This is a genomic window from Streptomyces sp. NPDC006458, from assembly GCF_040612135.1.
Taxonomy (GTDB): domain Bacteria; phylum Actinomycetota; class Actinomycetes; order Streptomycetales; family Streptomycetaceae; genus Streptomyces.
The window spans coordinates 1-115,343 of record NZ_JBEXPR010000014.1 but is presented as its reverse complement, the minus strand read 5'-3'; the positions used below and the strand labels follow the sequence as shown (position 1 = coordinate 115,343).

The window sequence follows — 115,343 nt, the reverse complement described above, 5'->3', positions numbered from 1 at the left end:
GACGAGGAGAGCTCTCGTGGGCATAGCGGACCTTGGGCTGCCGGTGGACGTCCCCTCGACGGCGCTGTTCACCGACCAGTACGAGCTGACCATGCTGCAGGCCGCTCTGAAGGCCGGGACCGCGGACCGCGGGTCGGTCTTCGAGGTCTTCACCCGCCGGCTGCCGAACGGGCGGCGCTACGGCGTCGTCGCGGGCACCGGGCGGGTGCTGGACGCCGTCGAGAACTTCCGTTTCGACTCCGATGTGCTGGGCTTTCTGCGCGAGCGGGACATCGTCGGCGAGGAAACCCTCGATTGGCTGGCCGGTTACCGCTTCTCGGGTGACATCTGGGGCTATCCGGAGGGCGAGGTGTACTTCCCGGGCTCGCCGATCATGCGGGTGGAGGGCTCCTTCGCCGAGTGCGTGCTGCTGGAGACGGTGATCCTGTCGATCCTCAACCACGACTCGGCGATCGCCGCGGCCGCCTCCCGGATGTCCTCGGCCGCCGGGGACCGCCCGCTGATCGAGATGGGTGCCCGCCGCACCCACGAGCTGGCCGCGGTCGCCGCCTCGCGCGCCGCCTACCTCGGCGGCTTCGCCTCCACCTCCGACCTCGCCGCCGGTTTCCGCTACGGCATCCCGACCGTCGGCACCTCCGCGCACGCCTTCACCCTGCTGCACGACCGTGAGCGCGACGCCTTCCAGGCCCAGGTGAACTCGCTGGGCCGCGGGACGACCCTGCTGGTGGACACGTACGACGTCGCCGAGGCGGTGCGCACGGCCGTGGAGGTGGCCGGGCCCGAGCTGGGCGCGGTGCGCATCGACTCCGGTGACCTGCTGCTGGTCGCGCACCGGGTGCGGCAGCAGCTGGACGACCTGGGGGCGCGGGACACGCGGATCATCGTGACCTCGGACCTCGACGAGTACGCCATCGCCTCGCTGGCGGCCGCGCCCGTGGACGCGTACGGGGTGGGCACCCAGCTGGTGACCGGCTCCGGGCACCCGACCTGCTCGATGGTCTACAAGCTGGTCGCGCGGGCCGAGTCCGCGGCCCCGGCCGCGCCGCTGGTGCCGGTGGCGAAGAAGTCGACCGGGGGCAAGACCTCCGTCGGCGGGCGCAAGTGGGCCGCGCGGCGGCTGGACGCGGAGGGTGTCGCCGAGGCCGAGGTGATCGGCACGGGGGCCGTCCCGGCCGGGCTGGCCGACCGGCAGCTGCTGGTGGAGCTGGTCAGGAAGGGCGAGGTGGTGGCCCGTGAGCCGCTGGAAGTCGCCCGTGCCCGGCACGCCGCGGTCCGGGACGGCCTGCCGCTGTCAGCCGCGCAGCTGTCCCGGGGCGAGCCTGTCCTGGCCACCGAGTACCTGCTCTGAGGCCCTCTCCCGCACGGCCTCTTCCATCACTAGGCTCTAAGGGGCTGTGGTTCGGATCAGGCCGGCTGTGAAAGGCACAGCGTTTTTCGGCCGGCCACGCGAGGCCGGCCTGACCCGAGCGACAGCCCCCAGGTTCCAGCCCTCGTCGAAGGACACCGACATGCGCCGCGCCTTGATCGTCGTAGATGTGCAGAACGACTTCTGCGAGGGGGGCAGTCTCGCGGTGTCCGGAGGTGCCGATGTGGCCGCCGCCATCACCGAGCTGATCGGGCAGGCCCCGGCCGGGTACCGCCATGTCGTGGCCACCCGCGACCTGCACGTCGCGCCGGGCGGGCACTTCGCGGACAACCCGGACTTCGTGCACTCCTGGCCCGCGCACTGTGTGGCGGGCACGGAGGGGGTGGGCTTCCACCCGAACTTCGCCCCGGCGGTCGCCTCGGGCGCGATCGACGCCGTCTTCGACAAGGGGGCGTACGCCGCCGCCTACAGCGGCTTCGAGGGGGCCGACGAGAACGGCGTCCCGCTGGCCGACTGGCTGCGGGCCCGGCAGATCGACGAGGTGGACGTGGTCGGCATCGCCACCGACCACTGTGTGAAGGCCACCGCCCTGGACGCGGCCCGCGAGGGCTTTCGCACCCAGGTCCTGCTCGACCTGACCGCCGGCGTCGCCGAGGAGACCACCGACCGCGCCCTGGAGGAGCTGCGCGCGGCCGGCGTCGAGCTGACCGGGAAGCCGGTCGTCTAGTGCCCCGGCAGGCAGCGTTTGCCCGTCAAGGAGCGGCGTCCGACGCGTGCTCTCGGTGTGCCGGGTGCAGGCCCTCGTACTGGATGTACTTGGGTCTGTGCCCGGTGCGGCGAGAGGGCCTGCCGGGCGTCGCGACGGGGCGAACGTTGCCTGTCGGGGCACTAGTGCCGCCAGGGGCCGTCCGGTACCGCCGGGCGCCGTCAGTGGCGCCAGGCGCCGGCTAGGGGCTCGCCGGGGCCGTGGGGCGCCTGAGGAGGGCGCGGATGGGGTGCCAGAGCTCGGTGGCGGTGACCCCGGGGTCGGGAGCCGTGCGCCATATCAGGCCGTCGGGGTGGTGCAGGACCGCCGTGACCTCGTCCGGGGACGGCGGGGCCGCGTTGCCGCGCAGGTAGACCGCCCGCAGACCGAGATTGCGGAGCCTGGTCAGGGCCCGTGCCCGGTTCTGGGCGTGGACGAGGAACCGCAGCGCGGTGGTGCCGTCCGGGGTGGGGCTGGGCAGGTTCAGTGCCACCACCACGCTGCCGTTCGGCAGCTTGCAGAAACCTCCTGCGGCCATGCAGTCACACCCCCGTGTGCGCCGGTGTCAATAAGAATTCCACAGCACGCACCTAAACACGATCGGCGGCAACCCGCCAGGGGTTACCGCCGATACGCGTCTGACCTGCGAAGATGTCGCTTACTTCACGGCAGGGGTCACCACGAGGACCATCGAGGAGCCGTTCACGGCCTCCTTGACGATCTGGATCTTGGTGTTGGTGTCAGTGATCTTGACGCCCGCGAGCGGGGTGGCCGAGCTGTAGTAGGTGCTCGTGTGGTCGTTGAAGACCGACACACCCTTCTTCGACGGGAAGACCGTCGCCACGTCCGCCTTGTGCAGCGTCATGCCGTCCGTGCGGTAGAGGCTGAACGGCGAGTCGTACGACTGGATGCGGCTGCGCAGCGTGGTGCCGTCGGCCCACTTCAGCGGCGCCGAGTGCGAGTCGACGGGCAGCAGCAGGCCGGTGCCCGGGTGCTTGCTGGTGTTGTTGTCGACCTGCGAGGTGTCCCACTTCCAGATCAGCAGACCGTTCTGGTACGGGTAGTGCTCCACCCACGAGGGCTTCGACGCGAAGCCGAAGTTGTACGGGCCGACCTTGAGGGTCTTGTCGTACGAGACGTACTGCCGGTTCTCCGCGATGTAGAACTGGTCGTAGTCGTTGGTGATCGACGCGCCGATGCGGGAGAAGCCGTTCTTGGTCCAACCCGCGTCGTCGCCCTCGGCGTTGTCGCTGAACAGCGCGGCGCCGTCGGCCGTGACGACGATGCTGTCGGCGGCGAAGCCGTTCTCCGCGACACCGCCGTCGGTGACGTAGCGGAAGCGCAGGCCGATCTTCTTGCCCGCGTAGGCGTCCAGGGAGTACGACAGCTTCTTGTAGGTCTCCGAGAAGCCGGTCAGGGCGGGGGCGTTGCTGCCGTCGCGGCCGATCGGCTGGCCGTCGGCCGTGCCGTCGAGGGCCTTCCAGTTGGCGCCGCCGTCCGTGGAGACCTCGGCGTAGGCGTAGTCGTAGTCACGCTCGATGGCCCACCAGCCGTCCAGCGTCAGCGTCGCGGAGGCCTTGCCGGTCAGGTCGACCGAGCGGGTCAGGGTGTTGCGCAGGTCGTTGCCGCTGCCGCTCCACCACTGCTTGGTGCCCTGGGCCGGGGTGACGATCGGGGTGGTGACCTTCTTCTTCGGCAGCTTCACCACGAGAGCCTGGCTGTGGCGGTTGTTGTACTCCGCGACGCCGAGCTTGTGACGGGAGAACGTGCCGGCCTTGGCCACCTCGTAGTCCAGCCAGCCGAGCTGGAGCTTGTCCCAGGCGGTCATGTCGCCGGGCAGGTCACCGATGGTGTCCTTGCCGGTGCCCAGCCAGGAGCCGGACGACATCAGCGTCCAGAAGCCGGTGGAGTTGTCGCCGCCCGAGGTGTCGTAGTGGTCCGGCAGACCGAGGTCGTGGCCGTACTCGTGGGCGAAGACGCCGAGTCCGCCGTTCTCCGGCTGGATGGTGTAGTCGCCGACCCAGATACCGGAGTCGCCGATCTGGGTGCCGCCGAGCTTGTTGCCCTCGGGGCCGGTTGCGCCGGCGTCCGAGCCGAACGCGTACCAGCGGTGGGCCCAGATGGCGTCCTCGCCCTGCGCGCCGCCGCCCGCCGACTCGTCCTCGCCGGCGTGCACGATCTGGAAGTGGTCGATGTACCCGTCGGGCTCGTTGAAGTTGCCGTCGCCGTCGTGGTCGTAGCGGTCCCACTGGTCGTACTGGGCGAGCTTCGCCTTGATCTCGGCGTCGGTCTTGCCCGCCGCCTTCTGGCCCTCGGCCCAGGCGGTGACGCCGTCCTGCACCGCGAACCAGGCGCAGTTGTCCGGGTCACAGGCGTTGGAGCCGTAACGGGCCTCGTTGTACGGGACCTTGACCCAGTCCTGGACCTCGCCCTCGATGGAGTAGCGGCCCGAAGACTGCTTCTCGTAGTACTTCTTCATCGAGTCGGTGCCGGAACCGAAGTACAGGTCCTGGAAGTGCTCGCGGCTGTAGTCCGCCTGCCAGGCCGTGCTGTTGTCGTCGGCACGGTCGGGCTGCGCGATCTTGTTGTGCAGCGGGCCGGGGGTGCCGCCGTAGCGCGGGTCGGTCTGGTCGCCGAACTCCACCAGGATCGTGAAGATCTTGTCGGTCTTCTCGTGGCCGAGCTCGACGTACTTGTCGCCGCGGCGGCTCTCCAGCTTGACGACCTTCGAGCCGTTGCGCTGCTGGATCTCCGACTCGCCGGATATGACCTGCTTCAGGGCCTCTTCGCGCTGGGCTTCCTGAGTCTTGCTGAAGGGGGTCTCGAAGTTGTGCTCGGTGTCGAGGGCCTTCGGGGCCGCCGGGTCCCGGCGGTCGGCGGCGGGCGCCTTGGTGCCCGTCGAGTCGGCCTGGGCCACGGTGTACGTGGAGAACGTCGCGGTGGCCGCGGCGAGCGCGACGGCGGTCGCCGTGGCTCTGAACGTCCAGGGTCTGCTGGTCACTTGAGTTCCTCCCCCGCGTTCGCGCGCACGGCTGAAGTCGCCTGGTCATGGAGGGGCGTCCGCGCGCGCGTGATCAACGCGTGTAGTCAAGTGACGACATTGGACTAGAGGTTGGGCAGAAAAGACAGTCCTTGACTTGAGCAGGTCAAGTGCACTATGCGGAGTTCCCGCTTCGCTCAGCGGACGTTCCGGTGTCCGTCCACCGCCATTCAACGGGCGCGTGCGAACGTCCACTTGGTGGACGCCATGAATCGGTGCGCCCCCTGTGCACCTGACACTGTTGGTCAGGTCACGCTTACCGTCGGTTCCACTCGGGCAAACACGCGATTAGAGTCGTGTGGCGGAACGCCCGGAAGCCGGCGGAAAGCCAGGCCGACACCCTAGTCTCACCCCCACTTCCGAGGACACGATTGCCATGCCTCGTCCGACTGCCGCACAGCTCGTCTACGGTTCATGCACCGTGATCCTGTCCACGCTGGCCATGTTGCTGCTGTCCGGGACCGGTTCGGCCGCGGGGATCTCCTTCATCGCCGTCACCGGATTCGCCCTCGGACTGCTGGTCGCCCTGACCGTACCGGTGCGCCGGCCCGCCCGGCGGGGGCGGTCGACCATCGCGGCGCAGCACTCCCCCGCATCTCAGGAGCCGATGGCAGCCACGTCGGCCGCCTCCTCCGACACCTGACGGCCCGGACGAGGGGCGGGCTCGCACGGGCCCGCCCTCATGCGTGTCCGGCGCCGTTCAGCGGGTGTTGGTGCTCACGACGACCGTCTTGGCCGCCTTGTCGTGCAGGCCCTGTTTGTACGGCTTGTCGAAGAAGCTCCAGCCGCCGCAGACCACGGTCCACAGACACGCGCAGCAGAACGCGAACGGGATCCACAGCACCGACGCGCGCAGCAACGAGGCCTGCGCCGAGGGCGTCGCGCCGTTGTCGAGGTTCCCGACCCGCATCCCGAGCCACTTCTTTCCGAGCGTCTGGCCCGTCTTGGCGATCAGGAAGGTGTCGTACGCGATGTAGAGGACCGCGGCGACGAAGGACTGCGCGAGGGACCTGCCGACGTTGACGTCGTCCGCGTCCACGTCGAAGTTGTCCACGCCGAAGCCCCAGGTGAGCAGCCACACCACGATGCCGACCATGATCATGTCGATGATGCGGGCGAGGGTGCGCCTGCCGCTGTCGGCGAGCGGGGGCATCCCGGCCAGCGGGTCGGCGGGGTAGTCGCCGCTGCCGTACGGGCCGCCGCTGTACGGGCCATCGCCCGGAGGAGGGCCGTAGGGGCCATCGCCCGGAGGGGGGCCGTAGGGGCCGCCGCCGGGGGGCGAAGTGCCACCGGGAGGCTGTGCGCCGCCGTCCGGGGGCGTGCCGTGGGGCGAGCCCGACCCTTCTCCGGGTGGCGGCTGCTTCCTGAACGGGTCGTCGTCCGGCGGCTGGTCGCCGGAACCGGGGGGCGGTTCGGTGCTCATGGCCCGAGTGGACCGCGACCGCCCCGGCCGCGCATCCGGCGCGCGGCCGTCCGGAGTAGCGGTACGTCAGCCTCCGGAGCCTTTGGTCACCCGTCCGCCCCGTGCCGCCGCGGCCGTAAGCGTCAGCCCGCCACGAACGTGTGCGCGGCCTTGTCGTGCCAGCACTGGCGCCACGGCCGGTCGAACACGCACCACAGGATGCCGATGACACCGAACAGGAGCAGCCCGGGGACGCTGTACACCAGCCAGCGGCGCAGCGCGGCGCCGAAGCCCGGGGGCTCGTGCCCCTCGATGTCCCGGACGTCCAGGCCGAGGGCCTTCTTGCCCAGGGTGCGGCCCCACTTGGCGGTGGGCAGCGCCTCGTAGAGGACCCCGACCAGCAGCAGAACGGCCAGCACGATGCCGAGGTACACCGAGGTGGTGCCGTCCAGCAGCCAGACCGTGACGGTCTCGCCGGACTGCTTGGCCTCGTCGATCTTGCCCTGGAGGTGGTCCAGCCCCTTCGCGCCGAGCGGTACGGCAGCCGCCGCGGTGATGGCCACGACGACGACGGAGTCGATCAGCCGCGCGGCCAGCCGCTTGCCGAGCCCGGCCGGGCGGGCCTCGGCCTGCCGCCGCGCCGCCGCCTGGAACACGTCGTCCACGGGCGGCTTCCAGGGCGCGACGGGCTGGTCGTCGCCGGTCCCGCCCGCGAGCCGGTGCACCTGCTGGGCCCAGGAGGACTGGCCGCCTCCGGGGCCGCTGGTGACCGGGGTGCCGAGCGCGGGGGCGGCGGCCTGTGCGGGGACGCCGGGAGCGGTCTGCCGAGGGGCGGGGGCCGCCGCGGAGGGCGCGGCTGCCGACGGAGCGGCGGCCGGGGGCGCGGCCGCGGGGGGCGTGGCGGAGGCGGCCTGGGCGCGCTCGGCGGCGGCCTTGCCAGCCCCGAAGCCGGGCCCGCCCGCGGCCCGCGGGGGGACGGTCCGGAAGGTCATGGTGCCCTCGTCGGCGGGAGCCGCCGCGGCGGCGGCGCCGGCGTCCGCGCCCTGGGGCGTGGCCCCGTCGGCGCCGCCCGCGAAGGCCGGGCCGCCGCCGCCCGAAGGGGTGACGCCCGCCGCGCCGCCACCGGGCGGGGGCGTCTCGGCGCCGGGGGCGGGGCGGCGGAAGACGAAGGTGTTCCCCGGCTCGGCGGCCGGCGGGTCGGCGGGGACCCTGGGGTCGGCCGCCGGGGCGCCCCAGGAGACGCGGCGGTCCTGGTCGCCGCCGAACCCGGACTGCCGGGAACGGTCGGCTCCCCACGCGGACGCGGGCTCGGGAGCGCTGCCGTACGGCTCGGCCGGCGCGGGCGTGGCGCCGTACGCCCCGCCCGGCTGCGGGTCCTCGTCGAAGAAGTGCGGGCCGGTCTCCTCCACCGACGGCGCCGGCGACGACGGGGCGGCGGGCCGGGGCGCCGGTGCCGTGCCCGGCGGCGGGTTGAGCGGCTCGCCGTCGGACGGCGCGGGGCGGCTGGTGCCGGGTACCCAGGCAGAACCGTTCCAGTACCGGACATATCCGGGGATGGACGGGTCCGGGTAATAGCCTTCGCGGGGCCGGTCGTCGCCGGGGGCCGGGGTTGGGGCGCTCATGTCCGTCGTCCCGTATCTGCTCGGGGGTCGTATAGGGGCCCCCACATCTATCAGACCGGCGCATCCGACAGGGCCCGTCCCGCGGTACCCACCCCTATCCGGGCAATGGCGTGCGTCCCTTCACCCGGTCGGAAAAATTTCCCGGAACCCGCGTAATGCTCCGGGCCCACCCCGCTCTCCACTCGTACGGGCCCGCCCCAGGGCCCGCGACAGAGCCGTACGACAGACCCGTACGAGAGAGGAACGGCCATGCATCACACCGTCGTTGAGCGCGAGCTGGAGCTCAGGCTCATCCTGTCGCCCGAGCGCGGCATCCCGGTCCCGGCCCGGCTGAGCTACCGCACCGACGACCCCTTCGCCGTGCACATCGCCTTCCACGTCAACTCCGAGCACCCGGTGAACTGGACGTTCGCCCGGGAGCTTCTGGTGGAGGGCGTGTTCCGGCCGTGCGGGCACGGGGACGTGCGGGTGTGGCCGACGAAGGTGGAGGGGCGCAGCGTGGTGCTCATGGCGCTCAGTTCACCCGACGGCGACGCGCTGCTGGAGGCGCCCGCCGCGCAGGTGTCGGCCTGGCTGGAGCGCACGCTGCGGGTGGTCCCTCCGGGCTCTGAGGCCGAGCAGCTCGGCATCGACGACGGCCTCGCCGAGCTGCTCGCGCCCCTTCCGGCCGACGACCTGTGGCTGCGCGATCCCTGGCCGTCGGACGAGTCCAAGGACGGGGAGTGAGCCGCCGCGGGCCGTCAGAACAGCTTGCCGGGGTTGAGGATGCCGAGCGGGTCGAAGACCTGCTTGATCTGCCGCTGCATCTCCACGCCCACGGGTCCGATCTCGCGCGCCAGCCACTCCTTCTTCAGGACGCCCACGCCGTGCTCGCCGGTGATCGTGCCGCCGAGTTCCAGGCCGAGGGCCATGATCTCGTCGAAGGACTCGCGGGCGCGCCGGGACTCGTCGGGGTCCTGCGCGTCGAAGCAGACGGTGGGGTGGGTGTTGCCGTCGCCCGCGTGGGCGCAGACCCCGATGGTCAGGGCGTACTTCTCGGCGATGCGCTCGACGCCCTGAAGCATGTCGCCGAGTTTCGAGCGCGGCACGCACACGTCGTCGATCATCGTCGTGCCCTTGACCGCCTCCAGCGCGGTCAGCGACAGCCGGCGCGCCTGGAGCAGCAGCTCGGACTCGGCGACGTCGTCGGCCGGGACGACCTGGGTGGCACCGGCCGCCTCGCACAGCTCGCCGACGGCTGCCAGATCGGCGACCGGGTCGGGCGTGTCGAAGGCGCACAGCAGCAGCGCCTCGGTGCTGTCGGGCAGGCCCATGTGGGCGAGGTCGTTGACGGCCTTGACGGTCGTACGGTCCATCAGTTCGAGGAGGGACGGGACGTGCCCGCCCGCCATGATCCGGCACACGGCGTCGCAGGCGGCCACGGCCGAGGCGAACTCGGCGGCCAGCACGAGCTGCCGCGGCGGCTGCGGCCGGAGCGCCAGGGTGGCCCGTACGACGATGCCGAGGGAGCCCTCGGAGCCGACGAACAGCCGGGTGAGGTCGTATCCGGCGACGCCCTTGGCGGTGCGGCGGCCGGTGTTCATCAGGCGTCCGTCGGCGAGGACGACGTCCAGGCCGAGGACGTACTCGGCGGTCACGCCGTACTTCACGCAGCACAGGCCGCCGGAGGCGGTGCCGATGTTGCCGCCGATGGTGCACTGCTCCCAGCTGGAGGGGTCCGGCGGATAGGCGAGGCCGTGTTCGGCGACCGCGCGGGACAGCGCGGCGTTGACGACGCCCGGTTCGACGACGGCGACGCGGTCGACCGGGTTGATCTCCAGGATGCGGTCCATCTTCGTCAGGGACAGCACGACGCAGCCGTCGGAGGCGTTGGCGCCTCCGGACAGGCCGGTGCGGGCGCCCTGCGGGACGACCGGGACGCGCAGTGCGGTGGCGGTGCGCATGACGTGCTGGACCTCTTCGACCGTGCGCGGCAGGACCACCACGGCGGGGGCACCCGCCGCGCAGAAGCTCGCCATGTCGTTGGCGTAGGAGGCGGTGACGTCGGGGTCGGTCAGGACAGCCTCGGCCGGGAGGCCCGCGAGCAGCCGGTCGGTGAGGTCGCCCTGCGCCTCGTCGGGCGCGGCTTCGATTCGGCTCATGATCACAGCGTGGCACCCGGGGCCATCGGTGTGAACCCCGCGGCCGGCGCCCTTGGGCCGCCCGGACGCGGTGGCCGTACTGACGCACAGTGAGCGCCATGGAGAGCGAGGAGCACCGCGAGGGCCGGCCGGACAGCGACGACAACCGTGCGGGCGGGGCGGACCCCGGGAGTCCGGAGGGCGCGCGGGACACGCGGCTGCTGCGGCGGCGGTTCATCAGGGGTGTCCTGGTCGGCGCAATCGTCGGGTGTCTCGCCGTCGGCGGCATGGTGCTGCTGGCACCGGACGGGCGGGACGGCTCCGGGGGCGCTCCGGGGCCCGAGGCGCTGGCGCGCACGGCGGTCGTCGCCGGGGTGCCCGCCTCGCTGCCGGACCTGGCGGCGCTGATCACCGACCGCGAGGAGCATGTACGCGACCACCCGAAGGACGCCGAGTCGTGGGCGGTGCTCGGGTCGGCCTACGTCGAGCAGGGACGGCGGCTCGCGGACGCCGGGGCCTACCCGCGCGCGGAGCGGGCGCTGCGGACCTCGCTGCGCACCCGCCGCAGCGCGCAGGCGCTGGAGGGCCTGGCGGTACTGGCGAACGCCCGGCGGGACTACCGGGCGGCGCGGGGCTGGGCCGAGGCCGCCCTGGAGAAGGAGAGCCGGCGCTGGACGGCGTACGGGCCGCTGATCGAGGCGTGTACGGGGCTGAACGACCACAAGGCGGCGCAGCGGGCCCTGGACCGGCTGCTGGAGCTGCGCTCGGGCCCGGCCGTGCAGGCCCGCGCGGCGGCGTTGTACCGGGACCAGGGCCGGCGGGAGGACGCGGCGGCGGCCCTGTCGGACGCGGCGGCGGCGGCGCGCACCCCGGCCGAGCGGGCGGCCTGGCTGGAGCGGGGCGGGCAGCTGGCGTGGGAGCGCGGAGACCGCGAGCCCGCGCTGCGGCACTTCGAGGAAGCGCTGCGCACCGACCCCGACCAGCGGGCCGCGCAGGCGGGGCAGGGCAGGGCACTGGCCGCGCTGGGCCGGGCCACGGAGGCGCTGAGCGCCTACCGGGCGGCGCTGGCGAAGCAGCCGGTTCCGGAGTACGCGCTGGAGCTGGGCGAGCTGTACGAGTCGCTGGGGCTCGGGCAGGCGGCGCGGGTGCAGTACGACCTGCTGCGCGAACGGGTCCGGACGGCGGCCGCGGGCGGGGTGGACGAGGAGCTCACGCTCGGCCTGTTCGAGGCCGATCACGGGGATCCGGCGGAGGCGGTGCGGCGGCTGCGGACGGAGTGGAAGCGGCAGCCGGGCATCGCGGTGGCGGACGCGCTGGGCTGGGCGCTGCACCGGGCCGGGAGCGATGAGGAGGCGCTGACGTTCGCCGTGCGGGCGACGGACAGGGAGCACGGCGGCGGGGTGCGCAGCGCCCTGTACGCCTTCCACCGCGGGATGATCGAGCGGGACCTGGGGCTGTCCGGTCCCGCTCGACGGCATCTTCAGGAGGCCCTGCGGATCAATCCGTACTTCTCGCCCCTCCAGGCGCCGGTGGCCCGCCGGGCGCTGGGGACGCTGGGCGAGCCGCCGGCGGAGCCCCTGCCCGAGATGTCCGGGGACACGGAGGGGGCGGAGGAGCCGGAGGGGTCGGAGGAGCCGGAGGAGTCGCTGGGGTCGGCGGAGTCGGCGGAGTCGCTGGGGTCGGCGGAGTCGGAGGAGTCGGAGGTCCCCGACGGGGCCGAGCGGCGCTAGGGGCGCGGGGAACTGCGCCACCGGCCACACACCACCCGCACCCCACCGACGCCAGTCACCGCCCCCGAACGAACCCGGACCTCAACCCAGCGCCGCGGGCAAGGACGCTGGGCGAGCCGAGGAGCCGCAGGAGTCGCAGGACCCCGACGGGGCCGAGCGGCGCTAGGGGCGCGGGGAACTGCGCGACCGGCCACACACCACCCGCACCCCACCGACGCCAGTCACCACCCCCGAACGGACCCGGACCTCAACCCAGCGCCGCGGGCAAGGACGCCGCGTGGGTCACGATCAGGCCGGACACCGCCCGGGTGAGGGCCACGTACAGCCGCCGCGACCCGCAGCCCTCAGAGGTTGCCGCGCTTGGCCTGTTCGCGCTCGATCGCCTCGAACAGGGCCTTGAAGTTGCCCTTGCCGAAGCCCATGGAGCCATGGCGCTCGATGAGCTCGAAGAACACGGTCGGACGGTCCTGGACCGGCTTGGTGAAGATCTGCAGCAGGTAGCCGTCCTCGTCGCGGTCGGCGAGGATCTTCAGCTCGCGCAGCGTCTCGATCGGCACGCGGGTGTCGCCGACCCACTCGCCGAGGGTGTCGTAGTAGGAGTCCGGGGTGTCCAGGAACTGGACGCCGGCCGCTCGCATGGTGCGCACGGTCGCGACGATGTCGTTGGTGTTCAGCGCGATGTGCTGGACGCCGGCGCCGCCGTAGAACTCCAGGTACTCGTCGATCTGGGACTTCTTCTTGGCGATGGCGGGCTCGTTGATCGGGAACTTGACCTTGAGCGTGCCGTCGGCGACCACCTTGGACATCAGCGCGCTGTACTCGGTGGCGATGTCGTCGCCCACGAACTCCTTCATGTTCGTGAAGCCCATGACCTTGTTGTAGAAGCCGACCCACTCGTTCATGCGGCCGAGTTCCACGTTGCCGACGCAGTGGTCGACGGCCTGGAAGGTGCGCTGGGCGGGCGGCTCGACGATCGGCCGGGCGGCGACGTAGCCGGGCAGGTACGGGCCGTCGTAGCCGGAGCGGTCCACGAGGGTGTGCCGGGTCTTGCCGTAGGTGGCGATGGCGGCGAGGACGACCGTGCCGTGCTCGTCCTTCACCTCGTACGGCTCGGCGACCGAGGTCGCGCCGTGCTCGATGGCGTAGGCGTGGGCGCGGCGCGCGTCCGGGACCTCGATGGCGAGGTCGACGACGCCGTCGCCGTGCTCGGCCACGTGCTCGGCCAGAAAGCGGCCCCAGTCGGTGCTCGCCCTGATGACCGAGGTGAACACGAAACGGGCGGAGCCGTTCTCCAGGACGTAGGCGGCCGTCTCCCGGTTGCCGTTCTCCGGTCCGGAGTACGCGACCAGCTTCATGCCGAAGGCGGTGGAGTAGTAGTGCGCCGCCTGCTTGGCGTTGCCCACGGCGAAGACGACCGCGTCCATTCCCTTGACCGGGAAGGGGTCGGCCTGCCGGGCGGTGTCGGGAGTGTGGTGAGTGGTCTGCGTCATAGCCGAAGCCTCGCGCCGCTCTGCAAGGTGCGCAATAGTTTGCTTTTTCACTGCACAATCTGTGCAGTGACACCAGGGAACTGGCAGGCTTTCTGTACAGGATGACCATCCGGGAGACAGACATGGCGATCGATCATCTGGACGGGCGCATCATCGTGCTGCTGGCGCGCGAGCCGCGCATAGGCGTGCTGGAGATGTCGCGGCGGCTGGGCGTGGCGCGCGGCACGGCACAGGCGCGGCTGGACCGGCTTACGTCGAACGGAGTCATCCGGGGGTTCGGCCCCGACGTCGATCCGGCGGCGCTCGGATACCCGGTCACCGCGTTCGCCACGCTGCAGATCCGGCAGGGCCAAGGAGCCGATGTCCGGGCGCACTTGGCGACGGTTCCGGAGGTGCTGGAGCTGCACACCACCACGGGCGGCGGGGACATGCTGTGCCGGCTCGTGGCGCGCTCCAACGCCGATCTCCAGCGTGTGATCGACCGGGTCGTCGGTTTCGATGGGATCGTCCGGGCCTCCACCGCGATCGTGATGGAGAACCCTGTGCCGCTGCGGGTGATCCCACTCGTCGAGCACGCCGCACAGGCCGCGCAGGCGGCGGAGGACCGGGAGGGACCGACGCGACCTTGAGGTGAGCGCGCTTGAACTTCTGGGAGTACCTCGGCGACCACCGCCGGCAACTGCTCTTCGACGCCTTTCAGCAGGCCAGCGTCGTCTTCCAGTGCATGGTGGCGGCGACCGCGATCGGCGTGCTGATCGGCGTGCTCACCTATGCCGGCGACTGGACCGGGAACCTGGCCACGACGACCACCTCGACCATTCTGACCGTCCCGTCGCTGGCCATGATCGGTCTGCTCATCCCGATCGTGGGCCTGGGCGTGCCGCCGACCGTGATCGCTCTGACGCTGTACGGGCTGCTGCCGATCGTGCGCAACTCCATCGTCGGCCTGCGCGGGGTGGACCCGGCGCTGGTGGACGCCGCCAACGGCATCGGGATGTCCCGGAAGATGCGGCTGGCCCGGGTGGAGCTGCCGCTGGCGTGGCCGCCGATCCTGACCGGCATCCGGGTCTCGACGCAGATGCTGATGGGCATCGCGGCCATCGCCGCCTACGCCTCCGGTCCGGGCCTGGGCAACGAGATCTTCCGCGGGCTGGCCTCCCTGGGCAGCAAGAACGCGCTCAACCAGGTGCTCGCGGGGACGCTCGGGATCATCGTGCTGGCTCTGCTGTTCGACGCGGCGTACGTGCTGCTCGGGCGGCTGACGATTCCCGGGGGGACTCGTGTCTGACGCATCGGCCACCGGAGCCACGATCGAGCTGGAGAGCCTCACCAAGCGCTATCCGGGCAATCCGCAGCCGTCCGTCGACAACGTCGACATGGAGATCGAGGCGGGCGAGACCGTCATCTTCGTCGGTCCGTCCGGGTGCGGTAAGTCAACAACGCTCAAGATGATCAACAGGTTGATCGAGCCGTCCAGTGGTCGCATCCGGATCAATGACGAGGACGTGACCGACATTGATCCGGTCAAGCTGCGCCGCAAGGTCGGCTACGCCATCCAGTCGGCCGGTCTCTTCCCGCACATGACGGTCGCCCAGAACATCGGCCTGGTGCCGAAGATGATCGGCTGGCCCAAGGCCCGCGTCAACGAGCGCGTGGAGGAGCTGCTGGACCTGGTGGGTCTGGACCCCGCCGAGTTCCACGGCCGCTATCCGCGCCGGCTCTCCGGCGGCCAGCAGCAGCGTGTCGGCGTGGCCCGCGCGCTGGCCGCCGACCCGCCCGTGCTGCTGATGGACGAGCCGTTCGGCGCGGTGGACCCGATCACCCGCGACCACCTTCAGGACGAGTTGATCCGCCTTCAGCGCGAACTGCACAAGACGATCGTGTTCGTCACCCACGACTTCGACGAGGCGATCAAGCTGGGCGACCGGATCGCGGTGCTGCGCGAGCGCTCGCACATCGCCCAGTTCGACACCCCGGAGGCGATCCTCACCAACCCGGCGGACGACTTCGTCTCCGGCTTCGTCGGCGCGGGCGCGGCCTTGAAGCGGCTCAACCTCACCCGCGTACGGGACGTGGAGATCACGGACTACCCGACGGTGACGGTCGACGGCCCGCTCCAGGACATCTTCGACCGGCCGCGTTCCCGGGAGTCCCTCCCAGGCCCATCCGGCAATGGGGGAGGCGCCGACGAGATCCTGCTGCTCGACAAGAGCGGCCGCCCCTACAGATGGCTGCGGCGCGGCGACCTGATGCGGGCCGGGGGCTCGCCGGCCCGCGCGGGCACGCTCGTGCGCGACACGGTGTCCCAGGACGCGACGCTGCGCGACGCCCTGGAGGCGGTGCTCACCGCCGGCACCGGGCGGGTGGCGGTGACCGGGCGGTGCGGGGAGTACACCGGCGTGGTCGACATGGAGACGCTGATGAACTCCGTGCGCGAACTGCTGAAGGCGGACCGGCTGGACGCCCTGGAGCACCGGCACGAACTGGAGGAGTTCCGGTCCGGGCGCACCCCCGCCGAGCGGGAGGGCGACGGAGGGGAGAAGAAGGCGTGAGCACGCCCGAGCTGGAGGAGCGGGAACCGGAGCAGGTCACCGCGCAGGAGCAGGCGGCCGCTCCCCCGCCGGCACGGCCGGCGCCGCGGGTCACCTGGCGGAAGCTGACCCTCCTGCCGGCCTTCCTGATCGTGGTGCTGCTCACGACCTGGCTGTGGTTCGAGCAGGCCGAGCTGGACACGATCTCGGAGAACGCGATCGCCGAGGACGAGGTGTCCAAGGCGCTGTGGCAGCACATCCAGCTCACCGCGATCTCCACGTTCTTCGTGCTGATCATCGCGATCCCGCTGGGTGTCGTGCTGACCCGCAGGAGGTTCCGCCGGGCCACTCCGGTGGTGATGACCCTGGCCAACGTCGGCCAGGCCACCCCCGCGATCGGTCTTCTGGCCCTGCTGGTGATCTGGCTCGGCATCGGGCGCCGGGCCGCGCTGATCGGCATGATCGCCTACGCCGTGCTGCCGGTGCTGTCGAACACCGTCGCGGGCCTGCGGGCCAACGACCCGACCCTGCTGGAGGCCGGGCGCGGCATCGGCATGTCCTCGCTGGGGGTGCTGACCCAGGTGGAGCTGCCGCTGGCGGTGCCGCTGATCCTGGCGGGTGTCCGCACGGCGCTGGTCCTCAACGTCGGCACGGCGACACTGGCCACCTTCGGCGGGGGCGGCGGCCTGGGTGTGCTGATCACCGCGGGGATCACCACCCAGCGGACGCCGGTGCTGGTGCTCGGCTCGGTCCTCACCGTCTCGCTCGCCCTGCTGGTCGACTGGCTCGCCTCGCTGGCCGAACTGCTGCTGCGGCCCCGCGGGCTGGAGGCCGTGCGATGAGGGGGCCGGGCGGCCGGAGGGGGCGCCGGGCCGCGTTCCTCGCCCCGGCGGTGCTGCTGCTGCTCGCGGCGCTGCTGCCGGGCTGCGGCCTGACCAGCGGCTCCCCCATGGTGGACGACGTGGAGCCCGGTTCGATCGGCCGGGGCCGTCCGCTGGAGGGCGCCGAGCTCACCGTGACGTCCAAGTCGTTCACCGAGAACCTGATCCTCGGCGCGATCATGGGCATCGCCTTCCAGGCGGCCGGCGCGGACGTCCTGGACCGCACCGGCATCCAGGGCTCGATCGGCGCGCGCGAGGCGGTCCGCAACGGCGACGCGGACGGCATGTACGAGTACACGGGCACGGCCTGGATCACGTATCTCGGCAACAGCGAGCCCATCGACAACGCGCAGAAGCAGTGGGAGGCCGTGCGCGACGCAGACCGGAAGAACGGGATCACCTGGCTGCCGCAGTCCCGGCTGGACAACACCTACGCCCTCGCGATGAACCGGGGCAGCTTCGAGAAGTACCGCACCAGGACCCTGTCGGACGTGGCCGCGCTGTCCCGCTCCGACCCGGGCGCGCTCACGCTGTGCGTGGAGAGCGAGTTCGCCAACCGGGTGGACGGGCTGCGCGGCATGCAGCAGTCGTACGGGATGGACGTACCGGCGTCCCGGATCACGCAGATGGACAGCGGGATCATCTACACCCAGGCGGCGAAGGGCAGTTGCGCGTACGGCGAGGTGTACACCACCGACGGGCGCATCAGGTCGATGCGCCTGGTGGTCATGGACGACGACAAGCACTTCTTCCCCGACTACAACGCCGCGCCCGAGATCAACTCCAAGGCCGTGGAGAAATGGCCGGCCATCGCGGAGGTCCTGAACCCGGTGACCGCGAAGCTCGACAACACGGTGGCGCGGAAGCTGAACGCGCGGGTGGACGTGGACGGGGAGGATCCGCACGCGGTGGCGCTGGACTGGATGAAGGAGGAGGGGTTCGTGACGGAGGGGTGAGGGCGAGGCTGCACGGCGCGAGGCTCACAAGGAGTTTTCTTACAAAGGGTTCTTTGCAAAGGATTCCTTGCAGAGAAACCATTGCAGAGACTTCTTTGCAACGCTACCTTTGCATGCATGGACGAGCCCAAGGAAGCGGCACCCGCCGACGAGCCCCGCGAACCCCAGGTGCGCACCCTCGACGCCCGCTCCCTGCGCGGGCTGGCGCATCCGCTGCGGATGCAGCTGCTCGACGCGCTGCGCTTCGGCGGACCCGCCACCGCCTCCCAGCTCGCCGGAAAACTGGGCGAGTCCAGCGGCTCGACCAGCTACCACCTGCGTCAGCTCGCGGCGTACGGATTCGTCGAGGACGCCCCGGAGCACGGCAAGGGCCGGGAGCGGTGGTGGCAGGCGGCCATCCGGGGGCTTGAGTTCGACGACACTCTGCTGGACGACCCGAACCCGGCCGTGCGCGGCGCCGCGGACCTCTATCTGCACGAGGTGGCGACCACGCACGCGCGGGAGCTGTCGACCTGGCTCGGCAACCGTGAGCGGTACGCCGAGGAGTGGAACCGCGCCACCGACATGAGCAGCATGACGCTCCGGCTGACCGCCGAGCAGACCCGCGAGCTGATCGAGCAGATGCACGCCCTGGTCGACCGGTTCCGCGGCAAGGACGATCCGGACGCGCAGACCGTCCGCGTCCACACGCACACCTTCCCGCTCATCAGCGAGTGAGCCACCGACCGATCAGCGACTGAGCCACCGACCGAGAAGGGCACCTGAGATGCGGAACCTCGACCTCACCCGCTACACCGGCCTGCGCGACGAGGCCGACACCCACCGACTCGCCCAGGACGGCCACCGCCCCGCCGAACTGCGCGAGCGCCTCGGCTGGGCCCTCGTGGAAGTGGGCCTGCGGATGGCCGTTCCGCAACGCAGGCCCGCCCTCGCGAGCTAGCTCGGAGCTAGCTCGGCAACCGCGCACGGGCCCCGCGAGCCGGCTCAGCAGCTCGGCACGGTCCCCTTGCCCGACTCCAGGGCCACCAGCGCGTCCACCGCGCCCTTCAGGGACGTCACGGGGATCAGCCGGAGCCCCTTCGGCAGTTCCGACTCCGCGTCCGAGCACTCCGCCTTCGGCACCAGGAACACCGTCGCTCCGTCGCGCCTCGCCGCCTGCGTCTTCAGGGCCACGCCGCCGACGGCGCCGACCTTTCCGTCCGGGTCGATGGTCCCCGTACCGGCGATGGTGCGGCCGCCGGTGAGATCGCCGCCGCGGCCGTCGCCGTTCAGCTTGTCGACGACACCCAGCGAGAACAGCAGGCCCGCGCTGGGGCCGCCGACGTCGGCGAGCTTCAGGCTGACCTTGACGTCGTCCGAGTCGAGCTTGAGGTAGTTCAGGGCGGCCTCGGCGGCGTCGTCCTGGGACTCCTTCATCTGCCGGGTGTTGTGCCGCTCGATCTCCTCGACCGAGTCCCCGGTCGGATACACCGAGTCGAGCGGCATGACCGCCCGGTCGGTGCGGAACCAGCTGTCGACCACGTCCGGGAGCGAGACCCTCGCGTCCGGGCTGGTCGCCTCGATGGTGGTCATCCGCAGCTGCCCACTGGTGTCCCGGGTCGGGGCCCCCGAGATCGTGATCACCGGGGTCCCCCTGTTCTCGCCGAGCACGTTCGCCGTCAAGCCCGGCTGCGCCAGCGCGAACGGCAGCGGCGCGAACAGCGCCGTGGCGACGAGGGCCACGACGGGCACGGCACAGACGGCGACGGCCCAGGGGCGCGTGAGACGAGAGAGCACGGGGTCAATCTAACGTGGCCGCCGGGGCGGGCCGGGCGCCGGTCAGCCCCCGTGCGTAACCGCCACTCGTGTGAAGCCGGCGCAGCGCCCCGGGCAGGGGCTCGATCGCGATCCCCGGCCCGTCCGGCACCAACAGGGTCACGGGTCTCCCGGCCGCTGGCGCTGGTTCCCGGCCTCTGAGAGGACGTACGCACGCCTCTGACACCGAGGCCGTGTCTCAGCGCAGCGCTTCCGCGACCTCCCGGGCCGCCTCGACGACGCGGGGCCCGACCCGCTCCGGTACGGCGTCGGCCAGCATGACGACACCGACGCTGCCCTCGACACCGATGACCCCGAGCAGGGGCGCGGCCGCGCCGCTGGCACCGGCTTCCAGCTCCCCGTGGGTCAGCGTGCATCCGGGATCCTCGTACGGGCTCAGCCGCGCGGAGAGGATCGCCTTACCCGCGGCTCCCCGGTCCAGGGGGTGGCGGAACCCTGCCCGGTAGGCCACGTGGTAGTCAGTCCAGGTCGGCTCCACCACGGCGACGGCGAGCGCCTCCGCCCCGTCGACCAGGGTCAGATGCGCGGTCGCGCCTATGTCCTCGGCGAGCGACCGCAGCGAGGGCAACGCGGCCTCCCGCACCAGCGGGTGCACCTGGCGGCCCAGTCCCAGCACACCGAGTCCGACACGGGCACGCCCGCCGAGATCACGCCGTACGAGCGCGTGCTGCTCCAGGGTGGCCAGCAAGCGGTACACGACGGTCCGGTTGACGCCGAGTTTGTGAGAGAGCTCGGTCACCGTCAGGCCATGGTCGGTGTCGGCCAGCAGCTTGAGGACCCTGAGTCCCCGGTCGAGCGTCTGAGAGGTCTCCGCGGTCACGACGCCCACTCCTTAATGGTGAGGTCGGCAGCCCCTCGCGGCGAATGCGTCGCGGAGTCCCGTCAGCGACGCGCGTCAGAGGCCGCCGATCGGCGGACGGCCCGGCTTGTCCGGGCCCAGTCGCTTCACGGCTGCGCTCCGCGGCGGCGCTGCCACGGGGCGTATGCGTAGCGGGACATTAGCGAAGCGGGTTCGCTGAGCGGAAGGCTCCGTCCAGAATCCGGTCAATGGCCGGGGAGGACTGCTTGCCTTTGTCCTGAAAGTTCAACGCACCGTGACGCACCGAGCACCCCGAAAAAGCCCCCGAGGAACCACGCGACCAACCCCGAAAAGAGGCACACGGAACAGGCCGACCGGTCCCGAAACGGGGCGCGGGGAACAGCGCGACCGGTCCCGAAACGGGGCGCGGGGAACAGCGCGACCGGCCACACAACACCCGCACCCGAAACACAACCGAAGGACCCGCCCAGGCACAGCCCCCAGGCACAGCGCCCAGCGTCACCGCATACGCGTGGCCCACTCCTGCACCTTGGCGATCCGCTGCCGCAGTTGCCCCGCCGTCGCCTCCGCGCTGGGCGGTCCACCGCACACCCGGCGCAGCTCGGTGTGGATCACTCCGTGCGGCTTGCCGCTCTGGTGGACGTAGGCCCCGACCATCGTGTTGAGCTGCTTGCGCAGCTCCATCATCTCCTTGTGCGTGACCACCGGGCGCCGCTCGGCGGGCAGTTCCAGCAGGTCGGCCTCGGCGTCCGGCTTCTTGCGGCTGTGCGCGATCTGCCGTGCCTGCCGCTTCTGCAGCAGCAGTTGGACCTGTTCGGGTTCGAGGAGCCCCGGGATGCCGAGGTAGTCCTGCTCCTCCTCGCTGCCGGGGTGGGCCTGCATGCCGAACTCGGCGCCGTTGTACATGACTCGGTCGAACACCGCGTCCGACTCCAGCGCCTCGAACGGCAGCATGTCCTGCTCGCCGGTGTCCTCGTCCTGCTGCTGCTCGGCCTCCTGGAGGAGCTTGTCCTCCTCGGCGTAGGGGTCCTCCTCGCCGTCCTTCTTCGGCCGGTCCAGGACGTGGTCCCGCTCGACCTCCATCTCGTGGGCGAAGGTGAGCAGGTCGGGCACGGTCGGCAGGAACACGGACGCCGTCTCGCCGCGCCTGCGCGAGCGCACGAAACGCCCGACCGCCTGCGCGAAGAACAGCGGCGTCGAGATCGTCGTCGCGTACACCCCGACCGCGAGCCGGGGCACGTCGACGCCCTCGGACACCATGCGGACGGCGACCATCCAGCGGTCGTTGCTGCCGCTGAACTGGTCGATCCGGTCCGATGCGCCCGCGTCGTCCGAGAGCACGAGTGTCGCTTTGGAGCCGGTGATCTCACGGATCAACTTGGCGTAGGCGCGCGCCGAGTCCTGGTCGGAGGCGATGACCAGGGCGCCCGCGTCCGGGATGGCCTTGCGGACCTCGGTCAGCCGCTGGTCGGCGGCGCGCAGCACGCTCGGCATCCACTCGCCGCGCGGGTCGAGCGCGGTGCGCCAGGCCTGGCTGATCGCGTCCTTGGTCATCGGCTCGCCGAGCCGGGCCTCGATCTCGTCGCCGGCCTTGGTGCGCCAGCGCATGTTGCCGCTGTAGGAGAGGAATATCACCGGGCGCACGACGTGGTCGGCCAGCGCCGAGCCGTAGCCGTAGGTGTAGTCGGCCGAGGACCGGCGGATGCCGTCCTGGCCCTCCTCGTACGCCACGAAGGGGATCGGGTTGGTGTCCGACCGGAAGGGCGTACCGGTGAGCGCGAGCCGCCGTGTCGCCGGTTCGAACGCCTCCAGGCAGGCCTCGCCCCAGGACTTGGAGTCACCGGCGTGGTGGATCTCGTCGAGGATGACGAGCGTCTTGCGCTGCTCGACCCGGTTGCGGTGCAGCATGGGCCGTACGCCGACACCGGCGTAGGTCACGGCCACGCCGTGGTAGTCCTTGCCGAGCGGGCCCGCGCTGTACTCCGGGTCCAGCTTGATCCCTATCCGGCCGGCCGCCTCCGCCCACTGCTTCTTCAGATGCTCGGTCGGCGCGACCACGGTCACCTGCTGCACGACGTGGTGGTGCAGCAGCCAGGACGCCAGCGTCAGCGCGAAGGTCGTCTTCCCGGCGCCTGGTGTGGCGACCGCGAGGAAGTCGCGCGGCTGCTCCTGGATGTACTTCTCCATCGCACCCTGCTGCCAGGCCCGCAGCTTGCTCGCGGTGCCCCAGGGGGCACGGCCGGGGAAGGCGGGTGACAGGTGGTGGGAGTGGGAGGCAGAAGCGGCGGTGGTAGTCACGGTCTCCGTACGGGGGTCGAGCTCGGCTACGTATGACAACCGGGCCACCCTACCGGCGCCCCGGCCGCGTCAACGCGCGAACACCGCCGGGTCACCACCGGGTGGGACTGACGTCACAACGCCTGCGGCAGCCCAGCGATCTCGTCCTCGCGGTGCGGGCAGCCCGCCCCACGGGGCGACCGGGCGCTGGGACGGCGAGCGGCCCCGGTCGGCGACGGGGCGCCGGCCGGGGCCGCTCGGCCTCAGGCGCGGGCGGAGACGATGAGGGTGCCGATGTGGCCCTCCTTCGGGGCCGCCACGACCCAGGCCTTCGCGGTGGAGAAGCCGGCCCGGAGCAGATGCCGCTCCCACACCGCAGGCTTGTAGCTGTACCGGTAGGTGAACATCGCCTTGCCGGCGAAGCCGCCCTTGTACATGCCCTGCGGCCCGTAGGCGCCAGGGATCGCCGGGGGCTGGGAGAACACGAACACCCCGCCCGGGCCAGTCGCTGGCGCACGAGGGGGAAGAGGCGCGACGGATCGGTGAACCAGGCCGCACCGAAGATGGAGTACACGGCGTCGTACCGGTCCTGGTCGGCGGCGAGCCAGTCGAGGACTTCCGCCTGTGCGAACCGGACGCCGAGCGGCGCCCAGCGCTCGCTGGCCAGCTGCACCATGCGGGGCGACAGGTCGACGCCGGTTGCCTTCACGCCCTGCTGGGTGAGGTGGGCGAGGGCGCGGCCCGTGCCGCAGCCGATCTCCTCTGTTGAGTTGCGCCTTGGGGTCTCCCCTTGGCTTGCAACTATGCTTCACGCCAAGCGAAACTGGCCAAGTTGACTGTGCCTAGTTTGGGTGGCATCATCGGGAGCATGACGACCGACCCGCTCGACACCGTCCGCGACACCACCGCCGCACGCGACCGCGCACTCCAGGCCGCCGAAGCCGCCCGCACCGCCCAGCACGCCGCCATCGCCGAAGCGGCGCGACAGGGAGCCAAGCAGCAGGACATCGTGAAGATCACCGGCCTCACCCGCGAACGCGTCCGGCAGATCACCCGGGCTGCGGGCATCCAGTCACAGAGATGACGAAACGCCCCCTCCCGCGCCGCAGCGCGAGAGGGGGCGTCGTGGTTCATCGGGCGAGCGCCTGGTAGAGCGCCACAGCAAGCGCAGCGAGCGCGGTGAGCGCAGCGAGAGACCGGCAGCGGCCACCGGCCCTTCCTCCGGCGTGGTGACGCGCGGCTCGATGTCGGTGCTCTTCGGCATGTTCTCCAGAGCCCGGAGGCGGGTCTCGTGGTCGGCAAGATCCGTCCGGATGTCCTTGGTCTCGTTGAGGATGCCGTCGATCTTCGTCTCGATCCGGCCGACCGCAGCCGCCAGCCCCCTCACCTCCTGGTACATCTGTGCCGGGCTGATGTACACGCCCGGGTCTGGCGTGGTCATCGAGACGCCCAGGTGAGGCTCGCCGGGTCCGCGCCAGCGGAGCGGCCCACCACACCGTGAGGTCAGCGGCCTCGACGGCGACCAGGCCGAGCGCGGCCTCCGCGCCGGTCCATCCCGCGCGCTCGGCGAGGTCGAGTATCAGCTTGCTGGTCAGATCCTTGGTCGTACGACCGCCATGGCCGCCGCACCCCGCCCGGACGCCTTTTATGAACGGCGTATGGCAGTGCTGTTGCAGCCCCGCCCGTTTACTTGAGTCCCCGATTCACCTCGCCGTACGGTCGTTTCACCGAGTCCGGCAGGGGCCGACACCCCGAACGGATTCGCCGCCGACCGTGTGCCCGAATGGCTCAGGGAGTCGCCTGCAAAGCGGCTTACGCGGGTTCGATTCCCGCCACGGTCTCCAAGTCCCGGCCGCACGTGGTGACTTCTCCACGCGCCGGCCGAAGCGGGGCCCGCCGCACATGCCGGGCCCCGCCCGGCGCCGGACAACAGGCCCTGCAGGCCGTCAGTCAGGCCCTACGCCGGACCGATTCCCGTCGAAGCCTCCAACAGCGCGCTCTCCCGGCGCACTTGCCACAGGTAGAAGGCGAGCGTGGAGACGTCGGTGGACAGGGGGTGCAGGGTGCCCTCCGGCTCACTCCAGTCGAGGACGGTGCCCGTGCGGCCGTCCAGGACGACTGCGCTGTCCGCCGTGAGCCGGCCGAGGCGGATCAGGTGGGCGACGTCACAGGCCGCTCCGGTCGGCGGGGTCAGGTCCGGGCGCTCCTCCGCGCAGTACTCCAGGACCGGGGCGAGCGGTATGTCCGTGTCCAGGCGGAAGAGGAAGCCCTCCTCCGGCAGTCCGGTCTCGCGCAGGAAACGGCGCGTCGCCTCGTGTGTGAGGGCCGCCGGGAAGTCGACGTCCTCGAAACGCACCACCCGGCCGCGGCCGAACTCCCGGTCCAGCAGGCGGTAGGGCAGATCGAGGGCCAGCCCGGACCGGCCCTGTGCGAACTTCGGCGGCAGCCGCAGTGACGGCTCGCAGCTCAGCAGACTCATGATTCCCCCGTGCGTGGTCGTACCCGGGCACGGCAGCCACCCCCAGGGGCCGCCTCGCCCACTGCCAGAAGACTACGCGCCCCCACTGACAACGCCCCGCCCGATGGAAAACCCGGGCCCCCGCCTCACTGCCCGGCGACCACCACGGCCGCCTGCGGCCGGATCGGCAGCCGGTTCACGGGCCGGCCCGTGGCCGCGCGCACCGCGGAGGCGACGGCGGCCGGGGAGGCGACCACCGGCACCGCGCTGACCGCCTTCGCGCCGAACGGGGCCACCACGTCCCGCTCCTCGACCAGCTTGACGACCTTGATGTCCGGCGCGTCCAGGGCCGTCGGCAGCGCGTAGCCGGTGAGGTCCGGATGCCGGATCGTGCCGCGGGGTGTGCGCAGGTTCTCGGTGAGCGCGATGCCCACGCCCTGGGTGACACCGGCCTCGATGCGCGCCGCCAGCTGGGCCGGGTTGAGCACCCGCCCCACGTCCTGCGCGACGGCCAGCTCCACCACCCGCACCGAGCCCAGTTCGACGTCGACGTCCACCACGGCCCGGATCGCGCAGAAGGCGAGCCCGACGAACGCGTCGCCCTGTCCCGCCTCGTCCAGCGGTTCGGTGGGATGCGGGCGGCACTGGGCCGTGGCCCACAGTTCCTTGCCCTCCATCGCCTCCGTCACGGTGGTCGACAGGACACCGTCGTAGGAGGTGATCTTGCCGTCGGCGATCTGGAGCAACTCGGTGGACATGCCGAACTTGTGCGCCAGCGGCTGCAGGAGCTGGGTGCGGACCATCTTGGCCGCGCGCTCCACCGCGCCGCCGGACACCCAGGTGTGCCGTCCGCGGCAGCCCGGACCGGCCGGCGGCTGGTCGGTGTCCACGGGCGCGACGTGCACCTCGTCGACGCCGAGCGTCTCCTGCACGATCTGCCGGGCCAGCGTGCTGAAGCCCTGGCCGGTCTCGACGGCCGCGCACAGCACCGTCGCGACGCCGTCGTGGACCTTCACGGTCGCCGTGGAGACCTCGTCCGCGCCCTCCGCGCCGAGCATGTGCACCATGCCCAGGCCGTAGCCCACGCCCCGGCGCACAGCGCCCGGCTCACCCGCGCCCTCGGGGCCGCCGGGCAGCAGCCACTCGTCCTCGGGGGTGTCCTTGGGCAGCGGGGGCAGCGGGAAGTCCCGTACGGCCTGGAGGAGTTCGGCGACCGGGGCCGGGCAGGTCACCGTCTGGCCGATGGGCAGCACGTCGCCGGTGGCCAGCACGTTGCGCAGGCGCAGCTCGGCCGGGTCGACGCCGAGCTTCTTGGCGAGCTTGTCCATCTGCGCCTCGTAGGCGGCGCACACCTGCATGGCGCCCTCGCCGCGCACATGGCCCGACGGGGGGTTGTTGGTGCGTACGGCCCAGCCCTCGATGAACGCGTTCGGGACGACGTACGGCCCGCAGGCGAAGGAGACGGCCGCGGCGAGCGCCTCGGAGGAGGTGTCGGCGTACGCGCCCGCGTCGAGCAGGATCTGCGCCTCGACCTTGACCAGCTTGCCCTCGGCGTCGGCGTGGTGGCGATAGCGCAGCAGCGTGGGGTGCCGGTGGGCGTGGCCGAGGAAGGACTCCTCGCGGGTCGCCGTCAGCTTCACCGGGCAGCCGGTCTTCAGCGCGAGCAGGCCGAGCGGCAGCTGGAAGCCCTGGTCCTCGCGGTCGGCGGTGGCGCCGGGCACACCGGTGACGACGATCTTCACGCGCTCGGGTGTCAGGCCGTAGCAGGCGGCGAGGGTGTCGCGGTCGGCGTGCGGGTCGGTGGAGGCGATGTAGAGCTCGACGCCGCCGTCCGGGCGCGGCACGGCGAGGCCGGCCTCGGCGCCGATCGGGGCGGGGTCCTGACGGCCGATGCGGTACAGGCCCTCGACGACGATCTCGCCGTCGGCCTCCGGGTCGCCGTGACGCAGCGGGATGTGCCGGATCAGGTTGCCGTCGGGGTGCAGCGCCTCGGCCTCGAAGGCCTGCTCGGGGTCGGTCACCGGGTCGAGCACCTCGTACTCGACGATGACGGCCGCGGCGGCCATCCGCGCGGTGTCCGGGTGGTCGGCGGCGACGGCCGCGATGGGCTCGCCGTGGTGCCGTACGACCTCGGAGGCGAAGACCGGGCGGTCGGCCGTGCCACGGCCGTGCACCGGGCTGCCGGGCACGTCCTCGTGGGTGATGACCGCGCGCACGCCGGGCATCTCGCGCGCGTGGGCGGTGTCGATGGACTTGATGCGCGCGTACGGGTGCGGGGAGCGCACCACGGCCGCCCACAGCAGGCCCTCGGCCCACAGGTCGGCCGCGTACGGGAAGGTGCCCTCGGTCTTGGCGCGCGCGTCCGCCGGAGGCAGGGAGGAGCCGAGGCCGTGCGGGATCGGATCCGGGGCGGGGGCCTCCGCGGCGGTGGTCGCGGTGGCGGCTTCGTTGCTCACGCCTGGCCTCCGTCCTGTCCATGTCCGTACGGCTGCTCGTGCGGGCCGGGTGCGCCGAGGCCGCCCTCGAACGCCGACGGGTTGACGCCGCCCGCGCCCGGTCCGGCCTGGTGGGGAATACGTGCCGTGTCGCCGTCGTGTTCGCCGTCGGCCCCGTCGAGCGCCTCACGCTCGGCGACGACCTCCTTGACGGCGTCCAGGACACCCCGGTAGCCCGAGCAGCGGCACAGGTTGCCGCACAGTGCCTGGCGGGTCTCCAGCTCGGTCGGCGCCGGGTTGCCCTCCAGCAGGTCGTGCACGGTCATCGCCATGCCCGGCACGCAGAAGCCGCACTGCACGGCCCCGCACCGGGCGAGGGCTCGCTGCACGTCGGAGGGCTGCCCGTCGGCGGCCAGGCCCTCGACGGTGCGCACCTCGCTGCCGGCCGCGGTGGCCGCGGGCACCAGGCAGGAGGCCACGAGCCGCCCGTCGACCTGCACGTTGCACGCCCCGCACTCGCCCTGCGAGCAGCCGTCCTTGGCGCCCGCGAGTCCGAGCCGCTCGCGCAGCACGTACAGCAGCGACTCGCCGATCCAGGCGTCCGTGACGGGCCGGTCGGCGCCGTTGACCCGAAGCACGTACGAGGCGAGGGGGTGCTCCTCGCCGGGGGGCGGGGGCAGTTCCTCGGCAGCGGGGTCCTCGGCGTCGGCCGGGGACGCGCCTTCGGCCGGGTCCTCGGTGTCGTCCGCGCGCGGGTGACCGTCCTCGGCGGGAGCCTCGGCGGGGGCCTCGGCGTCCGCGCCCGGCTCCTCGGGTGCCTCCACGGTCTCCGCGGCCGTGTGGGCGCCCGGGAGTGCCTCGGAGCCCTCGGGAGCGGCTCCTGCGGCCTCCGTGGCCCGCGGGGCCTCCGTGGCCGTCTCGTGGGCCGCCACGGCGGCCGGGGCGGCCGAGTCGGCGTGCGGGTGCGGGTGTTCCGGGGCGTAACCGTCGTGCGGGGCTTCGGCGTCCGGTCCGGCGGGCGCCTCGCCGGGGAAGGGTTCGGCGGCCGGGGCGTGCTGTCCGCCCCAGGTCCGGTCCTCGTCCTGCGGCGTGGCCCAGGGCGCGGGCGCGCCGCCGGGGAGCGTGGCCGGGGCCGTGCCGCTCCACTGCTCGACGAGCGTGGAGGTGGTGTACTCACCCGACTCGTCGGGCAGGTCGCCGTTCGCCACCGGGATGGACCACTGCCCGGTCACCTCGTGTCCGGGCGCGGGCTCCTGGACGGTGGTGTCCTCGAAGGTCCACTGCCCGGTCGCGCCGGGGTTGTACGTGAACCGGTCGTCGCCTGCGGTGCCCTGCTCGGGCGCGGGCCAGTGCGTGCCGTCGGCGGCCCCGGGCTGCGTCGCCCAGGTGCCGGTGGCCGAGGGGTCGGTGGCCGCGTCCGCGGCGGGGGCCACGGCGATCTGCGGCGGCACATAGCCGTGGCCGGGCGCGGCGAGCGGGCTGTCACCGGCCAGCAGGGCCTCGATGCCGCCCTCGGGGAGCTTCACGAAGGCGGTGGCGCCGTCGTCGTAGTCGCCCTGGGGCAGCGGGTCCCAGCGGCTCGGGCCCTGGGGCGCGCCCTCTCCGTGCTGGTCGTCGGTCACGACAGCGCCCTCCCCAGTGCTCGTCGGGCCAGCGCGGCGACGGTGCGCCGCAGGTGCAGTACGGCGGGCGGCAGCGGCTGCACCGAGCCGTCCTCGGCCGGGACCGGGTCGGGGATGCAGGCCGTGGCGACGTACTCGCCGAAGGCACCGAGCGCCTCGGGGACGATCGCGCGGTCGTTGTCCCAGTCGATGAGCTGGGCGATCCACTGCTCGGCGTCCAGCGGCCTGAGCGGCATCGGCGCTATGGCGCCCACCGCGCAGCGCACGCCCCGGCGGGCGGGGTCGAGGACCAGCGCGACGGACGCGGCGGCGCGGCCGGGTCCGGTGCGGCCGGTGGCCTTCAGGAAGACCTGCGGGGCGTGCAGCAGCGGCACGCGCACGTAGCCGATGAGTTCGCCGCCGCGCAGCATCTCCATGCCGGCCAGCAGGTGCGAGACGGGGATCTCGCGGCGGGCGCCGCCCGGCCCGGCGACGACGACGGTCGCCTCCAGGGCGGCGAGCACGGGAAGGGCGTCGCCGGTCGGGGCGGCGGTGGCGATGTTGCCGCCGAGGGTGCCGGCGTTGCGGATGTGCGGCGGTCCGGCCGCGCGGGCGGCGGCGGCGAGCGCGGGGATCAGGGCGGCGAAGTCGGGCCGCCCCATGCGCGCGTGGGTGAGTCCGGCGCCGAGCAGGGCGTGGCCGTCCTGGTACTGCCAGCCGCGGATCTCGCTGATCCGGCCGAGGCCGACCAGCGCGGTCGGCCTGAGCTGCCCGGAGTTCACGGAGGTCATCAGATCGGTGCCGCCCGCGACGGGCACGGCGGCGGGCATGGCGGTGAGCGCCGCCACGGCCTCGTCGAGTGTCGTGGGCAGCGTGACGGCCTGCGCCGCCTGCGGTGCGTGCGTGGTCAAACCGGCTGCCCCTTCCCGCTGCCCCACCTGGTCCCACCTGTGTTGCCGTACGGTACGTGCAGACAAGGCGGACGTGGCAACTCTGGCACATCATCGCAGGGGGCGAACGCGGGGGTCCGCTAGGAGGCATTCGCCCACCTCATCGAGGAGATGGTCCGTTTTCGCACGGCATCGCCGGTGCGCGCGAAATGGCACTCTTCGGTGACACTTAGCCGCTTTTACCATTATCGGTTCGGCGACGGTCCCTCCAGCGGGCGGCCGAGGACTCCGGGCCGCCTCTGCCACGGCAGGGGCCCGGCCGGTGGCCGGTAACCGACACCCAGGGCGTCGAGCCGCCGGTAGTGCGCGGCCATCCGCTCCTCGAAGCCGGCGAAGTCCCGCTCCGCCGGGTCGAGCAGCGCGCTCCAGGCCACCTCGGCGAAGGCCGCGAGGCGGGGGAAGACCTGGTAGTCCACGCGCGCCTGGTCCTCCATCACCTCGGTCCAGACATTCGCCTGGGTGCCCAGCACATGCCGGGCCTCGGCCTCGGTGAGCGCGGGCGGAACGGGTTCGAAGCGGTAGACGTCCTCCAGGGTGCGGACGTAGCCGATGGGGACCGGCTCGTCCTCGCCGCCGTCCTGACGGTGGTCCAGATACACCTGCTGCTCGGGGCACATGACGACGTCGTGCCCGGCCCGCGCGGCGGCGATCCCGCCCGCGTAGCCGCGCCAGGACGACACGGTCGCACCCGGCGCCAGTCCGCCCTCCAGGATCTCGTCCCAGCCGATGAGTCTGCGCCCGCGCGCGGACAGCCACTTGTCGAAGTGTCCGATGAACCACGACTGGAGTGCGTCCTCGCCGGCCAGTCCGAGTTCCTCGATACGGGCCTGCGCCGCGGGTGAGGCCCGCCACTGGTCCTTGGGGCACTCGTCGCCGCCGATGTGCACGAACTCGTCCGGGAAGAGGTCCAGGAGTTCCGTGAACACCCCTTCGTAGAAGCGCAGGGTGTTGTCAGTGGGGGCGAGTACGTTGGAAGAGATCCCCCAGTTGTCCCAGACGGTCAGGGAGGTGGTGTCGATGACGTCGGTGTTGCCGAGTTCCGGATACGCGGCGATGGCGGCCTGCGAGTGTCCCGGCACGTCGATTTCAGGGACCACGCGGATATGCCGCTCGGCGGCGTAGGCGACGATCTCCCGGATGTCGTCCTGGGTGTAGTGACCCCCGTGCGGCTTCTCCTCCCACAGCGGCGAGGCACGGTGGCCGAATTTCGTACGGGAGCGCCAGGAGCCCACCTCGGTGAGCCGCGGGTGGCGCTTGATCTCCACGCGCCAGCCCTGGTCGTCCGTCAGGTGCAGATGCAGCACGTTGAGTTTGTGCGCGGCCATCAGATCGAGGTGGCGCAGGACGCCGTCCTTGGGTGTGAAGTGCCGGGCGACGTCGAGCATGAGACCGCGCCAGCGAAAGCGCGGACGGTCCCGGACCTCGATCAGGGGCAGCCGCCACCGCCGGTCCGGCAGGGGCGCGCGGCGGAAGGCGTCCGGGCCGAGCAGCTGACGTAGCGTCTGCGTGCCCCAGAACAGACCGGCGGGCCCGCCGCCCACGAGGTCGACACCCCGCGGGGTGACGGTGAGGCGATATCCCTCTTCACCGAGGTCCTCGCCCACCGCGGCATCGACGGACAGGCGCACGAGGTCCTCCTCGTCGGCCCGTCCGGGCGCCAGCGGCAGGCCGGTTGCCGCGCCCAGCGTGGCGCGCAGCAGGCGTTCGGCCCGTTCCGCGCCCTCGCCCGCGGCCAGCCTCGTCGCCGGCCCCAGCTCGAAGGAGCCCGGCCCCTGGACCGTCACCCTGCCGGGCTCGGGAATCAGATCCGTCTGTGAAGTCACGTGAGTCCTTTACCGCCCCGCCCGGCCCGAAGAACCAGACGCCGTTGTACGCGTACGAAGAACACCGGCACCGGAATGGTCGGCACTGCGGAAGCCCGCCGGAGGAATCCCGCCCGGCCCGCCCCGTTTAGGTGCGCGGTCTCCTCCAGCCTCTCGGCAACGGCTTTCACGAACCCCCGCGGCATCCAGATCGCGAACGGCGGGGAGAAGGCGAGGTGGGGCAGGATCGGGTGCCCCAGAGTGGTCAGCCGACCGAAGTCCCGCATGAGGAAGGACATCGGGATCCTGAGGGCCTCCACAGGCACCATCCGGGGCCACGAGGAACAGCACCGGCAACGCCGTCCGGAAGCGGAAGCGGAACCGGAATCGCGTCCCGGCCACCGCGGCGAGAAAGGCGATCACCGCCGAGGCGATCACCGCACTCGCCGCGACGAGCACGCCGTTGAGGAAGCAACGGCCGAATTCGGCGACGCGGGAGCACGCCCGCCAGGGCGCCTTCCCCCTGCCCGCGCGGCAACACGCCCCTCACAGCTCCTCCCCCTCCCCGCGCGGCAGCCGCAGATACACCAGCTCCTCGAACACATCCGTGCGGCGGTAGAAGGCGCGCACGCCGACGAAGAGCGGAGCGCCGTAGACCCGGGCGCACGCCGACGAAGAGCGGAGCGCCGCGCAGGCGGCGAGAACGAGGGCGGCGAGGGCCGGAGCGGCCGAGCGGAGGGACGGTTTCAAGGAGTGGCCCTCCACGGCGTTGCGGCATACGCAATGACGGTTTCGCTCCGCACAACACCAACGAGGCTAGGTGCTGGCCGACCAGATCCACAAGAGGTCTGAACCAATTCGTGCCCGCCTGGCCGGTCGCACACCCAGCCGCCCCGGGCCTGAGGCGCGTGCCGCCCCGGGCCTGAGGCGCGTGCCGCCCCGGGCCTGGGGCGCCTCAGGAAGCCGGGGCACACAAAGGCCCCCGGGAGCGCGTCGCATCGCGCTCCCGGGGGCCTTCGGACGTATGGCCGGGCGGGCCGGGACTACTTCTTGTCGCCGCCCTTGCCCTTGTCGTCCCCGCCGGATCCCATGGAGTCGTAGATCTCCTTGCACATCGGGCACACGGGGTACTTCTTCGGGTCACGGCCAGGCACCCACACCTTGCCGCAGAGCGCCACGACGGGGGTCCCGTCGAGCGCGCTCGCCATGATCTTGTCCTTCTGGACGTAGTGGGCGTAGCGCTCGTGGTCGCCGTCGCCGTGGGAAGTCTGCGGCGTGGGCTCGACGAGGGTCCCCGTACCTGTCCCGCGCTCGGGCTCAAGAGTGCTCATACGGCCAAGGGTACTGAAGCTCACAGGCATCAGTTCAGCGAAGGGTCGTCCGGGTACGTCGCCACCATGGCCAGGTCGCCGCGCTGGCGGCGGAGCACTTCGCGCCAGAGTCTCTCGGGGGCCGGGGAGGAGACATCGCCCGGCTCGGACTCGACGACGTACCAGGCGCCGTCGACCAGTTCGTCCTCCAGCTGGCCGGGGCCCCAGCCCGCGTAACCGGCGAAGATGCGCAGTGAGCCGAGGGCCGAGGCGAGCAGTTCGGGCGGGGCCTCCAGGTCGACGAGGCCGATCGCGCCGTGCACCCGTCGCCAGCCGAGGGGGGCGCCCTCGACGGCGGAGCCGCCGGGGATCACCGCGACCCCGAGCGCGGAGTCGAGGGAGACCGGGCCGCCCTGGAAGACGACCCCGGGCTCACCGGCGAGGTCCGCCCAGGCCTCCAGGATGTCGGCCACCCCCACCGGCGTAGGACGGTTGAGGACGACACCGAGGGAACCCTCCTCGTCGTGGTCGAGAAGGAGCACCACCGCGCGGTCGAAGTTCGGGTCCGCCAGGGCGGGCGTGGCCACGAGCAGCCGCCCTGTGAGCGAGGACACCTCGGTCATGCCAGACATGATCCCGCATCTTGCCTCGGCGTGGAGGGCCAATCGCGCTTCGCGAGGGTGCGCAGCTCAGGGGAGAGGCGCGCGCCGCGGGCGCGCGGTGACCCCATGTGCCCACGGAGAAACGGTTCGTGTTGTGACAAAGCCATGACGCTCCTGGGGCCTCCTCGGGCTTACGGACCCGGGGGCGACGGCGATTACTCTGTCTCTCTGGCCCTGCCCGACTCCATGGAACGCGAGATTCATGACCGTCAACGACGATGTCCTGCTTGTCCACGGCGGCACCCCGCTCGAGGGCGAGATCCGTGTCCGCGGTGCGAAGAACCTCGTGCCGAAGGCCATGGTCGCCGCGCTGCTGGGCAGTGCGCCGAGCAGGCTGCGCAATGTTCCGGACATCCGCGACGTGCGTGTCGTACGCGGACTGCTGCAGTTGCACGGTGTGACGGTCCGCCCCGGTGACGAGCCGGGCGAGCTGGTGCTCGACCCGTCGCACGTCGAGAGCGCGAACGTCGCTGACATCGATGCCCACGCGGGCTCGTCGCGCATCCCGATCCTGTTCTGCGGCCCGCTGCTGCACCGTCTCGGCCACGCCTTCATCCCCGGCCTCGGCGGCTGCGACATCGGCGGCCGGCCGATCGACTTCCACTTCGAGGTGCTGCGGCAGTTCGGCGCGACGATCGAGAAGCGCGCCGACGGCCAGTACCTGGAGGCTCCGCAGCGGCTGCGCGGCACGAAGATCCGGCTGCCCTACCCGTCGGTCGGCGCGACCGAGCAGGTGCTGCTGACGGCCGTCCTCGCGGAGGGCGTCACCGAGCTGTCGAACGCGGCGGTCGAGCCGGAGATCGAGGACCTCATCTGCGTCCTGCAGAAGATGGGCGCGATCATCGCGATCGACACCGACCGCACGATCCGCGTCACCGGTGTGGACAGGCTCGGCGGCTACACCCACCACGCCCTGTCGGACCGGCTGGAGGCCGCCTCCTGGGCGTCCGCGGCGCTGGCGACCGAGGGCAACATCTACGTCCGCGGCGCCCAGCAGCGCTCGATGATGACGTTCCTGAACACCTACCGGAAGGTGGGCGGTGCCTTCGAGATCGACGACGAGGGCATCCGCTTCTGGCACCCGGGCGGGCAGCTGAAGTCCATCGCGCTGGAGACGGACGTGCACCCCGGCTTCCAGACCGACTGGCAGCAGCCGCTGGTGGTCGCCCTGACGCAGGCCACGGGCCTGTCCATCATCCACGAGACGGTCTACGAGTCCCGTCTCGGCTTCACCTCCGCGCTCAACCAGATGGGCGCCCACATCCAGCTGTACCGCGAGTGCCTCGGCGGCTCCGACTGCCGCTTCGGCCAGCGCAACTTCCTGCACTCCGCGGTGGTGTCGGGGCCGACCAAGCTCCAGGGCGCCGACCTGGTCATCCCCGACCTGCGCGGTGGTTTCTCGTATCTGATCGCCGCCCTCGCGGCCCAGGGCACGTCCCGGGTGCACGGCATCGACCTGATCAACCGCGGCTACGAGAACTTCATGGAGAAGCTCATGGAGCTCGGCGCGAAGGTCGAGCTGCCCGGCAAGGTGCTCGGCTGACGGTCCACAGACGCCGATGGGGCGGTCACCCGAGCTCGGGTGACCGCCCCATCGGCGTCTAGTACAGCGCCCTGAAAGGGGCGCGGGCAACTGCGTGACCGGCCACGGCGGGCCCGCAGTCGCCCGCGGCGCCAAGCCAGAACGGCGCTGGGACGGGCTTAGTTACCCTTGGCCGCTTCCTTGAGCTTGGAGCCCGCGGAGACCTTCACGCTGTAGCCGGCCGGGATCTGGATCGGCTCGCCGGTCTGCGGGTTGCGCGCGGTGCGAGCGGCACGGTGGGTGCGCTCGAAGGTGAGGAAGCCAGGGATGGTGACCTTCTCGTCGCCCTTGGCGACGACATCGCCGACGACCTCGGCGAACGCGGCCAGCACCGCGTCGGCGTCCTTGCGGGTCACCTCGGCGCGTTCGGCCAGCGCGGCCACCAGCTCACTGCGGTTCATGTTCTTACTCCCGTGTTCTTCTTGCCGTTGGGGCGTGCCACGCGGCGGAGCCGCAATCCGACACAGCGAAGCCGATGCTGCCAGGGCCCTCGGACAGTCCCCGGACCCGGGTCCGTCGTCGGACGCTCGCGCCCAGGCACGCATCCTGCCTCTACCTGCGGCGGTAAAGCCAATCCGGCACCCGCAGGAGTCGTGAGAACACCCTTGGGAGTCACACGAAAAGAGGGCCCGAGCCTGGCCGACACCCTAGAGGGAGTTCGGCCGGGCCCGGTTCCACGACGCGCCGTGGAGCGGGCGTGGTGAGGTTCACAGCGGGTCCGCGGTGCCGCAAGGCGTGCGCCACCGCCCCCACAGGGCCCTGTGGGGCCCGAACGCCGGCCGTCCGGCCTTCGGACCGCCCGGCGCCCCCGCGTGACGCCCGAGGCGGCCCGCACGGCTTCGGCCGTACGGTCCGGAGATCCCCCGGAAGGCTTGCGCCGTACGGCGTCGGGGACGGCCCCGAGCAGCCAGCGCGGCCCCGGCCGCGCCAGACCCTCGGCGGGCCCGTGGTCCGGCCGGGCGAACCACGGTCACACCGAGGGTCTGTGGTCCGGCCGGACGGGAGGCCCGGCCGCAGCCGGAGCCTCGCTCCGCGCGTGTGTCGTCGTGCCGCAGGCTCAGGCGTGCTGGGCCGCGCCCGCCGCCTTCGCCGCCTCGCGCACCGCGCCCGCGACGGCGCCCGCGACCTTGTCGTTGAAGACGGACGGGATGATGTAGTTCGGGTTCAGCTCGTCCTCGGTCACCACGTCGGCGAGCGCCTTCGCGGCGGCGAGCATCATCTCGGTGTTGACGGTGCGGGACTGGGCGTCCAGCAGGCCGCGGAAGACACCGGGGAAGACCAGCACGTTGTTGATCTGGTTCGGGAAGTCGGAGCGGCCGGTGGCCACGACGGCGGCGGTCTGGCGGGCGATCGCCGGGTCCACCTCGGGGTCCGGGTTCGCGAGCGCGAACACGATCGCGTCGTCCGCCATGGCGGCCACGTCGGTCCCGTCGAGGACGTTCGGGGCGGAGACGCCGATGAACACGTCGGCGCCGCGCACGGCCTCCCTCAGGGTGCCCGTCAGCCCCTCGTGGTTGGTGTTGTCGGCGATCCAGCGCAGCGGCGAGTCCGCGGGGGCGTCCAGAAGATCGGCCCGGCCCGCGTGCACGACGCCGTGGATGTCGGCGACGACGGCGTTCTTCACACCGGCCGCGAGCAGCAGCTTGAGGATGGCCGTACCGGCCGCGCCTGCGCCGGACATGACGACCCGGATGTTCTCGATGGCCTTGCCGGTCACCCGCAGGGCGTTGGTCAGCGCGGACAGGACGACGATCGCCGTGCCGTGCTGGTCGTCGTGGAAGACCGGGATGTCGAGGGCTTCGCGCAGCCGGGCCTCGATCTCGAAGCAGCGGGGCGCGGAGATGTCCTCCAGGTTGATGCCCGCGAAGCCGGGGGCGATCGCCTTGACGATCTCGACGATCGCGTCGGTGTCCTGGGTGTCCAGGCACAGCGGCCAGGCGTCGATGCCGGCGAACCGCTTGAACAGGGCCGCCTTGCCCTCCATGACGGGCAGCGCGGCCTTCGGGCCGATGTTGCCGAGGCCCAGCACGGCGGAGCCGTCCGTCACGACCGCAACGGAGTTGCGCTTGATGGTGAGGCGGCGGGCGTCCTCGGGGTTCTCGGCGATCGCCATGCAGACGCGGGCCACCCCGGGCGTGTAGATCATGGACAGATCGTCACGGTTGCGGATGGGGTGCTTGGACTGCATCTCGATCTTGCCGCCGAGGTGCATCAGGAACGTACGGTCGGAGACCTTGCCCAGCGTGACGCCCTCGATGCCGCGCAGCTCCTCGACGATCTCGTCGGCGTGCGCGGTGGAGGAGGCCGCGATGGTGACGTCGATACGGAGCTTCTCGTGGCCGGACGCGGTGACGTCGAGGCCGGTCACCGAGCCTCCGGAGGACTCCACGGCGGTGGTGAGCTGCGAGACGGCGGTTCCGCTCGCGGGCACCTCCAGCCGGATCGTCATCGAGTAGGAGACGCTGGGCGCCGTTGCCATGGCCGCTTCCTCTGCTTTCACCGTGTCGCGAAGTTGTGCCGTCCGATCGTCGCACCTACCAACCGGTACGCGGTAGCCGCCCTGGATTGCGGACGTTTTGTTCATGGAGTAACGAGAACTTCGGAAAATTTATTCCACGATACGAGAATCAACCTCCCGATGTCACCCAAAACGAAGAGGCCCACGTCACATCGGACGTGGGCCTCTCCTACGTTCATGACACCGACCCGCCATGCTCGCCTCGCGGCAAGTGGTCGCTCGCAGCGACTAAGGTTGGGCCCGGGGGCTTGGATCGGGCCGGTGTCACGCCAAGGCTAACAAACGGATCCCGCGGGGCCATTCCCGTGCGGGAAAAGATCCCTCGGTCAGTCCCGCAACAGGTCCGGCACCCCCGCCGCGTCAGGCTCGTCCCGCTCCGCCGACACGACCGTCAGCTGCTGGGTCGCCCGGGTGAGGGCGACGTACAGCACCCGCAGGCCCGCCGGGGACTCGTCGGCGATCTCCGCCGGCGAGACGACCACGGTCGCGTCGTACTCCAGACCCTTGGCCTCCAGGCTGCCCAGCGCGACGACCCGGTCGCCGAGCCCGGCCAGCCAGCGCCGCGCCTCCTCGCGCCGGTTCATCGCGACGACCACGCCGACCGTGCCGTCGACCGCGGCCAGCAGCCGCTCGGCCTCCGCCCGCACGCTCTCGCCCAGGGAGTCCCCGACCACGGCGAAGCGCGGGACGACGCCCGTGGACCGTACGGCGGACGGGGACGTGGCGCCCGGCATGGCCAGGGCCAGCACCTTCGCGGCCAGCTCGGCGATCTCCGCGGGGTTGCGGTAGTTCACCGTCAGCTCGAAGCGGCGGCGCGGGCGGGTGCCCAGGGCCTCGTCACGGGCCTCGGCCGCCTCGTCCGGGTCGGACCAGGAGGACTGGGCCGGGTCCCCGACGACCGTCCAGGTGGCGTGCCGGCCGCGGCGGCCGACCATGCGCCACTGCATCGGCGTGAGGTCCTGCGCCTCGTCGACGATGACATGGGCGTACTCGACGCGTTCCTGGGCCAGCCGCTCGGCCCGCTCGCGCTGCGACTCCTCGCGCACCGGCATCAGCTCCTCCAGGCCGGTGAGCTGGTCCAGCGGGTCGAGGTCGCGCTTCCTGCGCGGGCGGGCCGGGGCGCCGAGGATCGCCTGGAGCTCGTCCAGCATGGCGATGTCGTGCACCGTCAGGCCGTCGCGCCGGAGGGAGCGGGCGACCCGGCGGACCTCGCCGGGGTTGAGGACACGCCGGGCCCAGCGGCCCAGCCGCCGCTCGTCGGCCATGGCCGCGAGCACGCCCTTGGGGTCGAGTTCCGGCCACCAGGCGTCCAGGAAGGCGACGAAGGAGTCCTCCCCGGTGACGTCCTCGTCGAAGGAGGAGCGCAGCTCGGCGGCCAGCTCCGCGTCCGTGTGCCGGCCCGCCGCGCCGGACCGCTCCCACAGGGCGTCCAGCAGCAGCTTGCGGGCCCGCGGACGCAGCAGGTTGACGGGGGCCGTGCCGCTCAGCGCGGTGCGTCGGACGCGCTCCAGATCGGCGGCCTCCAGCTCCAGCCGGCGGCCGAACGCGACGACCCGCAGACGCTGCGGAGAATCGTTCAGCTCAAGTGCGCCGCGCGCGGCCTTCCGCAGCACCTTCAGCATCCGGTACGACCCTTTGGCGCGGGCCGTGGCCGGGGCGTCGTACAGCGTGGCCTCGGAGCCGTCGACGAGCGAGCCGATCGCCCGGATGGCGACCTGGCCCTCCTCGCCGAGGGAGGGCAGCACGCCCTCGGTGTACGCCACCAGCAGCGGGGTCGGGGAGACGATCAGGATGCCGCCCGCGTAGCGCCGCCGGTCCTGGTAGAGCAGGTAGGCGGCCCGGTGCAGGGCGACGGCGGTCTTGCCGGTGCCCGGTCCGCCCTCGACGTACGTCACGGAGGCCGCGGGCGCGCGGATCACCAGGTCCTGCTCGGCCTGGATGGAGGCGACGATGTCGCGCATGGTGTGGCTGCGGGCCTGGCCGAGGGCGGCCATCAGGGCGCCGTCGCCGATGACGGGCAGCTCGGCCCCGTCGAGGAACGCCTTCAGCTCGGGACGCATCAGGTCGTCCTCCACGCCGAGCACCTTGCGGCCCTTGGAGCGGATGACCCGGCGGCGTACGACCCGGCCCGGGTCGACCGGTGTGGAGCGGTAGAACGGGGCGGCGGCGGGCGCCCGCCAGTCGATGACCAGCGGCGCGTAGTCCTCGTCGAGCACCCCGATCCGCCCGATGTGCAGGGTCTCGGCGATGTCGGCGGTGCTGTCCGGCCGTACGGCGCCCTCGGCGGGCTCGACGGCGGTGTAGGCACCGTCCGGCCCCTTCTTGCCGTCCTTGCCGACCAGGAGGTCGATACGGCCGAAGAGGAAGTCCTCGAACTCGTTGTTCAGCCGGTTGAGATGGACACCCGCCCGGAAGACCTGTGCGTCCCGCTCGGCGAGCGCGCCGGGCGTGCCGACCTGGCCGCGCTGGGCCGCGTCGTTCATCAGGAACTCGGCCTCGTGGATCTTCTCCTCAAGACGCCGGTATACCCGGTCCAGATGTTCCTGTTCGACGCTGATCTCCCGGTCCCGGACCGAGTCCGGGACCTGGTCGAGCGCGGTCTCCTGTTGAGCCTGTGCGGCCACCGGGCCCCCTTCTGACGTGCTGGGCAGCCGTCAACCGTACGCGAAGGGGACCGCCGTCGGCTACGCGTCCACCTCCACGAGACGCTTCCCGTCGAAGGTCATCACCTCGAAGTGGTCGATCTCGTCGGGGTCGAAGGCGGCTCCGCCGTGGACGTAGAGCGGCTGACGGGCCTGCTCGGCGGCCGAGTCGGGGATGCCGTAGCCCCAGTTCGGGACGCCCCAGGAGGTCACCGTCTCACGCTCGCCGTTCTTGCCGACCGCGATCAGGGAGCACTTCTGGGGGCCCTTGACGTTCTTCAGCTCCAGCACGGCGTGCGTGCCCCAGGCCTTCTTCTCCAGCGCGACCGTGGCGCTGACCTGGGTCGTCGGGTCGGTGGCCCGCAGCTTGTCGTGCATGACGTCGAAGGCCTCCTTGGCGGGGCTGGACGCATGCGCCTCGACCTTGGTGCCGGTGTCGCCGCCGGAGGTCGCGACCGCCACCAGCGGGCCGCCGATGATCAGCGCGGCCGCGGCCGCCACGAGGTAGAAGCCGCGCCTGCGCTTCTGCGCGCGCCGCTCGGAGACCTCGTCGACCAGCCGCTCCACCAGCCGCGGGCTGGGCCTGGCCGACAGCGACTCACCGATCGCGGGTGTGCCGGTGCCCGGCAGATCCGCGAGCGCCGCGAGCATGGGCTCCATCCCGGCCAGCTCGTCGAGCTGCTGGCCGCACCACTCGCAGCCTGCCAGGTGGGCCTCGAAAGCGGTTGCTTCGGCGTCGTCGAGAAGCCCCAGCGCGTAGGCGCCGACGGTCTCGTGTTCGTTCGGGCCCTGTGATCCCTGCATGGGACCAGGATGTCCGCTTCCGCCCGGGCCGAATCCCCCGTAAGTACTCATCACGCCGTCACCCCCCGCTCCTCCAGTGCCAGCTTCATCGACCGCAGGGCATAGAACACCCGAGAGCGCACTGTGCCGCTGGGTATACCCAGCGTAGCCGCCGCCTCATTGACCGTACGCCCCTTGAAGTACGTCTCGACGAGCACCTCCCGGTGGGCCGGGGTCAGGTCGTCGAGAGCATCGGACAACGTCATCAACCACAGCGCCTTGTCGATCTCGTCCTCCGCGGGGATGACCTCCAGCGGCGACGGATCGACCTCCTGCGGCCGGGCCTGCCGGCTGCGGTGGCCGTCGATGACGATGCGGCGCGCGACCGTCACCAGCCAGGGGCGTACCGAACCGGTCGCACGGTTGAGCTGACCGGCGTTCTTCCAGGCACGGATGAGCGTCTCCTGCACGACGTCCTCGGCACGCTGCCGGTCGCCGGCGACCAGGCGCAGCACATACGCGAGCAGCGGTCCGGCGTGCTCCTGATACAGCGCGCGCATCAGCTCCTCGTCAGGTTCCGAGGGCTGGGACATGCGATGTCGGGCCCTCGTTCCACGTTCTCTGGCCACGGCCGCATCCTTGCGCACGCCCACCTCCGGTGTCCGGGGGTTCCCCCAGTCGGTCGCTCGACACCGGGTACGGACGTGGGGGCGGGTGTGTTCAAAGCGCGGCGGCAGTTTTCCGCGAGGTCAGGCGACGAGAGGGACATGCGGGCACATTCCCGCCACATTTTCTTCACATTTCCCGGAGTTGGGATCGAGGGGTGTGACGGAGGCCACGAGGCGGGGATCGAGGGGCTGGGGCCGGTGAGTGTGACGAGAGTCTCGGCCGGCGGAGGGTTTCGCCGGGCGGTCCGGGACCAGCGGCACCTGGTGAGTCGGGGGCAGGGGTGGGCGAGTCGGGTCTCATGCGCGGGCGAGGGCGGCGCGGCGGCGGTGCCGGGCGACCCGCTCCCGGTTCCCGCACACCTCACTGGAGCACCAGCGCCTCCTGCGCCCCCGGGACGTGTCGACGTACACGAGGGGGCAGTTGTCCCCCGCGCACCGCCGCAGCGCGGCCAACGCCGCCGGATCGGTGAGCAGTTCCACGGCGTCCCGCGCAACGGCCCCCACCAGAGCGGCGCATTCGGGCCTGCCGTCCAGCGCCCGTACGAGGCTGCCGTCGGCGGCGCGTTCGGCGTGCGGCGCGGGAGGCGAGGGAAGGGCGAGGAGGTTGAGGCGCGCGAGGGCGGGTTCGTGCGCGGGTCTCCCGCCCAGCTGCGCGTCGACCAACGGCACGACGACCGCCCGCAGTTCACGGAACTGCGCGGCCCATCGGGCGTCGGCGTGATCGAGCCGCGTCCCCCGCGGGACCAGGCCGCTGCCCACGATCCAGGCCCGCAGCACCTCCACCGAGCCGAGGCGCTCGTGCGGGTGGGCGGTCGCCAGCAGATCGAGACAGATCCGTCCGGCGTCGAAGCGGAGTTCATGGGGAACCGTGGGTGTACCCGGGACCACTGCCATGCGCCTGTCACCGCCTAGCGGTTGGAACAAGGAGGGGGAGGCGTTCCGTTCGCTCCCCTACACAGTGCCTGCCCGCGGGGGCGGTGGGTAGGCCTGGGGCGGACGCGGGTGCGGCCGGGCGAGGGGATGCCGGTGGGTGGACGCGGGTGCGGCCGGGGGAGGGGATGCCGGTGGGTGGACGCGGGTGCCGGTGGGCGGACTTGGGTGCGGCCGCGCGAGGGCATGCCGGTGGGTGGACGCGGGTGCCGGTGGGCGGACTTGGGTGCGGCCGGGCGAGGGGAGGCCGGTGGGTGGACGCGCGCGTATGGCCACGCGAGCCTGGACGATGTCGCCGTACGGCCGGGCCCCGTTGACTGGACGCATGACGACACGGAGCAGAACCGCGGGCCCGATACTCCTCGCGGCAACGATCCTGGTGGGCCTGATGGCCGGCACCTTCTTCATCTTCGCCTGCGCGGTGATGCCCGCCCTGTCGCGGAGCGAGGACCGGGTCTTCGTCCAGGTCATGCGGGACATCAACGACGTCATCCAGAACCCCCTGTTCCTCCTCGCCTTCATGGGCGCCCTGCTGCTGTCCGCCGCGGCGGCATGGCAGTCCCGCGCCGAGCCCCACCGCTGGTGGACGTGGAGCGGCTGCGCGGCCTACGCCCTCGTCTTCCTCGTCACCGTCGTGGTCAACGTCCCCCTCAACGACCAGTTGGCCTCCGCGACGGGCTCCGCGACGGCGGCCCGTGCGGATTTCGAGGACGCGTGGGTGGCGTGGAACGCGGTGCGGGCGGGGCTTTCGGTGGCGGGGCTGGGGCTGCTGGCGGCGGCGCTGACGGTGCGCGGCCGACGGTGAGTTCGGACACAGCCGCGACTCCGCTCTGCCCTGGGCACAGTTCGTCCTGGTGCGGTCCGTGGCGAGCCCGTTACGGTATCGCCTGATCCCCGAACCCCTCCCGCCCCACCAGGAGCCCTCTGTGATCCGCCCCCGCACCCGCCCCATGCTCGCCGCCGGAACAGTGGCCCTGTTCCTCCTCACAGCGTGCGGAGGCGAGGACGACTCCCCCAAGGCGAACGACAAGATCTCGGGCGCGGCCACCGGGGAGGAGACTTCGGCGTCGCCTACGGGGAGTTCGGCGGGGGGTGCGGAGAGGCCGGAGATCTCGTTGCCTTCGGATCTGACGTACTCCTTCGAGTGGTCGAAGACAGGCGACAAGGACAAGGACGCCGTCCTGAGCGACAGCCGGCAGTTCATCGAGGCGGTGGACATGGCGATCGCCGAACAGGACCCGCTGCACGCCGCGTACCGGTTCTACTCCGAGGGTGAGGCGGCCGCGTCGAGCCAGAAGTTCATCCAGGAGTTCGTGGACTACAGCGACCGGATCACCGGTACCAAGCGTTTCTACGACGCGAAGGTGCAGATCGACGACGACGGGACGGCCGGCTTCGTCTACTGCGAGGACCAGAACAAGGCCTACAACAAGAGCCTCAAGACCGGGAAGACATCGGTGACTCCGGAGTCGGACGACAACTACGTGCTCTACAACAGCAGACTTCGGGTGAACAAGCAGGGCGTCTGGGTCACCGAGAAGCTGACCTCTGAGCGGGGGAACGCCGCATGCCGTCCGTGACGTACCGAGGGGCGGCTGTGGTGGCGGCCGCCGCGGCCACCGTCCTGCTCTGTCCCGCCCAGGCGCTCGCGGGCTACGGCCACGGCGGCAGCACGAACGGCGGCTCCGACACATCCGCCTCGGGTGGCACCGACGGCAAGGGCGGACTCACCGCCACGGCGGGAGCCGTCGTCTTCGAACACTCCCGCAACGGGTCCGGACAGTCCGCCGGAACGGTGACGTCCACGACGACCTGGACCCCTCCGCCCTGCTACTACGCCCCCAAGTACACGCCCGACGAGCTGAAGGCGTACCTGGAACCGATCTGGCAGGCCGAGTCGACCGGCTACCAGTGGGACGCGGACCAGCGGGCGCGCTATGTGGAGGGACGTCCCTACAAGGACTTCAACAAGGAGAAGTCCGGCAAGGGCTACTGGTGGGACTCCTACGTCACAGAAGGCCGCGAGGGCGATCCCGGCGCACTGGCCTGCGACAAGCCGCCCTTCTGGGTGGACGAGGGCGCTCCCCCGCCGGCGGACGTCACCGAGGCCGTCACCCCCGAGATCCTCGCCCAACTCGCCTACGCCGAGATCCGCGTCCCCTCCACCGAGGTCGACCTCGCGCCCCAGGGCGTCACCAAGGTCAACCTGCCCACCTGGGCCTGGCTGGACGGCGCCGAGTTCAAGCCGGTCTCCGTCACCGCCTCGGTCCCCCTGCTCGGCATCCAGGCGACCACGACCGCCGAACCGGTCTCCCTCACCCTGGACCCCGGCACCAAGGACGCCGAGACCTACCCCGCGTCCGGCGTCTGCGACCTCACCGACGGCCATATCGGCGAGCCCTACGCCAAGGGCAAGGCCACCCGGACCCCGCCCTGCGGCGTCCGCTACCTCCGCTCCTCGGGCGACGCGACCTACCCCCTCAAGGCCACCCTCACCTGGAAGATCCACTGGACCGGCACAGGCGTAGCCGCCGCACAGAACCTCCCCGACGGCACGTTCGGCGCGGAACAGGCGGTGGTGGTGCAGGAGATCCAGGCGGTGAACCGGTGAGGTGCTGAACCGGCGGGGCGTCAGAACGACGCGGCCGTCCGGCTGGCCCCCTCACACATCCGCGTACTTCGCGTCCGAAGCCGGGTCCAGGGCCAGCCGGTACCCCCGCTTCACCACCGTCTGGATCAGCTTCGGTGCGCCGAGGGCCGTGCGGAGGCGGGCCATGGCGGTTTCGACGGCGTGTTCGTCGCGGCCCGCGCCGGGGAGGGCGCGCAGCAGGTCGGCGCGGGCGACGACCCAGCCGGGGCGGCGGGAGAGGGCGCGCAGGAGGGACATGCCGGCCGGGGGGACGGGGCGCAGGGCGCCGTCGACGAGGACGGCGTGGCCGCGGATCTCGACCTGGTGGCCGGCGACGGGCAGGGAGCGGGTGCGGGAGGGCAGTTCCTGGCAGAGGATCTGGACCAGCGGGCCGAGCCGGAAGCGTTCGGGCTGGACCGTGTCGACGCCGCGGGCCTGGAGCGGCAGGGCGGTGACCGGGCCGACGCAGGCCGGCAGGACGTCGTGGGTGAAGGCGGACAGCAGCTCCGGCAGCAGGCCCCGTTCGTCGGCCCGGGAGAGGAACGACTGCGCCGCCGGGGCGCTGGTGAAGGTGAGCGCGTCCAGGCCACGGGAGACGGCCGCGTCCAGGAGGCGGTCGACGGGGGCGATGTCCTCCGGCGGCATCCACCGGTAGACCGGGACGCCGACCACCTCCGCGCCCGCGGCCTTCAGCGCCTCCACGAACCCCGGCAGCGGCTCGCCGTGCAGCTGGATGACGATACGGCGGCCCTCGACACCCTCGTCCAGCAGCCGGTCGAGCACCTCAGCCATCGACTCGGAGGACGGGGACCAGTCCTCGGTCAGCCCGGCCGCCCGCACCGCGCCCTTCACCTTGGGCCCGCGGGCGAGCAGTTCGACCCCGCGCAGGCGGTCGACGAGCACCTCGCCCAGCCCCCAGCCGTCGGCGGCCTCGATCCAGCCGCGGAAGCCGATGGCGGTGGTGGCCACCACCACGTCCGGGACGCGGTCGATGAGGTCCTTGGTGGCGGCGAGCAGTTCTCCGTCGTCCGCCAACGGCACGATCCTCAGGACCGGCGCACGCAGAACCGACGCTCCACGGCGCTGGAGCAGCGCGCCGAGTTCGTCGGCGCGGCGCGCGGCCGTCACTCCGACGGTGAAGCCCGCGAGGGGGCCGTGCTCCGGTGCCAGCTGTTCCTCGTACATAACTCTCGTCCCGCACTTGAGTCATCGGGACCGACTGGCGGCCCCCTTTTGCACTACATGCGACCGAGCCTGTCAACGGTGCGTGACAGGCTCGGTGCTGCTTGATTGCGCTGGTGTTACGTCACACCTCGGCGTAGGTGAGCTGCGGCTTCGCTTCGGCGGTCGTCGCGGCCGCACCGCCGGCGGCAGGCCGGCGAAGGTATACGGCCCAGGTCACCAGGAAGCAGGCGCCGTAGAAGGCGAGGAAGGCGACGAACGCTCCGGTGCCGGTGCCGGCGGTCATGAACGACTGCCGGAAGGCGAGGTTGATGCCGAGCCCGCCGAGCGCGCCGACCGCTCCGATGAGGCCCATGGAGGCACCGGACAGGCGCCGGCCGTAGGCGGCGGCCTCCTCGCCCGTCAGCCCCAGGGCGAGAGCCTTGTTCTGGAAGATGCCGGGGATCATCTTGTACGTCGATCCGTTGCCGATCCCGCTGAGCACGAACAGCGCGATGAAGGCGCTGGTGAACAGCGGCAGGGACTCCTGCGTGCTCGCCACGATGATCACGGAGGTCGCCGCGGCCATGGCCACGTAGTTCCACAGGGTGATCTTCGCGCCGCCGTAGCGGTCAGCGAGCCAGCCGCCGACGGGGCGGATCAGGGAGCCGAGCAGCGGGCCGATGAAGGTGACGTAGGCGGCCTGGAGCGGCGTACGGCCGAACTGCGTCTGGAGCACCAGGCCGAAGGCGAAGCTGTAGCCGATGAACGAGCCGAAGGTGCCGATGTAGAGGAAGGCCATGATCCAGGTGTGGCCCTGCTTCACCACGTCCTTGGCGGCACCGGTGTCGTTCTTCATGGTCGCGAGGTTGTCCATGTACATCGCGGCCAGCACGGCGGCGATGACGATCAGCGGGATGTAGATCCCGAGCAGCACGCGCGGACCGCCGCTCGCGCCGATCACCGCGAGGGACACCAGCTGCATGACCGGCACACCGATGTTGCCGCCGCCGGCGTTCAGACCGAGGGCCCAGCCCTTCTTCTTGAGCGGGAAGAAGGCGTTGATGTTGGTCATGGAGGACGCGAAGTTGCCGCCGCCGACACCCGCGAGCATCGCGCAGATCAGGAAGGTGGAGTACGACGTCCCGGGCTCCATCACGATGAACGCGGCCACGCTCGGGATCAGCAGCATCGCCGCCGAGACGATCGTCCAGTTCCGGCCGCCGAAGATCGCTACTGCGAAGGTGTAGGGCACCCGCACCACGGCGCCGACCAGGGTCGCCATGGAGACGAGGAAGAACTTGTCGGCCGGGGTGAGTCCGTACTCGGGGCCCATGAACAGCACCATCACGGACCACAGGGTCCAGATGGAGAATCCGATGTGCTCGGAGAGGACCGAGAAGATCAGGTTCCGGCGGGCGACCTTCTCACCGGTCTCCTGCCAGAAGGCCTCGTCCTCCGGATCCCACTTCTGGATCCAGCGGCCTCCCCTGCCTGTGGCAGGGGGAGATGGGGCCGTACCAGATGCTGTCATGATGCCTCCACGGTGCTCCGGGCTCAGGGTGTTGCTGGGAGTAGCTGAGTCCCGAAGGTAGGGAGAGCGCGTTTCCGTGCTGTGCCTGTGGGTGACCGGAAGGGAACTTTGCTCTCACCCACAGGCGAGGACGGGTGAGAGGTCCTGACCACCGGGGTGATCGCCACGGCCACCACCGGGGGGCGGGAACGCCGCGGGGCGGACCGCCCGGGAAATCCCGTGCGATCCGCCCCGTGTCACCGCTCGTGCGGCCTCAGGCCGATTTCCGCCGTCGCGATCCCCCGCGCCCACGCGCGCGGGAACCGCCGGTCCCCGTTCCCCGGGCGGACCCGCCGCCCTGGGAAGACCCTGTGGGAGACGCGCCACGCGAGGCCCCGTTGGGCCACAGCCGTGGCTTGCGCTTCGCGGCCAGGTCCTCGATCCAGCCGAACGACAGGACCGCCAGTCCGATCAGGGGCCATACGAGGACGAACATCCAGATCATGTACGTCGAGTCGAGCGCCGCCACCGCCCGCTCGCTCTCCATGAAGGGAAGGCTGTAGATGGGGTCGATGATCGGCACGGTGGCCATGATCAGCATGTTGTGCCAGAGGTAGATCGTCACCGCGCGGTTGTTGGAGAGGGTGACGAGCTTGTCCCACTTGGCTAGGCGGCCTGGCAGTTCCTGCCAGGACGGGGAGTACTGCAGGAGGATGACGACGAACCCGAAGGACCAGGTGGCCTGGGCCAGCGGGATGTCGTTGAGGTCCCAGCCGTCGGGGCCCAGATGGCCCGAGGCCCACCACAGGCCGAAGGCCATCAGCAGGCCGGAGCAGGAGACCGCGACATAGCGCGGGATCTGCTTGAGCAGACCCTCCTGGTGGGCGAAGCCCAGCACCCAGCAGCCGCCGTAGACCGCGAAGTCGGTCACCGCGTTGCCCGTCTCGCCGGGGATCTTCACCACGCCCGTGCCGACCACGGCCGTCAGGGCCAGCGGGGCGAACACCGTCACCCACGGCATACGGCGGAACGCCCACAGCAGCAGCGGGGACGCCACCACGAACCACAGGTAGGCCCGCAGGTACCACAGCGGGCCGGCCGCCTGCACCGCCCAGGTGTCCTCCAGCAGGCCCGACTTGGAGCCGATGTGCCAGGGGAAGGGCGGGGCCCCGATCGGGATGATGTAGTTGATCATCTCGACCAGGGTGAAGGTCCCGTTGTGGTCGGGGTCCTTCACCGGGTTCCAGCCACCGGCGAACATCAGCGCCAGCACCACCACGCTGAACGCCCACAGCGGCGGCAGCAGACGCCGGACACGGCCTCTGATCACGCCCCAGGCCGGGCGGCTCAGCGAGCGCGCCATCAGCGAGCCCGCCAGCGCGAACATCACGCCCATGGAGGGGAACAGCACCGTCAGCCACGCCCAGCCGAAGAGGTGGTACACCACCACGCGGACCAGGGCGATGGAGCGGAGCAGATCGAGGTAGCGGTCGCGGCCCGGGGCCCGCTTCGGCTGCGCGGCCGCCGGGGGCCCGGCGGCCGGTTCCGGGTCGGTCGTCCGCTGCTGCGGTATACCGTGCGACGCCGCCTGGTCGGCGGTCGTCGGCCCACCGCCCTGACTCGGCAGCCCGCCGCCGTACATCGCCTCGTACGCGTCGCCATAGGCAGGCGTCCGCTCCGGCGACGGACCCGTGCCCGTGCCCGTCGAGTGTCCCTGGGTCATCCCACCGGCCTCCGATCGTCGCCAACGGCCGCGCGCTGACGCGGGACCGGACCGCCGGGCGCCTCCACGACACCCGTGCGGCGCAGTTTCTGCCAGCGCAGCCGGCCACCGGTGAGGGCGGTGATCCAGGACTGGAGCAGCACGACGTACATCAGCTGGCGGTACAGGATCTGCTGGAGCGGGAGCGAGATCAGATGGGTCATCCGCTCCCGGTCCAGCCGGAAGGCGTACGCGGCGCAGACGACCTGGATGGCCAGCACGCCCAACCAGGCCACGATCGTCTTCTGGGTCGGGCCGAAGACGATGCCGTACAGCAGGAACACGTCGATCAGGGGGGCCAGCAGCGGGGCCAGCACCATGAACAGCGAGACCAAGGGCAGGCCCACGCGGCCGAAGCGGCCCGACGGGCCCCGCTCGATCAGTGCCCGGCGGTGCTTCCAGATGGCCTGCATGGTGCCGTACGACCACCGGTAGCGCTGGGACCACAGCTGCTGGACGGTCTCGGGGGCCTCGGTCCAGGCACGGGCGTTCTCGGCGTAGACCACGCGCCAGCCGTCGCGGTGCATGGCCATGGTGATGTCGGTGTCCTCGGCGAGCGTGTCCTCGCTCATGCCGCCGACCCGCTCCAGGGCGGTCCGCCGGAAGGCCCCGACCGCGCCGGGGATCGTCGGCATGCAGCGCAGCATGTCGTACATGCGGCGGTCGAGGTTGAAGCCCATCACGTACTCGATGTGCTGCCAGGCGCCGATGAGCGAGTCGCGGTTGCCGACCTTGGCGTTGCCCGCGACGGCGCCGACGCGCGGGTCGCCGAAGGGCTGGACGAGCTCGCGGACGGTGGCGGGCTCGAAGACGGTGTCGCCGTCCATCATCACGATGATGTCGTGGCCGGCGTTGGCGAGACCGCGGTTGAGCGCGGACGGCTTGCCGCCGTTGAGCTGGCGGATCACCCGTACGTTCGGCACGCCCATCGCCTCGACGATGCGGGCGGTGCCGTCGGTGGAGCCGTCGTCGATGACGAGGATCTCGATGGGGTGCTCACTGGCCATCAGCGAACGGACCGTGTTCTCGATGCACTTGGCCTCGTTGTACGCCGGCACCAGCACCGACACCGGTTCGGTGACCGGCGGTCCCCAGCGGAAGCCGCGGCGCCGCACCCGGCGGGCATGGATGCCGGAGAGCAGCAGCATCAGAACGAAGCGGCCGATCACGAGGGTGCCGATGACGGCGAGGCCGGCCACCAGCCCGTCGGTGATCTTCTCCGAGGCCTGGACCAGGAAGATCCACGCCTTGCCCTTCCACAGGTCCAGCCCGGTGACCTCGGTGTGGGCGCTGGGCCCGCCGAGGGCCTCGGTGAGGTTCTGGAACTTGTAGCCCTTGGCCTGGAGCTCCGGCAGGAACTTGTCCAGGGCTTCCACGGTCTGGTGGCGGTCGCCGCCGGAGTCGTGCATCAGCACGATCGCGCCCTTGCCGTCCTTCGGCGTGGCGCGGCGGATGATCTCGTCGACGCCGGGCTTCTTCCAGTCCTCACTGTCGGTGTTGTTGACGACCGTGATGTAGCCGCGCCGGCCGAGGTACTCGGTCACCGGCCAGGAGTTGTCGTCCATGGCGTCGGAAAAGGAGGAGTAGGGCGGGCGGAACAGGGAGGTGCGGATGCCGGCCGCGCCGGAGATGGCGAGCTGGTTCTGCGACAGCTCCCAGTCGATGCGCTTTTTCGACTGGTACGACAGGTCGGGGTGGTTGAAGGTGTGCAGGCCGACCTCGTGGCCCTCCGCGACCATGCGCTCGACCAGCTCGGGGTAGCGCGAGGTCATGGTGCCGGTGACGAAGAAGACGGCGTGCGCGTGGTGCTTCTTCAGCACGTCCAGGACCTTCGGGGTCCACTCCGGGTCCGGGCCGTCGTCGAAGGTGAGGACCAGTCGGTGGTCCTCGACGCTCAGGGTGACGGCCCGGCCGCCGCGGGTGTCGATGACCGGCCCGCCCTTGAGGATCTTGTCGGGCACTTGGTCGGTGGCGGCCGGGGGCCGCACACGGTGGTCGGCCAGGATCTCGCTGTGCACATAGCCGCGCAGCATCAGCATCGCCATGAGGGCGACGAGGACGAGCGCGGGCAGAGCAAGGCGCATGGGGACACGGCGGCGCCGGGAGCCGTCTCGGGCTCCTCCGGCGGGGGGCCTGGGACGGCGGCTGCGGGATGCCATCAGAGGACGTACTCCGGGGACGTGGAGGGTTGTGCGGAAGAGCGCGTGGCGAGGGCGGCCGGTCCGGTGCCGTCCGACCCCTCGGCCACGCGGTCGGAGACGGTCGTGCCGGTCCCGCCGCCGGAACCGACGCCGACGCTCTCCGTCGGGCCGGGCGTGGTCGGTTCGGCGGTCGGCGTGGTCGGCTCCGGGTCGGGCTCGGAGGCCGTCGCCGTGGGCTCGGGGTCGGCCTGGGTGGCGCCGCCGCCCGGCCTGGGCAGGGTCGTCGCGGTGGCCGTCGGGTCCGGGTCGGCCGTGGTGTCCGGCTCGTCGGCCGTGGCCGAGGCGCCGGGGTCGGGCGTGCTGCCCGGCTCGGACGTGGTGCCGGCGGTAGCGGTCGGGTCGGTGCTCGGCGACGGGGACGGGGCGGCGGAGGGATCCGCCGTCTCGGTGGGCCGCGCCGGGGTGTCGACCTGCTCCGCGGGCTTGTCGCCCTTCTGGCCGGGGACGGGCAGCCAGGGGGCGTCGGAGCTGCCGGACAGGAGGGTGGCGACGATGACGACCGCGTACACCGCGCAGGCCAGTCCGACGGCGATGCCCAGGCGGCGGAAGGTGCGGCTGCGGCGTCCCGTCTCGTCGACGAAGACCGGCCCGTCCGCCGCGTCCTGCGCACCGCTTCCGCCCTTGACCGGGCGCAGTGTCACATCACCGAGCTGTACGGCGTCCATCTGCACCGTCACCTCGTGCGGGTCGTGCTGATGCGCGGAGGCGCCGGTCTCGCCGGACCGGGCCGGCTCGGCCATGTCGGCCCAGGGGTCGCGGGGGGTGGCGGCGGGGCCCGTCTCCGGGAAGGAGAGCGGTCCGCCCGCCGTCGGGAGTACGGCGGTCGCACCGGCGTCGGCCGCCTGGGGCGCGCGCAGCACGGTGGTGGAGTCGGCGCCGGGCGACGTGAACCGGGACGCGGTGACGGGCGGCAGGACGGAGGTCGCGTCGGCGTCGGGTCCCTGGGGGAACCGTACGGCGGTCGCCTCGGCGTCGAAGCCGGCGTGTGCGGGCGCGAGGCGGGCACCGTCGGGCTCGCCGAACCAACCGGCGCCGGACCCCGCGGGCCCGTCGGCCCTCGGCGTCCCGGGCGTCGCCGCCGCGCCGCCACGCTCCCTGCGCGGCAGCGGTCGATCGGCTGGCCCCGTCTCGGGCGACCTGCGCTGCCGTACGGCCTTCGGCGGCATGGCGGTCTGTTCGGCCCCGGGCTGGGCGTAGGGATCGGGCGTCGCGCGGTGCCGGCCGGCGGTGTTCGGCAGGAACTGCGTCTCCGCGCCCGGCGAGCCGGGCGGCGTCGACGAGGCCGAAGCGGTCGAAGAGGGAGTCGCACCTGAGGTCTGTGACTGACCCGTACCCGGCATGCCGGATGCGACCTCGGGCCACTCCGGTTGGGCGTCTTCTCGCCAGTTGTTCACGTGCGTACATCCCCCCACGGGACAGGTCTGGGGGCGCTCCGACGCCGAGCACCCGTCGACCGAATCAGGCCCCCCACCCGATCCGAGCGCCCCCTTTACCACACCGTGCTCAGGCCATGAATGTAGCGCACGTAGCGATGCTCTGGATCCAACGTCTCAGTCACGAAGCGACATGATCTTCGCATCGGTGGCCGGAATCCATCCCCCTTGCGGCGGCCGGAGCCAGCCCTCCTCCGCGGCGACCTGCGCCGCAGCCTGCCGCAACGCGTCCAGCGCGGGATGCACCAGCCCCTTTCGCCACACGAGTGACACCGGCGACAGAGGGATCGGGTCGACGAGCGGCCGCCGCACGGTGCCCGGCATGGCCGGAAAGTCCACTACCGCGAGGACCGGCGTCCGTGACTTGGCCATGATCCGTCCGAACTCTTCGTAACCGACAGCCATCGGATGGGGTGACGCGACGTCAATGCCGTGCCCCTCGAACAGGTGACGTGCGAGGTCCGTCCACTCCGGCGTACGCGGGTTCCCGGCACCCGCGTACACCTCCTCGCCCGCCAGTTCGGCCAGCGGCACGCACGCGCGCGCGGCGAGCCGGTGGTCCTCCGGGAGCAGCACCGCCATCGGCTCGTACCGCACCGGCTGCTGCTCCAGCGCGGCCCGCAGCGCCGGGGAGAGGCCCGCGTAGCGGCCGAAGGACGCGTCCAGCCGGCCGGCCAGCAGATCGGCGGCGGCTCCGGTGAGGCCGCTCTCGTAGCGGGCCATGAGCTCCAGGCCGGGGGCGAGTTCGCGGGCCCGGTGCAGGACCCTGCGCGGGGTGCCGAGATCGCTGGAGTTGCAGTCGACCAGCAGCGGGCGGGACTGCCGGAACGCGGCCAGCAGGTGGTCCTGGGTCTGGAGGACCCGGCGGGCGTGGGGCAGCAGCCGCTCGCCCTCGGCGGTCAGCGTCACCTGCCGGGTGGTCCGCAGGAACAGCTCCGCGCCCAGTTCCCGCTCCAGCCGCCGCACGTCCCGGCTGAGCGCCTGCTGGGCCACGAACAGACGGGCCGCGGCGCGGGTGAAGTGCAGTTCCTCGGCGACGGCGACGAAGCCGCGCAGAAGGCGGGGGTCCAGATACGAGGGCGGCATTCGCCGAACTTACAACGCAGGTGCGTGAATCGGCACCGGACAGGTGTTGGACCCCTGCGTCCGCTCCGGGTGACGCTCGGTGCCATGCCCGACACCCCCTCCCGACCGCACCCCGCCGTGACCGCCGACACCCTGACAGCCGCCGGCCCGCGCCCCCACGACCGGGCGCCGGGCCACGCACACACCTCGGGCCACGCACACACCTCGGGCCACGGGCACACCCCGGGCCACGGGCACACCCCGGGCGAAGACCTCGCCCCGGGCGGGGAACACCCTCCGCGCGAAGGCCGCCGCACGCGCCCGCCCGGCCCCTACCGCCGGCTGCTGGCCCGCCCCGGCGCCCGCGCCTTCACCGCCGGGAACCTGATCGCCCGGCTGCCGATGGGCATGTTCGGGGTGAGCGCGGTGATGATGATCGCCGACGCGCGCGGCTCGTACGCCCTCGCCGGGTCCGTCACCGCGACCGGGCTCGCGGTCACCGCGCTGGTCGCCCCGTGGACCGCACGGCTCGTCGACCGGCACGGCCAGGCCCGGATCGCCCTGCCGGCCACACTGCTCGCCACCCTGGGCGGGCTGGCACTGATGCTGTGCGTGCGCGGCGGCGCCCCCGACTGGACCCTGTTCGCCGCGTACGCCGCCACCGCCACCTGCCCGAACGTCGGCGGCCTGTCCCGGGCCCGCTGGAACCACCTGCTCAAGGGCGATCCCGAGGCCCTGCACACCGCCAACTCCTTCGAGCAGGCCGTCGACGAACTGTGCTTCATGCTCGGCCCGGTACTCGCGGCCTTCCTGTGCACGTCCCTCTTCCCGGAGGCGGGCACCCTGGTCGGCGGGGTGCTGCTGCTGACCGGCATGGCGGTGTTCACCGCGCAGCGCTCGACCGAGCCGCCGCCGGGCCGGCACACCACCTGCGGCCCGTCCCCGCTGCGCTCCCCCGGCATGCCGCCGCTGCTGCTGGTCTGCCTCGCCATGGGCGTGGTGTTCGGCGCGATGGAGGTCGTCACCATCGCCTTCGCCGACGCGCAGGGGCATCGCTCGGCGGCGGGCGTCGTGCTGGGTCTCCAGGCGGCGGGTTCCTGTGCGGCGGGGCTGCTGTACGGGGCGCTGCGCCCGGCCGGTCCGGCCGCCCGGCGCCACCCCTGGTGCATCGCCGCGATGACCGCCCTGATGGCCCTGCCGCTGCTGGCCGCCACGCTGACCGGCTCGCTGCCGGTGCTCGCCGGGGCCCTGCTGGTGGCGGGCATGGCGACCGCTCCGACGATGATCACGGGCATGACCCTGATCCAGGAGCGCACCCCCGAGGGACGGCTCAACGAGGGCATGACCCTGGCGGTCACCGGCCTCCTCGCGGGCATCGGCGCGGGCAGCGCGCTGGGCGGCTGGACGGCCGAACACCTCTCGGCGACGGCCGCCTACGGGGTCCCGGTCACGGCGGCGGCACTGTCCCTGACGATCGCCCTCGCCACCCGGCGGTGACATGGCCGGGGGCGCCTCGACGGCCACCCGCCAAGGACGCGCGAACGGCCCGCCGATGGGTCACTTCCCGCCCAACCACACATCCCCCAAAGCCATTTCACCTCCGTGGCATTGACGCTCACCGACCCCCCACATACCTTCCCTGCCGAGGCGCTTCGACCGAGATCGACATCACCACGTGGCATATGACGGCGCATCAGGAACGCACGGCCCGACTGCTGTCGACGCACAACCGTCTGTGAGCGAACTGGACCGATGGTCAGGATCACCGATGTGGCGCGGCGCGCCGGGGTCGCCCCCAGCACCGTCTCCTACGCCCTCAGCGGCAAACGCCCGATCTCCCCGGAGACCCGGCGCCGTGTCGAGGCCGCCGCCCGCGAGCTGGGCTACCGCCCGCACGCGGGGGCGCGCTCGCGCCCCGGCGGCCGCTCGAAGGTGCTGGCGCTCGTGATGCCGCTGCGGCCGGGCGTCCATGTGCCCGCGATGATGGGCTTCGCGCTGCCGGTGGTCACCACGGCACGCGCCTACGACCACGACGTGCTGCTGCTCACCGAGGAGGACGGCGCGGACGGGCTGCGGCGGGTCGCGGAGGCCGCGCTGGCGGACGCGTTGATCGTGCTGGACGTCCAGCTCGACGACCCGCGGCTGCCGCTGCTGCGCGCCCTGGACCGGCCGTCGGTGCTGATCGGGTTCCCCGCCGAGCCGGCCGGACTGACCTGTGTGGACCTCGACTTCCGGGCGGCCGCCGAGGCGTGCGTGGACCATCTGGCGGGGCTCGGGCACCGGGTCGTGGCGCTGGTGGGCCCGCCGCCGGAGGTCCATGTGCGGCGCACGGCGTACGCGCAGCACGTGGTGAAGGGGTTCACGGTGGCCGCGCGACGGAGCGGGCTGGTCTCCCGGGTGCACCCGTGCGAGATGACGCCCGCCGCCGCCCGCCGGGTCGCCGAGCGGCTGCTGCGGGAGCAGCCCGCGCTGACCGCCGTCGTGGTGCACAACGAGGCCGTGCTGGAGCCGCTGATCGACGCCTTCGCGCGGCTCGGGCTGCGGGTGCCCCGCGATGTGTCCGTCACCGCGATCTGCCCGCAGGACCTGGCCGAGTCCGTGGCGGTGCCCGTCACCTCGGTCGCGGTGCCCTCGGCCGAGATCGCCCGGCGGGCGGTGGAGCTGCTGGTCGACAGGCTCGCCGGAGCCCCCGTGCCGGACGCCACGTCGCTGGAGCCGCGGCTGACGATCCGGGCGAGCACGGCACGGCGGCCGACCGCGTGAGTTTCCGCCCGCCGGACGGACCGGGCGCGGCAACGACGAGGGCCCGGTGGTCTGTGACCACCGGGCCCTCAACATGGAGAGTGGAGATGGCGGGAATCGAACCCGCGTCCAACGGTGCGGAATCAGGGCTTCTCCGTGCGCAGTCTGGTACGAGTTTCTCAGCCCTCCGGATCACCCAGACAAGTCCGGAACGGGCTCAGTCACTGTTTGATTTCCCTCTTCACCCCGTGACCGGGATCAAGGTTTAGTCCCCTAGCTGATGCCAGGATCCGGGTCGGGAACAGCCCCGGGCTGACACTTCGCAAGTCGCTACTTAGGCAGCGAGGGCGAAGGAATCGCGCTTGGTGTTGGCGATTATTGTTTTCGGCCTGTGGTTTACGAGATCATGGCCGCTTCCTCGACACGCTTCCCCTGCTTCGACAGCCGCTGTCGAAACCGATCATCCCCATGTTGTTTTTTCAAACCCCTCCGAGGAGGGACACGCGCCCGCTGTGGGGCACACCTGCATCGTACGTGACCGACACGGCCACGTGCCAGCGTATTCCCGGCGACCGGAGGGTTAAGCCCGCTGCCGCCGCTTCGCCGCCGCGATGGCCCGGTCCGACTCCCGCCGGTCCTGCTGCTCGCGCAGCGTCTGACGCTTGTCGTACTCCTTCTTGCCTCGCGCGAGCGCGATCTCGGCCTTCGCCCGGCCGTCCCTGAAGTACAGGGCGAGGGGCACGATCGTGTGACCCGTCTCCCCCGACTTGACCGCCAGCTTGTCGATCTCCTCGCGGTGCAGCAGCAGCTTGCGCTTGCGCCGCGCGGAGTGGTTGGTCCAGCTGCCCTGGCTGTACTCGGGGATGTGGGCGTTGTGCAGCCACGCCTCGCCACCGTCGATCTGGACGAAGCCGTCGACCAGCGAGGCACGGCCCTGACGCAGCGACTTCACCTCGGTGCCGGTGAGCACCAGTCCGGCCTCGAAGGTGTCGATGATCGCGTAGTCGTGCCGGGCCTTCTTGTTCTGCGCGACGATCTTGCGCTTGCCGCCCTTCTCGCCGTCCTTGACCTTGGCGGCCGCCCCGCCCTGCTTGGGCTGGGACTCCTTGGGTACGTACATTCCCTTACTCATAGTGCCGCCCATTTTCGCACTACGCGGGGGCCTCACGGAAAGCCGATTAACGAGGGCTACTGCTGCCCCAGGCCGCTGAGTACGGTCTCCGCCCGCTCCAGGGCCTCCCCGTCGGCCTCCAGGTCCGGGGTGATGCCCCGGCCGTCGACCCCGCGCCCGGCCGGGGTGCGGTAGTGGCCGACGGTCAGCTCGGCGACCGAGCCGTCCGGCAGCCGGCTCGGCATCTGCACCGAGCCCTTGCCGAAGGTGCGGGCGCCCACCACCACGGCCCGGCCGCGGTCCTGGAGGGCGCCGGTGACCAGCTCGGCCGCGCTCATGGTGCCGCCGTCGACCAGGGCGACCAGGGGCCGCTCGGTGTCGCCGCCGGGCCGGGCGTGCAGCGCGCGCTGGTCGCCCTCGACGTCGTACGTGGCCACCAGGCCGCCGTCGAGGAAGGCGGAGGCGGCGGTGACGGCCTCGGTGACCAGGCCGCCGGAGTTGCCGCGCAGGTCCAGGATGATCCCGCCCCCGGCCCGCGCCCTGCGCACCGCGCCCCGCACGGTCTCCCCGGAGCCCTTGGTGAACGCGGCGACCTTGATCACGGTGACCCCGCCGCGCAGTCCGCGCACGGTCACCGGTTCGGTGGACAGGCTCGCCCGGTGCAGGGTGACGTGCCACGCCCGCGCGCCGCGCTCCAGCCCCAGCCGTACGGACGTGCCGACGGCGGCGTCCGCGGCGTCGCCCCGCAGCAGGGCGAGGACCTCGGTGACGGGCCGCCCGTCGACCTCGCGTCCGTCGACACTGCGCAGCCGGTCGCCCTCGCGGATGCCGGCGCCCTCGGCCGGGGACCCGGAGCGCACCCCGGCCACCTCGATGCGTCCGTCGCGCTCGCGTCGCGCCCACAGCCCGACGCCGGTGTAGCGCCCGTCGAGAGCCTCGGTGAACTCCTCGTACTCGCCCTCGGAGTACACGGCTCCCCAGCGGTCGCCGCTGCGGCTCACGGCCCGTTCGGCGGCCTGGATCGGCGACTTGCCGTCGGCCATGGCCTCGGCCGCCGCGTCCGCCACGTCGTTGCGGGACACGGACGCCGCCGCGGTGCGCGTCACGTCCGGCGCCTGCTCGCGCTCCCCGGTCCCGGGCAGCGACCCGGTCGCCGCGCCCGCGGCCAGCACACCGGCGAAGACCAATGTCAGGGCTGCCCCGCGGCGGAAGCGGCGGGGCTGACAGAACAGGTCACGACCTGACATGGCGGTGAGTCTAGGACAACAGCAAGGGCCGTACGGTCGGTTGACCGTACGGCCCTCGGGGCGTGCGTCACACCTTCAGGTACTTGCGCAACGCGAAGAACGCGGCAAGCGCCGGCATCAGCAGGCTGGTGACCAGGATCAGCGGCAGGGTACCCACCACGGCGTCCCAGCCGATGAAGTTGATCAGGTTGAGCTTCTCGGACAGGGCCAGACCGTGGTCGATGATGAAGTAGCGGGCGGCCACCAGGAAGGTGCAGGCGACCAGGCCGCCGATGAGACCCGCGACCGCGGCCTCGGCGATGAACGGCGCCTGGATGTAGAAGCCCGAGGCGCCGACCAGGCGCATGATCCCGGTCTCACGCCGACGGCTGAACGCCGAGACACGCACGGTGTTGACGATCAGCATCAGCGCCACGACCAGCATCAGCGCCATGATCGCCCGCGCGCCCCAGTTCATGCCCTCCAGCAGCTTGAAGAGGTTGTCCAGGATGCCCTTCTGGTCCTGCACGGACTGCACGCCGTCCCGTCCGCCGAACGCCGACGCGACGACCTGGTACTTCTCCGGGTCCTTCAGCTTGATGCGGTAGGACTCCTGCAGCTGGTCCGGCGTGAGGGAGTTGGCGAGCGGGGAGTCGCCGAACTGGTCCTTGTAGTGCTTGTACGCCTCGTCCTGCGACTCGTACGTCACCTTCTGGACGACCCCCATGTCGTCCAGATCGCCGAGGATCTTCTTCTTCTGGTCCTCGGTGACCGCGCCCTTGGCGCAGTTGGGGTCGGACTCGGCGTCGCTCTTGTTGCAGAGGAAGATCGAGACGTTGACCTTGTCGTACCAGTAGCCCTTCATGGTGGTGACCTGGTCGCTCATCAGCAGTGAGCAGCCGAACAGGGCCAGGGACAGGGCGACGGAGACGACGACGGCGAAGGTCATCGTCAGATTGCGGCGGAGACCGACACCGATCTCCGACAGTACGAACTGGGCGCGCATGACGTCTGGTTATGCCTTTCCGTGGAACCTGTCGGTCGTCAGTGCTGGTAGCCGTAGACGCCGCGTGCCTGGTCACGCACGAGGCGGCCCTTCTCCAGCTCGATGACGCGCTTGCGCATCTGGTCCACGATGTTCTGGTCGTGCGTCGCCATCACCACGGTGGTGCCGGTCCGGTTGATCCGGTCGAGCAGCTTCATGATGCCGACGGAGGTCTGCGGGTCGAGGTTGCCGGTGGGCTCGTCCGCGATCAGCAGCTTGGGCCGGTTCACGAAGGCCCGCGCGATGGCCACGCGCTGCTGCTCACCACCGGACAGCTCGCCGGGCATCCGGTCGTCCTTGCCGCCCAGGCCGACGAGTTCCAGCACCTGGGGCACGGACTTGCGGATCTCGCCGCGGGACTTGCCGATGACCTCCTGCGCGAAGGCGACGTTCTCCGCCACCGTCTTGTTCGGCAGCAGCCGGAAGTCCTGGAAGACGGTCCCCAGCTGGCGGCGCATCTGCGGCACCTTCCAGTTGGAGAGGCGCGCGAGGTCCTTGCCCAGTACGTGCACCTGACCGTGGCTGGCCCGCTCCTCGCGCAGGACCAGCCGCAGGAACGTGGACTTGCCGGAGCCGGAGGAGCCTACGAGGAAGACGAACTCGCCCTTCTCCACTTCCAGGGAGACATCCCTGAGCGCGGGGTGGCTCTGCTTGGGGTAGACCTTGGAGACATTGTCGAATCGGATCACGGATGCACCACGGGTCGCCGGGGGTAGATGTGCGTGACCATACGCGAACCGGGAGCGCAAGCGCAGTCGCCGGTCGGGGTTGCGCGCGCCTTGTACGTTTTTGTACGGGCTCGACCTCCGGGGGACGCGGGAAGGACCCACCCGGACGGGCCCCCGATCGGCTCGGGCACGGCCCCTGAGCGGCCCGGAAGCGGCCGCGGCGTCCCCCTGCCGTCCGCAGTCGCGGGGCGACGGAAGGCAGCCCTCTCGGGCGACTCTGCGCACCCTCCGGCGGAACCTGGCACAGTGGAGGGGGAACGTTCCCACCCCCAGGAGCGTTCTCCACGAAAGAACCGGCACGAGGAGGGCAAGCACATGACGTACGACCGGCTGGTGTGCGCGAACTGTGCCGCCCCCGTGACGGAGGGCCGCTGCCCGGTCTGCCGGGCCAATCGGGAACGACTCCAGCAGGAGAACTTCTTCGCCGGCCTGAATCCCACGGCGCTGATCGCCCTGCTGGCGGTTCTCGTCGCGGCCGTGGCCCTGCTGGCCCACCAGACCGTCTGACTACGAAGGGCCCGGAGCGCAAGCCTCCGGGCCCTTCGTGTTCGCTGTCGGCTATCGCCGGCCGCGAGCGGTCACGCCGCGGCGCCGCCCCGGCCGCCCACGACGCGCGGCAGCACACGGAAGCCGATGCCGCCGGCGATCATCGTCGCGGCGCCGATCAGCAGGAACGTGAGCTGCTCGGAGCCCGCACCGGTCTCGGCGAGCTCGTCGCCGCCGCCCTGGGCGGTGGTGTCGGAGCCGCCCGTGCCGGAGTCGCTGCCCGTGTCGGTCAGGGACGAGGAGCCCTCGCCCTGGGCCGAGTCGCCGGAGCCGCCGTCGGGGTCGGTGTTGTTGCCGGACCCGTTGCCGCTGCCCTGGCCGCTCCCGGAACCGCTGCCGTTCTCGTTGCCGCTGCCGTTGTCGTTGCCGTTGCCGTTGTCGTCGTCGCCCGGGTCCTCCGAGGGGTTCTCGGTCTCGACGGGGTCCTCGGTCGGCTCGGTCGGCTCCTCGGTGGGCTCCGGCGGGAGGTCCGTGGGCTCGGTCGGAACCGTCGGCACGTCGGTCGGGACGCCGGTGTCGGTCGGGTCCGGCTCCGGGTCCGGGCTCGGCGACTCGTCGGCGCACAGGATGCCGAGGACGCAGTCGTCGCCCTCGGCGGCGGAAGCGGCTCCGGCGGCGGTCAGCGAGGCACCGGCGGCGATCACGGCGCCGGCCGCTATGCGCGCGACACGGATCCGCGTCTTGTTCGTCATATGGCTGCTACCCCCAGTAGCTGATCGTCGGTGAGGCGGCGCTCGGGGCCGTGATCAACGGAGGCAGGTGGGTCGAAGCGCATCCCCCCGGTTCACATGCGCCCCAGAAATACGCATGCCACACTTCACCCTTCCGATTTTTCAAAGCAACGTCAAGGACGTTAAGCAGCGCATTGCCCAACTCAAGTGCGCTATGCCGGAATTCACCTCTGTGAGCGAGCTGTAGAACCCGGACAAACGACAACCGCCCCTGAATCCAGGGGCGGTTGAAAAGTCCGACGGTCAAGTCGACGAAGTTACTTCTCCTGCTGCTTGCGCCAGCGAATGCCGGCCTCCAGGAACCCGTCGATCTCGCCGTTGAACACGGCCTCGGGGTTGCCGACCTCGAACTCGGTGCGCAGGTCCTTGACCATCTGGTACGGGTGCAGGACGTACGAACGCATCTGGTTGCCCCAGGAGTTGCCGCCGTCGCCCTTGAGGGCGTCCATCCTGGCCTGCTCCTCCTGGCGGCGCCGCTCCAGCAGCTTGGCCTGGAGAACGTTCATCGCGGTGGCCTTGTTCTGGATCTGCGACCGCTCGTTCTGGCAGGAGACGACGATGCCGGTGGGGAGGTGGGTGAGGCGCACCGCGGAGTCGGTGGTGTTCACGCCCTGTCCGCCGGGGCCGGAGGACCGGTAGACGTCCACGCGCAGCTCGGACTCGTCGATCTCGACGTGGTCGGTCTGCTCGACCACGGGAAGGACCTCGACGCCCGCGAAGGAGGTCTGGCGGCGGCCCTGGTTGTCGAAGGGCGAGATGCGCACCAGCCGGTGCGTGCCCTGCTCGACCGAGAGGGTGCCGTAGGCGTACGGCGAGTGCACGGCGAAGGTGGTCGACTTGATGCCGGCCTCTTCCGCGTACGACGTCTCGATCAGCTCGGTCTTGTAGCCGCGCTGCTCGGCCCAGCGCAGGTACATGCGCTGGAGCTTCTCGGCGAAGTCGGCGGCGTCGACGCCGCCCGCCTCGGCGCGGATGTTCACGAGTGCCTCGCGGGAGTCGTACTCACCGCTGAGCAGCGTGCGGACCTCCATCTCGTCCAGCGCCTTCTTGACGGACGCGAGCTCGGACTCGGCCTCGGCACGGGTGTCCGGGTCGTCCTCCTCCTCGGCCATCTCGAAGAGCACGGAGAGATCGTCGATCCGCCCGCGCAGCGCCTCCGCCTTCCTGACCTCGGCCTGGAGGTGGGACAGCTTGCTGGTGATCTTCTGCGCCTCGTCCGGGTTGTCCCACAGGGACGGCGCGGCCGCCTGCTCCTCGAGCACGGCGATGTCTGCCCTCAGCTTCTCGAGGTCCAGAACGGCCTCGATCGACTCCATGGTCGAGGAGAGGGACTTGAGCTCTTCGGATACATCGACGACTGCCACGCTCCCAGCGTAACGGCTCCGCCAGGCGGGGAGGGCCGGGGAAGGGGGTGCGGTACGGGAGGGGGGTGGGGGTGACGCGCCGGACCTCGCCTCTTGGCCGACCCGGACGGGGGGTGGACGGGCGAGGGGGGAGGTGTGGGGCGGAGCCCCGGCGGGGGCAGGGGCAGAGCCCCGGCGGGGGCAGGGGCAGAGCCCCGGCGGGGGCAGGGGCAGAGCCCCGAACCTCTCCCCCCTGACCGCCTGGTACGGGCGGGGGCTCAGGCCCGGGTCCTGGGCGGAGCCCCGGGGGGTCAGGGGGACGCGGGGGAGGAGGAGCCGCGGTCGTCGGGGGTGGCCTCCGAGTCGTCACCGGAGGTGGCCGCCCACGTACCGACCCCGACCGCCGCCACCAGCGCCACCGCCGCCACCCCCAGTGTCAGCCGCCGTCGCCGCGCGGAGGCCCGATGCCGCGCGGAACCCGGCCGCGGCGCCCCGGCCGCCCGGGGCGCCCGCGCGGTCCCCCGCGCTCCCCCGGCCAGCTCGTCGGGCGCCGGCACCCTCATCGACGTATGCGTGTCCCGGTTGGAGTCCGGCTTGGCCCCGGTGACGAGGGACACGGCCCCGCGGCGCTCCGGGCCGCGCGGGGACACCGGTCCGTCCGCCGCCGCCGCGGACGCGCCCGCGGCCTCGGCCTCCTCCTCCGGCTCCCCGTCCGGCTCGTCCACGTCCAGCGGAGGCATCCCCACGAGCGTCGGCAGCTGCTCCCGCAGCCTCGCCGCGAGCTCGGAGGCCCGCAGCCGGGAGGCCGGGGCCTTGGCCAGGCACTGCACGATCAGCTGCCACAGCTCCTCCGGGATGCCCGGCAGGGGCACCACGGTCTCGGTGACGTGCCGGCGCAGCACCGCGCCGGGGTGGCCGCCGCCGAACGGCGTGAAGCCCGCCAGCAGCTCGTACAGCACGGTCGCCAGCGCGTAGATGTCGACGGCCGCACGGGGCGGCAGCCCCTCGACGATCTCCGGGGCGAGATAGTCCGGCGTGCCGATGATCTTCGTGGCCTTGGTGCGGCGCGGCGAGTCGATGAGCTTGGCGACCCCGAAGTCCGTCAGCAGCGCCGGGTGCGCCCCGCCGGGGCCGAGCGGGCCCTGCATGTCGAGCAGCACGTTCTCCGGCTTGACGTCCCGGTGCACCACCCCTGCCGCGTGCGCCGCGGCGAGCCCCTCGGCGACGTCCGCGACGATCGCCACGGCCGCCTCGGGCGCCATCCGCCGCTCCCGCTCCAGCCGGGTACGCAGGTCCGTGCCCCGGACCAGGTCCATGACCAGGGCGAGATCGTTGCCGTCGACCACGAGGTCGCGCACGGAGACGACGTGCGGGTGCTCCAGGCCGAGCAGCGCGGTGCGCTCCTGCACGAAGCGGCCGACGAGTTCCTGGTCCGACGCGAGGTCCTCGCGCAGCAGCTTGACGGCGACGGGGCCCTCGGGCCCCTCGCCCAGCCACACCGTGCCGGCGCTGCCCCGTCCCAGGATCTGGTTAGCGGTGTACCGGCTGCCGATCTTCCGTGCCAAGACTGCTCCTACAGACGCGTGTTGCGCTAAAGCTACGCGTCCGACGAGCCGACCTTCACCGTCGAGGCGGAAATCACCCGCTGGGTGTCGACAAATCCACGAAGTCGCCTCGCCGCACGAGGCATCACTGCGAGGTGCCGCTCCCCAGTTCCCCGACCCAGTCGGTGACCGTGCCGAACCAGTCGCTGAGCTGCTCCCAGTAGCCCTTGCCGGTGCCGATCCAGCCCTGCAGCGGGCTCAGCTCCCAGACCAGCCAGCCCGCCACGAACAGGATGATGATCGTGAACAGGCAGCCCTTCAGGCAGCCGAGTCCCGGGATGCGCATCGGGTTGGAGCTGCGCTGACGCGGCTGGCGGGGCTCACGCTGCGGCTGCTGGGGCTGCGGGGCGGGCGCGGGCGGGGCGTAGCGCTGCGGCTGGGGCTGCGGCGCGGGCGGGGGCGCGTACCGCTGGGGTTGCTGCTGCGGATGGCCGTAGCCGGGCGGCGGACCCTGCTGCTGCCGGCCCTGCTGGGGGCGCGGCTGCTGCTGGGGCTGGGGCCGGGCGGCCTGCCGCTGCGGGCGGCGGCGCAGCGGGTCCTGGCTGGGGTCGAGGTACTGGACCTGCGTCTGCTCGTTGCGGTCGCGGGCCGCGCGCAGCTGCGACTGCCAGGGGTGCGGCTCCTCGGGCGCGCCGGGCTGGTTCTGCGGCACGGGCGGCATGACGGCGGTGGGGTCGGCGGCACCCGCCGGGCCGGTGTGCGGCAGCACGCTGGTGGCGGCGTTCGGGTCGTAGGCCCCGAGGCCGTTCTGCGGCAGCACCTGCGTGGCGTCCGCGGCGCCCGGTACGGCGGTGGGGTCCGGGTCGGGGGCGAGCAGGGCGCCGACGTTCTCGGCGGCCGCGATCTGCGCGGAGTTGGCGTGCACCCCGACGCCCTCGGCGACGACCCGCAGGCCGCGCGCGAGGTTCTCGGCGCTCGGGCGCTCGGCGGGGTTCTTGCGCAGGCAGCGCTCTATGACCGTCCACAGCGGTTCGGGCACGGTGGAGGGGCGGCGCGGTTCGGCGCTGAGGTGCTGGTGCAGGACCTCCAGGGCGGAGCTGCCGGAGAACGGCGGGCGGCCGGTGACCAGCTCGTAGAGCAGGATGCCTGCGCCGTAGATGTCGACGGCGGAGGTCTGCGGGCGGCCCTCGGCGCCCTCGGGGGCGACGTACGCGGGCGTGCCGACGAACTCGTGGGTGCGGGTCAGGCCCGGGGAGTCGGCGAGGCGGGCGATGCCGAAGTCGGTGAGCATCGGGTGCATCTCGCCGCCGTTCTGCCGCAGCAGGACGTTGGCCGGCTTCAGGTCGCGGTGGACGACGCCGTCGGCGTGGCTGGCGGCGAGCGCGTCGGCGATCTGCGCGGTGAGCAGGGAGGCCGCGACGGGCGTGAGGGGGCCGTTCTCGCGCAGGAAGCGGTGCAGGTCGGGGCCGTCGACGAGGTCCATGACCAGGGCCAGCAGCTCGCCCTCGACGACCAGGTCGCGGACCCGGACGATGTTGGGGTGGGTGAGCCGGAGCAGGACGGAGCGCTCGCGCAGGAAGCGCATCACGATGTCCGCGTCGCTCGCCAGCTCCTCCTTCAGGACCTTGATCGCGACGGTCTCACCGGGCTGACCGGGCACGGCCGCTTCGGACCCGGCGGTCTCACGCTGGCGCGCTCGCCAGACGGTTCCCGTGGCGCCGCGGCCGAGCGGCTCCTCGAGGAAGTACTTGCTGCCGACTGGCCGCACGTCACGCGCTCCCTGCTGCTTGCTTGCCGGTGTTCCGAACCACTGTAGTGCCGCACCCTGGGGGCACGGCCTGTCGTCTCCTCGGGTTGTTCATGGGTTGATACGTACGGATCGCCGTACGCCGACGGCCAAAGGTTCTCCGAAAAGACGCTCCCCTCGGTCTCACGGTTGCCCGAAGCGGACGTGACCGATCTCAAGAGCGGACTCAAGCGGTCGCCGGTGCGTCACTGGGCAGGCACTTTTGCGGGCAGAGCCGACCAATCAAGATCACTTGTCAGCGGGCGGCGGGCGTGTTGTCAGCGGCAGGTGCGAGGATGCGTGCAGTACTGGCCGACGTGCTCGTGTGGTGGTGGGGGGAGTCCGCGCCCGCGCGCAGAAGGGACCGCTGACGGACATGCAGATCCGGCTGACCGTCGTAGACCCGCTGGGGCCCGCCGAGGCGCGCGGCCGGACCGTGCGCCGTGACGTGCTGGTCACGGCCCCCGCGGGGACGGCCCTGGCGGCGGTGGCGTCGGCCCTGGCCGCGGCGGTCTCGGGGGACGGCACCGCCGACCGGCCCGAGCGCGGCGCGACCGTGCTGTACGCCGGGGAGGAGCGGCTGGACGCGCAGCGCTGCACCCTGGGCGAGCCGCCGCTGGTGGACGGCGCCGTGCTGTCCGTGGGCAGTTCCGCCGGGCCCGAGCCGCATCCCGAGGTGGACACCGCCCCGGCCCAGCTGCACGTGGTCGCGGGCCCGGACGCCGGCGGGGTGCATCTACTGCACGGCGGCCAGGTCCGCGTCGGCCGCTCCGCCGACGCCGATGTGCCCCTGGACGACCCGGACGTGTCGCGGCTGCACTGCGCGGTGACCCTGGCGCCGGACGGGCGCGTCTCGGTCGAGGACCTCGGCTCCACCAACGGGACGGTGCTGGACGGCTCGCGTGTCGGCACCCGCCCGGTGCGGTTCGCGCCGGGCGCGTTGCTGCGGATCGGCGAGTCGGCGCTGAAGGTGTCCGCCCCCGCGGGCGGGCCGCCGGACCGTCTCACCACGGCCCCGGACGGGGAGGGCCACATCCGGGTCACGCCGTCCGGCACCGACTCCGAGGAGCCCGCCGTCGCGCACGCCCCGGCGTCCTGGGACCCGCCCGGCGCGCAGGAGCGCTCTCCCGGGGAGCCGCCCGTCGTGCCCGGCCAGGCGGGGGCGCCGCTGGTGGAGCGCCGCGTCACCTCCGACACCGACACCCACGCGGGCCGCTCGGGAGCGGGTCGCTACGCGGAGGGCGCCTGGGCCGTCCAGGGCAGGCCGAGCGGCCTGGACGGCCACGCGGACCTCTCCCCCGCCGGCCCGGACGCCGGGCACGAGACGTGGCCCGGCCCCGACGGCGACCCTGCCGCGCGGCCCGGCCGGGACTCCGCGGCGGCCCCCGCGCGTGAGGGCTGGCGGCGGCGCGGCGGCCTGTCCGCCTGGGCCCGGCGGCTGGCCGGGGGACGTACCGAGCCGGCGGAATCCGCCGGGAGCACGGCGTACGACGACCCGCAGGACGACGACCCCCGCCTCCGGCTCTCCCCGAGCGCGGCCGCGCTGCCCGACACCTGGCCCGACCCGGCCGCGCTGCTGCTGACCGCGCTGGGCCCCGGCCCCCGGCTGTGGGAGCGCGGGACCGGACACCCCGAGGCGCTCACGGTCCGGCTCGGCACCGCCGACCGCTCGGCCCCGGACGGCTCGGGCCTGCTGCCCGCCGTGCCCGTCACCGCGGGCCTGCGCGAGGCGGGCGCCCTGGGTCTGGCCGGGCCGCGCCCCCGGCTGTCGGGGCTGGCCCGCGCGGTGCTGGCCCAGCTCGCCGCGCTGCACTCGCCGGACGCCCTGGACCTCGTGCTGATCAGCACCGACCGCGCCCGGCCCGTCGAGGAGCGCGTCGCGGAGTGGTCCTGGCTCGGCTGGCTGCCGCATCTGCGGCCCGGCCACGGCCAGGACTGCCGCCTGCTGCTCGCCTACGACCGCGAGCAGGCCGCCGCCCGCGCCGAGGAACTGCTCCGCCACCTCGACGACCAGCTCGCCGAGCGGGCCGACGGCGGCCACCCGCCGCTGGGCGGGGCCGACCGCGCCGGTATATCCGGGGCGTCCGCAGCCACCGGCACCGGGCCGGTCCCCTCGGCCGCGGGGAGCACGGAAGCGACGACCGCTTCCGGGCCCACGGGGCCGGGCACCCCGCCCCCGGCTCCGGGAGCCACGGGCCCCCGGCCCACCGCCTCCCATGCCGCTCCCGGCACCCGCGCCGCCCGCCGCCCCTCCTGGGCCCACGACGAGGACGGCCCCGACCCGCTGAGCGGCCACCCCGGCCCGTACACCGTCGTGGTCGTGGACGGCGACCCCGGCGGGGCCGGGCTGCGGGACGCGGTCGCGCGGCTGGCCGCGGAGGGACCGAAGGCCGGCATCCATGTGCTGTGTCTGGCCGAGACGCCCGCGGCCTCGCCCGCGTCGCCGGTGTCGGAGACGTACGAGGCGGCCTGCGCGGCGACGCCGACCTTCCGTGAGTGCGGGGCCGTCGCACTGCTCAGCGGTGACGTCGCCGGTGCGCTGCGGCTGCTGCGGGTGGCCCGCACCGGCTCCGGCCCGGCCGCGCGCCGCGCCCCGGTGGGCCATGGCACGGTCGGAGCCGTGGACGCCGTCTCCGCCGCCTGGGCCGAGCGGTTCGCCCGCGCGCTCGCGCCGCTGCGCACCGACGGGTCCGGGGAGCGGCACCCGCGCGCGTCCGCCCCGCTCCCGCAGGCCGCGCGGCTGCTGGACGAGCTGGGGCTGGCCCGGGCCACACCGGCCTCGCTGATGGCGCGCTGGGCCGACGCCGACGACGACACCTCCACACCCGGTGGCCGGGCCTCGGCGGTGCTGGGCGCCGGACCCCGCGGCCCGGTGGTCGCGGACCTCGTGGCCGACGGCCCGCATCTGCTCGTCCAGGGTCCCTCGGGCAGCGGCCGCACCGAGCTGCTGCGCGCGGTCGTCGCCTCGCTGGCGGCGGCCGAGCGCCCGGACCGGCTGGGCATCGTCCTGATGGACGGCCGGGACAGCGTGGGCGCGGGCAGCGGCCACGGCGACGGACTGCACGTCTGCACGGACGTCCCGCACGTCACCACCCACCTGCTCGCCAACGACCCGGTCCGCATGCGGGAGTTCGCCCAGTCGCTGAGCGCCGAGCTGAAGCGCCGGGCGGAGCTGCTCGGGCGCGAGGACTTCGCCGCCTGGCACGCCCGGCAGGAGGTCTCCGCCCGTCTGGTCACCCAGCGCACCGCCCCCGGCGCGGCGGGCACACCCTCCTCCGGCACCGGCGACCTGGACGCCCCGCCCAGCTCCACCCTGCGGCTGCGCCCCGGCGCGGCCCGTCGCCGTACGGAGGCGGCGCCGCTGCCCCGCCTGGTCGTGGTCGTGGACGACCTCGACGCGCTGGTCTCCCCCGCGTTGGGCTCGCCCGGCCGTCCCGCCGCCGGGTCCGTGATGCGGGCGCTGGAGGCTGTGGCCCGTGAGGGCGAGCGGCTCGGGGTGCACCTGGTGGCGGCGACCGGACCGGGCGGCCGTACGGCCGAGACGGAACCGGCCCGGCGCGCCACGCTGCGTGTCGCGCTGGACACGCCCACCCCGGGGCCGGACGAACCGGCACCCGGCCGGGGCCGGTTGACCGTGGCGGACAGCCGCGGCACGGCGTTCCAGGGCGGCCGTGTCACGGGCCGTATCCCGCGCACGGCGACCCTGCGGCCGACGGTCGTGCCCCTGGACTGGGAGCGCATGGGCGACCCGCCGGCCCGCCGCCCGGTCCGCGAGCTCGGCAACGGCCCCACGGACCTGGCGCTCCTCGCGAGCGCCCTGCAGCACGCGGCCCGCGAGGTGTCCGCGGCGGAGGTGCCGTCGCTGCTCTGAGCGGGTGAACGGCCTCACGTGTGACCATTGCCGGACGGGGCAATCGGGCCGGAAGGCGGGCCGAACCCCCCGTCACGAGGCGGTCACGATCACCCGGTTGACACGCCATGCGCTCTTGCCGACCCCTCGGACCGGGCGTAAACCAGAGCCCACGAGACCAGCGGGCGCGGTGAAGTAGCCCTCTTTCGTGCCCCTTTGGCGGGCGAGTCCTCACCGGCTCGCCCGCTCATGCACACGTACCGTCCCCCGGAAGCCGTACACGGCGTAACCGCGTCACTCCATTGGCCGTTGCCGGGCAGAACGCCCGCGCCGACCCATGGATGATCCCTTGCCCAGGTTCAGTGTCATTGTCCCCGTGTACAAGGTGCAGGCGTATCTGCACGAGTGCCTGGGTTCGGTCCTCAGCCAGTCGTACCCCGATCTCGAACTGATCGTGGTGGACGACCGCTCGCCGGACGCCTGCGGCGCGATCGCCGACGAGTTCGCGGCCCGCGATCCACGGGTCCGCCCGCTGCGGCTGCCGGAGAACCGGGGTCCGGGCGGCGCCCGCAACGCGGGCATACAGGCCGCGACCGGCGACTATCTGCTGTTCCTGGACGGCGGCGACACCCTCGACCCCAGCGCGCTGCGGGCGATCGCCGACCGGCTGAAGGAGACGGGCGAGCCGGACGTGCTGGTGCACGGCTTCGCACGGACCGACTGGACCGGCGCGCGGGGGCCGGGCGAAGGGGCCGAGCACCTCGGCGAGCAGGGCCCGGCCCCGTTCCGCCTGGAGGACCGGCCGGGTCTGCTGCGGGTGCCGACGGCTCCCTGGAACAAGGTCTGCCGACGGGAGTTCGTCGAGTCCGAGGGCCTGGCCTTCCCGACGGGCCGGCACGAGGACACGCCCTGGACGTATCCGGTGCTGCTGACGGCCGAGTCGATCGCGACCCTGGACCGGGTGTGCGTGCTGCGCCGGCGGCGCCCACCGGCCGGCGGGGAGCGGCACTTCGACCTCTTCGACCAGTACGACCGCCTCTTCGCGTTCCTCGACACGCGGCCCGGCCTCGCCGAGTGGCGGCCGGTGCTGTTCCACCGCATGGCCGATCATCTGACGACGGTGTTCACCGGGCCCGACCGGCCGCCGCGCGGCAGACGCGCCGAGTTCCTGCGCCGGGCCCGCGACCACCACCGCCGCCACCGCACCCCGGGCACCGCGCTGCCGCCCCGGTTCTCGGCCGCGGCCCGGCGGCAGCACCCCCTGCGGGCCCGGCTGCGGCACGCCCTGGTCCGCTTCGGCGCGCACCGCGCCTACCGGGCCCTGGGCCTGACCCGGCGGCTCGCCCTGCGCACCGCGCGGCTCGCCGCCCGGCTCGGCGGGGCGCTGCGGACGACCGCCCTGCGCCTGCACTACCGCGTCCAGCTCAGGCTCCCGCTGCGCGCGGACCGGGCGGTGTTCGCGGCCTACGGGGGCCGGGGCCACTGCTGCAACCCCGGCGCGCTGGAGTCGGCCTTCCGCGGTCTGGTCCCGCACATCCGTACGGCCTGGATCGCCCGCCCCGAGCACCACCACACCGTCCCGCCCGCCACCCGCCGCCTGACCCCGGGCACGGCCGCGTACTGGACGGCCCTCGCCCGCTCCAAGTACCTGGTCGACAACGACACCTTCGACCGCCGCCTGGTCAAGCGGCGCGGCCAGGTCCTCGTGCAGACCCAGCACGGCACGCCCCTCAAGCACATGGGCCTGGACCTGTGCGAACGCCCCGCGGCCGGCGCGGACCCGGACGCCGGCGAGCTGCTGCGGGCCGCCGGGGCCTGGGACTACGTCCTGTCCGCCAACCGCCACGCGACGCTCACCTGGGAACGCGTCCACCCCGGCGCCTACACCACGCTGGAGTACGGCCACCCCCGCAACGACGTCTTCCAGCAGGCGACCTCGGCCGACGTGGCCCGGCTGCGCGAGAGCCTCGGCATCCCGCGGGGCTCGGTCGCGATCCTGTACGCGCCGACCCACCGCGACTACCGCCGTACCCAGGCCCGCGCCCTGGACCTGGAGCGGGTGCTGCGCCGGCTCGGCCCGCGTTTCGTGGTGCTGGCCCGCGCCCACCCCCGGCAGCCCGGCCCGCTCGGCGAGGGCGCCCGGATCATCGACGTCGGCGACCACCCGAGCGTCGAGAAGCTCTGTCTGGCCTCGGACGCCCTGGTCACCGACTACTCGTCGATCATGTTCGACTACGCCGTCCTGGACCGGCCGATCGTCGTCCACGCCCACGACCGGGAGGCCTACGAGGCCGCCCGGGGCACCTACTTCGACCTGCGGGCCTTCCCGCCGGGCGCGGTGGCCCGCAACAAGGACGAGCTGATCGACATCTTCGCCACCGGCCACTGGCGCGGCTCACGCTCGGCGCAGCTGCGGGCGGCGTTCCGGGAGCGGTTCTGCCCGCACGACGACGGCCGCGCGGCCGAGCGGGTCGTCCGGCATGTGGTGCTGGGCGAGCCGGGTGTGCCACCGGTGGTGCCGCCGGAGTCGAGACACCCCGTCCCCTCGGCCGCCGATTCACTCGCGCGCCCCCTTCTCGCAACCATCCCGCAACCTTCTGGCCCCTTCGCCGTCACCGACAGCCACTGAACGGCGTTCACCTTCCGGGAGTGCGTATGCCCCGCAGTTCGTCGCGGCCCACCCCGTCCCGGCCGTTCACCTGGCGGCCGTCCGGGCGGCCTGGCGGCCGGCGCTCCAGACGTCGTCCGGTGTGAGGCAGGTGTCTCGCGCCGGTCCCGGACAGCAAGGGAAAGATCAGAATGCCCCGCTTCAGCATCATCGTGCCGTCCCATGGGGTCGCCGGGCGGCTGTCCCTGGCGCTGGACTCGGTCCTCGCGCAGTCCTTCGGGGACTTCGAGCTGATCCCGGTGTGCGACGGCCCCGACTCCCCCTCGGGAGTGGCCGCCGCGCGGGCGGAGCGGGACGCCCGGGTGACGCCGGTGCACTCATCCCCCACCTGCGGCACGGCCGGCGCGCGCAACGCCGGGCTGCGGGCGGCCACCGGCGCGTATGTGCTGTTCCTGGACGGCGACGACACCCTCGCGCCCGGCGCCCTGTCGGCGCTGGCCGCCCGTCTGGACGAGACCGGCGACGTGGACGTGCTGCACTTCGAGCACGAGCGCACCCCCTGGTGGCAGGGCGAGCCCGGCAACCCGGTGAAGCCCGTGCTGGCCCGCGCCCCGTCCGGCGCCGTCGCCCCCGGCGAGGCCCCGGAGCTGACCGGGGTGCGGTTTCCCGCCTGGAGCGCCGCCTACCGGCGCGCCTTCCTCACCGCCCGCCGGCTGACCTTCCCCGACGGCCACTTCACCGACGTCGCCTTCGGCGGTCTCGCGGCGCTGGGCGCCGAACGGATCGCGGTCGCGCGCACGGTCGTCGTACGTCATCTGCTGCGCCGGCAGGGCAGCCGGCTGAACCGGCCGGGCGCCCACCACCTCGATCTGCTCCACCAGGCCGACCAGGTGCTCACGGAGGCCGCCCGGCGGGGGCTCGCGAACGCGCGGTGGCAGGCGCTGTTCACCCAGTTGTTCGCCGTGATCCTGAAGACGGCCGCCCATCCCTCCCGGCTGCCCGCGCGCCACCGCCGCACCTACTTCCGCCTGGCGTGCCACCTCCACCGCCGGCACCGCCCGGCGGGGTTCGAGCCGCCGGGCGGCAGCCTGGGCGTGCAGCACCGGCTGCTGGCGGCGGGGGCGTACACCGCGTTCCGCGCCCTGCGTGGGGCCCACCGGGTCGCGGCCGCAGCCCGCCCGCCCCTCCCGCGCGGACTGCGCACCCGTCTGCACTACCGCCGCGCGCTGCGCCGGCCGCTCGATCCCCGGCTCGCCGTGTACCGCGCCTCCCGGGGCCACGGCTACACGTGCAACCCGGCCGCGATCCACGCCAAGGCCCGTGAACTCGCCCCGCACATCCGCTCGGTGTTCCTCGTGGAGGCCGACCGGGCGCACACGATGCCGGCGGACGTCGACCACGCGGTGATCGGCACCCCCCGCGCCTGGGAGGTGCTGGCTCGCGCCACGTACGTGGTGAGCGGCGCCGACTCGGCCGAAGGCGTGGTCAAACGCCCCGGCAGTGTCCATCTGCGGACCGGGCAGGGCACACCGCTGACGAAGGTGGGCGCCGACCGGGCGGCGTACCCGGTCGCGGCCGCCCGCTCCGGCGGCCTCACCGGACCTCCGGCGCGCGTGGACCGCTGGGACTACGCCCTCTCCGCCAACAGCCACTCCACCCAGACGTGGGAGCGCGCCTTCCCGGGCTCGTACGAACAGCTGGAGTACGGCTGTCCGCGCAACGACCTCTACTACACGGCCACTTCCGGCGACGTCACCCGTGTCCGCCGCGAGCTGGGCGTGCCCGAGGGCGGGACGGCCGTGCTGTACGCGCCCGCCCACCGCGACCACCGCACCGGCTTCGAGGCGGGCCTGGACCTGGAGGCCTTCTGCGCGGCTGCCGGGGAGAACGTGGTGGTGCTGCTGCACGGCCACCCGTTCCACGACCGGGGCCCGGCGAGGTCCACGGGCCGGGTCGTCGACGCCACCGGGCACCGCCGCGCGGAGGAGGTGTGTCTGGCGGCCGACGCGCTGATCACCGACTACTCGCCGCTCATGTTCGACTACGCCCATCTCGACCGGCCCATCGTGGTGTACGCGGACGACTGGCAGGTCCACCGCGAGACGCGGGGTGTGTACTTCGACCTGATGGCCGCCCCGCCGGGCCCGGTCGCCCGCACCCCCGCCGAGCTGGCCCGGGTGTTCCGGGACGGCACCTGGTCGGGCCGGGAGTCGCGGGGGCTGCGGGCGGCGTTCCGGGAGCGGTTCTGCCAGTTCGACGACGGCCGGGCCGCCGAGCGGGTCGTCCGCCGGGTGCTGCTGGGTGAGCCGCCGCAGGCGATCCCGCCGGTGATCCCGCTCGCCGAGCGCATCCCCGCCCCCACCGCGACGACCCTCGTGAGGAGCTGACGTGCCCCGCTTCAGCATCGTCCTGCCCTGCTTCAGGGTGCAGGGCTTCCTGCGCGAATGCCTCGACTCGGTTCTGGAGCAGTCGTTCGGCGACCTGGAGGTGATCGCCGTGAACGACGGCTCCCCGGACGGCGGCGGCGCGATCCTCGACGAGTACACGGCCCGCGATCCGCGCGTGCGGGCGGTGCACCTGCCGGAGAACGTGGGCCCCGGCCGGGCCCGCAACGCCGGGATGTCCTACGCCACCGGCGACCACCTGCTCTTCCTGGACGGCGACGACCTCCTCACGCCGGGCGCCCTGCGCGTGCTGGCGGACCGGCTGGCGGAGACGGGCGACCCGGACGTGCTGGTCTTCGACCACGCCCGCCTCCACTGGTGGGGCGGCACCGGCCGCGGCGCGCTCGCGCGGATCCCGGCCGAGGACACCTTCGACGTGAACGACCACCCCGGCGTCCTCGACCTGCCGACGGTGGCGTGGAACAAGGTCCACCGGCGCGAGTTCCTCACCGAGCACGGCTTCCGCTTCCCGCCGGGCTCCCACGCGGACACGGCCTGGACGTTCCCGGTCCTGCTCAGCGCCCGCCGGATCGCCGTGCTGGACCGGATCTGCCTGAACCACCGGCAGCGGCGGCCGGGCGCCCTCCCGTCCACCGCCGGCCCCGGGCACTTCGACGTCCACGACCAGTACGAGCGGGTCTTCGCGTTCGTGGCGGAACGGCCCCGGCTCGCGCCCTGGATGCCGTATCTGCACGCCAGGATGGGCGCGCACTGTCTGGAGATGCTGTCCGGGCCGGACCGGCTGCCGCCCGCGGACCGGCCGGAGTTCTTCCGCCGCAGCGCCGAGATGTTCCGCCGCCACAAGCCGCGGGACGTCCGCCTCACCCCTGAACTGCGGGTGCTGGAAGGCCCGTACGCCGCGTATGTCGCCAAGCGGCAGGTCCTGAGGACGGGCCGGCGCCTCGGGAGCGAGGCGGTGCGGGTGCGGCGCGCGGTCTCGTCGCGGGCCCGGCGCACCGGCACGGCCCTCGCGCCGCGCCGAACGCTGGAGGCGGGCCTGGTGGTGTACTCGGCGTTCTCGCACCGCGGCATGCTCGGCGACCCGGGCGCCATCCACCGCAAGGCGCGGGAGATCGCCCCGCAGCTGCGCGGGGTGTGGGTGGTGAGGGACGAGCGGACCGCGGCCCTGCTGCCGCCGGACGTCGAGCACGTGCTGCCGGACTCCCCGCGCTACCGGGAGATCACCGCGCGGGCCGCCTTCTTCGTCAGCAACGTCGACTGGCCCGGCGCCCTCCCCGAACGGTCCGGCTCCGTCCACATCCAGACCCATCAGGGCACCCCGCTGAAGTTCATGGGCGCCGACCTGCTGGAGAAGCCCGGTGCCCGCTACGGCCTCGACGTGCCGCGGATGCTGCGCCGCGCCGACCGCTGGGACCACAGCCTGGTCGCCGACCTGTACTCGGAGCTGGTCTGGGAGCGGGCCTACCCCTGCCACTTCGCCTCCGCGCGCACCGGCAGCCCGCGCAACGACGTGCTGGTGGCGCCGCCGCCGGGCGCGGGCGCCGAGTTCCGCCTCCGGCACGGCATCCCGCAGGACCACACGGTCGTGCTGTACGCCCCGACCCGCCGGGACTACCGGCGCGGCGGCCACGCGGAGCGGATCGACCCGGCCCGCCTCGCCGCGGACCTCGGCGAGGGCCACACCCTGGTGGTGCGGCTGCACCCCTCGCTGGCCCGGGGACCGGCGCGCCGCCTGGGCCTGTCGGAGCCGGCCCGGCGCGGACTGCTGGTCGACGCGACGGACGAGCCGCACGTGGAGGAGGTCATGCTCGCCTCCGACGTGCTGCTCACCGACTACTCGGCCCTGATGTTCGACTACGCCCGCCTCGACCGGCCGATCGTGCTGCACGCCGACGACTGGGACACGTACACCGCGAGCCGGGGCACCTACGTCGACATCACCGCCGAGCCGCCCGGCCATGTCTCTCGCACCTACCGGGAGTTGGCCCGGCTGTTCACCTCGGGCGCCTGGCGGGACGAGGAGTCGGCCCTGCTGCGCGCCGCATTCCGCGGCCGGTACGGCGAGTTCGACGACGGGCACGCCGCCGAGCGGGTGGTGCGCACCCTGCTGCTCGGCGAGCGGGACTGGACGCCCGCCCCGGCCGGGGCCGTACCGCAGCCCAGGACGGCCGCCGGGCACGGTCTGCTCGCCACCTCGCGAGGCGGCGCACCCGGATGCCGCTCGGCGCTCACCGTCCGGGGTGAACAGGTTCACTCGATGAGGTGAGACAAGGCGGTGCCGTTGACCCGGTCGGGAATATACGGCCAATGCCCCTCACGCCCCGTTCCGTCACCGCCCGGTGAGCGCCGAGGTCCTGGCCGGCCGGCCGACCCGCGGTGCCACGGCCCTGCGCGGCGGCCGGCTGTGGCGTCCGAGCCCGTACCAGGTCTTCGGGTTCTTGTTCTGGCTGGTGATGACGCTGGCGTACTGGCGGCTCCCGCTGTGCTGCGACGCGGGCCAGCACGCCGCGGTCGTCGAGCGCCTGAAGGCGGACCTGCTGCGTCCGCGCCACCCGACGGCCGACCTGCCCGGCGCGGGCAGCCCGTACTACTCGCCGTACGCCCTCGCCCAGGGCGTGTTCGCGCGGCTGACCGGGATGTCCGGCTGGGAGGTGGTGCGGCTCGCCGGCCCGCTGAACCTGCTGGTGCTGCTGACCGGCCTCGGCCGCTTCGTGCGGATGCTCACGCCCCGGCCGTGGGCGCCGGTGCTCGCTCTGGCGGCCACGACCCTGCTGTGGGGCACCGAGCGCGCCTCGTGGAGCGGCTATCCGGGCCTGATGTCGCTGGCGGGCAGCCTCGCTCACCCGTCCGCCTTCGCGGTCGGCCTCGCCTTCTGGGCCTGGGCCCTGACCGGGACACGGGCGCGGGACACCGCGCGGGTGCGGTTCGTCGGGCCGCGCGGACTGCCGAGCCTGACCGGCTACGCGGGCCTCGGCCTGCTCTACGGCCTCGTCCTGCTGGTCCACCCGATCACCGCGGTGGCCACACTGGCGGGCGGGGCGGCGACGGTGGCCGGACGGCAGCGCGACGCGAACCCGGCCGTCGCGGCCCGCTGGGCGCTGACCTGCGCGGTGGCCCTGGTCGCGGCGGCGGCCTGGCCGTACTTCGACGTGTTCGGGCTCGTCGGGAACGCCGGCGCCGACGCGGTCCACCGACGGCTCTACGACGATCCGTTCGGGCAGTTCTGGCTGGCGGCCCTGGTGGGCCTGCCCGCTCTGTGGCTGCGCGTGCGCCGGTCCGGCCCGCGCGATCCGCTCGTGCTCATGTTCGCCGCCGACTGCCTGCTCGCGGCCTACGGCTGGTTCAGCGGTCACTACGCCTACGGCAGGGTCCTCGGACTCACCCTCGTACCGCTGCAATGCGCGCTCGCCGTGGAACTGGCGGCGCCGCGCCCGTGGCCCGCCCGGCGGCGGCTGCTGGGCGCGGTCGCGGCGGTGGCGGCCTGCGCGGGCTTCCTCACCGTCCAGGCCGGGGCGGTCGTGCCCCGCTCGCTGGACCCGGTCGGCTTCGCACAGCCTCCGCGCGGGCCGTCGTACGAGTGGGCCGCGCAGTACATCCGCCCCGGTCAGGTCGTGCTGACCGACGGCCGGCAGGCCAGGGGCACGCTCCCCGGCTACGGCGCCGACCTCGTCGCGCCCGCCCGGCCGGACCCGGCGCTCGACGAAAGCGAGCGGCTGCGGCGGCTGGCGGACGTGCGCGCGTATCTCGCCCCCGGGTCGACCCGCGCCCAGCGCACCGCCGTCGTCCGCCGCCACCAGGTGCGCTGGCTGCTGCTCACGCCCCGGCACACGCTGCCCGAGGAGGCCGTGATGGTGGCGTGGAGCGAGCGGACGGGAGAAGTGCTGGCGCGGGTCCGCTGACCCGTCGGGCGCCCGCCCGGCGCCCTCGGGGCCTACTCGACGACGATGTCGACGTCGATGTTGCCGCGGGTTGCGTTGGAGTAGGGGCAGACCTGGTGGGCCGTCTCGATCAGCTTGCGGCCCGTCGGCTCGTCCACGTGCGCGGGCAGCTCGACGCGGAGCGTGACGGCCAGGCCGAAGCCCTCGCCCTCCTTGCCGATGCCGACCTCGGCGGTGACGGCGGCGTCGCTCACGTCGATCTTGGCCTGGCGGCCGACGAGGCCCAGGGCGCTGCCGAAGCACGCGGCGTACCCGGCGGCGAAGAGCTGCTCGGGGTTGGTGCCCTGACCGTTGCCGCCGAGCTCCACCGGCATGGCGAGCGCGAGGTCGATCTTGCCGTCGGAGGAGACGGCGCGGCCCTCACGGCCGTGGGTGGCGGTGGCGACAGCGGTGTACAGCGCGTCCATGGAAAACCATTCCTCTCGGGGAACCAGGCGTAGTCGCGGTCCGGCGGCCGTGTCCGGCCGCCCTCACGGCCATAAGTAGAGCACACGATTAAGTTGTGCACAACTAAATGGGGAGCCAGAGCTACCCTGGAGGCATGACCCCGACACCGCCCGCCGCCACCCAGGAGGACTGGCTCCACCTGGACCGCCAGATCTGCTTCTCCCTGCACGCCGCCTCGCGCGCCTTCAACGGCGTCTACCGCGTCATCCTCAAGGACCTGGGCCTGACCTACCCCCAGTACCTGGTGATGCTGGTGCTCTGGGAGCGGGGCGAACAGCCCGTCAAGAAGCTCGGCGAACACCTGCGCCTGGACTCCGGCACCCTCTCCCCGCTGCTCAAGCGCCTGGAGTCGGCCGGGCTGGTCCACCGCGAGCGCAGCGCGCGCGACGAACGCTCGGTGGAGGTCCGGCTGACCGCCGAGGGCGAGGCCCTGCGCGAACGGGCCCTCGCCGTGCCGCGCCGGATCGTCGAGGCGACCGGCTTCGACCCCGAGGAGATCGGCGCACTGCGCGCCCGCCTCGACCAGCTCACCGGCGCGCTGGACACCGCGGCCGCGAACGAGCTGGCCGGCGCGTCATCCGCGCACGTAGAGCCGTAGCGTCACCCCGCCGGTGGGGTTTGCGTGGCCTGTGTCGTCCTTCGGCTGACCGTCGGCTTGTGGAGTCGCGTCGCTCGGCTGCTCGCCGACCTCAGAGCCGTACAGCGTCCCGGACGCGCGCGCCGACGCCGCAAGCGCCGCGTCGTCCGTCCCGCGGAACGCCGCCGGACAGGCAAGCGCCGCCCGCCGCGCCAGCGACGGTGCTGGTGCTGGTGCTGCTGGGCACGCCGAGAGGGCGGGGGTCGCGCTCGGCCTGGGCTTCGGACGTCGTCACGGGTGCGGGGCTGCTCGTACTCCTTGGGCTGATGTTCGAGCACCCGCTCGCCCTCCTCAGGCAGCAGGGCGGCCGGGGCGTGCAGATCGAGTCCTTCGGCGGCACGGTCCTGGCCCTGGCGACCCGCGCGGGGTGGCCCGGCGCGGGTCCGCTACCAGTACAGGGCGATGGAGTTCACCGGCCCGTACGTCCCGTCGGTGGCCACCGTGCCCCTGGCCATGGCGGTGGCGGCGCTCGTCCTCCTGGCCGTGTGGCAGCTACGGACCCGGCGCTGGAGGGTGATCAGCCCGCAGTACACAGGCTGGCTGGTCGGCCTGTCGGCGGTGCGCCTGACGTCCACGTACCCCGCCTGTATCGCGTCGTCGCCTCCGCCTGGACCGGCTGCGCCCTGATGCTCGTACGCAACGGCTGCCGGCGGCGGCCGCGGTGCTGGCGTTGCGGCGGTTGCGGCGGGCCACGACGGCGATGCCGACCGCTTCGCCTACGTCTTCGGGTGGACACGCAAAGCATCCATTCGATTGCTGTGCGTGACATTCCTTGTGCCCTGGGTGTCCTGTCCCTGCTTCACTGGGGGCGGGGGAAGCACCGTCGAAGAGGGGACGTCCGCATGACCTGGCTGATCACCGGCGGGGCCGGCTACATCGGGGCACACGTCGTCCGCGCGCTGCGCGAGGCGGGCGAGCGGGCCGTGGTGTACGACGACCTGTCGACGGGGCGGGCGGGGCGGGTGCCGGACGATGTGACGCTGGTGGAGGGCTCCACGCTGGACGGGGCCCGCGTCCGCGAGGTGCTGAACCGGCATCCGGTCTCCGGAGTCCTCCATCTCGCGGCGAAGAAGCAGGTCGGCGAGTCGATGGACCGGCCGCTGCACTACTACCGGGAGAACGTCGAGGGTCTGCGCGTCCTGCTGGAGGCGGTGACCGAGGCGGGCGTGCCGTCCTTCGTCTTCTCCTCCTCGGCGGCGGTGTACGGCATGCCGGGCGCCGAGCTCGTGACCGAGGAGACCCCGTGCGCGCCGATGTCGCCCTACGGCGAGACCAAGCTCGTGGGCGAGTGGCTGGTGCGGGCTACCGGCCGGGCGACCGGGTTGTCCACCGCGTGCCTGCGGTACTTCAACGTGGCGGGGGCGGCCAGTCCCGAGCTGGCCGACTCGGGGGTGTTCAACCTGATCCCGATGGTCTTCGAGAAGCTCACCTCGGACGCGGCTCCGCGGATCTTCGGCGACGACTATCCGACACCGGACGGCACGTGCGTGCGCGACTACATCCACGTCGTCGACCTCGCCGAGGCCCATGTGGCCGCCGCCCGTACCCTCGCGTCCTCGCCCGGCCGCGCGCTCACGCTGAACATCGGCCGCGGCGAGGGCGTCTCCGTCCGCGAGATGATCGACCGCATCAACGCCGTCACCGGCTACGCCCGCCCGCCCCTCACCACCCCGCGCCGGCCGGGCGACCCCGCCCGTGTCGTCGCCTCCGCCGACCGCATCACCACCGAACTCGGCTGGAAGGCCCGGCACGACGTGCAGGACATGATCACCTCGGCCTGGGACGGCTGGGTCCGCCTCCACCCGGAGGCGGCCCGCGTCTAGCCGGGCGCCTGCGGCGGCCTGCGCGGGTTGGGTGGGGGTTGCTGTAGCGCACTGCGCGGGTGGGTGGTGCGGGGTCGCGCCGGGGGGTATCCGTCCTCGGTCCGCCGAACTGGTCTCCTACGGGGGCTGAAGGGGTTTGGCGGCGTCCGCTCCGGGCGGACACCCCCCGCCCCGCCCCCTCCCCGCCGTACGCGACTTCCCGCCGCGCCGTGCACGGCTTCCCGCCGTACACGACACCCCGCCGTACGCGGCTTCCCGCCGATGCCGGCTCCCGTCACCACTGCGGACCCACTCGTCACCGCTACGGGCCTGCGCACCGCACCCAGCCGCGGGCTCGCGCACCCGCACCCAGCCGCGGGCAGGCGTGCCGCTAGGGCGGCACGGGTGGGCGCGGCGGCACCTCGTCGCGCCGAGTTGCGCAACGCCCCGGGTTTACGGTCCTGCCCGCCATGCATGGCTTCCCGACGCCGCCCGCCGCTGCGGACCTGCGCACCCCGCCCAGCCTCGGGCACGCACACCACGTCGCGTCGAGTCGCGCAACGCCCCGGCCTCGGCCGCCACCCCCGCCGGGCCCGGCAAGGCGCGTCCAGGCTGAGCGGGGCCGCCGAACCCCGTTACAACGCCTTCAGCGCACCCGTCGTGGCCCGGGCCAGGGACGCCAGATACCCCTTGGGCAGCTTGGGGTGGCGGATGACGACCGAGCGCCAGTACAGGGGCCCGGAGATGAGGTCGAGGGCGATCTCGTCGTCGACCCCGAGGCGGATCTCCCCCCGCCGCTCCGCCGCCGCCACAATCTTCGTGGCAACCCCCTCCTGCCCCTCCCGCAACGCCTTCTGCATCAGCTCGGCGATCTCGGGATTACGGGCGGCCTCGGCCTGGAGATCGGGAATGATCTGCGAGGCGACCGGGTGCCGCAGCGCCCGCGAGGTCACCTCGTACAGCACACGCAGGTCCCCCTCCAACGTGCCCGTGTCCGGCGCCGGCAGCCCCTGCACGGCAATGGCCGACACGATGTCGAGCACCAGATGCAGCTTGGAACGCCACCGCCGGTACACCGCCGTCTTGCCGACCCCGGCCCGGCGCGCGATCCCCTCGATCGACATCCGCGCGTAGCCGACCGCCGCGAGCTCCTCGAAAACAGCCGCGCGGATCGCCTCCGTGACGTCCTCCCGCAGGACGGCGGCACCCGCGGGTGACCGGCGGCGGGGGCTCGGCTGGGATCCGTCGGCGTTGGTCATGCGGACAGCATAGGGCGTTGCGACGAAACGGTTGCGTTCCGACGTTGGCAGGTCCCGGGACCGTAGCGACGAAACGGTTGCGTCCCCGCGTCGACCGCGTCACGACGATACGGTTGCGTCCCGACGCCAAATCGGCCTACGCTCGCGTTGCGACGATACGGTCCCGTCCCGACGCACGTAAGAGAGGGGTAAGGACCCGCCGCACCGCCTCCCCCCGAGCGAAAGCAGCCGATGTGAGCCAGGTCCTTCACGCACCGCCCCCCACGGCGCCGCCGGCCGACGGCGATCTCGCCGCGCTGGCCGCGCGCCACGGGCTGACGGTCAGCGGCGCCCGTGCCTCGCTGCCCGACTGCATCCGCCAGTTGTGGGCCCGGCGCCACTTCATCGCGGCGTTCTCCACGGCCAAGCTCACATCGCAGTACAGCCAGGCCAAGCTCGGGCAGCTGTGGCAGGTGATGACGCCGCTGCTGAACGCGGCGGTGTACTACCTGATCTTCGGCGTACTGCTGCAGACCAAGCGCGGGGTCCCGGACTATGTGCCGTTCCTGGTGACGGGCGTGTTCATCTGGACGTTCACGCAGAGCTCGATCCTGGCGGGCACGCGCGCGATCTCCGGCAACCTCGGCCTGGTCAGGGCGCTGCACTTCCCGCGGGCCGCGCTGCCGATCTCGTTCTGCCTGCAGCAGTTGCAGCAGCTGCTGTTCTCGATGGCCGCGCTGTCCGTGATCCTGCTGGGCTTCGGCGTGCCGCCGGCCGCGTCCTGGCTGCTGGCGATCCCGGCGCTGGTGCTGCAGTTCGTCTTCAACGCCGGTGTCTCGCTGGTCCTGGCCCGCCTCGGCGCCAAGACACCCGACCTGGCGCAGCTGATGCCGTTCGTGCTGCGGACGTGGATGTACGCGTCCGGCGTGATGTTCAGCATCGACCACATCCTGAGCACCCACACCGATCTGCCGTCCTGGGTGGGCACCGTCCTCCAGGCGAACCCGGCCGCCGTCTACATCGACCTGATGCGCTTCGCCCTGATCGACAGCTTCCACGCGAGCCAGCTCCCGCCGCACGTCTGGGCGCTCGCCACCGGCTGGGCCCTGCTCGCCGGCATCGGCGGTTTCATCTACTTCTGGAAGGCTGAGGAGACCTACGGCCGTGGCTGAGCACACCCCCGGGACCGCCGAGAGCGTCCCCACCGTCGTCGCCGACCACGTCGACATCGTCTACCGCGTCAACGGCACCGGCGGCGGCCGCGGTTCGGCCACCGCCGCCCTCAACCGGATCCTGCGCCGCAAGCAGACCGAGAAGGTCTCGGGCGTGCGCAAGGTGCACGCGGTGAAGAACGTGTCCTTCGTGGCGTACAAGGGTGAGGCCATCGGCCTGATCGGCACCAACGGCTCCGGCAAGTCGACCCTGCTCAAGGCGGTCGCCGGCCTGCTGCCCGTGGAGAACGGCCGGATCTACACCGGCGGCCAGCCCTCCCTGCTCGGCGTCAACGCGGCCCTGATGAACGACCTCACCGGCGAGCGCAACGTCCACCTCGGCGGCCTCGCCATGGGCATGACCCGGGAGCAGGTCAAGGAGCGCTACCAGGAGATCGTCGACTTCTCCGGCATCAACGAGAAGGGCGACTTCATCACCCTGCCCATGCGGACGTACTCCTCGGGCATGGCGGCCCGGCTGCGGTTCTCCATCGCCGCCGCCAAGGACCACGACGTGCTGCTGATCGACGAGGCCCTCGCGACCGGCGACCGTTCCTTCCAGAAGCGCTCCGAGGCCCGCATCCGCGAGCTCCGGAAGTCCGCGGGCACGGTGTTCCTGGTCAGCCACAACAACAAGTCGATCCGCGACACCTGCGACCGCGTGCTGTGGCTGGAGCGCGGCGAACTGCGCATGGACGGGCCCACGGAGGAGGTCATGCGCGAGTACGAGAAGTTCACCGGCGACGGCAAGCCCCGGGCCAAGCCGCAGCCGAAGCCCGCGCCCACGGCGTCCGTGCCCGCCTGAGCGAACGGCACAAAGGGGAGGCGCCCCGAGGCCACAGAGCCCGGGGCGCCTCCCCTTTTCATGCCGTCACGAGTGCGTGCGCAGCAGCGTCCTCATCGTGCGCATCGCCACCGACAGGTTGGCCAGGTCGAACGCGTCCGAGCCCTGGATCTCCTCCAGCGTGGTGCGGGCGCGGCCGAGGATCGCCTGGTTCTTCTGCTCCCACAGCTCGAAGCGCTCCGCCGGCGTCGAGGCGCCGTTGCCCACCGCCAGGACATCGGAGGTGACGGCCGCGTGGGCGGCGTACAGGTCCTCGCGGATGGCGGCGCGTGCCATGGACTGCCAGCGGTCCTCACGGGGCAGCTCGATGATGCGGTCCATGAGCTGGGTGATGCCGAGCCGGTCGGCGACGTCGTAGTAGACCTCGGCGACGTCCAGCGCCTCCTGGCCCGTACGGTCGGCCACCGAGACGATGTCCAGCGCCGGGAAGGCCGAGGAGAACCCGGCCACCCGGGTGGCCAGCACGTCCGGCACACCGGCGGCGGTCAGCTCGTCGTAGATCTTCTGCCACCACTCGAGGTCCGTGCCCTTGATGAGCTTCGGCATCTGCTGCCACACCTGCTCCACCCGGTCGGCGAAGAAGGAGACCGTCTCGGCGAGCTCCAGCGGCTGCGGCCGGTTGTTGAGCAGCCAGCGCGTGCCGCGCTCGACGAGGCGGCGCGAGTGCAGCCGGATGCGGGTCTGCACGTCCGCCTCGACCTGGTTGTCGAGGGTCTCGACGCCGTCCCACACCTCCGCCGAACGGAAGATCACGCGCGCGGCGGTCTGCGCCCGCACGATCTCCTCCAGCGACGCCCCGGTCTCCTCGCGCATACGGTGCAGATACGTCGTACCGCCGGTGTTGACCGTGTCGTTGACCAGGACGGTCGTGGTGATCTCGCGGCGCAGCGGGTGGTTGTCGATGTGCGCGGCGAACTCCGCGCGCAGCGCCGTCGGGAAGTAGGCGTCCAGCAGGCTGCGCAGATAGGGGTCGTCCGGCAGCGAGGTGGCCAGCAGGTCCTCGGCGACCGTGATCTTCGTGTACGCCAGGAGGACCGCGGTCTCCGGGCCGGTCAGGCCCTGGCCGGAGGTCAGGCGCTCACGGATCTGGCGGTCGGTCGGCAGGAACTCCAGCGCCCGGTCGAGGTGGCCCTCGCGGACCAGGTGGCGCATGAAGCGCTGCTGGGCGTGGAGCATGTCCTTGGACTGGGCGAGGGCGTTGGCGATCGCCGTGTTCTGCGCGTAGTTGTTGCGCAGCACCAGACGGCCGACCTCGTCGGTCATCTCGGCGAGCAGCTTGTTGCGCTGCTTGACGGTCATGTCGCCCTCGTTGACCAGGCCGTTGAGCAGGATCTTGATGTTCACCTCGTGGTCGGAGGTGTCCACGCCCGCGCTGTTGTCGATGGCGTCGGTGTTGATCCGCCCGCCGTGCAGCGCGAACTCGATCCGGCCGAGCTGGGTCAGGCCCAGGTTGCCGCCCTCGCCGACGACCTTGACGCGCAGGTCGCTGCCGTCGACGCGGATGGCGTCGTTGGCCTTGTCGCCGACGTCGGCGTTCGACTCCTGCGACGACTTGACGTAGGTGCCGATGCCGCCGTTCCACAACAGGTCGACCGACGACTGCAGGATCGCCTTCATCAGGTCGGCCGGCGTCATCTTGGAGATCTTCTCCTCGATGCCGAGGGCCTCGCGGATGTGGCTGTTGAGCTGGATCGCCTTGGCCGTGCGCGGGTACACGCCGCCGCCCGCGGAGATCAGCTCGGTGTTGTAGTCGGCCCAGCTGGAGCGCGGCAGCTCGAACAGACGGCGGCGCTCGGCGTAGGAGGCGGCCGCGTCCGGGCGGGGGTCGATGAAGATGTGCCGGTGGTCGAAGGCCGCGACCAGGCGGATGTGCTCGCTGAGCAGCATGCCGTTGCCGAACACGTCACCGGACATGTCGCCGATGCCGACGACCGTGAAGTCCTCGCTCTGCGTGTCCACGCCCAGCTCGCGGAAGTGCCGCTTGACGGACTCCCAGGCGCCACGGGCGGTGATGCCCATGCCCTTGTGGTCGTAGCCGGCCGAGCCGCCGGAGGCGAAGGCGTCGCCGAGCCAGAAGTTGTACTGCTCGGCGACCCCGTTGGCGATGTCGGAGAAGGTCGCGGTGCCCTTGTCGGCGGCGACGACGAGATAGGTGTCGTCCTCGTCGTGGCGGACCACGTCCGCCGGGGGCACGACCTCGCCGGCCACCATGTTGTCGGTGATGTCGAGCAGGGCGGAGATGAAGGTCTTGTAGCTGGCGATGCCCTCGGCCAGCCACGCGTCCCGGTCCACGCTCGGGTCCGGCAGCTGCTTGGCGACGAAGCCGCCCTTGGCGCCGACCGGCACGATGACGGTGTTCTTCACCATCTGTGCCTTGACCAGGCCGAGGATCTCGGTACGGAAGTCCTCACGCCGGTCGGACCAGCGCAGACCACCGCGCGCGACCTTGCCGAACCGCAGGTGCACGCCCTCCACCCGCGGCGAGTAGACCCAGATCTCGTACGCCGGGCGCGGCGCGGGCAGGTCCGGGATGGCCCGCGGGTCGAACTTCATGGACACGTAGTCGTGCCACTGGCCGCCCGTCGACTCCTGGAAGAAGTTGGTGCGCAGCGTCGCCTTGATCACGGTCAGGAAGGAGCGCAGGATGCGGTCCTCGTCGAGCGAGGCGACCTGGTCGAGCGCGGCGTCCAGCTCCTCCAGGAGGGCGTCGACCAGCTCGTGGCCCGCGCGCTGCCGGTCGGGCGACATCCGCGCCTCGAACAGCGACACCAGCAGCCGGGTGGTGTGGACGTTGTTGCGGAGGGTGTCCTCCATGTAGTCCTGGCTGAAGGTGGAGCCGGCCTGGCGCAGGTACTTGGCGTACGCGCGCAGCACCGTCGCCTGCCGCCAGTTCAGCCCGGCGCTCAGCACGAGGGAGTTGAAGCCGTCGTTCTCCGCCTTGCCGGTCCAGGTGGCGGCGAAGGCCTCCTGGAACCGCTCGCGGGCGTCGTCGGCGAGGTAGTCGCCGTTGCCGCCGCTCTGCGTCTTGGGCACGCGCATGCCGAAGTCGTAGATCCAGGCGACGCTGCGGTCGGCGCAGCGCAGCTCGTAGGGGCGCTCGTCGATCACCTCGACGCCGAGCCGGTTGAGAACCGGCAGGACGGCGGACAGGGAGACGGCCTGGCCCTTGCGGTAGATCTTGAAGCGGCGCTCGTCGGGGGCGGCGCCCATCGGCTCGTACAGGCTGAGCGCGAAGTCCTTGTGCTCGTCGAGCCGCTCCAGGTGGACGAGGTCGGCGACCGCGGCGCGCGGGCTGTGGTCGGCCTTGTAGCCCTCGGGGAAGGCGTTGCCATAGCGGCGCAGCAGTTCCGCGGCGCGCTCCTCGCCGAGCTCGGCGTTGAGCGCGTCGGCGAAGCCGTCGGCCCAGGAGCGGGCGGCCTCGACCAGGCGGGCCTCGATGCGCTCCTTGTCGAGGTCGGACAGCTCCGGCAGCTCGGTGCCCGGCGGGACACGGACCACGAAGTGCAGCCGGGACAGGATCGACTCGGTGTTCCAGGCGGTGAAGTCGACGCTGACGCCGCCGAGCTCCTCCTTGAGGATGTCGATGATCCGCAGGCGCACGCCGGTGGTGTAGCGGTCACGCGGGAGGTAGACCAGCGCGGAGTAGTAGCGGCCGTACTCGTCCTGGCGCAGGTACAGGCGCAGCCGGCGCCGCTCCTGGAGGTAGAGGACGGAGGTGGCGATCGTCCGGAGTTCGTCGGCGGGCGTCTGGAACAGCTCGTCGCGCGGGTAGGTCTCCAGGATCTGCAGCAGGTCGCGGCCGTCGTGACTGGCGGGCGAGAAGCCGGCGCCCCGGAGGACCTCGTCGACCTTGCGGCGGACGACCGGCACACGCAGCACAGACTCGGTGTACGCGGCCGAGGAGAACAGGCCCAGGAAGCGGCGCTCGCCGACGACCTCGCCGTTCTCGTCGAACTTCTTCACGCCGACGTAGTCGAGGTACGACGGGCGGTGGACGGTGGCGCGGCTGTTGGCCTTGGTGAGGACGAGGAGCTTGTGCTCACGGGCCTTGGCGCGGGCGTCGGCGGGCAGCCGCTCGAAGGACGGGCTGACCGGGTGGCTCTCGTCCCCGGCGTGGTGCGGGTCGGAGCGCAGGATGCCGAGGCCGGTGCCGGGCACGGCGGCCAGGGAGTCGTCGTCGCGCAGCTGGTACTCGCGGTAGCCGAGGAAGGTGAAGTGGTCGGCGGACAGCCAGCGCAGCAGCTCGCGGGCCTCCTCGACGTCCTGGTTGCGCAGGTCGTCGGCGACGGGCTCCCGCGGCAGGTCCTCGGCGATCCTGAGCGCCGCGTCGCGCATCTTCTCCCAGTCCTCGACGGCCTCACGGACGTCGGACAGGACGCGCAGCAGATCGACGGTGATCTGCTTGAGGTCGGCGCGGTCGGTCTCACGGTCGATCTCGACGTGGATCCAGGACTCGACGTGCGCGTCGTGCGGCAGCTCGCCGGTGTGCGGCGTGCTGAGGAGCTCGATGAGCCTGCCGGTCAGATCGCGTCGTACGACGACCTGCGGGTGGATCACGACATGGATGCCGCGGCCCTGGCGGGTCAGCTCGTTGGTGACGGAGTCGACCAGGAACGGCATGTCGTCGGTGACGACCTCGACGACCGAGTGGCTGCTCGCCCACGAGCTCTCTTCGACCGTGGGGGTGTGCACCCGCACGCTGGCCGTGCCCTGGGGGCGGTTCTCGGCCAGGCGGTAGTGCGAGTAGGCGGCTCCGAAGACGTCGGCCGGGTCGCGGCCGGACAGGTCCTCCGGGGCGGTGTGCAGGTAGTAGCGCTGGAGGAACGCGAGCACGGCGGCCCGGTCGGGGGTGCCGTGTTCCGTCGTCCCAGTCGGTAGGTGCCCCCCGACCGGGCTGTTCTCAGCTACCCGGGCGGCCCGTTCGAGCAGCTCGGCCTTGGCTTCGTCCAGCTTGGTCTGCATTGTCCTCTGACTCCTGTCGCGCGCCGTTGCGTGACGTTGAAGGATGTACGGTCTCTCCCCGTCCGGCCCGGCGCCGCCGCGACGCGGGGTGTCCGGTCTGTGCCGTCGCTGTGCCGCAGAGGGAGAAGCACGGTCGGTTGTCGGCCGATTCCGATGCCGCCGAGGGACGGGGCGCCGAAGTGGGCGCTGTCCGGATCCGGTGGGGGCTCGGTTGTGTGCTCGGCGTCGTGGGGTCTGTCATGACCCCGACCCGCCCGCGAAGACCAGCGACCGCCGCCCGGTCACGGATGTCCTCCGTGCTCTCCGGGCGCAGGGCAGGGGCGTCGGCGCCCCCGCGAGATATCGCGCTGATCACGCCACCAAGGCTATCGCTCCTTCCGGGGGGCACGTCATGAGCCGTATGTGTACAAAACTGGGGGGCGAACTTTGACGTTCTGCACAGGGACGGACGGCCGACGTGAGGTCCTGAGGGTCGGCCGGGGGCGGGGTGCACGGCGGGCGAGTCGGTTCGTGGGCGGTGCGGGAGGCGACGGGAGCCGCCGCGTGCAGTCGGCCGTGACGCATGGCCGGAAAAGTCGACGGTTGCGCCGGGGGCGCGCAGGCTGAAACCGAGCGCGCCTCTTGGCAAGGCGGCGCCGAGGCGGCAGGTTGCCCCATGAAGCCACGGTCCTGAGGGGAGCGCACGGCCATGACAGCGAAAATCCTCATCGTCACCGGAGACGCGGCGGAGTCTCTGGAAGTCCTCTACCCCTACCAACGCCTCCGCGAGGAGGGCTACGAGGTCCAGATCGCCGCCCCCACCCGCAAGAAGCTGCAGTTCGTCGTCCATGACTTCGAGGACGGCTTCGACACCTACACCGAGAAGCCCGGCTACACCTGGCCGGCCGACCTGGCCTTCTCCGAGGTCGAGCCGGGCGAGTACGTGGCCGTGGTCGTCCCCGGCGGCCGTGCGCCCGAGTACCTGCGCAACGACCCCGAGCTGCGCAAGATCCTCAAGTCCTTCTTCGACGCGGACAAGCCCGTCGCCCAGATCTGCCACGGCCCCCTCCTCACCGCCGCCGTGGACGGCCTGCGCGGCCGCCGCGTCACCGCCTATCCCGCCCTCGAACTCGACATGCAGGCCGCCGGCGCCACGTTCGCCGATTCCGAGGCGGTCGTCGACGGCACCCTCGTCTCCTCCCGGGCGTGGCCGGACCACTCGGCGTGGATGAGGGAGTTCCTGACCGTGCTGAGGGCGAAGGCGCCGGTCACCTGAGCCCCGGCCGCCGGCCGGCTGAGCCTTCTTCCGCTCGACCGCCGGCCGGCTGAGCCTTCCGCTCGGCCGCCGGCCGCTGAGCCTTCCGTCCGGCTGGGGTGCGGGGTGCCGGGCGGCGCCCCGCACCCGCCTTTCACCCTTCACGGCCTCCGGCCGCTCTACGCTCCGAGCCGCTCCGCCTCGGCCACGGCCTCCGCCAGCGTGTCCACGACCGGCACGCCCACGGTCTCCAGGCTGGCCCGGCCGTGCGACCCCCCGGTGTAGAGGACGGCCCGCGCCCCCACATGCAGAGCGGCCACCGCGTCGTCGGCGGCGTCCCCGATCACCACGGTCCGCTCGGCGTCCACGTAGGGCAGCGACCGCAGATGCCGCACCATGTGCTCGGCCTTGCTGCCCCCGGACGGTCCCGTACGCCCGTCGACGCGTATGAAGTGCTCCTCGATCCCGAACCCCCGCACCAGCGGCACGAGCTCCTCGTGCCCGTACATGCTGAGGATCGACTGACTGCGCCCGGCCGCCCGCCAGTGCGTCAGCAGCTCGGTCACACCCTCGGTCAGCCCGCAGCGTATGCGGTGCTGGGTGTAGTACCGATGGAAGGTGTCGTCCATGACCTGCCACTCCGCATCGGTGGGCAGGCGTCCCATCAGCCGCTCGTAGAACTTCGGCACCGGCACGCAGTACAGCGCCCGGTACCGCTCCAGCGTGATCGGCTCCAGACCCAGCTCGGCGAACGCCGCGTTGGTCGCCCCGATGATGGCGTCGTTGTCGTGAAAAAGGGTCCCGTTCCAGTCCCACACGATGTGCGCCGCGGTGTGCATCCCCATGCCGAAAACTTACCCGCCCCCACTGACAATCAGGAGAACCGCAGGTCAACGGCGTGCGGACGGGCGGACGGCTGCCCGGCGGGACGGGTTCAGGGACTCCGGGGAGGGACGACTGCCCGGCGAATCCGGTTCAGGCGCTCCGGGGAGCGGACGACTGCCCGGCGGGACCGGTTCAGGCGCTCCGGGGGACTTTTCGAGGACTCCGGCGGCCGGATGCCCGCCAGGACAGGGTCAGCCGCCCTGACCCACCAGGTTCGGGATCTCCTGCGTGGCGAACCACAGCAGCTCGTGGTCCTCGGCGCCGTCCACGACGAACTGCGCGTCGTCGTCCCCGTCGTCCGCCGCCGCGAGCGCCTGCACCGCCGCGGTCAGGTCCTCCTCCGCGTCGTCGGAGTCGACATGCACCGAGGCCGCCTTGGCCAGCGCTACGGCCGCACCGACCCGGACCTCGCCGAGCGCGGCCGGGTCGAGCCCACGGTCGGGGTCGGCCGCGGCGGAGCCGTCGGGCACGTCGACGGCCACCACGACCCGCCGCCGCACGGCACCGGGCTCCGCGGCGAGCAGCCGCAGCGAGGCCAGCGCGGCACGGTTCAGGGCGGCGTACTCCAGCTCCTCGATGTCGTCGGAGAGGTACCACTCGCGCAGTGCGGGGGTGACGGCGTACGCGACGAACGGCTCGGCTGCCAGCTCACCCGTCTTGTACGCCTCGGCGAGACCGGAGAGGGTCAGGGGGACGTAGACGCGCATCAGCAGGCCGCTTTCGTGTCGGAGGACTGACTCGGACCCAGAGGGCTTCGGGTTCCCCAATGGGCCTTCAGGATACGGTCCGGTGTCCCCTTTCGAGTCCCCGTACCCGGCCCCGCGGACGTCCACCCCGGTCCCGGAATTCACCCGGCCCGCCCCCCTCGGCACGGGCCCGGGCACCCCCTCACCACCCTGATAGGTGAACCTTCCGTGGCCCGGCCACACGCCGCGGAGGTCCTTGCAGCCCCGGCCTCCCACCCCGTACAAGATCCCCACCGCAAAGTTACTGCCCGGTACGGCCGGGCCAGTCGAACGGGGACCGCATGGACATCACCGCCGCAACCGCCGGCCTGCGCGTCATGGACAAGGTCATGACCAGGACCAGCCGGCAGCGCCTCGCCCCACGTTCCACCGCCGCCTCGGCCCGCCCCGCCCACACTCCCGCCCGCCCGGGCACCCGGCCGCCGACCCGACGCGACCCACGCCGCCCCGGCGGCCCCGCACCCCGAGCGGGCACCGTCGCCCCGCAGGGTTCTCCCGGCACCCTCGCCCCGGCCCCCAGCGCGCCCTCCGCCGCCCGCCCGCCCGGCGCCCGACCCGATGGACCCGGCGGCTCGCCCCGCGCCCTCCCAGGCCCGCTGAGCTCCGAGCCGAAGACGCCCACGGCCGGCCGCCAGTCCGCACGCACCGGCGGAACGGCGCTCCCCGCGCGGACGACGCCCCACCGCCCGCCGACCGTCCCGGCCCAGGCCGCCGACCCTCACCGTCCGGTCCCGCAGCCCCGTCCCACCGATCTCTTCGCCGACCGGCTGCTCCTCGTGCTCAGCGGCCAGCGTCCGGTCCACTGGATGCTGCGCCACACCGCCGGCCAGGCCTACGACGAGCTGGCACGGCTCGCCGAACGCGGTCCGCTGCGCACCCGAGGCGCCCGGCCCGTCGTACGCGACATCGGCTACTACGTGCCCCGCGACGGCGCCGTCGAGGCCTTCGCCCGGATCGCGGCGGGCGAGCAGCTGCGTGCCATGGCCTTCCGCCTGGAACTGGGCCAGGACCGGCGCTGGCGCTGCACAGCCGTGGAACTGGGCCGCAGGGCCGGCGCAGGCCCGAGCGCCCGCTGACGCACCGACCCACGCGGGAGGGCAGCCGACCGCGTGAAGCATCGGCACGACGCCGAAGCCGCCCGTCCGCGGCCCGAAGCGCCCGCACACGCCGAAGGGCCGGCCTTCCCCAGGAAGACCGGCCCTTCGGACCCGGCGGAGCTACGAGGCCCCGCCCGGTGTCACTTCTTGCGGCGGCGGCCCGCGGTGCCCCGCGCCTGCTTGCGCCGCTCAGCACGCGTGAGGCCGTCGGCCTCGGAGCGCACCGGCTCGCCGTCCTCGGTGAAGTCGCCCTCGATGGTGCCGCCCTCGCCGTCGACCGTCGGCGCGGAGAAGTGGAGGTTGCGCCGCTGCGGGGCGTCCAGGCCCTTGGCGCGGATCTCGGGACGGGCGCCCGCCTGCGCCGGCACGGAGTCCTGCTTCTCCAGGTCGGCGACCGGCTTGGCCTCCTCGACCGGGACCTCCTCGACCTGCTGCTCGACCTGGACCTCCAGGTTGAACAGGTAGCCGACGGACTCCTCCTTGATGCCCTCCATCATGGCGGTGAACATGTCGAAGCCCTCGCGCTGGTACTCCACCAGCGGGTCCTTCTGCGCCATCGCGCGCAGGCCGATGCCCTCCTGGAGGTAGTCCATCTCGTAGAGGTGCTCGCGCCACTTGCGGTCCAGGACCGACAGCACGACCCGGCGCTCCAGCTCACGCATGATCTCCGAGCCGAGCTGCGTCTCACGCGACTCGTACTGCTCGTGAATATCGTCCTTGATGGACTCGGCGATGAAGTCGGCGGTCAGCCCGGCACGGTCGCCGGCCGCCTCCTCCAGCTCCTCGACGGTGATCTTCACCGGGTAGAGCTGCTTGAAGGCGCCCCACAGCCGGTCCAGGTCCCAGTCCTCGGCGAAGCCCTCGGCCGTCTCGGCGCCGACGTAGGCGTCGATGGTGTCGTCCATGAAGTGCTGCACCTGCTCGTGCAGGTCCTCGCCCTCCAGAACGCGGCGGCGCTCGCCGTAGATGACCTCGCGCTGGCGGTTGAGGACCTCGTCGTACTTCAGAACGTTCTTACGGGTCTCGAAGTTCTGCGTCTCGACCTGCGACTGGGCGGAGGCGATCGCGCGCGTGACCATCTTGTTCTCGATCGGCACGTCGTCCGGCACGTTGGCCATGGACATCACGCGCTCGACCATCTGCGCCTTGAACAGCCGCATCAGGTCGTCGCCCAGCGACAGGTAGAAGCGGGACTCGCCCGGGTCGCCCTGACGGCCGGAACGACCGCGCAGCTGGTTGTCGATGCGCCGCGACTCGTGCCGCTCGGTGCCGAGGACGTACAGGCCGCCGAGGGACTCGACCTCGTCCTTCTCGGCCTTGACCGCCAGCTCGGCCCGCTCCAGGGCGGCGGGCAGGGCCTGGGCCCACTCCTCGATGTGCTCCTCGGGGTCGAGGCCGCGCTGACGCAGCTCCGCGTCGGCGAGGTCCTCGGGGTTGCCGCCGAGCTTGATGTCGGTACCACGGCCGGCCATGTTCGTGGCGACCGTGACGGCGCCCTTGCGGCCGGCCTGGGCGACGATCGTCGCCTCACGGTCGTGCTGCTTGGCGTTGAGCACCTCGTGCTGGACGCCGCGCTTGCTGAGCTGCTGCGAGAGGTACTCGGACTTCTCGACCGAGGTGGTGCCGACGAGGATCGGCTGGCCCTTCTCGTGCTTCTCGACGATGTCGTCGACGACCGCCTCGAACTTGGCGACCTCGGTCCGGTAGATCAGGTCCGACTGGTCCTTGCGGACCATCGGCTTGTTCGTCGGGATCGGGACCACGCCGAGCTTGTAGATCTGGTGGAACTCGGCGGCCTCGGTCATCGCCGTACCGGTCATGCCGGAGAGCTTGCCGTAGAGGCGGAAGAAGTTCTGGAGGGTGATCGTGGCGAGCGTCTGATTCTCGTCCTTGATCGCCACCGCTTCCTTGGCCTCGATCGCCTGGTGCATGCCCTCGTTGTAGCGGCGGCCGGCGAGGATACGGCCGGTGTGCTCGTCGACGATCATGACTTCGCCGTCGATGACGACGTAGTCCTTGTCCTTCTTGAAGAGTTCCTTGGCCTTGATGGCGTTGTTCAGGTAGCCGACGAGCGGGGTGTTCACCGACTCGTAGAGGTTGTCGATGCCCAGCCAGTCCTCGACCTTGGCGACACCGGCCTCGTGGATGGCGACCGTGCGCTTCTTCTCGTCGACGTCGTAGTCGCCGGACTCCTCGATGCCCTTCAGCGGCTGGCCGGCCTCACCGCGCTTGAGGCGGGTGACCAGCTTGGAGAAGTCGCCGTACCACTTCGTGGCCTGGTCGGCCGGGCCGGAGATGATCAGCGGCGTACGGGCCTCGTCGATGAGGATGGAGTCGACCTCGTCGACCACGGCGAAGTTGTGGCCGCGCTGGACGAGTTCGTCCTTGGACCACGCCATGTTGTCGCGCAGGTAGTCGAAGCCGAACTCGTTGTTCGTGCCGTAGGTGATGTCGCACGCGTACTGCTCGCGGCGCTGGGCGGGCGTCATGTTGGCGAGGATGCAGCCGACGCTCAGGCCCAGGAACCTGTGGACGCGGCCCATCATCTCGGAGTCGCGCTCGGCCAGGTAGTCGTTGACCGTGATGAGGTGGACGCCTTCTCCGGAGAGGGCGTTCAGATACGTGGGCAGGGTGCCGACCAGGGTCTTGCCCTCACCGGTCTTCATCTCCGCGACATAGCCGAGGTGCAGGGCGGCGCCGCCCATCAACTGCACGTCGTAATGACGCTGGCCGAGGACGCGCTTGGCGGCCTCGCGGACGGTGGCGAACGCCTCGGGAAGCAGATCGTCCAGGCTCTCACCGTCGGCGTAGCGCTGCTTGTACTCATCGGTGAGGGCCCGCAGCTCGGCGTCGGAGAGGTCGACGAAGTCCTCTTCGATGGAGTTGACCTGGTCCGCGATGCGGTGCAGCTTGCGCAGGATCTTGCCTTCGCCTGCACGCATGATCTTCGAGAGGACGGACACGGGGGTTGGTCTCCTTGCCGGTCGGGCCTGGGACGGTCGGTTTTCCATTTGACTGACTGAGCAACGGCCATCGTATGCGAGGACCCGGCTGGGCCGGGAGGCCTGCCGTGACCGGGCTGCCCATTGCTTCCGGTGTGCTCCTGAATTCTCCTTCACACGGGACAACGGACGGGGCGGCGGGATGGTGCCGGATCGCTCCGACGAATTGCGCGAATTGTGATCACGCGCTCACGCACGGCAAAGAGATGGCGGTCCGGCCCGCGCGATAGCAGAATCTGGCGATGGAACCCGTCATTCTCACCACCGAGCGGCTGCTGCTGCGCATGGTGGGCCCGCAGGACACCGACGCGGTCCACGCCGCCGCGCAGGACCCCGACATCCAGCGGTGGATCTCGCAGTTCCCCTCCCCCTATCTGCCGGAACACGCGCGTTCCTTCACCGAGCAGGTCGTGCCCGACGGCTGGGCGCACGACTCGATGTTCACCTTCGGTGTCTTCCTCGCCTCCGGAGCGCTGGCGGGCATGCTCGGTCTCACCATGCGCTCGCTGGCGACGGCGGAGGTCGGCTTCTGGGCGGCGAAGGAGCACCGGGGCCACGGCTACCTCACCGAGGCCACCGTGGCCGCCTGCCGCTGGGCCCTGACCGAGCGGTCGATCGACCGCGTCGAGTGGCGCGCGGAGGTGGGCAACCACGCCTCCCGCGCGGTCGCCGTACGCTCCGGTTTCACCGTCGAGGGCACCCTCCGCTCCGCCGTGAACAACAGGGGCGTGCGCCGGGACTGCTGGGTGGGTTCGCTCCTGCCGTCGGACCTGGGCCTGCCCTCGGCCGCGCCGTACCTTCCGGCGCCCGTCCACCGGTCGTAGTCGCAGGTCCGTCCCCGACTGTCAGTGGCAGCGCCTATCGTGCGAGACATGACGACCCCGCGCCCGATCGCAGAGCTGTCCGCCGACGAGGCCCGCCGCCTGGTCCTGCGCGCCCAGGGCTTCCTCGGCGCCCCCGACCGCAGGGCGGGCGTGCGGGGCGTACTGCGACACCTCGGCGCGGTCCAGCTCGACACGATCTCCGTCCTGGCCCGCTCCCACGAGCTCATCCCGTACGCCCGCCTGGGCGCGGTCGGCCGCAGGACGGTCGAGGACGCGTACTGGACCGACCGGCACGCGTTCGAGTACTGGTCGCACGCGGCATGCATCCTGCCCATCGAGGAGTGGCCGCACTTCGCCTTCCGTCGCCGCGCCTACCGCGGCCGCCCGCAGTGGAACCACGACCTGCCCGACGGCACCTATGAGCAGGTCATCAAGCAGCTGCGGACCGAAGGCCCCCTGACGGCGACCGAGTTGGGCGGCGCGAAGCGCACCAGCGAGTGGTGGGACTGGTCAGGCACGAAGGTCGCCGTCGAACGCGCCCTGATGTACGGCGAGGTGGTGTGCGTCGAGCGCCGCGGCTGGAAGCGGCTCTACGACCTCGCCGAGCGCGCGGTCCCCGAGCCCCTGCTGCATGACGATCTGGACGACGCCGAGTGCCTGCGCCGCCTCGTACGGCTGGCCGGCGAGGCGCTGGGCGTGGGCACGCGCGCGGACATCGCCGACTACCACCGTCTGAGGGGCGAGCAGGTGGACGCGGTGATCGCCGACTCCGGCCTGGTGCCGGTCACGGTGGCGGGCTGGGGCAAGCCCGCCTGGGCGGACCCGGCGGCGCTGGCCGCGCCGCCGCGCGGGCGGCACCGCACCACGCTGCTGTCCCCGTTCGACTCGCTGATCTGGGAACGCGCCCGCACCGAGCGGATCTTCGGCTTCACCCACCGCCTGGAGGCGTACGTTCCCAAGCCGAAGCGTGTCCACGGCTACTTCGCGATGCCGGTGCTCGCCGGCGGACGACTGGTCGGCCGCGTGGACCCGGCCCGCGAGGGACACACCTTGGTCGCCCGGCAGGTGACGCTGGACGGCCCGAAGGCGGTGGCGGCCGTCGCCCAGGCGCTGGTAGAGGCGGCGACCTGGGTTGACTGCACGGACGTGCGGGTGGAGCGGATGGACGTGCCCGAACTGCGCGCCCCACTCACCGCGGAACTCGGCCGGCTGCTCGCCTGAGCGTCAGCGGATTTCGAGAATCTTCTCCCGCATCGCGTACACCACGGCCTCCATCCGGGAGTGCAACTGGAGTTTCTCCAGGATGTTGCGCACGTGGTTCTTGACGGTGTTCTCGGAGATGAACAGTTGCTTGGCGATATCGCGGTTGTTCATCCCCGTGGCGACGAGCTTGAGCACTTCCAGCTCGCGGTCGGTGAGCCGCGGCGCGGGCACCAGACGGCGCTCGTCCGTGCGCTGGATCATCGACTTGAACTCGGTCAGCAGCTTCGACGCCATGGACGGGCTGATCTGCGACTGTCCGTCGGCCACCGCACGGATCGCCGTGGCGACCTCGTCGGTGGAGATCTCCTTGAGCAGATAGCCGGTCGCGCCGGCTTTGATCGCCTCGTAGAGGTCGGCTTCCTCGTCGCTGATCGTCAGCATGATGATCTTGGCGCTGGGGGCCACCTCCTTGATGGAGGTGCACGCCTCGATCCCGCCCCGCTTCGGCATCCGTACGTCCATCAGGATGATGTCGGGCAGCAGGTCCGCGGCCTTGTCGACGGCCTCGGCGCCGTCCCCGGCCTCGCCGACGACCTGGATGTCCTCCTCGGCCGCGAGCACGATCTCCAGGCCCCGGCGGAACAGGGCGTGGTCGTCGACGACCAGGACCCGGATCGGCTCCTCGCGCGATGATCCTCTGTCGGGGCCCATGCCGATGACGCCGTCGCCGGCATCCCCCTGATGCATCGGTCCGAAGCTGTCCGCCATCGTTCCTCCCCCTGAAGGCTGTGGCCTGTGGTCCTGTGCCATCGCCAACCCAAGGCAACGGCCCACCGGTTGAGCCGTTGCGGCCATGATTTCATGCCCGGGCGGTACCAAGGTGACAGGCACGGAGCGCATGGGGTCGCACACCGGTGCCCCTGGGGGCGCACGAAGCGCTCCAGGGGCACCGGACAGCTGTCATCCGGGTGGGTCAGCCGCCGAGCGAGCCGCCCGCGTCGGGCGACGGCGGCTGCGTGACCATGGTGTCAGTCCGGAGGTGGATCACGCCGTAGTCGTAGGCGTGGCGCCGGTAGACGACGCTCGGCTCCTTCGTCTCGGAGTCGACGAACAGGTAGAAGTCGTGACCGACCAGTTCCATCTCGTAGAGAGCCTGGTCCAGGGTCATGGGGGCGGCGACGTGGGTCTTCTCGCGAACGATGAGCGGGCCCTCGCCCTGCACCTCGAGCGAGCCGATCTTCCTGGTGGGTACTCCGTCCGGCTCCTCCGTCGAGACGACGTGGCCGTTGCCGTTGAGCGTCGCCGCGCCCGGAACGTGGTCGGGGACCTCGGCCGCCGTCAGGCGGCGGACACCCCGGCGCGTGTGACGCTTGTCGTGCTCCTTGCGCAGCCGGGCATCCAGCTTCTCGGCTGCGAGGTCGAGTGCCGCGTACGGGTCGCTGGCCGCTGCCTCTGCCCTGATCACCGGGCCACGGGAGCGGAGCGTGATCTCCACTCGGTCGCAGCGGTCGGCCTGTCGGGGGTTGGGCTCCTTGGACACCTCGACGTCGAGGCTGATCACCTTGCCGTCGAGCTTCTGGATCTTGTCCAGCTTCAGCTTCTCGGCCACGTGCTTGCGGAACCGCTCGGGCACCTCGGTCTTGCGGCCCTTGACGACGATGTCCACGCAGAACTCCGTTCCCGGATCGCTCCGCTCTCAGTGGCGGAGCATCTCCCTTGTGCACCAGGTTCCGGACAGTTCCGGAACCGCGGACTTGGTGACGTCCACCTCCTCCTCCCCCACGGGCAAGATCTCCACTCCGCCGGCTCGGGTGATTGCGGAAAACCCGCAGCACGGCAATCGGATTTGCGGGGGATGGCCTGCAGCTTTCCCTCACAACCGAACATATCTCGCCCGGACGGATGTCGTCACCCTCTACTGCGGCGTACCTCCGTTCAGGTGAATTGACACTCTCATTACCTGCAACGATGCAACTTCACAGTCAGTTCCGGTTTATTTCGAAGGAATCCGGCGAAGCCGCGACCACGGCGGCACAGACCAGGCCGTCGAGGGTGTTCGTGCCCGCCTTTCCCGCCACGTCCGTCCGTTCGCCTGTACCCCCTTCCGTCTCTTCAGCCATCTGTTCCCCTGTCCTTTCCCGGCTCACCCCCGTGTACACGGGTGTCATCACATCGCGGTACCCGACTTCGGCGGCCATGGCCTCCCGGACCGCACGAGCCGCCTCAGCCAGGGAGGCGCCCGTCGTCATAAGGTCGTCCACGAGCACCACCGCGCCACCGCGCAGCAGCCCGGCCCCGCCGCGTGCCACGGCCAGGGCTCCGGCCAGATTCTCCCGACGGCGCCGGGAGTTGAGCCCCGCCTGGTCGGCCACCGGGCGGCACTGCCGCAGCACGGAGAGCACCCGGGCGGGCGTACCGGCTTGGCGCAGCTCCCCCGCCGCGGCGAGAGCGATCCGCCGCGCGGGGTCGTGCCCACGCGCCCGCACAGCCGCACGCCGGGACGGCACCGGCACGAGCAGCACGGGCAGCACAGGCAGCACAGGCACGCTCGGCCTCGCCCGTCGCCGGTCGAGGACATCGGGCAGGTCCGCCCGCCGGCCCGGCGCCGACTCCGATCCCGGCCCCAGCCCGGCCCGCACCGCGCCCGCCAGGGCCGCACCCAGCGGGCGGGCCAGGGACAGGGCTCCGCGCTCCTTGTGGGCCAGCAGCACGGCCCGGACCCCGTCCTCGTACGCCGCGGCCGCGTGGACGGCGGGCAGGCCCGCCGGCTCCGGCTCCGGTCGCACCCGACGCGGCGCGGCACCGCTCAGTACGGCCCGGCACTCCGGGCAGAGCACCGTGCGCGGCCTGCCGCAGCCTCCGCACTCCGCCGGAAGCACAAGGTCGGTGAGGTCCTGCCACCACCCCCGCATGCCCACCACTGTGCCAACGCCCGCGCGACCCGGCCACCCCTGTGGACAACCACCTGTGGACAACTCGGCGTGCGCAGGCACACGAGCTCCGCCTCCCCTCTGCCGTACCAGCCATCGGGCACCTGAGGAACACCGAGAGCTCCGTGAAACAGCCAGGCCCGCCAGAAACAGAAGAGCGGCCGGCCCACCAGGCCGAAGCCCAGCGAGACGACCGCTCCCCGCACCACCGCGGTCAGCACCTCACCCCGGATACACCGGCGCCGTGCCGTCCTTGACGACCTTCTGCCACTGCTCCCCCGTGGGCATGCGCACGATCCCGTCCTCCGAGTGCGCGACCAGCGGAACCCCGCCGTCCTCGGTCCCGGCGATCTCCTCCACGCCCGTCAGCGCGGCGGGCGGCGGAGCCTCCGGCGTGGAGCCGTCGACCAGGACGTACTGCATCTGCTGCACGCCCCCCTGCTTCGTGCCCACCACCACCAGCCGGCTCTCGCCGACCCAGGACATGGTGGTGACCTCCTCCAACTCCGGAGTCGCCGAGCGCAGTTCCAGCACCGCCACCCGCGTCCGCTCGTCGGCCTCGGTCGGCTTGTCGCCGCGCTCGATTCGCCCGATGAGCAGCGACTGCTTGCCGGCCTTCTCCACGACGAGGGCGATCCGCACCCCGTCCCCGGCCACCCGCACCGAGTCGATACGGCCGTCCAGTCCGGGCGTCTCCACCTCCACGGGCTCGCCCTTGCCACCGTCGAACAGCAGCAGCCGCGGCCGCTTCGGGTCCCGGTCGGCCACCCACAGGTCACCGGCGGCGTCCCAGCTCGGAGCCGTCAGCCGGTCGGTCTCCGCCCTGCCCTGGCTGACCAGCACGGGCTCCCCGAGCGAGCCACCCGACAACAGCGAGCCGACGAACAGCGCCCGCCGGTCCAGGCTCACCCCGGCCGCGAGGTCCTCGCGCCGCGCCACACCCGCCGACCAGAACTGGTTCGCCCCGTCGCCGAGCGGCCCCGGCACCGCCAGCGCCTCGTTGTCCTTGCTGCGCGCCGGCATCCGCACCAGCCGGTGCCTGCCGTCCAGGAAGTACAGGAACTCGGGACGCTCCGTCGCCCCCCGAGCGGCCACCGAGTCGGCGCTGTCCGCGGAGACCAGACACAGCTGCCTGCCCCCCGCCTCCAGCTCGATCTGATCCACCGCCGAGGTGAGGTTCTGCAGCGTGAACAGCAGCTGCGCCGCCATCTCCCGGCACTTGCCCGGCCCGACCCGCGCGGCGCTGTCGTTCAGCGGCACGGTCAGCGTGTTCTGCCCGTCGGGCGTCAGCGACTCCACCCCGGGCTTCAGCTTCGTCCCGGTGGGGAAGCTCGACCGGACGACCTGGTCGAGCCAGACCGTCGGGCCGTCGAGCAGCGAGCGGACCATGTGCGTCATCGGGTCCACGCGCTCCCGCACGAACACCGGATCGGCCACCGCCATCGGCCGCGACGGCGACCCCGCCACGCCGTTGGAGGCGAAGTAGTACTTGTTGACCGACATGTAGTTGCGCTCGAAGTCGGACTGGCCGAGCACGATGCCCCGCGGCGGCCTGCTGATCCGCCACTGGCCGTTCTTCTTGTTCCGCGTCAGCTGGATCTGCCGGCGGTAGTCGCCCGCGGCGGGGCTGTACGACTGCTGCGCGTCGAGCGCGCCGACCTCGGTGCCGGCCAGCGTGACGAAGTACGAGGAGGCGTGGTCCCGGTTCTCGGCAGGGTCGGCGTAGCTCTCCATCCCGTTCGCGAGGACGGTGGCGGAGCGCTCCGGCTCCCACTGCTTCGCCGCCTCGGGGGTCAGATACAGCTTCGCCGTCTCGTAGTGCGGGTCGTCACTGGTCAGCGCCTCCAGGAAGCCGTCCACGATGTCCGTCGGGGTCGCGTCCTCGCCGGGCGGCACGGCGAACACCCGCACCTGTGAGTCCTGCCGCGGCGTGTAGTCCACCCCCCGCAGATCACCGTCGTCGGGCATCGACGCACACCCCGACAGCAGTACGACACCACAGGCGGCGTACACCGCGCGCCGCGGCATCCGCCGGGCGCCCCCCTCCCGGTCAGCGGCCACGCGTTGCCTCCCCTTGCTCGTCCTGCGCGGCCGGGGCCGATCCCGGCTGCGCCGCGGACGTGTCGTCCGGTCGCCGTGCCCCACAGGCGGGCCGCGGCACCACGCGCGCGCCGTTGCCGGGCAGCGCAGTGGGGTCGGCCGAGGGCGCAGTCGTGGCGGGCCGCGTCGCCATCCGGTCCAGCGGCGCCTGACCGTTGACCTGCTGGGCGGGCACGGTGGCGCTCTTCTCGCCGCGCGGCAGTCCGGCCCCGTCCAGGCCGCGGTTGCGGCGCGAGTCCCTGGGTTCCAGAGGTATGGGCGAGCCCCGCAGCGGCTCGTCCGCCGTCCGCGGCAGTGTCAGCCGGAACTGCGACCCGCCGCCCGGCTCGCCCCACGCCTGGAGCCAGCCGCCGTGCAGACGGGCGTCCTCCAGGGCGATGGACAGGCCCAGCCCCGTACCGCCCGTGGTCCGCGCGCGGGCCGGGTCGGCCCGCCAGAAGCGGCTGAACACGCGCGTGGCCTCGCCGGGCTTGAGACCGACGCCGTAGTCGCGCACCGCGACCGCGACCGCCCCGCCCGCCGAGGCGAGCTTGACGACGACGTCCCGGCCCTCGCCGTGCTCGACGGCGTTGACGACGAGATTGCGCAGCACCCGCTCCAGCCGCCGGGCGTCCGCCTCGGCCACGACGGGCTGCTGGTCGCCCACGATCCGTATCTCGGTGCCCTTGCGCTCCGCGAGCGGCACGGCCCCGCTGACCACCCGCCGCACAACCTCCCTGAGGTCGATGGGCTCCGCCTCCAGGGCCGCCGCGCCCGCGTCGAAGCGGCTGATCTCCAGCAGGTCCGCGAGCAGCGACTCGAACCGGTCCAGCTGGTCGGCCAGCAGTTCCGCCGACCGCGCGGTCACCGGGTCGAAGTCCTCGCGGGCCTCGTGGATGACGTCGGCCGCCATCCGCACGGTGGTCAGTGGCGTCCGCAGCTCGTGGGAGACGTCCGACACGAACCGCCGCTGCATCCGCGACAGGTCCTCCAGCTGCTGGATCTTCAGCTGAAGGTTCTGCGCCATCTTGTTGAAGGCCTCGCCCAGGCGCGCGATGTCGTCCTCGCCGGTGACCTTCATACGTTCCTGAAGACGCCCGGCCGACAGCCGCTCGGCGATGCCCGCGGCCATCCGTACGGGCGTGACGACCTGGCGCACCACCAGCCACGCGATCGCCCCGAGCAGGACGACGACGAAGACCCCGGCGGTCGCCAGAGTGCCCTTGACCAGGCTCAGCGACTTCTCCTCCTGCGTCAGCGGGAAGAGGTAGTAGAGCTGGTACGGGTCACCGTTGGGGTCGTTGACCTCCTTGCCGATGACCAGCGCGGGCTGGGACTCCTTGCCCCGCTCGCTGTAGAACACGCGCGTGTACTTCTGGGCGGCCTCGCCGTCCCCGATACGGGCGCGCAGATCCGCCGGAATGCTCTTGTCCGGGTTCACGCCGCCGGAGGCACGCGGACTGCGCCCGCTGCCGCCGTCGTCGCCGACGGGCAGCGTCACCACGTCGAAAGCGCCCTGGCCGCCGCTGGAGAGCGAGCCGACCAGGTAGCTCATCCACTGGATGACGTTCTGCGCGGAGCGGCCATCCGTTCCGGCCGCCTCGTCGGCGGTGCCGCTGGCGGCCTCGTCGGCCCTCTGCTTGGCCACCGTGAACCCGCCGGTGGCCTGACTCTGGGCGGCCTTCACCTTGGCGTCCAGCAGCCCGTTGCGCACCTGGCCGATCACGACGAAGCCGAGCAGCAGGACGACGCCCAGCGACATCAGCAGGGTCGTGGCGACGACCTTGAGCTGGATGTTGCGCCGCCACAGCCGCATCACGGGCAGCAGCGGGCGACGCACCCAGCGTATGAACAGCCGAAGGACCGGGCTGCCCTGGACACCGCCCTGGAGCAACCCGCCCTCCAAGAACCTGCCCCAGCGCGAGAGTGCCGTCCGGCCGACAGGCCGCCCCGGACGGGTCCCGGACCGGCCGGGGGCCGAAGCGGCACTGTCTTCGGACATGTCAGCTCGGTCCGGCCTTGTATCCGACACCACGGACGGTCACCACGATCTCCGGCCGCTCGGGGTCCTTCTCGACCTTCGAGCGAAGCCTCTGCACATGCACATTCACCAGACGTGTGTCCGCCGCGTGCCGGTAGCCCCAGACCTGCTCCAGGAGCACCTCACGAGTGAACACCTGCCACGGCTTGCGCGCCAACGCGACCAGCAGATCGAACTCCAACGGCGTCAGCGCGATGGACTGCCCGTCCCGCTTCACCGAGTGTCCCGCCACGTCGATGACCAGGTCACCTATGGCGAGCTGCTCCGGCGCCGGCTCCTCCGACCTGCGAAGGCGGGCCCGGATGCGGGCCACGAGCTCCTTCGGCTTGAACGGCTTGACGATGTAGTCGTCGGCCCCGGACTCGAGCCCGACCACCACGTCGACGGTGTCGCTCTTGGCGGTGAGCATCACGATCGGCACGCCGGACTCCGCCCTGATCAGACGGCACACCTCGATGCCGTCCCGACCGGGCAGCATCAGGTCGAGCAATACCAGATCCGGCTTGGTCTCGCGGAAAGCGGCCAGCGCCTTGTCGCCGTCGGCTACGAAAGACGGCTCAAAACCTTCACCACGCAGCACGATGCCGAGCATCTCGGCCAGTGCGCTGTCGTCGTCGACGACAAGGACTCGTCCCTTCATAAACGACATCATCCCATTAGCTAATCGTTACCTGGCGTGACCTGGCACACAGCTCGGCAAGCCCTTCGCCGGTCACAGGCGAAACGGCACCTTCTTCGGTGACGATCGCCGTCACCAGTTCCGGCGGTGTCACGTCGAACGCCGGGTTGTACGCCTGGGTCCCCAAGGGCGCCACCACGATCCCGCCTCCCGCTCCCGCCACCGGCACCTGCGGCGCTGTGACCTCGGTCACTTCGAAGCCGGGGCGCTGCTCGACCTCGATCGACGCCCCGTCCGCAGTTCCCAGATCCACCGTCGTCCGCGGTGCCACCACGATGAACGGCACATGGTGGTAGCGCGCGAGCACGGCGAGCGGATAGCTCCCCACCTTGTTCGCCACCGACCCGTCGGCCGCGATGCGGTCGGCACCGATGAGCACCGCGTCCACCTCCCCCGCCGCGAACAGCGAACCCGCCGCGTTGTCGGTGAGCAAGGTGTACGCCATGTCGTTGCGCGCCGCCTCATAAGCCGTCAGGCGAGCACCTTGCAGCAACGGGCGCGTTTCGTCCACCCACAGGCGCCTGAGCCGGCCCTGCCGGTGCGCGGCGAGGGCCACCGCGAAGGCCGTGCCCTCTCCGCCCGACACCAGCGAACCGGTGTTGCAGTGCGTGAGAATCCGATGGCCCCCGCCCGGCAGCAGCTCGTCCAGCAGCGCGAGCCCGTGCGCGGCCATCCGGGTGCTGGCCTCGGCGTCCTCCCGGTGCAGCTGGCGCGCCGCGGCCAGCGCCGCCACGGCGGCCTGCCCCTGGCTGCCGCCGCGGGCGAGCGCGGCCTGATGCGCGGCCTGGGCCCGCCGCACGCCGACGGCGAGGTTCACCGCCGTCGGCCGGGCACCGGCCAGCGCGGCCGCCGCCTCTTCCACGTCGAAGCCTCGCGCGGCGGCGAGCGCGACACCGTAGGCGCCCGCGATCCCGAGCAGCGGCGCCCCGCGCACGGCGAGCGAACGGATCGCCTCCACCAGCGCGGGCGCGTCCGTGCACACCAGCTCGATCTCCTCGGCGGGCAGCCGCGTCTGGTCGAGCAGGACCACGACAGGCCCCTCGGGCGGCTCCTCCCAGCGGATGACAGGTATTCCGGTCGGCCGGCCGTCCTCGCCGGATTGCGCGTACTGATCAGCCATGCCGTCAGTCTGCCCCGGATCCGGCGGACAATTGAAGGTGCACAGCCCCTACCGCGACCGGTCCGTCCCGGACGGCACCATGACACGATGTGGGCCAACCTGCCGCCGCGACCGCGGTCGGGCACCGTGAAGGAGCGACGATGAACGACACTCCGGGCTGGGCCTCGCCCGGATCCGCCCCGTCCGACGATCAGCGCCCCGGCACTGATCCGGCCGACAGCCCGGCTCCCGCGGAACCGGCGGACCAGCCGACGGCAACCGGCGCGAAGTGGTCGCAGGAGCAACCGCCACCCGCCCAGTGGTCCACGCCCGTCGGCCCCGGCCAGACGCCGCCCCCACCACCCGGCCCGAACTGGGGCACCCCGCCCCAGGGCGGCTCGGGAGGCCCCGGCGGACAGCACGGCCCGGCCGGACACGGCGGCTGGGGCACCCCCTGGGGCGGCCCACCACCCGCCGCCAAGCCCGGAGTGATCCCGCTGCGCCCCCTCGGCGTCGGCGAGATCCTCGACGGCGCGGTCTCCACCATGCGCACCTACTGGCGCACGGTGCTCGGCATCTCCCTGACCGTCGCGGTCCTGATGGAGATCGTCACCGTCCTGCTCCAGGGCCTCGTCCTGAACGACACCACCGGCACCGACGGCCTCGGCGACCCGGACGCCACCCTGGAAGAGGTCACCCGCGCCCTGGGCGACGCCCTGCTCGGCATGGGCGTCCTGTTCGTGATCACCCTCATCGGCACGGTCGCGGTGACCGCCCTGCTCACCGCCGTCACCAGCCGCGCGGTCCTCGGCAAGCCCGTCACCGCCAAGGAGGCCTGGCGCGACGCCCGCCCGCAGGTGCTCAGGCTGCTCGGCCTGCTCCTGCTGCTGCCGCTCATCGCCATCGGCATCCTCGCCGTGGGCACCCTGCCCGGCGTCCTCGTCAGCGTCGCGGGCTCCCCGCCCGCCGGGGCCGTACTCGGCTTCCTCGGCTTCATGGCCGCGGGCGTCCTCGCCATCTGGCTGATGGTCCGCTTCTCCCTGGCCTCCCCCGCCCTGATGCTGGAGAAGCAGGGGATCAAGAAGGCCCTGACCCGCTCCACCAAGCTCGTCAGCGGCTCCTGGTGGCGGGTCTTCGGCATCCAGCTGCTGGCCGCGATCATCGCGAACATCGTCGCCATGGTCATCGTCATCCCGTTCGCCCTGATCGCCCTCGTCGTCAGCGGCGACGGCATCGGCGGCTTCCTCACCGGCGACGGCGACTTCGGCTGGACCTACCTGATCGTCACCGGCATCGGCTCGGTGATCGGCTCCATGATCACCTTCCCGATCACGGCCGGGGTGACCGTGCTCCTCTACATCGACCAGCGCATCCGCCGCGAGGCCCTCGACCTCGACCTGGCCCGCGCCGCCGGAGTCCAGAACTACGGCACCACCGCCGGGAGCTGATGCGGTGAGCCTCACGGGGGGAGTTCTCACAGCGGCGCCGGGCGCCGTCGACACAGCACTACGAGCCGCCCTGCGCGCCGGCCACCACACCACCCTGTCGTCGGCGCTCACACGGGCACGCACCGGCGACACCGAGCCGCCGCTGACCGTCCCGCGCGACCCCGCCCGCGAGGCGGCCCGCCGCGAGCTGGCCAAGCGCATGTACCACGAGAACGAACCGAACCTCCTGGAACGCGCCCTCAACTCCTTCTGGGACTGGCTCGGCAGCGTCTTCGACGCCGCCGACGCGGTGACACCCGGCGGCGCAGTCGGCCTGGTCGTCATCGCTCTCGCCGTGCTCGCCGTACTCGGCGCCCTCTGGTGGCGCCTCGGCAGCCCCCGCCGCGGCCCCGTCTCCGCCCCCGCCCTGTTCGACGACCGCCCACGCAGCGCCGCCGAACACCGCGCCGCCGCCGAAGCGCACGCCGCCCAGGGCCACTTCAGCCAGGCCGTCCAGGAACGCATGCGGGCCATCGTCCGCGCCCTGGAGGAGCGCGCCCTGCTCGACGCCCGCCCCGGCCGTACCGCCGACGAGGCGGCCGCCGACGCGGGCCGGGCCCTGCCCGCGCACACCGACCGCCTGCGCGCCGCCGCCCGCGACTTCGACGACGTCACGTACGGCGGCCGCACCGCGACCGAGGCCTCGTACCGCCGCATCGCCGAACTCGACCGCGACCTGGAACGCGCCAAACCCCGGCTCACCACGAGCAGCACCGCGAACACGGCCGACAACACCCGCCAGGGAGCCGCCGGATGACCACCGGGGCCACGCTCCCGACCACCTCGGCCTCGCCCACCGCCCGCCAGGTGTGGACCCGCACCCGCGGTATCGCGCTGGCCCTCGCGGTGCTCGTCGCGGGCGCCGTCGTCCTCGCCCTCGTCCGCTCCGACACCCGGCACGGCGCCCTCGACCCGCGCTCCGCCGACCCCCGGGGCAGCCGGGCCGTCGCCGAGCTCCTCGCCGACCGCGGCGTCGACACCCGCACCGTCACCACCCTCGACGACGCACGCGCCGCGGCGGGACCCGACACCACCCTCCTGGTCGCCGTGCCCGACCTGTTGACCGACCGTCAACAAGCCCTGCTGCACTCGACGACCGCCGCCTCCGGCGGCCGCACCCTCCTCGTCGCCCCCGGCGGCGCCTCCGTGGAGGGCCTCGCACCAGGCGTCTCGGCCGACCCCGTCACCAGCTTCGACACCACCCTCTCCCCCGACTGCCCGCTCCCCGCGGCCCGCCGAGCGGGCGACGCCGACACCGGCGGCATCCGGTACACCGTCACCAGCCCCGACGCCGAAGCGTGTTACCCCAGCAGGCGCCTGCCCACCCTCGTCCGGATCCCCGACACTACCGGAGACGGTGACACGGTCGTCCTCGGCTCCTCCGACATCCTCGTCAACGAGCACCTCGACGAGCAGGGCAACGCCTCGCTCGCCCTCCAACTCCTCGGCTCGCGCCCCCATCTGGTCTGGTACCTCCCCTCGCTGTCCGACACGTCGGCCACCGACAACGACGACGGCCGGCGCGGCTTCTTCGACCTGCTCCCCTCGGGCTGGCTCTGGGGCACTCTGCAACTCTTCATCGCCGCAGCCCTCGCGGCCCTGTGGCGGGCACGGCGGCTCGGCCCCCTCGTGCCCGAAAGACTCCCCGTGGCGATCCGCGCCTCCGAAACCGTCGAAGGCCGCGCCCGCCTCTACCGCAAGGCCGACGCCCGCGACCGCGCGGCTTCCGCTCTGCGCTCCACCACACGCACCCGCCTCGCCCCTCTCGTAGGCGTGCCCGTCTCCCAGGCGCACTCGCCCGAAGCCCTGCTGCCCGCCCTGTCCGCCCATCTCCACCAGGACGGACAGCCCCTGCACAGCCTCCTCTTCGGCCCGCCACCCGGCGACGACGCCGCACTCATCGCCCTCACCGACCAACTCGACGCCCTCGAAAGAGAGGTACGCCGTCCATGATGGACCCGACCACTGACAACGCCGGGCAGACCGGGCAACCGGGCAACCCCCGGGCCGCGCTGGAGGCCCTGCGCGCCGAGATCGCCAAGGCCGTGGTCGGCCAGGACCCCGCCGTCACCGGTCTCGTCGTCGCTCTCCTCTGCCGCGGACACGTTCTCCTCGAAGGGGTCCCCGGGGTGGCCAAGACGTTGCTCGTCCGCACCCTCGCCTCCGCACTCGAACTGGAGACCAAGCGCGTCCAGTTCACCCCCGACCTGATGCCCAGCGACATCACGGGCTCCCTCGTCTACGACACCCGGACCGCCGAGTTCTCCTTCCAGCCCGGCCCGGTCTTCACCAACCTCCTGCTCGCCGACGAGATCAACCGCACGCCTCCGAAGACCCAGTCGTCCCTGCTGGAGGCGATGGAGGAGCGTCAGGTCACCGTCGACGGCACCCCTCGCCTCCTCCCCGAGCCGTTCCTGGTCGCAGCGACCCAGAACCCCGTCGAGTACGAGGGCACCTACCCCCTCCCCGAGGCCCAACTGGACCGCTTCCTGCTGAAGCTGACGATCCCTCTGCCTTCCCGGCAGGACGAGATCGACGTCCTCACCCGCCACGCTTCCGGCTTCAACCCACGCGACCTCAAGGCCGCCGGCGTACGCCCCGTGGCGGGCCGCGCCGACCTCGAAGCAGCCCGTGCCGCCGTCGCCAAGACGACCGTCTCGCCCGAGATCACCGCGTACGTCGTCGACATCTGCCGCGCGACCCGCGAATCGCCCTCCCTCACCCTGGGCGTCTCCCCCCGCGGCGCGACCGCCCTGCTCGCCACCTCGCGCGCGTGGGCCTGGCTCACCGGCCGCGACTACGTCATCCCCGACGACGTCAAGGCACTCGCCCTGCCCACCCTCCGCCACCGCGTCCAACTGCGCCCGGAGGCCGAGATGGAGGGCGTGACCGCCGACTCCGTCATCAACGCGATCCTGTCCCACGTCCCCGTCCCCCGCTGATGGCACTCACTGGACGCGCCGCCCTCCTCGCGGCCCTCGGCTCCGTCCCCGTCGGTATCTGGGAGCCCAGCTGGGCCGGCATCCTCGCCGTCAACGCGCCCCTGGCCGTGGCCTGCGCCTGCGACTTCGCCCTGGCGGCGCCCGTACGCCGTCTCGGCCTGACCCGCTCGGGCGACACGTCCGTTCGCCTCGGCGACCAGGCCGACGTCACCCTCACGGTCACCAACCCGTCGCGCCGCGCCCTGCGTGCCCGTCTGCGCGATGCCTGGCCCCCCAGCAGCTGGCAGCCCGGCACCGAGGTGGAAGCCTCCCGTCATCGGGTCGACGTCCCACCCGGCGAACGCCGTCGTGTGACGACCCGGCTGCGGCCCACCCGGCGAGGGGACCGCCAGGCGGACCGTGTCACGATCCGCTCCTACGGCCCGCTCGGCCTCTTCACCCGCCAGGGCACGCATGTCGTGCCCTGGACGGTCCGGGTCCTGCCCCCGTTCACCAGCCGCAAGCACCTGCCGTCGAAGCTCGCCCGTCTCCGGGAACTGGACGGCCGCACCAGCGTCCTGCAGCGCGGCGAGGGCACCGAGTTCGACTCCCTGCGCGAGTACGTCCCCGGCGACGACACCCGTTCCATCGACTGGCGAGCCACCGCCCGGCACTCCACGGTCGCCGTACGCACCTGGCGCCCCGAACGCGACCGCCACATCCTCCTGGTCCTCGACACCGGCCGCACCTCCGCGGGCCGTGTCGGCGACGCACCCCGACTCGACGCGTCCATGGACGCCGCACTCCTCCTGGCCGCCCTCGCCTCCCGCGCCGGCGACCGCGTGGACCTGCTGGCGTACGACCGCCGCATCCGCGCCCTGGTCCAGGGCCGCACGGCGAACAACCTCCTGCCGTCCCTGGTCAACGCCATGGCCACGCTGGAACCCGAGTTGGTCGAGACGGACGCCCGGGGTCTGACGGCCACGGCCCTGCGGTCGGCACCACGCCGTTCGCTGATCGTCCTTCTCACCACGCTGGACACGGCACCCGTCGAGGAGGGCCTCCTGCCCGTCCTCTCCCAGCTCACCCAGCGCCACACCGTCCTTCTGGCGTCGGTGGCGGACCCGCATATCGCCCGCATGGCCAAGGCCCGAGGCAGTACGGAGTCGGTCTACGAGGCCGCGGCCGCTGCCCAGGCCCAGGCAGAACGGAATCGCACCACGGAACAGCTCCGCCGCAACGGCGTCACCGTGGTCGACGCTATTCCGGACGAACTGGCGCCGGCACTCGCAGACGCCTACCTGGCTCTCAAGACGGCCGGCCGCCTATGACGAAGGGGCTCTCTCGGGAGAGCCCCTTCCAGCACATTCCCCCAGAAACGCAGAAAACCCCCGTACCGATTAACGGTACGGGGGTTTTCTTCAATGATTGTTCGGCGGCGTCCTACTCTCCCACAGGGTCCCCCCTGCAGT

Annotated in this window: 89 protein-coding genes, 1 tRNA gene, 1 other RNA gene and 3 pseudogenes; 39 read left to right on the top strand and 55 right to left on the bottom strand. The window is 72.2% G+C overall.

Annotation, left to right across the window (positions count from 1 at the left end; genetic code table 11):
• Positions 1-16 precede the first annotated feature (16 nt).
• Together ABZZ79_RS20360 and ABZZ79_RS20355 are read left to right on the top strand one after the other, a co-directional pair.
• Positions 17-1,348, top strand: coding sequence for a nicotinate phosphoribosyltransferase (locus tag ABZZ79_RS20360; protein WP_356690618.1), 1,332 nt, complete (start codon positions 17-19; stop codon positions 1,346-1,348).
• Positions 1,349-1,508: 160 nt separating this feature from the next.
• Entirely contained in the window at positions 1,509-2,093 is a 585-nt protein-coding gene (locus tag ABZZ79_RS20355; RefSeq protein ID WP_356690616.1) for a nicotinamidase, read from the top strand.
• 220 nt (positions 2,094-2,313) lie between these two features.
• Here the strand turns inward: ABZZ79_RS20355 and ABZZ79_RS20350 are convergent, their stop codons facing one another.
• Entirely contained in the window at positions 2,314-2,649 is a 336-nt protein-coding gene (locus tag ABZZ79_RS20350; protein ID WP_356690614.1) for a hypothetical protein, read from the bottom strand.
• A gap of 120 nt (positions 2,650-2,769) precedes the next feature.
• On the bottom strand, positions 2,770-5,112 hold the full coding sequence (locus tag ABZZ79_RS20345; RefSeq protein WP_356690612.1) for an immune inhibitor A domain-containing protein: 2,343 nt from the start codon (positions 5,110-5,112) through the stop codon (positions 2,770-2,772).
• A 415-nt stretch (positions 5,113-5,527) separates the two neighbouring features.
• Between ABZZ79_RS20345 and ABZZ79_RS20340 the strand changes: the two genes are divergently transcribed.
• Complete coding sequence (locus ABZZ79_RS20340) at positions 5,528-5,794, top strand: hypothetical protein (RefSeq protein WP_356690610.1); 267 nt, start codon at positions 5,528-5,530, stop codon at positions 5,792-5,794.
• A 57-nt stretch (positions 5,795-5,851) separates the two neighbouring features.
• Here ABZZ79_RS20340 and ABZZ79_RS20335 read toward each other — a convergent pair whose 3' ends face one another.
• Positions 5,852-6,574 (bottom strand): RDD family protein, encoded by a 723-nt coding sequence (locus ABZZ79_RS20335; protein WP_356690608.1) that lies wholly within the window; start codon positions 6,572-6,574, stop codon positions 5,852-5,854.
• A 122-nt stretch (positions 6,575-6,696) separates the two neighbouring features.
• Complete coding sequence (locus ABZZ79_RS20330) at positions 6,697-8,175, bottom strand: RDD family protein (RefSeq protein ID WP_356690606.1); 1,479 nt, start codon at positions 8,173-8,175, stop codon at positions 6,697-6,699.
• Positions 8,176-8,424: 249 nt separating this feature from the next.
• Here ABZZ79_RS20330 and ABZZ79_RS20325 point away from each other — a divergent pair, with 249 nt between their 5' ends.
• Positions 8,425-8,901 (top strand): SsgA family sporulation/cell division regulator, encoded by a 477-nt coding sequence (locus tag ABZZ79_RS20325; protein ID WP_356690604.1) that lies wholly within the window; start codon positions 8,425-8,427, stop codon positions 8,899-8,901.
• 14 nt (positions 8,902-8,915) lie between these two features.
• On the opposite strand, the gene ABZZ79_RS20320 is transcribed toward ABZZ79_RS20325, so the two are convergent.
• Positions 8,916-10,322 carry an FAD-linked oxidase C-terminal domain-containing protein gene (locus ABZZ79_RS20320; protein ID WP_356690602.1) on the bottom strand — a complete coding sequence of 469 codons (1,407 nt, stop codon included), beginning with the start codon at positions 10,320-10,322 and terminating at the stop codon, positions 8,916-8,918.
• A gap of 260 nt (positions 10,323-10,582) precedes the next feature.
• Here ABZZ79_RS20320 and ABZZ79_RS20315 point away from each other — a divergent pair, with 260 nt between their 5' ends.
• A complete protein-coding gene (locus ABZZ79_RS20315; RefSeq protein WP_356690797.1) occupies positions 10,583-12,025 on the top strand; it encodes a tetratricopeptide repeat protein in 1,443 nt (480 codons plus the stop codon).
• Between the two features lie 344 nt (positions 12,026-12,369).
• Here ABZZ79_RS20315 and hppD read toward each other — a convergent pair whose 3' ends face one another.
• Positions 12,370-13,515 (bottom strand): 4-hydroxyphenylpyruvate dioxygenase, encoded by a 1,146-nt coding sequence (gene hppD / locus ABZZ79_RS20310; protein WP_356690600.1) that lies wholly within the window; start codon positions 13,513-13,515, stop codon positions 12,370-12,372.
• A 122-nt stretch (positions 13,516-13,637) separates the two neighbouring features.
• Between hppD and ABZZ79_RS20305 the strand changes: the two genes are divergently transcribed.
• The 7 genes from ABZZ79_RS20305 to ABZZ79_RS20275 all read left to right on the top strand — a co-directional run bounded on the left by ABZZ79_RS20305 (position 13,638) and on the right by ABZZ79_RS20275 (position 18,823).
• Entirely contained in the window at positions 13,638-14,144 is a 507-nt protein-coding gene (locus tag ABZZ79_RS20305) for an Lrp/AsnC family transcriptional regulator (protein ID WP_356690795.1), read from the top strand.
• Between the two features lie 11 nt (positions 14,145-14,155).
• Positions 14,156-14,803, top strand: coding sequence for an ABC transporter permease (locus ABZZ79_RS20300; RefSeq protein ID WP_356690598.1), 648 nt, complete (start codon positions 14,156-14,158; stop codon positions 14,801-14,803).
• Positions 14,796-16,067 carry a betaine/proline/choline family ABC transporter ATP-binding protein gene (locus ABZZ79_RS20295; protein WP_356690596.1) on the top strand — a complete coding sequence of 424 codons (1,272 nt, stop codon included), beginning with the start codon at positions 14,796-14,798 and terminating at the stop codon, positions 16,065-16,067. Before ABZZ79_RS20300 ends, ABZZ79_RS20295 begins: the two co-directional genes overlap by 8 nt.
• 11 nt (positions 16,068-16,078) lie before the next feature.
• Entirely contained in the window at positions 16,079-16,888 is an 810-nt protein-coding gene (locus tag ABZZ79_RS20290) for an ABC transporter permease (protein WP_356690793.1), read from the top strand.
• Positions 16,885-17,883, top strand: coding sequence for a glycine betaine ABC transporter substrate-binding protein (locus ABZZ79_RS20285; RefSeq protein WP_356690594.1), 999 nt, complete (start codon positions 16,885-16,887; stop codon positions 17,881-17,883). Before ABZZ79_RS20290 ends, ABZZ79_RS20285 begins: the two co-directional genes overlap by 4 nt.
• Positions 17,884-18,000: 117 nt before the next feature.
• On the top strand, positions 18,001-18,600 hold the full coding sequence (locus ABZZ79_RS20280) for a helix-turn-helix domain-containing protein (RefSeq protein WP_356690592.1): 600 nt from the start codon (positions 18,001-18,003) through the stop codon (positions 18,598-18,600).
• Positions 18,601-18,649: 49 nt separating this feature from the next.
• Complete coding sequence (locus ABZZ79_RS20275) at positions 18,650-18,823, top strand: hypothetical protein (protein WP_356690590.1); 174 nt, start codon at positions 18,650-18,652, stop codon at positions 18,821-18,823.
• Positions 18,824-18,867: 44 nt separating this feature from the next.
• Here the strand turns inward: ABZZ79_RS20275 and ABZZ79_RS20270 are convergent, their stop codons facing one another.
• The 4 genes and pseudogenes from ABZZ79_RS20270 to ABZZ79_RS20255 all read right to left on the bottom strand — a co-directional run.
• Positions 18,868-19,659, bottom strand: a complete 792-nt coding sequence (locus ABZZ79_RS20270; RefSeq protein WP_356690588.1) for a S16 family serine protease — start codon at positions 19,657-19,659, stop codon at positions 18,868-18,870.
• A gap of 217 nt (positions 19,660-19,876) precedes the next feature.
• A complete protein-coding gene (locus ABZZ79_RS20265; protein WP_356690586.1) occupies positions 19,877-20,518 on the bottom strand; it encodes a helix-turn-helix domain-containing protein in 642 nt (213 codons plus the stop codon).
• A 498-nt stretch (positions 20,519-21,016) separates the two neighbouring features.
• Complete coding sequence (locus ABZZ79_RS20260) at positions 21,017-22,816, bottom strand: DEAD/DEAH box helicase (protein WP_356690584.1); 1,800 nt, start codon at positions 22,814-22,816, stop codon at positions 21,017-21,019.
• Positions 22,817-23,058: 242 nt separating this feature from the next.
• Positions 23,059-23,555, bottom strand: a pseudogene (locus ABZZ79_RS20255) (class I SAM-dependent methyltransferase); the annotation flags it as partial.
• A 108-nt stretch (positions 23,556-23,663) separates the two neighbouring features.
• Between ABZZ79_RS20255 and ABZZ79_RS20250 the strand changes: the two are divergent.
• The gene (locus ABZZ79_RS20250) at positions 23,664-23,879 is read left to right on the top strand and encodes a hypothetical protein (RefSeq protein ID WP_356690582.1); all 216 of its coding nucleotides are present in this window, start codon (positions 23,664-23,666) and stop codon (positions 23,877-23,879) included.
• On the opposite strand, the gene ABZZ79_RS20245 is transcribed toward ABZZ79_RS20250, so the two are convergent.
• The gene (locus tag ABZZ79_RS20245) at positions 23,868-24,236 is read right to left on the bottom strand and encodes a hypothetical protein (protein WP_356690580.1); all 369 of its coding nucleotides are present in this window, start codon (positions 24,234-24,236) and stop codon (positions 23,868-23,870) included. The two genes, ABZZ79_RS20250 and ABZZ79_RS20245, sit on opposite strands and share 12 nt — an antisense overlap.
• Before the next feature lie 328 nt (positions 24,237-24,564).
• On the opposite strand from ABZZ79_RS20245, the gene ABZZ79_RS20240 reads away from it, so the two are divergent.
• A tRNA-Cys gene (locus ABZZ79_RS20240) sits at positions 24,565-24,639 on the top strand.
• Between the two features lie 134 nt (positions 24,640-24,773).
• Here the strand turns inward: ABZZ79_RS20240 and ABZZ79_RS20235 are convergent.
• The 9 genes and pseudogenes from ABZZ79_RS20235 to ABZZ79_RS20195 all read right to left on the bottom strand — a co-directional run.
• A pseudogene (locus tag ABZZ79_RS20235) lies at positions 24,774-25,214 on the bottom strand (SUKH-4 family immunity protein); the annotation flags it as partial.
• A gap of 185 nt (positions 25,215-25,399) precedes the next feature.
• On the bottom strand, positions 25,400-27,709 hold the full coding sequence (locus ABZZ79_RS20230; protein ID WP_356690578.1) for a molybdopterin cofactor-binding domain-containing protein: 2,310 nt from the start codon (positions 27,707-27,709) through the stop codon (positions 25,400-25,402).
• Positions 27,706-29,310 carry a 2Fe-2S iron-sulfur cluster-binding protein gene (locus ABZZ79_RS20225; protein ID WP_356690576.1) on the bottom strand — a complete coding sequence of 535 codons (1,605 nt, stop codon included), beginning with the start codon at positions 29,308-29,310 and terminating at the stop codon, positions 27,706-27,708. Before ABZZ79_RS20225 ends, ABZZ79_RS20230 begins: the two co-directional genes overlap by 4 nt.
• Positions 29,307-30,200, bottom strand: a complete 894-nt coding sequence (locus ABZZ79_RS20220; RefSeq protein WP_356690574.1) for an FAD binding domain-containing protein — start codon at positions 30,198-30,200, stop codon at positions 29,307-29,309. The genes ABZZ79_RS20225 and ABZZ79_RS20220 overlap by 4 nt, the downstream gene beginning before the upstream one ends.
• Before the next feature lie 224 nt (positions 30,201-30,424).
• Positions 30,425-32,062 carry a beta-N-acetylhexosaminidase gene (locus ABZZ79_RS20215; protein WP_356690572.1) on the bottom strand — a complete coding sequence of 546 codons (1,638 nt, stop codon included), beginning with the start codon at positions 32,060-32,062 and terminating at the stop codon, positions 30,425-30,427.
• 4 nt (positions 32,063-32,066) lie between these two features.
• Positions 32,067-32,527, bottom strand: a pseudogene (locus ABZZ79_RS20210) (carbohydrate ABC transporter permease); the annotation flags it as partial.
• 60 nt (positions 32,528-32,587) lie between these two features.
• Positions 32,588-32,791, bottom strand: coding sequence for a hypothetical protein (locus ABZZ79_RS20205; RefSeq protein ID WP_356690817.1), 204 nt, complete (start codon positions 32,789-32,791; stop codon positions 32,588-32,590).
• A 293-nt stretch (positions 32,792-33,084) separates the two neighbouring features.
• A complete protein-coding gene (locus tag ABZZ79_RS20200; RefSeq protein WP_356690570.1) occupies positions 33,085-33,372 on the bottom strand; it encodes a DUF3039 domain-containing protein in 288 nt (95 codons plus the stop codon).
• Positions 33,373-33,401: 29 nt separating this feature from the next.
• Positions 33,402-33,974: a YqgE/AlgH family protein gene (locus ABZZ79_RS20195; protein WP_356690568.1), complete on the bottom strand. Its 573-nt coding sequence runs from the start codon at positions 33,972-33,974 to the stop codon at positions 33,402-33,404.
• Positions 33,975-34,215: 241 nt separating this feature from the next.
• On the opposite strand from ABZZ79_RS20195, the gene murA reads away from it, so the two are divergent.
• A complete protein-coding gene (gene murA / locus ABZZ79_RS20190) occupies positions 34,216-35,556 on the top strand; it encodes a UDP-N-acetylglucosamine 1-carboxyvinyltransferase (RefSeq protein ID WP_356690566.1) in 1,341 nt (446 codons plus the stop codon).
• Between the two features lie 158 nt (positions 35,557-35,714).
• On the opposite strand, the gene ABZZ79_RS20185 is transcribed toward murA, so the two are convergent.
• The 6 genes from ABZZ79_RS20185 to ABZZ79_RS20160 form a co-directional block, all read right to left on the bottom strand.
• Entirely contained in the window at positions 35,715-35,996 is a 282-nt protein-coding gene (locus tag ABZZ79_RS20185) for an HU family DNA-binding protein (protein WP_356690564.1), read from the bottom strand.
• A 656-nt stretch (positions 35,997-36,652) separates the two neighbouring features.
• A complete protein-coding gene (locus ABZZ79_RS20180; RefSeq protein ID WP_356690562.1) occupies positions 36,653-38,074 on the bottom strand; it encodes an NAD-dependent malic enzyme in 1,422 nt (473 codons plus the stop codon).
• A 365-nt stretch (positions 38,075-38,439) separates the two neighbouring features.
• Positions 38,440-40,737, bottom strand: coding sequence for a UvrD-helicase domain-containing protein (locus tag ABZZ79_RS20175; protein ID WP_356690560.1), 2,298 nt, complete (start codon positions 40,735-40,737; stop codon positions 38,440-38,442).
• Positions 40,738-40,797: 60 nt separating this feature from the next.
• The gene (locus tag ABZZ79_RS20170) at positions 40,798-41,559 is read right to left on the bottom strand and encodes a zf-HC2 domain-containing protein (RefSeq protein ID WP_356690558.1); all 762 of its coding nucleotides are present in this window, start codon (positions 41,557-41,559) and stop codon (positions 40,798-40,800) included.
• A 50-nt stretch (positions 41,560-41,609) separates the two neighbouring features.
• Complete coding sequence (locus tag ABZZ79_RS20165; RefSeq protein ID WP_356690556.1) at positions 41,610-42,131, bottom strand: sigma-70 family RNA polymerase sigma factor; 522 nt, start codon at positions 42,129-42,131, stop codon at positions 41,610-41,612.
• Between the two features lie 372 nt (positions 42,132-42,503).
• Positions 42,504-43,094, bottom strand: a complete 591-nt coding sequence (locus ABZZ79_RS20160; RefSeq protein ID WP_356690791.1) for a CGNR zinc finger domain-containing protein — start codon at positions 43,092-43,094, stop codon at positions 42,504-42,506.
• A gap of 367 nt (positions 43,095-43,461) precedes the next feature.
• Between ABZZ79_RS20160 and ABZZ79_RS20155 the strand changes: the two genes are divergently transcribed.
• From ABZZ79_RS20155 to ABZZ79_RS20145, 3 genes are all read left to right on the top strand, one after another.
• Positions 43,462-43,941 (top strand): anthrone oxygenase family protein, encoded by a 480-nt coding sequence (locus tag ABZZ79_RS20155; RefSeq protein ID WP_356690554.1) that lies wholly within the window; start codon positions 43,462-43,464, stop codon positions 43,939-43,941.
• Between the two features lie 121 nt (positions 43,942-44,062).
• Positions 44,063-44,716 carry a hypothetical protein gene (locus ABZZ79_RS20150; RefSeq protein ID WP_356690552.1) on the top strand — a complete coding sequence of 218 codons (654 nt, stop codon included), beginning with the start codon at positions 44,063-44,065 and terminating at the stop codon, positions 44,714-44,716.
• Positions 44,704-45,747, top strand: a complete 1,044-nt coding sequence (locus tag ABZZ79_RS20145) for a hypothetical protein (RefSeq protein ID WP_356690550.1) — start codon at positions 44,704-44,706, stop codon at positions 45,745-45,747. The genes ABZZ79_RS20150 and ABZZ79_RS20145 overlap by 13 nt, the downstream gene beginning before the upstream one ends.
• Before the next feature lie 51 nt (positions 45,748-45,798).
• On the opposite strand, the gene ABZZ79_RS20140 is transcribed toward ABZZ79_RS20145, so the two are convergent.
• The 6 genes from ABZZ79_RS20140 to ABZZ79_RS20115 all read right to left on the bottom strand — a co-directional run bounded on the left by ABZZ79_RS20140 (position 45,799) and on the right by ABZZ79_RS20115 (position 54,921).
• Positions 45,799-46,950 carry a uroporphyrinogen-III synthase gene (locus ABZZ79_RS20140; protein WP_356690548.1) on the bottom strand — a complete coding sequence of 384 codons (1,152 nt, stop codon included), beginning with the start codon at positions 46,948-46,950 and terminating at the stop codon, positions 45,799-45,801.
• Between the two features lie 121 nt (positions 46,951-47,071).
• Positions 47,072-48,460: a nitrate/nitrite transporter gene (locus ABZZ79_RS20135; protein WP_356690546.1), complete on the bottom strand. Its 1,389-nt coding sequence runs from the start codon at positions 48,458-48,460 to the stop codon at positions 47,072-47,074.
• 253 nt (positions 48,461-48,713) lie between these two features.
• On the bottom strand, positions 48,714-50,162 hold the full coding sequence (locus tag ABZZ79_RS20130) for an acyltransferase (protein WP_356690544.1): 1,449 nt from the start codon (positions 50,160-50,162) through the stop codon (positions 48,714-48,716).
• Positions 50,159-52,360 (bottom strand): glycosyltransferase, encoded by a 2,202-nt coding sequence (locus ABZZ79_RS20125; RefSeq protein WP_356690542.1) that lies wholly within the window; start codon positions 52,358-52,360, stop codon positions 50,159-50,161. Before ABZZ79_RS20125 ends, ABZZ79_RS20130 begins: the two co-directional genes overlap by 4 nt.
• On the bottom strand, positions 52,360-53,796 hold the full coding sequence (locus ABZZ79_RS20120) for a hypothetical protein (protein WP_356690540.1): 1,437 nt from the start codon (positions 53,794-53,796) through the stop codon (positions 52,360-52,362). Before ABZZ79_RS20120 ends, ABZZ79_RS20125 begins: the two co-directional genes overlap by 1 nt.
• A gap of 156 nt (positions 53,797-53,952) precedes the next feature.
• A complete protein-coding gene (locus tag ABZZ79_RS20115; RefSeq protein WP_356690538.1) occupies positions 53,953-54,921 on the bottom strand; it encodes a LysR family transcriptional regulator in 969 nt (322 codons plus the stop codon).
• An 84-nt stretch (positions 54,922-55,005) separates the two neighbouring features.
• Between ABZZ79_RS20115 and ABZZ79_RS20110 the strand changes: the two genes are divergently transcribed.
• Entirely contained in the window at positions 55,006-56,397 is a 1,392-nt protein-coding gene (locus ABZZ79_RS20110; protein ID WP_356690536.1) for an MFS transporter, read from the top strand.
• A 255-nt stretch (positions 56,398-56,652) separates the two neighbouring features.
• Positions 56,653-57,663 carry a LacI family DNA-binding transcriptional regulator gene (locus tag ABZZ79_RS20105; RefSeq protein WP_356690534.1) on the top strand — a complete coding sequence of 337 codons (1,011 nt, stop codon included), beginning with the start codon at positions 56,653-56,655 and terminating at the stop codon, positions 57,661-57,663.
• 78 nt (positions 57,664-57,741) lie between these two features.
• Here ABZZ79_RS20105 and ssrA read toward each other — a convergent pair.
• From ssrA to ftsE, 5 genes are all read right to left on the bottom strand, one after another.
• Positions 57,742-58,110: a transfer-messenger RNA gene (ssrA, locus tag ABZZ79_RS20100) on the bottom strand.
• Positions 58,111-58,222: 112 nt separating this feature from the next.
• Entirely contained in the window at positions 58,223-58,762 is a 540-nt protein-coding gene (gene smpB, locus ABZZ79_RS20095; protein WP_356690532.1) for an SsrA-binding protein SmpB, read from the bottom strand.
• Positions 58,763-58,830: 68 nt separating this feature from the next.
• Positions 58,831-60,000, bottom strand: a complete 1,170-nt coding sequence (locus ABZZ79_RS20090; RefSeq protein ID WP_356690530.1) for a S41 family peptidase — start codon at positions 59,998-60,000, stop codon at positions 58,831-58,833.
• A gap of 67 nt (positions 60,001-60,067) precedes the next feature.
• Positions 60,068-60,985, bottom strand: a complete 918-nt coding sequence (gene ftsX / locus ABZZ79_RS20085; RefSeq protein ID WP_356690528.1) for a permease-like cell division protein FtsX — start codon at positions 60,983-60,985, stop codon at positions 60,068-60,070.
• Positions 60,986-61,023: 38 nt separating this feature from the next.
• Positions 61,024-61,713 (bottom strand): cell division ATP-binding protein FtsE, encoded by a 690-nt coding sequence (gene ftsE, locus ABZZ79_RS20080; RefSeq protein ID WP_356690526.1) that lies wholly within the window; start codon positions 61,711-61,713, stop codon positions 61,024-61,026.
• A gap of 354 nt (positions 61,714-62,067) precedes the next feature.
• Here ftsE and ABZZ79_RS20075 point away from each other — a divergent pair, with 354 nt between their 5' ends.
• Entirely contained in the window at positions 62,068-62,259 is a 192-nt protein-coding gene (locus tag ABZZ79_RS20075; RefSeq protein ID WP_356690524.1) for a hypothetical protein, read from the top strand.
• A gap of 71 nt (positions 62,260-62,330) precedes the next feature.
• Here the strand turns inward: ABZZ79_RS20075 and ABZZ79_RS20070 are convergent, their stop codons facing one another.
• The 4 genes from ABZZ79_RS20070 to ABZZ79_RS20055 form a co-directional block, all read right to left on the bottom strand.
• Entirely contained in the window at positions 62,331-62,990 is a 660-nt protein-coding gene (locus ABZZ79_RS20070; protein ID WP_356690522.1) for a hypothetical protein, read from the bottom strand.
• Between the two features lie 296 nt (positions 62,991-63,286).
• Positions 63,287-64,393, bottom strand: coding sequence for a peptide chain release factor 2 (gene prfB / locus ABZZ79_RS20065; RefSeq protein ID WP_356690520.1), 1,107 nt, complete (start codon positions 64,391-64,393; stop codon positions 63,287-63,289).
• A 290-nt stretch (positions 64,394-64,683) separates the two neighbouring features.
• Positions 64,684-65,937 (bottom strand): serine/threonine-protein kinase, encoded by a 1,254-nt coding sequence (locus ABZZ79_RS20060; protein WP_356690518.1) that lies wholly within the window; start codon positions 65,935-65,937, stop codon positions 64,684-64,686.
• A 124-nt stretch (positions 65,938-66,061) separates the two neighbouring features.
• Complete coding sequence (locus tag ABZZ79_RS20055; protein WP_356690516.1) at positions 66,062-67,684, bottom strand: serine/threonine-protein kinase; 1,623 nt, start codon at positions 67,682-67,684, stop codon at positions 66,062-66,064.
• Between the two features lie 394 nt (positions 67,685-68,078).
• Here ABZZ79_RS20055 and ABZZ79_RS20050 point away from each other — a divergent pair, with 394 nt between their 5' ends.
• The 5 genes from ABZZ79_RS20050 (at position 68,079) to ABZZ79_RS20030 (ending at position 80,464) form a co-directional block, all read left to right on the top strand.
• Complete coding sequence (locus tag ABZZ79_RS20050; RefSeq protein ID WP_356690514.1) at positions 68,079-71,573, top strand: FHA domain-containing protein; 3,495 nt, start codon at positions 68,079-68,081, stop codon at positions 71,571-71,573.
• A 328-nt stretch (positions 71,574-71,901) separates the two neighbouring features.
• Entirely contained in the window at positions 71,902-74,181 is a 2,280-nt protein-coding gene (locus ABZZ79_RS20045) for a bifunctional glycosyltransferase family 2 protein/CDP-glycerol:glycerophosphate glycerophosphotransferase (RefSeq protein WP_356690512.1), read from the top strand.
• Positions 74,182-74,351: 170 nt separating this feature from the next.
• Positions 74,352-76,547 (top strand): CDP-glycerol glycerophosphotransferase family protein, encoded by a 2,196-nt coding sequence (locus tag ABZZ79_RS20040; protein WP_356690510.1) that lies wholly within the window; start codon positions 74,352-74,354, stop codon positions 76,545-76,547.
• 1 nt (position 76,548) lies between these two features.
• Positions 76,549-78,831 carry a CDP-glycerol glycerophosphotransferase family protein gene (locus ABZZ79_RS20035; protein ID WP_356690508.1) on the top strand — a complete coding sequence of 761 codons (2,283 nt, stop codon included), beginning with the start codon at positions 76,549-76,551 and terminating at the stop codon, positions 78,829-78,831.
• Between the two features lie 73 nt (positions 78,832-78,904).
• Positions 78,905-80,464 (top strand): hypothetical protein, encoded by a 1,560-nt coding sequence (locus ABZZ79_RS20030; protein ID WP_356690506.1) that lies wholly within the window; start codon positions 78,905-78,907, stop codon positions 80,462-80,464.
• Between the two features lie 32 nt (positions 80,465-80,496).
• Here ABZZ79_RS20030 and ABZZ79_RS20025 read toward each other — a convergent pair whose 3' ends face one another.
• Positions 80,497-80,910, bottom strand: coding sequence for an organic hydroperoxide resistance protein (locus tag ABZZ79_RS20025; RefSeq protein ID WP_356690504.1), 414 nt, complete (start codon positions 80,908-80,910; stop codon positions 80,497-80,499).
• A gap of 134 nt (positions 80,911-81,044) precedes the next feature.
• Here ABZZ79_RS20025 and ABZZ79_RS20020 point away from each other — a divergent pair, with 134 nt between their 5' ends.
• On the top strand, positions 81,045-81,548 hold the full coding sequence (locus tag ABZZ79_RS20020) for a MarR family transcriptional regulator (RefSeq protein WP_356690502.1): 504 nt from the start codon (positions 81,045-81,047) through the stop codon (positions 81,546-81,548).
• A gap of 425 nt (positions 81,549-81,973) precedes the next feature.
• Here the strand turns inward: ABZZ79_RS20020 and ABZZ79_RS20015 are convergent, their stop codons facing one another.
• On the bottom strand, positions 81,974-82,162 hold the full coding sequence (locus tag ABZZ79_RS20015) for a hypothetical protein (RefSeq protein WP_356690500.1): 189 nt from the start codon (positions 82,160-82,162) through the stop codon (positions 81,974-81,976).
• 267 nt (positions 82,163-82,429) lie between these two features.
• Here ABZZ79_RS20015 and galE point away from each other — a divergent pair, with 267 nt between their 5' ends.
• Complete coding sequence (galE, locus tag ABZZ79_RS20010) at positions 82,430-83,410, top strand: UDP-glucose 4-epimerase GalE (protein ID WP_356690498.1); 981 nt, start codon at positions 82,430-82,432, stop codon at positions 83,408-83,410.
• 614 nt (positions 83,411-84,024) lie between these two features.
• Here galE and ABZZ79_RS20005 read toward each other — a convergent pair.
• Positions 84,025-84,648 carry a TetR/AcrR family transcriptional regulator gene (locus tag ABZZ79_RS20005; protein ID WP_356690496.1) on the bottom strand — a complete coding sequence of 208 codons (624 nt, stop codon included), beginning with the start codon at positions 84,646-84,648 and terminating at the stop codon, positions 84,025-84,027.
• 233 nt (positions 84,649-84,881) lie between these two features.
• On the opposite strand from ABZZ79_RS20005, the gene ABZZ79_RS20000 reads away from it, so the two are divergent.
• Together ABZZ79_RS20000 and ABZZ79_RS19995 are read left to right on the top strand one after the other, a co-directional pair.
• On the top strand, positions 84,882-85,799 hold the full coding sequence (locus ABZZ79_RS20000; RefSeq protein WP_356690494.1) for an ABC transporter permease: 918 nt from the start codon (positions 84,882-84,884) through the stop codon (positions 85,797-85,799).
• A complete protein-coding gene (locus ABZZ79_RS19995; RefSeq protein ID WP_356690492.1) occupies positions 85,792-86,643 on the top strand; it encodes an ABC transporter ATP-binding protein in 852 nt (283 codons plus the stop codon). Before ABZZ79_RS20000 ends, ABZZ79_RS19995 begins: the two co-directional genes overlap by 8 nt.
• Before the next feature lie 66 nt (positions 86,644-86,709).
• Here the strand turns inward: ABZZ79_RS19995 and ABZZ79_RS19990 are convergent, their stop codons facing one another.
• A complete protein-coding gene (locus ABZZ79_RS19990) occupies positions 86,710-91,644 on the bottom strand; it encodes an NAD-glutamate dehydrogenase (protein WP_356690490.1) in 4,935 nt (1,644 codons plus the stop codon).
• A 688-nt stretch (positions 91,645-92,332) separates the two neighbouring features.
• On the opposite strand from ABZZ79_RS19990, the gene ABZZ79_RS19985 reads away from it, so the two are divergent.
• On the top strand, positions 92,333-92,899 hold the full coding sequence (locus ABZZ79_RS19985; RefSeq protein WP_356690488.1) for a DJ-1/PfpI family protein: 567 nt from the start codon (positions 92,333-92,335) through the stop codon (positions 92,897-92,899).
• A 158-nt stretch (positions 92,900-93,057) separates the two neighbouring features.
• Here ABZZ79_RS19985 and ABZZ79_RS19980 read toward each other — a convergent pair whose 3' ends face one another.
• Complete coding sequence (locus tag ABZZ79_RS19980) at positions 93,058-93,723, bottom strand: HAD hydrolase-like protein (protein ID WP_356690486.1); 666 nt, start codon at positions 93,721-93,723, stop codon at positions 93,058-93,060.
• A gap of 231 nt (positions 93,724-93,954) precedes the next feature.
• Positions 93,955-94,470 (bottom strand): hypothetical protein, encoded by a 516-nt coding sequence (locus ABZZ79_RS19975; protein WP_356690484.1) that lies wholly within the window; start codon positions 94,468-94,470, stop codon positions 93,955-93,957.
• A gap of 320 nt (positions 94,471-94,790) precedes the next feature.
• Between ABZZ79_RS19975 and ABZZ79_RS19970 the strand changes: the two genes are divergently transcribed.
• Entirely contained in the window at positions 94,791-95,585 is a 795-nt protein-coding gene (locus tag ABZZ79_RS19970) for an Rv3235 family protein (RefSeq protein WP_356690482.1), read from the top strand.
• A gap of 161 nt (positions 95,586-95,746) precedes the next feature.
• Here the strand turns inward: ABZZ79_RS19970 and secA are convergent, their stop codons facing one another.
• Complete coding sequence (gene secA, locus ABZZ79_RS19965; RefSeq protein WP_356690480.1) at positions 95,747-98,569, bottom strand: preprotein translocase subunit SecA; 2,823 nt, start codon at positions 98,567-98,569, stop codon at positions 95,747-95,749.
• Between the two features lie 281 nt (positions 98,570-98,850).
• Between secA and ABZZ79_RS19960 the strand changes: the two genes are divergently transcribed.
• Positions 98,851-99,432, top strand: a complete 582-nt coding sequence (locus tag ABZZ79_RS19960; RefSeq protein WP_356690478.1) for a GNAT family N-acetyltransferase — start codon at positions 98,851-98,853, stop codon at positions 99,430-99,432.
• Positions 99,433-99,480: 48 nt separating this feature from the next.
• Positions 99,481-100,653: a crosslink repair DNA glycosylase YcaQ family protein gene (locus ABZZ79_RS19955; protein ID WP_356690476.1), complete on the top strand. Its 1,173-nt coding sequence runs from the start codon at positions 99,481-99,483 to the stop codon at positions 100,651-100,653.
• A 3-nt stretch (positions 100,654-100,656) separates the two neighbouring features.
• Here ABZZ79_RS19955 and ABZZ79_RS19950 read toward each other — a convergent pair whose 3' ends face one another.
• The 7 genes from ABZZ79_RS19950 to mtnA all read right to left on the bottom strand — a co-directional run bounded on the left by ABZZ79_RS19950 (position 100,657) and on the right by mtnA (position 109,484).
• Complete coding sequence (locus ABZZ79_RS19950; RefSeq protein WP_356690474.1) at positions 100,657-101,403, bottom strand: response regulator transcription factor; 747 nt, start codon at positions 101,401-101,403, stop codon at positions 100,657-100,659.
• 205 nt (positions 101,404-101,608) lie between these two features.
• A complete protein-coding gene (raiA, locus tag ABZZ79_RS19945) occupies positions 101,609-102,301 on the bottom strand; it encodes a ribosome-associated translation inhibitor RaiA (protein WP_356690472.1) in 693 nt (230 codons plus the stop codon).
• Positions 102,302-102,617: 316 nt separating this feature from the next.
• Entirely contained in the window at positions 102,618-103,547 is a 930-nt protein-coding gene (locus ABZZ79_RS19940; RefSeq protein ID WP_356690470.1) for a ComF family protein, read from the bottom strand.
• 240 nt (positions 103,548-103,787) lie between these two features.
• Positions 103,788-105,626 carry an LpqB family beta-propeller domain-containing protein gene (locus ABZZ79_RS19935; RefSeq protein WP_356690468.1) on the bottom strand — a complete coding sequence of 613 codons (1,839 nt, stop codon included), beginning with the start codon at positions 105,624-105,626 and terminating at the stop codon, positions 103,788-103,790.
• On the bottom strand, positions 105,616-107,646 hold the full coding sequence (mtrB, locus tag ABZZ79_RS19930; RefSeq protein WP_356690466.1) for an MtrAB system histidine kinase MtrB: 2,031 nt from the start codon (positions 107,644-107,646) through the stop codon (positions 105,616-105,618). Before mtrB ends, ABZZ79_RS19935 begins: the two co-directional genes overlap by 11 nt.
• Position 107,647: 1 nt before the next feature.
• On the bottom strand, positions 107,648-108,337 hold the full coding sequence (mtrA, locus tag ABZZ79_RS19925; protein WP_198948386.1) for a two-component system response regulator MtrA: 690 nt from the start codon (positions 108,335-108,337) through the stop codon (positions 107,648-107,650).
• Positions 108,338-108,341: 4 nt separating this feature from the next.
• Positions 108,342-109,484: an S-methyl-5-thioribose-1-phosphate isomerase gene (mtnA, locus tag ABZZ79_RS19920; RefSeq protein ID WP_356690463.1), complete on the bottom strand. Its 1,143-nt coding sequence runs from the start codon at positions 109,482-109,484 to the stop codon at positions 108,342-108,344.
• Positions 109,485-109,624: 140 nt separating this feature from the next.
• Between mtnA and ABZZ79_RS19915 the strand changes: the two genes are divergently transcribed.
• From ABZZ79_RS19915 to ABZZ79_RS19895, 5 genes are read left to right on the top strand one after another with little or no spacing between them, the layout of a single operon-like run.
• A complete protein-coding gene (locus ABZZ79_RS19915) occupies positions 109,625-110,911 on the top strand; it encodes a glycerophosphoryl diester phosphodiesterase membrane domain-containing protein (protein WP_356690461.1) in 1,287 nt (428 codons plus the stop codon).
• 4 nt (positions 110,912-110,915) lie between these two features.
• Complete coding sequence (locus tag ABZZ79_RS19910) at positions 110,916-111,707, top strand: DUF4129 domain-containing protein (protein WP_356690459.1); 792 nt, start codon at positions 110,916-110,918, stop codon at positions 111,705-111,707.
• Positions 111,704-112,903 (top strand): DUF4350 domain-containing protein, encoded by a 1,200-nt coding sequence (locus ABZZ79_RS19905; protein ID WP_356690457.1) that lies wholly within the window; start codon positions 111,704-111,706, stop codon positions 112,901-112,903. The genes ABZZ79_RS19910 and ABZZ79_RS19905 overlap by 4 nt, the downstream gene beginning before the upstream one ends.
• Positions 112,903-113,892 (top strand): MoxR family ATPase, encoded by a 990-nt coding sequence (locus ABZZ79_RS19900; RefSeq protein WP_356690789.1) that lies wholly within the window; start codon positions 112,903-112,905, stop codon positions 113,890-113,892. Before ABZZ79_RS19905 ends, ABZZ79_RS19900 begins: the two co-directional genes overlap by 1 nt.
• Positions 113,892-115,202 (top strand): DUF58 domain-containing protein, encoded by a 1,311-nt coding sequence (locus tag ABZZ79_RS19895; RefSeq protein WP_356690455.1) that lies wholly within the window; start codon positions 113,892-113,894, stop codon positions 115,200-115,202. The genes ABZZ79_RS19900 and ABZZ79_RS19895 overlap by 1 nt, the downstream gene beginning before the upstream one ends.
• Positions 115,203-115,343 lie beyond the last annotated feature (141 nt).

Excerpts from the sequence above, each read along its gene's own strand:
- ABZZ79_RS20105 (WP_356690534.1), top strand. The coding sequence starts at position 56,653 with ATGGTCAGGATCACCGATGTGGCGCGGCGCGCCGGGGTCGCCCCCAGC.
- ABZZ79_RS20070 (WP_356690522.1), bottom strand. The coding sequence starts at position 62,990 with ATGACGAACAAGACGCGGATCCGTGTCGCGCGCATAGCGGCCGGCGCC.
- ABZZ79_RS20140 (WP_356690548.1), bottom strand. The coding sequence starts at position 46,950 with ATGTACGAGGAACAGCTGGCACCGGAGCACGGCCCCCTCGCGGGCTTC.
- ABZZ79_RS20195 (WP_356690568.1), bottom strand. The coding sequence starts at position 33,974 with ATGACCGAGGTGTCCTCGCTCACAGGGCGGCTGCTCGTGGCCACGCCC.
- ABZZ79_RS20285 (WP_356690594.1), top strand. The coding sequence starts at position 16,885 with ATGAGGGGGCCGGGCGGCCGGAGGGGGCGCCGGGCCGCGTTCCTCGCC.
- ABZZ79_RS19940 (WP_356690470.1), bottom strand. The coding sequence starts at position 103,547 with ATGCGGGGGTGGTGGCAGGACCTCACCGACCTTGTGCTTCCGGCGGAG.
- ABZZ79_RS20135 (WP_356690546.1), bottom strand. The coding sequence starts at position 48,460 with ATGACAGCATCTGGTACGGCCCCATCTCCCCCTGCCACAGGCAGGGGA.
- ABZZ79_RS20020 (WP_356690502.1), top strand. The coding sequence starts at position 81,045 with ATGACCCCGACACCGCCCGCCGCCACCCAGGAGGACTGGCTCCACCTG.
- mtrA (WP_198948386.1), bottom strand. The coding sequence starts at position 108,337 with ATGATGTCGTTTATGAAGGGACGAGTCCTTGTCGTCGACGACGACAGC.
- ABZZ79_RS20025 (WP_356690504.1), bottom strand. The coding sequence starts at position 80,910 with ATGGACGCGCTGTACACCGCTGTCGCCACCGCCACCCACGGCCGTGAG.
- ABZZ79_RS20005 (WP_356690496.1), bottom strand. The coding sequence starts at position 84,648 with ATGACCAACGCCGACGGATCCCAGCCGAGCCCCCGCCGCCGGTCACCC.
- ABZZ79_RS20275 (WP_356690590.1), top strand. The coding sequence starts at position 18,650 with ATGCGGAACCTCGACCTCACCCGCTACACCGGCCTGCGCGACGAGGCC.
- ABZZ79_RS19955 (WP_356690476.1), top strand. The coding sequence starts at position 99,481 with ATGACGACCCCGCGCCCGATCGCAGAGCTGTCCGCCGACGAGGCCCGC.
- ABZZ79_RS19990 (WP_356690490.1), bottom strand. The coding sequence starts at position 91,644 with ATGCAGACCAAGCTGGACGAAGCCAAGGCCGAGCTGCTCGAACGGGCC.
- ABZZ79_RS20110 (WP_356690536.1), top strand. The coding sequence starts at position 55,006 with ATGCCCGACACCCCCTCCCGACCGCACCCCGCCGTGACCGCCGACACC.
- hppD (WP_356690600.1), bottom strand. The coding sequence starts at position 13,515 with ATGACGCAGACCACTCACCACACTCCCGACACCGCCCGGCAGGCCGAC.
- ABZZ79_RS20185 (WP_356690564.1), bottom strand. The coding sequence starts at position 35,996 with ATGAACCGCAGTGAGCTGGTGGCCGCGCTGGCCGAACGCGCCGAGGTG.
- ABZZ79_RS19905 (WP_356690457.1), top strand. The coding sequence starts at position 111,704 with ATGACCACCGGGGCCACGCTCCCGACCACCTCGGCCTCGCCCACCGCC.
- ABZZ79_RS19970 (WP_356690482.1), top strand. The coding sequence starts at position 94,791 with ATGGACATCACCGCCGCAACCGCCGGCCTGCGCGTCATGGACAAGGTC.
- ABZZ79_RS20130 (WP_356690544.1), bottom strand. The coding sequence starts at position 50,162 with ATGACCCAGGGACACTCGACGGGCACGGGCACGGGTCCGTCGCCGGAG.
- mtnA (WP_356690463.1), bottom strand. The coding sequence starts at position 109,484 with ATGGCTGATCAGTACGCGCAATCCGGCGAGGACGGCCGGCCGACCGGA.
- ABZZ79_RS20250 (WP_356690582.1), top strand. The coding sequence starts at position 23,664 with ATGACGACCGACCCGCTCGACACCGTCCGCGACACCACCGCCGCACGC.
- ABZZ79_RS20155 (WP_356690554.1), top strand. The coding sequence starts at position 43,462 with ATGACGACACGGAGCAGAACCGCGGGCCCGATACTCCTCGCGGCAACG.
- ABZZ79_RS20355 (WP_356690616.1), top strand. The coding sequence starts at position 1,509 with ATGCGCCGCGCCTTGATCGTCGTAGATGTGCAGAACGACTTCTGCGAG.
- ABZZ79_RS20330 (WP_356690606.1), bottom strand. The coding sequence starts at position 8,175 with ATGAGCGCCCCAACCCCGGCCCCCGGCGACGACCGGCCCCGCGAAGGC.
- ABZZ79_RS20340 (WP_356690610.1), top strand. The coding sequence starts at position 5,528 with ATGCCTCGTCCGACTGCCGCACAGCTCGTCTACGGTTCATGCACCGTG.
- ABZZ79_RS20335 (WP_356690608.1), bottom strand. The coding sequence starts at position 6,574 with ATGAGCACCGAACCGCCCCCCGGTTCCGGCGACCAGCCGCCGGACGAC.
- ABZZ79_RS20245 (WP_356690580.1), bottom strand. The coding sequence starts at position 24,236 with ATGACCACGCCAGACCCGGGCGTGTACATCAGCCCGGCACAGATGTAC.
- ABZZ79_RS20170 (WP_356690558.1), bottom strand. The coding sequence starts at position 41,559 with ATGCAGGGATCACAGGGCCCGAACGAACACGAGACCGTCGGCGCCTAC.
- ftsX (WP_356690528.1), bottom strand. The coding sequence starts at position 60,985 with ATGCGCGCCCAGTTCGTACTGTCGGAGATCGGTGTCGGTCTCCGCCGC.
- ABZZ79_RS19980 (WP_356690486.1), bottom strand. The coding sequence starts at position 93,723 with ATGGGGATGCACACCGCGGCGCACATCGTGTGGGACTGGAACGGGACC.
- ABZZ79_RS20050 (WP_356690514.1), top strand. The coding sequence starts at position 68,079 with ATGCAGATCCGGCTGACCGTCGTAGACCCGCTGGGGCCCGCCGAGGCG.
- ABZZ79_RS20090 (WP_356690530.1), bottom strand. The coding sequence starts at position 60,000 with ATGTCAGGTCGTGACCTGTTCTGTCAGCCCCGCCGCTTCCGCCGCGGG.
- smpB (WP_356690532.1), bottom strand. The coding sequence starts at position 58,762 with ATGTACGTACCCAAGGAGTCCCAGCCCAAGCAGGGCGGGGCGGCCGCC.
- mtrB (WP_356690466.1), bottom strand. The coding sequence starts at position 107,646 with ATGTCCGAAGACAGTGCCGCTTCGGCCCCCGGCCGGTCCGGGACCCGT.
- ABZZ79_RS19985 (WP_356690488.1), top strand. The coding sequence starts at position 92,333 with ATGACAGCGAAAATCCTCATCGTCACCGGAGACGCGGCGGAGTCTCTG.
- galE (WP_356690498.1), top strand. The coding sequence starts at position 82,430 with ATGACCTGGCTGATCACCGGCGGGGCCGGCTACATCGGGGCACACGTC.
- murA (WP_356690566.1), top strand. The coding sequence starts at position 34,216 with ATGACCGTCAACGACGATGTCCTGCTTGTCCACGGCGGCACCCCGCTC.
- ABZZ79_RS19960 (WP_356690478.1), top strand. The coding sequence starts at position 98,851 with ATGGAACCCGTCATTCTCACCACCGAGCGGCTGCTGCTGCGCATGGTG.
- ABZZ79_RS20350 (WP_356690614.1), bottom strand. The coding sequence starts at position 2,649 with ATGGCCGCAGGAGGTTTCTGCAAGCTGCCGAACGGCAGCGTGGTGGTG.
- ABZZ79_RS20075 (WP_356690524.1), top strand. The coding sequence starts at position 62,068 with ATGACGTACGACCGGCTGGTGTGCGCGAACTGTGCCGCCCCCGTGACG.
- ABZZ79_RS20280 (WP_356690592.1), top strand. The coding sequence starts at position 18,001 with ATGGACGAGCCCAAGGAAGCGGCACCCGCCGACGAGCCCCGCGAACCC.
- ABZZ79_RS20180 (WP_356690562.1), bottom strand. The coding sequence starts at position 38,074 with ATGGCAACGGCGCCCAGCGTCTCCTACTCGATGACGATCCGGCTGGAG.
- ABZZ79_RS19900 (WP_356690789.1), top strand. The coding sequence starts at position 112,903 with ATGGACCCGACCACTGACAACGCCGGGCAGACCGGGCAACCGGGCAAC.
- ABZZ79_RS20165 (WP_356690556.1), bottom strand. The coding sequence starts at position 42,131 with ATGTCCCAGCCCTCGGAACCTGACGAGGAGCTGATGCGCGCGCTGTAT.
- ABZZ79_RS19950 (WP_356690474.1), bottom strand. The coding sequence starts at position 101,403 with ATGGCGGACAGCTTCGGACCGATGCATCAGGGGGATGCCGGCGACGGC.
- ABZZ79_RS20315 (WP_356690797.1), top strand. The coding sequence starts at position 10,583 with ATGGTGCTGCTGGCACCGGACGGGCGGGACGGCTCCGGGGGCGCTCCG.
- ABZZ79_RS20115 (WP_356690538.1), bottom strand. The coding sequence starts at position 54,921 with ATGCCGCCCTCGTATCTGGACCCCCGCCTTCTGCGCGGCTTCGTCGCC.
- ABZZ79_RS19975 (WP_356690484.1), bottom strand. The coding sequence starts at position 94,470 with ATGCGCGTCTACGTCCCCCTGACCCTCTCCGGTCTCGCCGAGGCGTAC.
- ABZZ79_RS20145 (WP_356690550.1), top strand. The coding sequence starts at position 44,704 with ATGCCGTCCGTGACGTACCGAGGGGCGGCTGTGGTGGCGGCCGCCGCG.
- ABZZ79_RS19895 (WP_356690455.1), top strand. The coding sequence starts at position 113,892 with ATGGCACTCACTGGACGCGCCGCCCTCCTCGCGGCCCTCGGCTCCGTC.
- ABZZ79_RS20040 (WP_356690510.1), top strand. The coding sequence starts at position 74,352 with ATGCCCCGCTTCAGCATCATCGTGCCGTCCCATGGGGTCGCCGGGCGG.
- ABZZ79_RS20305 (WP_356690795.1), top strand. The coding sequence starts at position 13,638 with ATGGCGATCGATCATCTGGACGGGCGCATCATCGTGCTGCTGGCGCGC.
- ABZZ79_RS20200 (WP_356690570.1), bottom strand. The coding sequence starts at position 33,372 with ATGAGCACTCTTGAGCCCGAGCGCGGGACAGGTACGGGGACCCTCGTC.
- ABZZ79_RS20125 (WP_356690542.1), bottom strand. The coding sequence starts at position 52,360 with ATGGCATCCCGCAGCCGCCGTCCCAGGCCCCCCGCCGGAGGAGCCCGA.
- ABZZ79_RS20325 (WP_356690604.1), top strand. The coding sequence starts at position 8,425 with ATGCATCACACCGTCGTTGAGCGCGAGCTGGAGCTCAGGCTCATCCTG.
- ABZZ79_RS19915 (WP_356690461.1), top strand. The coding sequence starts at position 109,625 with ATGAACGACACTCCGGGCTGGGCCTCGCCCGGATCCGCCCCGTCCGAC.